We start from the raw sequence: 112,434 nt of genomic DNA, 5'->3' as shown, positions 1-112,434 counted from the left end.
AAGCGCGGCATCCTCGAGGTTGCGATAGGGGATGTGGTCCTCGACCAGCTTGCGGATGCCGTCATGGGGAATCAGGAAATCGCGCCGCCACATGAATCCGGCGAGGCTCTTCCAGGTGACCGGGAAGACATCATGACGCTTCAGGCCGCGCCAGACGGCTTCAAGCCCGAGCACGCCCTTGAGCGAGGGGTCGGCGGCATAATAGGCGCCGTTGATCGCGCCGACGCTGGAGCCGACGACGAGATCGGCGACGACCCCGTGCCGCGCCAGTGAATGCATCATGCCGACCTGGATCGCTCCAAAACTGCCGCCGCCCGCCAGCACGAAGGCGGTCGGTTTCGGCGGACCATGGTCGATCACGGACAAGATTTACGCAGCTCCCCAGCTCTCGCATTGCAACATCGCGGCGAGATTTTAGCGCGAGCTTATAACAAGGCCCGCGCGAGACGCGCCAATAACAAAGTCGGGGGAGGATGGTGAGGGACGTGCGTGGCTGGCGAGGGTGTAGCGAGATGCCGGTCAAGCTCTCAACTGTCGTCCCCGCGAACGCGGGGACCCATAACCACAGGGAGCAGTTGTCGCGCGAAGCTCTCAACTCCGAGTCTTCGCCAAACCACTTCCTGTGGTTATGGGTCCCGGGCTCGCGCTTCCGCCTTCGCTCTTCGAGCTACGGCGGACAAGTCGCGCGCCCCGGGAGGACACCGATGTTGCGGCTAGAGGCGTCGCTCAGAAAATGAGGCGCTTACCGCTCGACGAACGCCTTCTCGATCACGAAATGGCCGGGCTTGTTGCCGGAGCCCTCGATGAAATCGCGGCCTTCGAACATCACCTTCAGCTCTTCCAGCATCGCCGGGCTGCCGCACATCATGATGCGGTCGGTTTCGATGTCGAGCGGGCCCTGTCCGATATCGTTGAAGATCTGCTCGGAGTTGATGAGGTCGGTAATGCGGCCGCGGTTCTTGAACGGCTCGCGGGTCACGGTCGGGTAGTAGATCAGCTTGTCCGCCAGCAGCTCCCCGAACAGCTCGTCCTCGCGCAAGGAAGCAACCAGCTTCTCGCCATAGGCAAGCTCGGAGACCTGGCGGCAGCCATGCACCAGCACGATGCTGTCGAACTGGTCGTAGACCTCGGGGTCCTTGATCAGGCTGGCGAAGGGCGCGAGACCGGTGCCGGTCGAGAGCAGCATCAGCCGCTTGCCGGGGATGAGGTTGTCGGTGATCAGCGTGCCGGTCGCCTTGCGGCCGACCAGGATGGTGTCGCCTTCCTTGATCTTCTGCAGGCGCGAGGTCAGCGGGCCGTCCTGAACCTTGATCGAGAAGAACTCGAGCTCTTCCTCGTGGTTAGCGCTCGCCATGCTGTAGGCGCGCAGCAGCGGACGGCCGTCGACCTCGAGGCCGATCATGGCGAACTGGCCGTTCTGGAAGCGGAAGCCGGTGTCGCGCGTGGCGCGGAAGCTGAACAGCGTATCGGTCCAGTGCTGGACGGAAAGAACCTTCTCTCGGTAAAACGCGCTCATGATTTTCGATATTCCGAATAATTGCGGTTTTAGGGCAAAAGCGTTGCCCGGCCCCTGAAAACGGGGCGGACACCATTGCCATGGCGGAGGATTTCGCGTCTGTGATCTACGCCATTGAGGCCAATAATCAACCTCGTTCCGGATGCAATTGACGCCGCTCAGACCGGCATTTGCGGCGGGAATGGCCACATCATTAATGAATCTGCTGCCGGGGATGCGCGGCGGGCAATTTCTTTTCCCTCCAAGGCCTGATTGCAGCACTTAATTTCCGTCGCGCTCGCGAGAATTTCATTAAGAATAGCTCTGACTTTCACCCCGGTTTGGCGCCGCTTCCCGCATTTTTGCGGCTTTTGGCGCCAGGAACGACTGAACACATGGCAAGCGGCGAGCGGATCTTCGTCCAGGCGATCAGGCGCTATTGCGCGACCCATGGCATCGCGCTCGACGTCCGCGCCGGCGGCTGGCTGCTCGCGATGCGCAGCCGCGCGAAGCGCCACTTCGCGTTCGGCTACGACATCGGCCTCAACAGCGCGATCGCGCACCGCCTCGCCAACGACAAATCGGCCACTGCCGAGGTGCTGGCGCTTGAGGGCGTACCATGCGTTCCGCATCATCTCTTTCTCAACCCGAGCATGGGCGCGCATGTTGCAGGCCCCGATTGGCAGCAGGCGATGCTGGCGCTGCTCAGGCAGAATCCGCAAGGCGTCGTGGTGAAGCCGAACGAGGGCACGTCCGGACGCGCGGTGTTCAAGGTGACGGACCGCGACGCGCTCGATCGCGCCGTGACCGAGGTGTTTGCATCGAGCCTCGGTCTCGTGATCGCGCCCTATGTCGAGATCGAGGACGAGGTCCGCGTCATCCTGCTCGCTGGTCAGCCGATGCTCGTCTACCGCAAGGAGCGCCCGCAGGTCGTCGGCGACGGCGTGCACACCTTGCGTGAGCTGGCGACCGCGGCGGGACATGACAGGGGGCTCTCCGAGCTCGGTACGCGCGAGGTGAACGCCATTGTCCCGAAGGGCGAGCAGCGCATCCTGAACTGGCGGCACAATCTCGACGCGGGGGCGCGGCCGGTGCTGATGGAGGACGGCGAAGTCCGAGCGGCCTGCGCAAAACTCGCCGTGGAAGCCGCCGACACCATCGGCATCACCTTCGCATCGATTGACGTGGTCCGTGTCGATGGCGCGTGGCGGGTGCTGGAAATCAATTCCGGCGTGATGATGGAAGCGCTGGCGAAGCTGCATCCGGAGCTGGTGCAGGCGACGTACGACGCGGCGCTGGATCGGGTGTTTGGGGCATATCGTTGATCGAACTCTTGCGACAAAGTGCGCTGCGTCCCCTCTCCCCTTGTGGGAGAGGGTGGCTCGCCGCGTAGCGGCGAGACGGGTGAGGGGTCTCTCTCCTCAACGTGGATTTACCGTGAGTATAGAGACCCCTCATCCGGCGCTTCGCGCCACCTTCTCCCACAAGGGGAGAAGGAAGTAAGCGCTCAATTATTCGCGCTGGCGGAATCGTCCATCGACTTGAACGCTTCCTCCAGCTGCAGGGAGATCGGCACGTTCAGGCGTTCCCCGGTCGGAAGCCGTGCGATGAACCATTTGTTGTAGAGTGGGATGAGGTCCTGATTGGAGCCGAGCTTGCGGAAGGTGCGGTCGACCACCGCCGTCAGCTGAGGCTCACCCTTCCTGAACATGATGCCGTAGGGGTCATAGGACAGGTAATCGCCGGTGACGCGGAACTTGTCCTGCGCCTTGTGACGCGCGATCAGGCCGGAGAGCAGGATATCGTCGGTTGCGAACGCATCGGCCTTGCCATCGACGAGCATCTGGTAGGACTGCTCGTGATCCGGCGAGGTGACGATATTCAGCCCGAGCGAGGACTTCTTGTCGGCCGCGTGGATCGCCTGCTCGTTGGTGGTGCCTTTCGTCACCACGATTGTCTTGCCCTTCAGATCGGTCAACGACTGGACCTTTGACGCCTTCGGCACCATTAGCTTGGTGCCGGCGACGAACATCAAAGGCGAGAACGCGACGCGCTTGCCGCGCTCGGCATTGGCGGTGGTCGAGCCGCATTCCAGGTCGATCTTGTTCTGGAGCACGGCGTCGATGCGGTCGTCCGAGGTGACCTTGACGTAGTCGATCTTCAGATTGGGATCGTCGACCTCGACGCCGATCTCCTCCACGATGGCCTCGCAGAGCTCGAGGCTGTAGCCGATCGGTCGGCCCGACTGGTCGAGGAAGGAGAACGGCGGCGAGCTCTCGCGATAGCCGAGCCGCACGGTGTGCCCGTTCTTAATGGCCGACAACGTCGGGCTAAGCCCTTCGCTGCCGCCGCTCTGGGCGGAGGCGCCGGTTGCCAGCAGGCACGCCGCCAGCAACACGCCGCGCGATATCGCCGTTGAAAGGCGCATGACGCACTCCCGTCAATGGCCGGCCATCGCGGGCAATTCGCCCGGAACCATGTCCGGCGTCGTCGCTTCGCCGGGTCCGAGCTCGTGCTCGGGCCCGAGCTCACCTTCCCACTTCGCGACCACCGCAGTCGCGAGCGAATTGCCGATCACGTTGGTGGCGCTGCGTCCCATGTCGAGGAACGTGTCAATGCCCATGATCATCAGCAGGCCTGCCTCGGGGATGCCGAACTGCGACAGCGTCGAGGCGATGACCACGAGAGACGCACGCGGCACACCAGCAACGCCCTTGGAGGTGATCATCAAGGTCGCGAGCATCGCAAGCTGCGTCGCGAGCGACATCTCGATGTGATAGGTCTGCGCGATGAAGATGCTCGCAAAGGTGCAGTACATCATCGTGCCGTCGAGATTGAAGGAATAGCCGAGCGGCAGCACGAAGCTCGAGATCCGCGACGAGGCGCCGAACTTGGTCAGCCCCTCCAGCGTCTTCGGATAGGCCGCTTCCGAGCTCGCGGTCGAGAACGCAATCATCAACGGCTCGCGGATCAGTCTCAAGAGATGGCTGTAGCGCGGCCCGATCACGATGAAGCCGACGACCATCAGGATGCCCCACAGGATCGCCAGCGCGAGATAGAAGCCGCCCATGAAGACGACGAGCTTCCACAGCACACCGAGACCGTTCTTGGCGACGGTGGCCGTGATGGCCGCCCACACCGCCAGCGGCGCGAACAGCATCACATAGCTCGTCACCTTGAGCATGATGTGAGCGACGTCGTCGATCATCGCCAGGATCGGCTTCGACCGCTCGGGCATCGAACCCATCGCCACCGAGAAGAACACGGCGAAGATCACGATCTGGAGGATCTCGTTCTGCGCCATCGCATCGGCGATCGAGGTCGGGATCAGATGGGTCAGGAATTTTTCGATCGAGAAGGCCGAGACCGGCAAGCCGGTCGATTGCCCCGCCTGCGGCAGCGTGCCGGGGAAGTTCGCGCCGGGCTGGAGCAGATTGACCATGACGAGGCCGAGCAGCAGCGACACGAAGGACGCGCTGACGAACCAGCCCATGGTCTTGGCGAAGATGCGCCCGAGCCGCGAGCCGCTGCCCATATGCGCGATGCCACCGACCAGGGTCGCGAACACCAGCGGCGCGATGATCATCTTGATCAGGCGCAGGAACATCATCGCGATCAGGTTGATGGAGGAAGCCCATTCGGCTCTAGTGTCGGGCAGGAAGTTGAAGATCGCTGCCCCCATGACGATGCCCAGCACCATCGCGGCCAGAATGTATTGCGTAAACCTGTTCGACATCGCTTACCCCCACCTACACCGGCGCTTCATGATGTCGCAGATATGACGACGACGCAACACGCTTGGCGTGCGCGCGCGATGGCCGGATGTTCCCGTTGCGAAACAGGTCGGCGCGATCTAGCCTTCATGCAGCGCACAACGAATGCGGCTTGCACGTTTTCTTTGCGGCGGCTGCATCAATAATCGTCAAGCAAACGTAGAGGAAACGCCATGAGCAGCAGCATCAATCGCCAGATTCTTCTGGTCGAAAAGCCCAGCGGCAAGCTCGGTGCCGAGCACTTCAAGATGGTCGAGGGTGCGATGCCGGAGCCGAAGGACGGCGAGGCCTTGCTGCAGGTGCGTTACATCTCGCTCGACGCGGCCAACCGCGCCTGGATGCACGGCGCGACCTATCGCTCCGCGGTCGAGGCCAACAGCGTGATGGCCGGCGGCGGCATCGCCGAGGTCGTCAGCTCTAAGGCGCCGGGGCTGGCTGCCGGCGACATCGTGTTCGGCGACACCGGCTGGCAGGAGTTTGCCGCGGTGCCGGCAAAGCATCTCACGAAAATGCCAAAGCTGGAGCCGATGACGCATCTGCTCAGCGTGTTCGGCATCGCCGGCCTCACCGCCTATTTCGGCCTGCTGGAGGTCGGCAAGCCCAAAGAGGGCGAGACCGTCGTGGTGTCCGCGGCGGCCGGCTCGGTCGGCTCGATCGTCGGGCAGATCGCCAAGATCAAGGGATGTCGCGTGATCGGCATCGCCGGCGGCGCCGACAAGTGCAACTGGCTGACCTCCGAGCTCGGCTTCGATGCCGCCGTCGACTACAAGGACGGCGCGGTGTTCAAGGCCCTGCGCGCGGCCGCGCCAGAAGGCATCGACGTCTATTTCGACAATGTCGGCGGCGACATTCTGGAAGCCTGCCTGCCGCAAATGAACAATTACGGCCGCATCGCCTGCTGCGGTGCGATCTCGCAATATGATGGCGCGCCTGCCGCGCACGGCCCGCGCGGCGTGCCCGGCCTGATCGTGGTGAAGCGGCTCGTCATGCAGGGCTTCATCGTGATGGACTACATGAAGGAGAGCCAGCGTGCGCTCGCCGACCTCCAGGGCTGGGTCGCATCCGGCAAGCTGAAGGTGCAGGAGGACATCATCGACGGATTGGAGAACACGCCGAAGGCGCTGATCGGATTGCTCGCGGGAGAGAACCGCGGCAAGCGCATGGTCAAGCTCTGACGACGTATTGCTTGAGCATGATCTCCGCGCAAACGCGTTCCGCGTTTGTCGCGAGGGAAAGCGGCGTACACTTTTCCGGATCGTGCTCTAGTTACGTCGCAATTGCGCCCGTATAATCTACTTGCGGTAGAGGCCGAGGCAGCCAATGATGCTGCACGCGGCATCACCCGCAATGATTGCTTGCATTACATTTGAAAATTGTCGGCGTGACCGACAGGGCAGGGAATTTACCCAAATGTTCAAGACGTTGAAACATGCATCAACGCGTCGCGCGCTGCTGGCGGCAACGCTCTTCGCAACTGCAACAGGCGCATTCGCGCAAGCGCCGACCGAGGCTCAGAAGAGCGCCATCCGTTCCGCATGCCGCTCGGACTTCATGGCGCACTGCGCGAGCGTCACGCCCGGCGGCGTGGAGGCGTATCAATGTCTCCAGAAGAACATGTCCGGCCTGTCATCGGGATGCCAGACCGCGGTTCGCGCGGTCGAGCCCGCTGCCGCGCCGAAGACTGAAGCTGCACCCGCCAAGTCTGAACCGGCAAAGACCGAAGCCGCCCCCGCCGCCGCAGCCGCTCCGAAAGCGGCGGCGTCAAAGCAGCCGAGCAGCGCGCAGATTGCCGCGGTCAAGAGCGCGTGCCGCGCCGATTATCCCAAGGTGTGCGCGAGCGTGCCACCGGGTGGCGCCCCCGCCCTCGAATGCCTCGAGAAGAACAAGGCCAAGGTTTCGCCGGCCTGTGAGAAGGCGGTGAGCGCCGCGACCGGTGGCGGCGGCGCCGCTGCAACGGCAGCGCCTGCGGGCGCAGCGCCAGCGGCGGCGACGGCGACGCCGGCCGTAATCGCTTTGCGCCCGCTGCGGCCGCGCGAAGAGCTGTTCATCGTGCGCTCGGCCTGCGGTGCCGACATCCGCACGCTCTGCGCCGGCGTCGCACCGGGCGGGGGCCGCATCGTGCAATGCATCTCCAGCAATGCCGCGTCACTGTCGCCCGCCTGCAAGGAAGTGCTGGCGCCATTCGCCGCGCGATAAGCGGCGCTGGATTGCGCGCCAAGGGCGCGACCATGATCGGCCGCGCGCGAATGAATTTTCGCGCGCCGGCCACGACAAACCCTTTGCAAGTCACCGATTTCAATCACGACAAGACCGGGAGGACAACATGCGTTCATTTCTGCTTATTGCTGCCGCGCTCCTCGCCTTCGGCACGAGCATGACCTTTGAGTCTACCGATGCCAACGCGGTGGTTTGCGCCCGTGGCGTCTACCGCGCCGGCTGCGCCGGGCCGAATGCGGCCGTCGTGGTGCGCAAGCCGGTTCCCGCGGTCCGCTGTACCAGGGTGCTGGTGAACGGCGTCTACATGAAACGCTGCGTCTGACCCCCGATGGCCAAGCCCGCACGGTTTGGCTATGGTTCGCAACGTCACTGCTTCGGATACGCGCCAGACGCGCGTGTCCTGGAGGAGGCTTCGACGCGCCTCGCCTTCGATAATTCCACTGGCGTGGACGGCCGGAGCACATTAGTCTACCCCTAGATAGTAAGTATACTGTCAATTAGGGAGGCAGGCGTTGCGGATCGCCGTGATTGGCGGGGGGCCCGGTGGGCTCTATTTCGCCTATCTCTGGAAGAAGCGTCACCCCGAGGATCAAGTCGACCTGTTCGAACAGAACCCGGCCGACGCGACCTGGGGCTTTGGCGTCGTGTTCTCCGATCAGGCCCTGGAGTTCCTGCGCGCCGACGACCCCGAAACGGTCGATGCGATCGCGCCGCACATGGAGAGCTGGGAGAACATCACGCTCAACCTTCACGGCGACAGCGTCGCCATCGACGGCGTCGGCTTCTCCTCGATCGGCAGGCTGGAGCTCCTGCAGTTCCTCCAGCATCGCGCGCTCGACGCCGGCGTCACGCCGCGCTTCGACACCCAGATCCACGCCATCGACCAGCTCAACGGCCACGATCTGATCGTCGCCGCCGACGGGCTGAATTCGCTGGTGCGGCGCGCCTATGAGGGCGATTTCGGCACGTCGCTGTCCTACTCCTCCAACAAGTTCGTCTGGTACGGGACCTCGAAGCGCTTCGACACGCTGTCGCAGACCTTCGTGAAGACCGACCGCGGCGCCTTCAATGCCCATCACTACCGCTACTCCCCGACCATGAGCACCTTCCTGGTCGAATGCGACCACGCGACATGGCAGGCCTATGGCTTCGCCTACAAGGATGCCGAGCAGTCCAAGGGCGTGTGCGAGGAGGTCTTTGCCGACACGCTGGGCGGCCACTGTCTGGTCTCCAACAAGTCGGTCTGGCGCAACTTTCCCTGGGTCTGGAACGAGCACTGGTCGTTCAAGAACATGGTGCTCATCGGCGACGCCCTGCACTCGGCGCATTTCTCCATCGGCTCGGGGACGCGGCTCGCGATCGAGGACGCCATTGCGCTGGTCAAGGCGCTGGAATCGGATGCGCATCTTTCGACCGCGCTGCACCGTTACCAGGCCGCGCGAAAACCGGTGGTGCAGAAGCTCGTCAATGCCGCGCGCACCTCGGCCTTCTGGTACGAGAACTTTGCCCAGCACATGCAGCTCGGCCTGATGGACTTCGCCTATAGCTACATCACCCGCTCCGGCCGCATCGACGACCCCCGGCTGCGCGCAATGTCGCCCGCCTTCATGACGCGCTACGAGGCCGAGAAGAACGGCGTAGATGCCGCATGAGCCGCGAGATCCGCGACCAGGTGCCCGCCGACAGCCCGGGCGCCCGCGAAATCGGCTTTGCCATTCCGCAAATCTACAATGCCAGCCGCGTGCTGTTCGACCAGCTCGCCAAGGGCCGCGGCGACGAGCCCGCGCTGATCGGGCCAGCGGGGACGCGCAGCTATGCCGAGCTCTGCGCGGAAGCTTGCCGCTGGGGCAACGGGTTCGAGTCGCTCGGCCTGAAGCGCGGCGACCGCGTGCTGCTGTTCCTCGACGATACCCCGACCTATCCGGCCGCATTCTTCGGCGCGGTGCGCGCCGGCTTCGTGCCGCTCCTGATCAATACGCTGACGCCGCCGGACCTGCTGCAATTCTATCTCGCCGATTCCGGCGCGGCGGTTGCGGTGGCGGATGCCGAATTCGCGACGCGCTTCGATGCGGAGGCCTGCGCGGCGACCTGCCTGCGCACGCTGATAGTCGTCAACGGCGAAGCGCACGGCCACGCCGCGCCTGCGGCGATCGCGGCGCCGGGCTGGCTCGCGCAGTTCCCGGCCGAGCTCGCGGAAGCGGACACCCATCGCGACGAGATGGCGTTCTGGATGTACTCGTCCGGCTCGACCGGCCGGCCCAAGGGGATCGTGCATCTCCAGCACGACATGGCCTACAGCGATGCCGCATTTGCGCAGAACGTGCTGAAGCTGACGCCCGGCGATATCTGCTTCTCGGTGCCGAAAATCTTCTTCGCCTACGGTTTCGGCAACTCCGTCACCTTCCCGTTCTCCGCGGGTGCCGCGACGCTGCTGCTGCCGGGGCAGCCGAAGCCTGCATCGATCTTTGCCGCGATCGAGCAATACAAGCCGACGGTCTTCTTCGGCCTGCCGACGCTGTACACCTCACTGACAAAGGCGGAGGGAGCAGACAAGACCGACTTCTCGTCGCTGCGCATGTCGCTTTCCGCGGCCGAGGTCTTGTCTGCGGACGTCTTCAACGGCTGGAAGACGCTCACCGGCCTCGAGATCGTCGAAGGCCTCGGCTCGACCGAGGTGCTGCACATCTACCTCTCCAACCGCCCCGCGCAGAAGAAGCTCGGCGCCGCGGGCCTGCGCGTGCCCGGCTACGAGGTCGCTCTGCGCGACAAAGACGGCCGCGACGTCGCCGACGGCGAGGAAGGCATCCTGTGGGTGCGCGGCGATTCCAACACGCCGCTATACTGGAACCGGCCGGACAAATCCGCCGAGACCATCCGCGAGGGTGGCTGGATCTACACCGGCGACCGTTTCGTGCGCGATGCCGACGGCTTCCACTTCTTCCGCGGCCGTGCCGACGACCTCATCAAGATTTCAGGCCAGTGGGTCTACCCGCTCGAGGTCGAGCTGTGCCTGGCCGACCACCCCGACATCCGCGAATGCGCCGTGTTCGCCGCCGAGCTGCCGGACCGGCGCATGACGCTGAAGGCGGTGGTGGTGATGAACAATCGCGCGACCGATCAGAATGAGGCGACGCGGCGGCTGCAGGATTACGTCAAGGGCAAGCTGCTTCCCTACAAATATCCGCGCGAGGTGATCTTCATCGACGAGCTGCCGAAGACGGGGACTGGGAAGATCGACCGGCAGGCGTTGTTGCGGATGTGAGGCCGATGGATTCTCCACACCATAAGTGTCGTCCCCGCGAAGGCGGGGACCCATAACCACAGGGAAAAGTTGCGGCGCGCAGCTGGTAACCACGAATCTTCGCCAAACTTCTCCCTGGGGTTATGGGTCCCGGGCTCGCGCTTCGCGCGCCCCGGGACGACAGCGGAGAATGAGGTGCTGGTGCAGCCTCACTCACACTCCCCCCTCACCCACCCTTCCCCAGATGCTCCAGCGCGTCCTCCGCGCGCAGCGGCACACGTGAGGCCTCGTTGTTGAGGTCGACGAGCTGCACCAAAAGCCCCATCAGCGCCTTGCGGTCGGCGGGTTTCAGCGGCTCCAGCATGCGCGCCTGGGCTCGCTCGACGGCGGGGATGATCTCGCGCAGGATCGCGGCGCCTGATTTCGTCAGATAAAGCAGCTTGATCCGCTTGTCTTCGGGTGCCGGCTTGCGCTCGATAAAATCCTTGCCCTGCAGCCGCTCGATCACGCTGCCGAGCGTGGAGCGGTCGAAGGCGATCACCGCCGACAGCCGTGTCGCGTCGATGCCGGGATGGGTGTGGATCGCGATCAGCGCCGCATATTGCACCGGCGTGAGATCGAACGCCTTGCACTCCTCCATGAAGATCGAGACCGCGATCTGCTGCATGCGCCGGAACAGATAGCCCGGCGCGGCATAGACCGCGTCGATCGTGATCGGAGCGGCGGGCTTACTCGGCATCGGGCTGCTTCTCCGGGGCGGCGTTGGCGAAGGCCGGCAGCGCCTTTGCCGCAGCTTCCGCCTTCAGCAGCCGCGGATAAGCCGACACATCGACGCCGAAGCGGCGGGCATTGGCGAGTTGCGGCACCAGGCAGAGATCGGCGAGCGTCGGGACATCGCCGAAGCAGAACGGCCCCATCTCGTCACTGATCAGCGTCTCGCAGGCCGACAGCCCCTCGCGGTTGACCCACGCCGCCCAGTCCTGGACCTTCTCCTCGGCGAGGCCAAGCTCGCGCAGCCGCGCCAGCACCTTCAAATTCTGCACCGGGTGGGTGTCGCAGGCGATCGCCAGCGCGAACGCCCTCACCTTCGCGCGCCGCAGCGGATCCTTCGGCAGCAGCGGCGGATTGGGATGCGTCTCGTCGAGCCATTCGATGATGGCGACCGATTGGGTCAGTACCGCTCCCGCATCGTTCTCCAGCGTCGGCACCAGCCCTTGCGGATTGATGGCGAGATAGGCGGGTGCACATTGCTCGCCCTTGCGAAGATGATGCGGCAGGTGCTCGGCACCGAGGCCCTTGAGGTTCAGCGCGATCCGCACCCGATAGGCGGCGCTGGAGCGGAAATAGCCGTGCAGCTTCATCGGAAACCTCCCTGTATTTTGTTTGTCGTTCCGGGGCGACGCGTTAGCGACGAGCCCGGAATCCATAACCACGATCGGGAGTATGGATTCCGGGCTCGCGCCTTTCGGCGCGCCCCGGAATGACAGCGGCTTTGTAGGCCGTTCGTCACGTTGACGCTACCTAGATCGTCAGTATACTGTCAATCAACAAAACGAACGGGAGCCGCACCATGGAAGCCGTGACCAAGACGCCGGAACGCGAAGCCTTCTACAAGAAGATCGACGGCGAAAACCTCACCGCGCTGTGGACGGTGATGAGCGATTTGATCACGCCGGAGCCGAGGAGCGCCTGCCGCCCGCATCTGTGGAAATTCGACGTCATTCGCGACTACATGACGGAAGCCGGCCGACTGATCACGGCCAAGGAAGCCGAGCGGCGCGTGCTGGTGCTGGAGAACCCCGGCCTGCGCGGCCAGTCTAAAATCACGACCTCGCTCTATGCCGGCGTGCAGATGGTGGTGCCCGGCGACGTCGCGCCCGCACACCGGCACAGCCAGTCGGCGCTGCGCTTCGTGCTCGAAGGCAAGGGCGCCCACACCGCGGTCGACGGTGAACGCACCGCGATGGAGCCCGGCGATTTCATCATCACGCCGTCGATGACCTGGCACGATCACTCCAACGAGACCACTGAGCCGATGTTCTGGCTCGACGGCCTCGACATCCCGCTGGTGCAGTTCTTCGACTGCTCCTTTGCGGAAGGCTCCAAGGAAGACCAGCAGAGGATCACAAGGCCCGCCGGCGACAGCTTTGCGCGCTACGGCCACAATCTGCTGCCGGTCGATGTGAAGCGATCGTCCAAGACCTCACCGATCTTCAGCTATCCCTATGCCTACACCCGCGAGGCGCTGGAGAAAGCCCGCGCGAGCCAGGAGTGGGACGCCTGCCACGGATTGAAGCTGAAATTCAGCAACCCCGAGACCGGTGATTTCGCAATGCCGACCATCGGCACCTTCATCCAGTTGCTGCCGAAGGGTTTCAAGACCGCACGCTACCGCGCGACCGATGCGACGGTGTTCTGTCCGATCGAGGGCAAGGGACGCAGCCGTATTGGCGACGCCGTTTTCGAATGGGGCCCGCGCGATCTGTTCGTGGTGCCGAGCTGGCAATGGGTAACGCACGAGGCCGAAGACGACGCCGTGCTGTTCAGCTTCTCGGATCGCCCGGTGCAGCAGAAGCTGGATCTGTTTCGCGAGGATCGCGGGAACGCGTGACGGCTAGCGTATTGGCCTCATTCTCGGTGTCGTCCCGGACAAGCGAAGCGCAGATCCGGGACCCATAACCCCAGGAAGGAGCTTGACGAAGATTCGTAGTTATCTTCGTCGGTACGAAGACCGCTCTTCCCCGATAGATCACGCGGTATGGGTCCCCGCTTTCGCGGGGACGACAGCGGATTCACCGCCAGTGCAACAGCCGCGTCTCCAGCCAGCCGATCACCTTCCCCACCGCAAGCCCGAATACCGACAGGATCACCACGCCCGCTAGCAGCTGATCCGTCTGCATCAGATTGCCGGCCTGAAGCACGAACGCGCCGATGCCGTACTGGGCGCCGATCATCTCGGCACTGACGACGAGCAGCAGCGCGACGGACGCGGTGATGCGGAAGCCGGCGAGGATGGCGGGCAGCGCGCCGGGCCAGATCACCTTGCGCACGATGGTGGCGAAGGGGACGTTGAAGCTTTGCGCCATGCGGATGAGGTTGCGCGGCACCGCATCGACGCCGCTATAGACCGAGATCGCGGTCGAGAAGAACACGCCGAGTGCAATGGTCGCGATCTTCGGCTCTTCGCCGATGCCGAGCCAGAGAATGAGCAATGGCAGCAGTGCGATCTTCGGGATCGGGAACAGCGCCGAGATGAAGGTGATGCCGACGCTGCGCGCAAGCCGCGACAGGCCGATGGCGAAGCCGACGACGACACCGGCCGCTGTTCCCAGCAGCCAGCCGACGCCGATGCGCAGCAGCGAGGCCGAGAGATGCTGCCATAGCGCGCCGGACATCGCGAGCTCGTAGATCGCCCGCGCGATCGCAGCCGGCGCCGGCAGGAACAGCGGATTGACGAGCCCGGCGTTGCCGGCGGCCTGCCAGATCGCAATGACGAGGGCGAGCGCGATCCAGCCGCCGAAGCGGCTCGAGGCAGGCACGAAACCGGCGCCGCGAAAACGGACGCGCCGCGTCGTATCGTCCTTCGCAGACACCCCCGCGCGATCAAGCATGCTGGACCTCGCGCTCGGCGTCGATCGCCTCGTTGCGGATCAGCGACCAGATCTGGTTCTGAAGCGCCAGCAGCTTTTCACGCGCAGCGATCTCGCCGCGCTCGGTGCGCGTCATCGGCACGGTCACGACCTCGCGAATGCGGCCCGGCCGCCGCGACAGCACCACGATGCGGTCGGCGAGCCGCGCGGCTTCCTCGAGATTATGGGTGACATAGACCGCGCCCATGCCGCCGTCGGCGAGCAGGCGGACGAAGTCTTCCATCAGCAATTCGCGGGTCTGCGAATCCAGCGCCGACAGCGGCTCGTCCATCAGCAGGATGGCGGGCTTGACCGCGAGCGCGCGCGAAATGCCGACGCGCTGGCGCATGCCGCCGGAGAGCTGCTTCGGATAGGTCGTGCGGAAGTCGGTCAGCCCGGTGCGGCGCAGGGCATCGTCGACCAGCGCGCGGCGCTGCACGGCCGAGAGCTGGGTATGCAGCAGCGGGAATTCGACATTCTCCTCCACCGTCGCCCAGGGCGGCAGCGCGAAATCCTGGAACACGAAGGTCAGCGGATTGAGGCTGTCCGCCGGCGGAGTCCCGCGCAGCTCCGGCGCGCCCGAGGTCGGCTGCAGCAGTCCGCCGAGGATTGACAGCAGCGTGCTCTTGCCGCAGCCGGACGGACCGACGATCGCCACCACCTCGCCGGCGCCGACGGTGAAGGAAACGTCGTCGAGCACGGCGAGGTCGCCGAAACGATGGCTGATGTGGTTGGCGATCAGGTCCATTCTATCTGGTCTATCCTGTTCTCCGTCGTTCCGGGATGATCCGAAGGATCAGACCCGGAACCTCGAGATTCCCGGTTTGATGCTTCGCATCGCCCCGGAATGACGAAGGGCTAGTCCGCCTTCACAAAATCCTTGGCGATGATCGTGTTCGCATCAAAGCCCTTGTCGGCAAAGCCCTGCTCCTGCAGCCATTTGATCTGGTTGTCGACGTTCTTGACGTCCAGCTTGCCGTCGGGATCGATATAGGCGCAATTGCCGACCACCTGCTCGACCGGCAAATTGGTGTATTTTGCAATGATCTCCAGCAGCGGCTTGGTCTTGTCGTTGATGGGCGCGACGCCGTCCTTCATCGCGGCGAGGATGACGTCGTGATATTCGCGATCGGCTTTCGCGAGCACGCCGAGAAATTTCGTCACCAGCACCTTGTTGGTCAGCGTCTTCGGCGAAGCGAACACCGCACCGAGCTGCCAGGGCGTCTCGTCGCCGACCCATCCCAAAAACTTCGCACCGCCCTCGTCCATCAGCTTTCGCGCGGTAGAAATGGGCAGCAGCGCCGCATCGACCGTCTCGCCCTTCAGCGCGGCGGCCGCGTTCGACAGCGATTGCAGCGGCACGATCTTCACGTCGGCGAGCTTGAAACCGTATTTGTCGGCGAGCAGCCCCAGCGAATAGTGAAAGGACGAGCCGACCTGCGTCACGGCCACGCGCTTGCCCGCGAGGTCCTTCGGCGTCTTCAGTCCGGCGGCATAGGCGTTGTTGCTGGCGAAATAGCCGATCAGGGGATAACCGGCCTTCTCGCGGCTCATGCCGCCGATCACTTTCAGCGTGCCTTTGCCGGCGAGATTGTAGAGACCCGCCGTGAAGGCGGTGACGCCGAAATCGACGTCGCCCGAGGTGGTCGCAACCGCGATCGGCTGCGCCGCATCGAAGAACTTCAGCTCGACGTCGAGGCCGGCCTCGCGGAAATAGCCCTTGTCCTGCGCAATGAAGACGGGCGCGGACGACGACAGGCGGAGCACGCCGATCCTGGCCTTCAGCGCGTCTTCGGCTCGGGCCGTGCCCATCGCCGTGATCGTCATCAGGCCAGCCAGTGCGAGCCGCGCAATCCCGATCATCCCGTTTCCTCCGTCGTCGTTCTCTCGGTCGTAATGTTACAACCGTCACAAACCTTCCGGCACGGGCTGGTCCCGCCCGATGAAGGCGCCCTGTTGTTTCAACGTTTCCTGCAATTTTTCAATGGGGATGTCGCGCGGGACACGGTTTCCTGAGAGCGCGAGCGCCGCGGCGGAACCGGCGGCTTCCCCCATCACGAAACAGGCACCGGAAACCCGCGCCGCCGACTGGCCCTCATGGGTCATCGAGGCGCAGCGGCCGGCGACGAGGAGATTGTCGACGCCCTCGGGCACCAGCATCCGGTAAGGCAGCTCGTTAAAGCCGCGCGATTCCGGGATTGGCGGAAACGTGAAGACGACGTCGCCGGGAACATGAGCCTCGATCGGCCAGCCATTGACGCCGATGGAATCCGCGAACGAGGCACAGCCGAGCACGTCCTCGCCGCTGAGCTGGTAGCCGCCCTTGATGCGGCGGGTCTCGCGGATGCCGAGCTGCGGCGGCAGATCGACGATGTAGGATTTTTCAAAACCCGGCACGGTGCTGCGCAGGAACTCGAATGCGGCCAGCGCCTGCTTGCGGCCCTCGATCTCGCCGCGGGTGAGGTCGTCGGGCTCGATGCCGTTGATGGCATGGCCGTCCTCGCGCGCCACTTGCGTGAAATTCACCCGCCATTCGATGCCAGACTTCTGCGGCCGCACGATCGCGCTCTTGCGCGGGAATGTGTGGGTGCCGGCGGCGAGCGCCTTCTCCATCAATTGCGGGATGGTGCGCCAGGCATCGCCAGCCTTCTCGGGATCGATGCCGTTGAGGCGGAGCATCATCGAGGGGTACATCGGATGGCCGTGCTCGTCGCCGACCTCGAACGGCGCTCCGGCCCAGACCGCGAGGTCGCCGTCGCCGGAGCAATCGATGAAGATCTCGGCGCGGACCGCCTGCCGTCCGGCCTTGGTCTCGACCATCAGCGCATCGATGCGGCTGTTATCGCTCATCACGACACCGGCGCCGAGCGCATGGAAGAGGATGTGCACCTTGTGGCTTGCGAGCAGCTCGTCGGCCGCGATCTTGTAGGCCGCGGTGTCATAGGCCTGGGCGAAAACCTTGCCGAGGATCAGATGTGGCGCGTTGAGGCCGTTCAAATGATCGATCCGCGCCAGCAGATCGGACGCCATGCCCTGCACCAGCCGGTGGGCCTGGCCGTAGACATTGCCATGCAGGCCGCAGAAATTGGTGACGCCAGCAGCCGTGCCCATGCCGCCGAGGAAGCCGTAGCGCTCGATCAGCAGCGTCTTTCGTCCCGCACGCGCCGCTGACGCTGCCGCCACGATACCGGCCGGGCCGCCGCCGAGAACGACGACTTCATATTCGCCGTAAAGCGGCACCTGGCGTGCCGGTTCTTCGATCATCATGGCCCGCATGCGCGTCCGCTCCCAAAATCTCTTGCTTGAAGCCGACTATGAATTAACGCTGAGGGAGCTACAATCCACCAAAATACGCGATCAGCTTTCTCGAATCGAGAAAGGTCGACATGGACATCCTGGTAAACCTTCAGGCCTTCCTCGCCACGGCGGATACGGCCGGATTCTCTGCCGCCGCGCGCAAGCTCAATGTCTCGACCTCGGTCGTCGCCAAGCGCGTCACGCAACTGGAGGCGCGGATCGGCGCGCCGCTGTTCCATCGCTCGACCCGGCAATTGCGCCTGACGGAAGCCGGCCAGCGCTATGTGCATCGCGCCCGCAGTGTCGTCGCCGATGCCACCGACCTGCTCTCGCGCATGGGCGAGAAGGGCCACGATCTCGTCGATCACCTCCGCATCAAGGCGCCGACCTCGCTCACCGTGGCGCGCCTTGCCGACGCCTTCAGCGCCTTCCAGACGCAGAACCCGCGATTGAAACTCGAGATCGTGCTGATCGACCGCCCGGTCGATCCCGTCACCGAAGGCTTTGACATCGCCATCGGCGCCTTCCCTCATTCCTTCGGCGGCGTGGTCGACGAGCCGCTGTGCCCGCTGAAGCGGCTGCTCTGCGCCTCACCGGCCTATTTGAAGAAGCACGGCGCGCCAAGGCACCCGCGCGACCTCGTCGACCATCGCTGCCTCAGCTTCCTGCCGACGGGACCGGAGTGGATTTTCGACGGCCCGCGCGGGCGCATCAGCATCCAGGTCAGCCCGCTGCTCTCCTCCAACGAGGGCCATGTGCTGGCGCGCAGCGCGATCGCAGGCAACGGCATCGCGCTGATCTCTCACTATCTCGTCGCGGATGCCTTGCGCGACGGTACGCTCAAGCCGGTGCTGCGCGACTTTCCGATTCCCGAGCTGTGGGTCAAGGCCGCGATCCCCGAGCAGCGGCGCAACGCCGCCGCAGTGCAGGCGCTCTTGCGCGAATTGAAGAGCGCGCTGCTACCGGTGCTGTAAGGCCGCCTCGTTCGCCTCCGTGGCGTCGCCGGCTTCTCCGGGTTCAGGCCGCCGAGCGGATGGTGTGGAGGAAATCGTCGACGTTCGACCTCATCGAATCCGCCTGCTGCTTCAGGGCGGCTGCGACCGTCAGGGCGGCTTCGGCGCCGGCGTCGGTCTCGCCCGCCACGGCGCGCACCTGACCGATTTCCTGCGTCACTGCCGTGGTGCCGTTGGCCGCCTCCTCGACATTGCGCGCGATTTCGCCAGTGGCCGCGCCCTGCTCTTCGACGGCCGCGGCAATCGCCGTGGCGATGTCGGCCATTTCCTTGACGGTGGAGCCGAACTGCCTGATCGCCTGAACCGATTGGCCGGTCGCACTCTGGATCGTCGCGATCTGGCTGGCGATCTGCTCGGTCGCCTGCGCCGTCTGGGTGGCGAGACTCTTGACCTCGCTGGCGACGATTGCGAAGCCCCGGCCGGCGTCGCCGGCGCGCGCCGCTTCGATGGTCGCGTTCAGCGCCAGCAAATTGGTCTGGCTGGCGATGGCCTGAATCAGCTGAATGATGGTGCCGATCTTCTCAGCCGCATCCGACAGCCCGTGCATCAATTCGGAGGTGCGGTTGGTCTCGTCGGTCGCCCTGTTCGAGACCGCGACGGAGCGGTGCACCTGGCTGGAGATTTCACGGATCGAGGCTGCGAGTTGCTGGGTGGCGGAGGCGACGGTCTGCACATTCATCGATGCCTGCTCGGCGCGGGTGGCGACCGCTTCGGCGAGCCCGCGTCCGCGCTCGGCAACCTTTGCCAACTCCTCGGCGCTGCGCCCCATGTCGTTGGCACGGCCGCCGACACCGGCAATGACCCCCTGCATGCCCTGCTCGAAGCGGCCGGCAAGATCCGACATCATGCGGGCGCGGTCGGCCTCGCTGGCTTCGCGCTGTGCGGTCGCCTCGCCTTCCATGCGGCGAACCGCCAGCGCGTTTTCGCGGAACACCTCGACGGCGCGCGCCATGCGGCCGATCTCGTCGCGCGATTCGCCGCCCGGGATCGGCTCATCGAGCTCGCCCGCCGCCAGCGACTGCATCCGGTCCGTCATGCTGCGAATAGGACCCGACACGCTGGCGCCGATCAGCCACGCCAGCACCGCTCCCAGCAGCAGCGCGCCGGCCGCGGTCGCGATCACGGTCTGCTTGGTCTGCTCGACCGCTGCCGCGGTCCTGTCGCCCTGCTCGGCGCGCACGGTGCCGAGCCTCGCGTTGATCTTGTTGACGTGGTCGTCGATTGCCGCACTGGCCTTCTTCAATTCAGCCTGCCTGGCGCGCAGATCGGCGGCCACCTTGATGACCTCGTCCAGCGCGGCCGCGTCGGCAGTGATCGCGGTCTTGAGCGCTGCGACCAGCGCCTTCAGCTTGGCGTCGTTCACCCCCGCCAGCTCAGCCTCGGTGTCTGCGATCGCCAGCTGGGCGTAGGACAACGCCTGCTTGGCGTCGTCGGCATCGCCCGTCGACAGAGTGGAGCCATAGCGCATCACGGTGATCCGCAATGCGTCAACGACGCCGGCCAGGCGCATCGGGTTGACCAGCCGCTCCGCGTCCTCGGACCGGTTGGCGAGCGCAACCTGAATGCCGCTGACATTGAGGCCGGCGGCTGCCCCCTGGGCATCGGTTTTCGTGGTCGCGGCGCGCAGCCGATCCGCCGCCTCCGCTGCCGCGGTGAACGACGCGCGATAGGTTTCCAGCGCGGTCTTGACCGGGCCGATGCCTTCCGCAATCGCTTGCAGCTTGCCGAACTGCCGGTCGACCTGATCGGCCAGTTTGCCGACGCCGTCGATCGCCTTGGCCGCGGCATCCTTGTCGCCGACGTTCCAGGTTCGGATAAATTTCTCGACCGCCGAGTTCGCCTCCAGAAGCGCGGCGCGCGCCTGTGACATGCCGGCGTCGCCGGCAGCGCTGGTCACGAGCTCATTGACCGTTCCGCCGATCCGCTCGACCTGGACGATAGCGAAGCCCGCGAGCAGAACCAGGAAGCTGAGAACCAGCGCGAAGCCGCCAAACACGCGCGGACGAACGCCGACCCGGGACATCATGTGCGATAATTTCATGGCAAATCCGATATTCTTCAACGAGTGGACCGGATGGCGGCGAGCAGATCCTTGCCAAACCGCTTCTCGAATTCCTGATCGAGCGGCTTGACCGCGTCGACGAAGGGCTGGCGGTCGAATGTCTCGATGACGTCCATACCGCCGCTACGCACCTGCTCGAGCGATGCGGCATCGAGCTTCGCCTGCCAGGTCACCTCCGCGCCCTCCTTCGCCAGCGCGATCAGCATGGCCTGGTCGGCCGGCGGAAGCTGTTCGAACATGGCACGGTTGGCGACGAACGCGATCGGCGCGAAGAAGTGACCGGTCAGCGTGAGGTATTTCTGGACTTCGTAAAGCCGGGAGCCGGCGATGGTCGGCACCGGATTTTCCTGCCCATCGAGCCGGCCGTCCTTCAGCGCGGTGTAGACCAGCGGAAATTCCATCGGGACCACTTCGGCGCCGAGCGCCTTGAACGTCATCTGGTAGATCTCGTTCGGAATGACGCGGATCTTGAGACCCTTGATATCCTCGGGCGTGCGAACCGGCCGTTTGGAATTCGTGACGTTGCGAAAACCCTGCCGGCCGATCGCCAGCAGCGTCAGCCCCTTGTCCGCGAATTTAGTGGCGATTGCCGCGCCGGCCGGACCTTGCGCCACGGCCTTCGCGTGGGCTGTGTCGCGGAACAGGAAGGGAATGTCGAACACGCCAAGTTCGGGGACGACCGAACTGACCACAGACCCCGACAGCACCGCCATATCGACCGAACCGGCCCGGGTCGCCGCCAGGATGGCGTTCTCGCTGCCGAGCGCATTGGTGGCGCGCTCGTCGATCACGATGCGCTTGCCGGCCGATGCCACCAGCTTCTGGCGAAACTCATCGGCCCCGAGCTGCTGCGGGCTCCCCAGCTGGGAATTGAACGCCAGAGAGATCAATCGCGGTGAAGCGGCAGCCGGTTGCAGAACCAGCAGCCCTGCCGCCGCGGCGACGATTGATCCGGCTTTCCAAAGTCCCAAAACCTGTCTGTGCATTCGACACCATGGCGTGACAATTGTCGTAACCCTAATGGCCGGGAATGATTGAACCCTTAAGGAAGGCCCCGCGGAATTACGGAGATTCGCTTCAGTCCGCCGCCGACGAGATTCGGGACAGAGGTCCAATGCAGATGATATCGGGTTGCTCCGGGATGATGAGTGGTGCGAGGAAATGACGATGGGATCAAGAATACAAATGGCTGCCGCCATCGCGATCGGCATCATGGCCGGTACGGCCCCGGCCCGCGCCGAGGTCGCGCAATGCCGGTTCATCCAGGCCAAGGCGGAGCGCGAAGCGTGTTACCAACGCCAGGAAGCCGCGCTGGCCGCCAAGCGCAAGCCGGAGCCGAGCGCGGAAAGCAAGACGCTCGAAACGATGCGCCAGATGCGGCAGGACGACGATGCCGTCTATCGCAGCATCAACAATATCTGCCGCGGCTGCTGAGATCGCGACCGAGCTCAAGGCGCCTAACGTTCCGACTGTTTTCGATAGACCAGTGAGATCACGAAGGCCTCGATCGACCTGCTGCCGGGCGGCAATGGCGGGAACGGTTGTGCCTGCCTGAGGGTATTGAGCGCCGCCTCATCCAGCATGGCCGAGCCTGAGCTGGTTTTCACGCTGCTCGTCGCGAGCAATCCCCAGCGGCTGATGCTGAATGCAAGCTCCGCCGTCCCTTCGACCCTGTCGCTGACGGCCCGCCGCGGGTAGGACTTTTCGATTTGCAGCCGCGCAACCAGCATGCGGCCGTATTCATCGATGGATTTCACACCTGCGCCCTTCGCCGCGCGCACATTGTCACGTGCCAGCGTGGTGCGGCCGTCGCTCGGGTCACGCTTGAGCAACCGGTCATAGTCCGCGATCGCGAGATCGAATGCCTTTTTCCGGCTGTAAGCCCATGCGCGATCCGCATAGGCGTCCCTGGAACGAGGATCGAGCTTGATCGCCCGTGTCATGTCGGCGATCCCGGCATCGAACTGTCGCAGCGAAACGTATCTCCGTCCCCGGGACAACAGGCGCGATGGCGCCGGATCAAGCCGAAGCGCCGCATCGAAATCCTTGAACGCGGCGTCATCTTCGAGACGGTACCAGTGCAGGAAACCGCGACGCATGAAGGCGTCAGCATTCCCCGGATGACCTGCAATCGCTTCGTCGAAATCGGCCAACGCATGTGCGAAGTCGTCCTTGTCAAAATAGGCATCGGCGCGGCGGGCCAGCAGTCGGGAACGGCTCTCCTTGTTCTTTTCCTGATCGAGCAGTCTTGTGCAGGCCTCGATGCGTATGTTTGAGGCAACCTTCTCGTCGTTGCAGACGACGCTGTCATCGGAGCTTGCATGACCGGGCCAGATTGCGACGATCAACGGCAATGCAAGAATGAACTTCCGACGCATGACCTCTCGGCCCCCACACTCTCGATAGTGGTGGCCATCCTGCACATCGTCGGAGCAAAATCTACCCTTGGTTGCTCCAGCGCCCCGCGCGCTTCTCGGCAAACGACGCCAGCCCTTCCGCGGCCTCCGCGCTCTGACGCTTGACTGAATGCAGGTGCACGAGCCGCTTGTAGGCGGCATCGTCCACCGCCATCCCGCCAAACGAGCTCTCCAGCGCCAGCCGCTTGGTCTCGGCCATCGCCTCCGGTCCGTTGGCAAGGAGCTGCTCGACCACCTTGGCGCCGGCGGCTTCGAGGTCGGCGAGCGGGACGACCTCGTGGACGAGGCCGATGCGGCGGGCATCTTCGGCGCCGAAACGTTCGCCTGTCAGCGCGAAGCGGCGGACTTGACGTACACTAATGGCATCGCAAAGCTGCGGGATGATGATCGCGGCGGTCAGGCCCCAGCGCACCTCCGTGATCGAAAACAGTGCATTGTCCGCCGCGATCACGACGTCGCAGGCGGCAATCACGCCGGTGCCGCCGCCAAAACAGCCGCCCTGCACCAGCGCGACGGTCGGGATTGGCAAGGTATTGAGCCGCTGCACGGCCTCGAAGGTCGCACGCGACGCCGCCTCGTTCGCCTCAGCCGATTGCGGCCGCACGCCGTTGATCCATTTGAGGTCGGCGCCGGCCTGGAAATGCTTGCCGTTGCCCCGGAGCACGACGACGCGAAGGTTGGACTTCCCGCCGAGATCGTCCATGGCCGCGAGCACGCCTGCGATCAATGCACCGTCATAGGCATTGTTCACTTCGGGCCGGTTCAACGTGACGGTCGCAACCCCACGCTCATCGAGGGTCCACAGGACGGGGTTGGCAGTCATCGGCGATCCTCCGGTCATCTTGTTTGCCGCCCACTATGGCTGAGGCAACTCATCCCGATCCATATCTTTCCGGCGTAGGGCGGCCGCGTCCATCGCATGGCGGCTTGTGTCATGCTGCCGCCGGGCGACATCAAGGGATCAGGGACGGGACATCACACCATGCGCATCTGCATTTTCGGCGCGGGCGCCGTCGGCAGCCATATCGCGGTCAGGCTGGCCCGCGCCGGCCATGAGGTCTCGTGCGTGATGCGCGGCGCCCATCTGGAGGCGGTCCGCGCCAATGGCCTGAAGCTGCGCGTCGGCGATTCCGAGGTCACCGCCAAGGTGAACGCCTCCGGCGATCCGGCCCAGCTCGGCCCGCAGGACGTCGTGATCAGCACGCTCAAAGCGACCGCGCTGACGGGGCTGGTCGCCAGCATAAAACCGCTGCTTCAGGACGACACCGCGATCGTCTTTGCGCAGAACGGTATTCCCTGGTGGTACGGCATCGGCCTGCCGCCGCGGCATCCGACGCCGCCCGACATTTCCTTCCTCGACCCCGGCGGGCGCTTGCGCGCATGCATTCCGAAAGAGCGGATCGTCGGCGGCGTCGTCTTCTCCTCCAACGAGGTGACCGCGCCCGGTGTGGTGCAGAACCTGACGCCGGACCGCAACCGCCTGCTGATCGGCGAATGCGACGACCGCAATTGCGAGCGCATCACCAGGCTTCGCGGCGTTCTCAACGATGCACGGCTGGAATCGCCGCCGGTGGCGGAGATCCGCGAGGCGATCTGGTCAAAGCTCCTGACCAACATGTCACTGTCGGTGCTGTGCCTGCTCACCGGCCAGACCGCGCGCGGCGTGCGTGACGACCCGGCCTTGGCCGACGTCATTCCGCGCATGCTGAACGAGGCGAACGACATCGCGCAGCACTTCATCCCCGAGGTCAAGCGCGTGACGCGCAGCGGCCCCGCCCCCAACCACAAGCCGTCGCTGCTGCAGGATTACGAGCTCGGCCGCGCCATGGAGATCGACGTGCTGGTGAAGGCGCCCGCCGCCTTCGCCCGCACCGCCGGCCTGTCGACGCCGACGCTCGACCTGATCGCCGCGCTGGCGATCCAGAAGGCACGCGACAAGGGGCTCTACTCCGCTTGAGCCTTAGGCGAGCTCATCGATCCAGGCCGCGAGTGTATCGAGCACCTCGGTAAGCGCCTCTTCGTTGGTTCGGCCGGACTTCTTCAGCACCGCGAAGGAGTGATCGCCGCCGGCGACCTCGTGCAGTGTCGCCCTCGGGCCAAGCCCATCGATCACGGGCTTGAGGAGGCCGAGATCGGCAAGCCCGTCGCGCGTGCCTTGCAGGAACAGCATCGGGATCTCGACATGGACCAGGTGCTCGGCGCGCTCCGTCGACGGCTTCTTGTCGGCGTGCAGGGGAAAGCCGAGGAAGGCGAGCCCTTTGACGTCAGGCAGCGGCGCCTTGGACTGCGCCTGCGAGGTCATGCGCCCGCCAAACGACTTTCCGCCGGCAACGAGCTTCAAGCCGGGGCAGAGCCGGCTTGCGTCCTCGACTGCCGCGCGGATAGTGGCGTGGGCGACCGCCGGCTGGTCAGGACGGCCCTGCTTGTTTTCCATGTAGGGAAAATTGAAGCGGAACGTCGCGATGCCACGATCCGCGAGCCCCTCCGCAATCTTGTCCATCGATGCATGCCGCATCCCTGCGCCGGCGCCGTGCGCCAGGACGTAGCAGGCGCGTGCATTGGCCGGCTGCGTCAGGATCGCCGAGACCGGGCCGATGCGCTCGATGTCGAGCTTGAGCTCTTGAGTTTTGGTCGCCACAATCAGCCATCCCGACAGACGCGTTTTCCGGCTGCCTTGGTAGCCTCACCGGCGTAGCCTGAAAACACAATAATCGCCGCCGCCGACCAGCCTACCAAGTCGGAAAGCCGCATTGACCGAGGTGACCATGTCCTACCGCTCCTCCTGGATGACCGAAGAGCTCGAAATCTTCCGCGATCAGTTCCGGAAATATCTGGCCAAGGATCTGGCGCCGCATGCCGAGAAATGGCGCGAGCAGAAGATGGTCGACCGCTTCGCCTGGCGCGGGCTCGGCGAGATGGGCGCGCTGCTGGCGAGCGTGCCGGAGGAATATGGCGGCCTGGGCGCCACCTTCGCCTATGACGCCGCCGTGCTGGACGACCTCGAAAGCACGGTGCCGGAGCTGACCACCGGCGTCTCCGTGCACAGCGCCATCGTCGCGCACTACATCCTCAACTACGGCTCGGAGGAGCAGAGGAAGCGCTGGCTGCCGAAGATGGCTTCCGGTGAGATGGTCGGCGCCATCGCCATGACCGAGCCCGGCACCGGCTCGGACCTGCAGGCCGTTAAGACCACCGCGAAGAAGCAGGGCAATTCCTACGTCATCAACGGCCAGAAGACTTTTATTACCAACGGCCAGGCCGCCGATCTCGTCGTCGTCGTGGCACGCACGGGCGAAGCCGGCGCCAAAGGCATTTCGCTGATCGTGGTTGAGACCGCGGGCGCGGACGGCTACAAGCGCGGGCGCAACCTCGACAAGATCGGCCTGCACGCCTCCGACACGTCGGAACTGTTCTTCGACAATGTCACGGTGCCGCCGGAAAACCTGCTCGGCAAGGAGGAGGGCCAGGGCTTTGTGCAGCTGATGCAGCAATTGCCGCAGGAGCGCCTTGCCCTTGCGGTTGGCGCGGTCGCCTCGATGGAGCGCGCGGTCAGGCTCACCACCGAATACACCAAGGAGCGGAAGGCGTTCGGCAAGCCGCTGATGGATTTCCAGAACACCGCCTTCACGCTCGCCGAGCGCAAGACCGAAGCGATGATCGCGCGCGTCTTCGTCGACTGGTGCATCGAGCGCCTCGTCGCCAAGGACCTCGACACCGTCACGGCCTCGATGGCGAAATACTGGTGCTCGGACAAGCAGGTCCAGACCGCCGACGAATGCCTCCAGCTGTTCGGCGGCTACGGCTACATGCAGGAATATCCGATCTCGCGCATCTTCATCGATTCCCGCATCCAGAAGATCTATGGCGGCACCAACGAGATCATGAAGCTGTTGATCGCCAGATCTTTATAAACCAAGACGCTGTAGCTCTGTTCAACGCGCACGCCAATCGCGTGGGCGGCAGCCGAAGCGCTGCTTGAAGCGCCGCGCGAAGTGGGAGAGATCCGAGAAGCCCCAGTCGAAGGCGATTGAGCCAATTGCCTGGCCCACTTTCGCAGGATCGCTCAGGTCCCGTGCCGCGCCGTCTAATCTGCGATCCATCACGTAGTCCGAGAATGTGGTGCCCGCGCGCTCGAACAGCTTGTGCACGTAGCGCTCGCTGATGCCGATCGCGCGCGCGACATTCGCCACCGTCAACCCAGGTTCGCGCATCCGCTCATGCACCGCACGACGGAGCGCGAGGGCGGTCGCATCAGCAAAGCCGGCCGCCTCCGCCGTCTGCGCCCGCGAGCGGCGCGACAGGCTGAGCGCAACGAGATCGAGCAGCACGTCGAACAGCCGAATGCTGTCTTCTTCCGCCATCCGCAATGCGCCGGCATTCAGCGATCGTGCGGTCTCGACGATGAGGTGACCGACATGGGGATCGTCGGAGACGCGCTCGGCCCTGAAATCGAACGACGGCGGCAGCCGGTCGCGTAAGGCGCGCGATGGCACCCAGAACGAAGCGACCTCCAGCATCGGACCGCGATCGTGCAGCAGCGTCACCTCGCGGTCGCTGTCGACGATGCCGACCTGGCCGCGGGACAGGCTGACCTCGCTGTCGCCCTGGAGCATGCGGCAGCGGCCGGCCAGCTTGAAGTTGAGATAGAAGCAACTCTCGGTCGACGCCGCGATATCGGCGCGCGAGCGATGCACGGTATGCTCGGGAAAGACCACGCGATTGATGGCGCCGGTGCCGATCTTGATGGCCTCGACCTTGGCCGGGAAGCGCGACGTCGTCGCCGATTCCGGCGTCAGGTTCATGAATGCCTGGCAGATCGCCTCGCGGTAATAGGAAAACTGCTCGTCCGGCGGGGTCACCGCGGTGTTCCAGATGACGTGCCGCGGCCGGCTTGTGACCTGCTCCATCAGTTCGCTCCGAGACCAATCCGGTTCAGCGCCAGCCAAGCGGAAAATGGCCGGCCGGTTCACACTTCGCACAACAAGAATTGTCCGCCGCGCCTCGCGAGCGCCGCAAAGGACCCACGTCATGCCGATCTAACCACACCCTCGGGAGCAGCTACAACATGTCGACCTACGTTCTCGTCCATGGCGCCTGGCACACCGGTGCCGAGTTCGAACCCGTCGCGGCCCCGATCCGCGCCGCCGGCCACAAGGTCTATACGCCGACAATCAAGGGCAATCGCCCCGGCGATGCCAAGACGACCGGGCTGAAGGAAGCGATCCAGTCGATCGCCGACTATCTCGCCGAAAACAATCTGAAGGACATCGTCCTGCTCGGCCATTCCTATGGCGGCATGATCATCACCGGCGTTGCCGACCTCGCGCCCGAACGCATTCGCCGCCTGGTCTATTGGAATGCCTTCGTGCCGAACAACGGCGAATGCCTCAACGACATGGTGCCGCCGCACTTTATCGGGCTGTTCGAAGCCATCGCGGCCGAACGCGGCGACAGCTCTGTGGTGTTGCCCTTCCCCATCTGGCGCGAAGTCTTCATCAACGATGCCGATCTCGAGACCGCGCAGCGCGCCTATGACGTGCTCAACCCACATCCGTTCGCGACTTTCACCGACAAGATCGCGCTCAAGACCAATCCGGCGGAGATGCCGCTGGCAAAATCCTACATCAACTGCACCGAGGACATCGCGATGCCGCACAGCCATCCCTGGCATCCGCGGCTCTCGGAGAAGCTCGGCCTGTTTCGTCTGGTGCAGGTGCCGGGAAGCCACGAACTGTGCTTTTCCGATCCGGCGCGGCTGGCCAAGGCGATCATGGAGGCGGGGCGCGACTGAGCTGCGCGGCTTGATCGCGCGGTCGCCGGTCACCTCATCCGCTTGTCGGCGGCGACGAAGTCGATGAAGGTCCGCACCTTCGCGGAGAGGGTTGGGGTTAGGGGCTGCCTCCGCAAACACGGTGAGAGTTAGACGCGCGGAGAGTCCCCCTCACCCGGAATTCGCTCTCGCAAATTCCAGCCTCTCCCCGCAGGCGGGGAGAGGCGAAACTCCGCGACGCCTTGCGCTCCACCTAATTCGGATGCCACCAGCGGCCGCCGATAACGACCCCTTCGGAGACGATCTTGCGATCGCCGATCAGGTGCTCGCCGACGACGTCCTCATAGTCGAACTGGCCCCGCCTGACCGTAGCAAGCGTGGCGTCGCCGACGCTGCCGGGCTTGAGGCTGCCAAGCTCGGGACGCCGCAGCGCCATCGCCGCGTTCACCGTCGAGGCGGCGACGACGTCCGACAGCTCCATGCCCATGCACAGGAACTTCGACATGGTCGTGACCTGGTCGAAGGCCGGGCCGTCGATGCAGAGCTGATGGATGTCGGACGAGATGGTGTCGGGATAGAAGCCGTTGGCGAGCATCGCGCGCGCGGTCTTGAAGGCGAACGAGCCCTTGCCGTGGCCGATATCGAACAGCACGCCGCGCTCGCGCGCGTCCAGCACCGCCTTCTTCACCGTGCCTTGCGCGGTCGCCGGCGTATTGGGGAAGGGGCGGAACGCATGGGTCAGCACGTCGCCCGGACGCAGGCGGCCCAGCACCTCCTCGTAGCTCGGCGGCGGATGGTCGATATGCGCCATCAGCGGCATGCCGACCTCGTTCGCGACCTCGAGCGCGATGTCGAGCGGCACGATCCCCGACGTGCCCGAGGAGTGCAGCCCGACGCGCACCTTGATGCCGACGATGAGGTCGCGGTTGGCATCGGCCACCTTGGCCGCCTCGATCGGATTCATCAGCCGCAACTCCTCGCTCTCGCCGACCATGATCCGGTGCGAGAAGCCGAAGATGCCGGCATGCGAGACGTGCAGATAGGCGAGGATGCGGACCTGGCTCGGCTCGATCACATGCTTGCGGAAGCCCGCGAAGTTGCCGGGACCGGCGCTGCCGGTGTCGACCGCCGTGGTGACGCCGGAGAGGCGGCAGAATTCCTCGGCATCGATGCCGAGCGAGGTGCCGCCCCAATAGACATGGGTGTGCAGATCGATCAGCCCCGGCGTCACGATATAGCGCGAGACGTCGCGCACATCGGTGCCGGGATCGGCCTTGAGCCCGGTCCCGACGGCGGCGACCTTGCCGCCGGCAAAGGCGACGTCGGTCACGGCATCGAGCTTCTGGGACGGGTCGACCACACGGCCGCCGCGCAGGATCAAGTCGAAAGGCATTGTTGTCTCCGGATGGGGTAGCGAGGCGTGGCCGGCACGTCGGCAAGGCCAGGAAGGACGTCTTTCGCTTCTAGCAATTTTTGCGCCGACGAGCGTGGCAAACTGCGACGACTGCCCATGACAAAATGGCGATCCCGGGACGACTCGAACTTTCAACCCATGTTTTACGAAACCGCTCTCAGGTCAACAATATCAGCGGCCTGTTCGGTCGGATTCCGGCTGCACGTGCGAAGCTGAAACATCCGCGGCCTATTGAAAAGACGGCGAGCGCGCATCCGGCAAACATGGAGTCGTCGGCAGGTCTCGGGCCAATGAGTGTCCGGCAAAGGTCGAGACGTGGCCGACATCATGTAGCTGGAGAAAAACGATGGAACGACTGAAATTGCTTGGCGTGATCGCTCTTTGCGCAACCTTGGCGCCGGGAGCGGCCGCCTCTGCGCGCGGCGGCGGACATGGGGGCGGTGGACATGGGGGCGGTGGCGGACATTTCGGAGGCGGCGGATTTCACGGTGGTGGGCACTTTGGAGGCGGCGGAGGCTTCCACGGCGGAGCCGGTCATTTCCGGGCCGCTGGCGGCTTCCATGGCGGTCAATTCCATCATGCCGGGTTCCGGCATCGCTACCGCCACGCATGGGCTTACGGCGGGGGTCTTGGCCTTGGCGGCGCATTCGCGCTGGGCGCCTATTCGGGCTGGCCTTACTATGGCGGCTACGACAACGGCTACTACGGCGATTACGACGACTCTGCTGATGGCTCGTCCTATTGCGAACAAAAATATCGCTCGTACGACCCGGCTTCGGGAACGTATCTCGGTTACGATGGCAAGCGACACCCCTGCCCATAGCTCGATGTGGTGATGTCTTCGAGCCGTGCTCGCCTGTGCCTTGGGAATCCCTGAGATCGCTGACGACGCACGGCCCGAATTGCCGGCGCGTTGCGGTTGCCAGTCTCCCCAGAGCAATATGGTTGTGACGAATGTCTTTGGGAGGCTGCTGATCAATCAGCTCATGATGCGTGGCGTTACGAAACCAACACGCTCCGCCCCAGACGGCATAAAGCTAAGTCATCGAAAAAGTTGGCGATCCCGGCATGACTCGAACATGCGACCTACGGTTTAGGAAACCGCCGCTCTATCCGGCTGAGCTACGGGACCGCGGAACCCGTTGGTACGGGTTCGATCCCGTCATAGCAGAGCAAAATGCGGTTCGCCAGCCGTCAGGCGGGCCAGACCATCGTCAACCTGAACAAGGCGGCTATACAATCGCGTCCAGGTCCCTCTCGGCGGAGCAGATCACATGATCGAAAGCATCAGCGCCATCACGCTCGGCACGCATGACATGGGGCGCTCCGTGCACTTCTACCGGTCGCTGGGGTTCGAGCTCCTGTATGGCGGCGAAACCGCCGCGTTCACGAGCTTTCGCGCCGGCACCGGCTATCTCAACCTGACGGCGCAGCCGGACGACAAGCGCTGGTCCTGGTGGGGCCGCATCATCTTCTACGTCGCCGATGTCGACGGGATCTACGAGCGCGCACGCGCCGCCGGATGGCAGCCGTCGACCACGCCGCGCGATGCGGAATGGGGTGAGCGCTACTTCCATCTCACCGACCCCGACGGCCATGAGCTCAGCTTCGCGCGGCCGTTGTCCTGACCGAATAAGTCGCATCTGCTGACGTTCCAACGCACAAGTAGCGCTGTCTCAGCCGCCGTGGCAAACTCGGCACGGTTTCCCTCAAGTTCTAACTAGGGAGGACGACCATGGTAACCTATGTCGTGCTGGGAAACTTCACTGATCAGGGAGTCCGAAACGTCAAGGACTCGCCGAAGCGGGCCGAAGCCTTCAAGGAGATGGCCAAAACGTTCGGAGTGTCCGTGAAAGAAATCGTCTGGACGCAGGGCCGATATGACGTTGTAACCGTGCTCGAGGCTCCAGATGAGGCTGCCGCGATGTCGCTCAGCCTTAGCCTCAGCGCACTCGGCAATGTCCGTACCGAAACGCTGCGCGCGTTTTCGGCGGCAGATATGACAAAGATCGTCGGCAAGATGCTCTGACGCTCAATCCCGCGCGAGCACTGGACCCGGGATGGCAGTCCCGGGAAGAGGCCTCTCATGCCTTGATATTGTTGTCCTTCACCACCTTGCCCCAATAGGCGACCTGCTTGTCGAAGAAGGTCTTGAAGGCGGCCCCGTCCTGGAGCAGCAGCGTCATCTGCTGGGTCTCCTTGAGCTGGGCGGCGGTCGCGGGCTCGCTCAGGATCTCCCTGGACGCCGTCGCCATGGCCGCGACGACATCCGGCGGCGTGCCCGACGGCGCAAAGATGCCCCACCAGGCGAGCGTCTCGAAGTCCGGAAAGCCCGCCTCGATCGCGGTCGGCGTATCCGGCAACGCCGGCAGGCGCTCGCGGCCGAGTTGCAGGATCGGCCGCAGCATGTTGGTGCCGAGCTGGGCCGAGACCAGCGCCGCCGATCCCGCGATCAGATCGACATGGCCGCCGAGCACGTCGTTCATCGCCGGGCCGCCGCCGCGATAGGGCACGTGCATGATCTCGACGCCGGCCTTGGTGCCGAGCACGGTCATGGCGAGATGGCCGAGCGTGCCGATGCCGACGGAGGCATATTTCACCGCGCCGGGCGTCGCCTTGCAGGCAGCGACCACGTCGGCAAAGCTCTTGTAGGGACGGCCGGCGCCGGCAGCGATCACGTAGGGCGCGGTGCCCACCAGCAGCACCGGCATCAGCTCGCGCTCGACATCGACCGGCGGCTTGTCGAGGATGGACGGGATCACCGCGTGGGAATCGAAGGTGACCAGGAACGTCGCGCCGTCCGGCGGGCTCTTGGCGACCTGCGCCGCGCCGAGCGCGCCGGCGGCGCCCGACTTGTTCTCGACCACGACGATGCGGTTGAGCTTTGTCTGCAGATTGGCTTGCAACAGCCGCGCCATCGCGTCGGTCGAGCCGCCCGGCGGAAACGGCACGACCAGCGTAATCTTGCCGGCCTGCGCCACCGCTGGCGCGATTGCGAGAATGGCGGGCGCTGCCAGCAGCATGCGTCGTGTGATCGTCATGGTCCCCTCCCCTTTGGTTTTGCGCCTGGCTTTTTGCTCTTTGGCGCTTAGGTCGTACCGAAGCCCGACCCCGCTTTTTTGTATTCTGGCCGCGGTGGACTGAAAATGTCCAGCACGCGGGCCCCATCGGGGCCGGCGCGCATCGTGTGCGGCACATTGCCGGGCGTGCGCCAGAAATCGCCCTTTTTCACCGGAATTTCCTCATCACCCTGGACGCGGATGGCGGAGCCGTCGAGCAGCACGCCCCATTGCTCCTCGGGATGATGATGCAACGTGCCTTGCGCGTGCGGGGCCAGCGTCACCACCGACAGCATCGCCTGCTCGCCGGAGAAGATGCGCGTGGTCACACCCGCCGCGAGTTCGCGAAACAGCCCGTCGCTGGGATCGTCGATGTTGTGAAATTCGTCCTTCTGGCTCACGCTGCCCTCCCCTTCATTCTGATCTGATCAGGATTTGCCGTAGGAGCCCTGGTAGCGGCCCTCGCGGATCGCTTTCATGGTCTCCTCCTCGCGCGCGACCTGGGCGCGGACGGCTTCCAGCAGCGCCGCGGCGCCGGCGGCGGGGAACGACACCACGCCGTCCTCATCGCCGACGACGATGTCGCCGGGCGAGATCACGCTGCCGCCGATCGTCACGGGCACGTTGACCTCGCCGGGGCCGTTCTTGTAGGGGCCGCGATGGATCACCGCGCGGGCGTAGCAGGGAAAGTCGTCGGCGGCGAACGCCGCGACGTCGCGGATCGCACCGTCGATGACATAGCCTTCGGCTTTGCGCCACTGCGCGATGTTCTTCATGATCTCGCCGACCAGTGCGCGGGTCTCGTCGCCACCGCCGTCGACCACGATAACGTCGCCGGGACCGACCAGTTCAAGTGCGCGGTGGATGGCGAGATTGTCGCCGGGACGGGTGCGCACGGTGAAGGCCGTCCCGACCAGCCTGCCGCCGCGATGATAGGGTTTCAGCCCGACCGCGCCGGGCAACCGGGCGAGATTGTCTGAAATGACCGAAGTCGGCGCGCCGCGAAACCCCTCGATGATCTCGGCCGGCGGCTTCGGCACGCTGTTCGCTGCGATGGTGATCGTCATGTCTCAATCCTTCTGCATTCTTCTTATTCGGCGTGCGCCCGCGCCTTCGCCGGCCGAATCCGGAAGGCGCGCCCTTCCTTCATCCACGCCGCGCGCTCGTCGCGCAACAGGGTGCGGCGAACTTTTCCGGAATCATCGCGCGGCGGCGCGCTGACGATCTCGAAGCTCTCGGGGTGCTTGTAGCGGCTGAGCCGGTCTTTCAAGAAGTCCGCCATGCCGTCGGCGATGGCCTGGCCGTCCGCGTCCGGCTCCGGTTCGATGATGGCGTGTACGCGCTGGCCCAATTCCGGATCGGGCAATCCCACCACAACGCAGGACCGCACGCCGGGGCATTCGGAGACCGCGGCCTCGACCTCGGCCGGATAGATGTTGGCGCCGCCGCGCAGTACCATGTCGGCGAGACGGTCGCCGAGATAGAGATAGCCTTCCGCGTCCAGCCGGCCGATATCGCCGAGCGACTCCCAGCCGTCCGCGCGGCGCTTCGGCGCGGCGCCGAGATAGTGATAGGTGGCGTCCTCGCCGTCATTGTTGAGGAAATAGATCTCTCCGGTCTCGCCGGGCGCGACGTCGTTGCCGTCCTCGCCGACGATGCGCAAGCGCGCCATCTCGCCGATCTTGCCGACCGACCCCTTGTGGGTCAGCCATTCCGTGCCTGATATGATGCAGGAGCCCTGCCGCTCGGTGCCGCCATAGAGCTCCCAGACCCGCTCGGGCCCGAGCCAGGCGATCCAGTTCTCCTTCAGCCAGGGCGGCATCGGAGCGGCCATGTGGAACACGGTCTGGAGGCTCGATACGTCGTAAGAGTTGCGCACGCTCTCCGGCAACGCCCAGATCCGGTGCATCATGGTCGGCACGAAATTGACCCATTGCACGCGCTCGCGCGCGATCTGGCGCAGCGTCTCCTCGGCGTCGAACTTGACGAGGCCGGTGAGCTGGCCGCCGGTGAACAGCGCGTAGTGCGACACGATGAACGGCGCGTTGTGATAGAGCGGACCGGGATTGAGCAGCGAGACGCCGAACGGGATGTTGAGCGGCGGCGCGGCGACCGTATCGGTCACCGCCGGCTGATGATCGAGGATCACCTTTGGCCGGCCGGTCGAGCCGCCGCTGGTCATGGCTTTCCAGTAGCGGGCCACCGGCGGATCGAGCGGCTCGTCCGAAAAACCTTCCGGCACGAAATCCGCCGGCAGGCGGTTCGGCGCGTTCCAGTCGGCCTCGCCGCCGACCACCAGCGCAGGCTTCAGGATGTCAAGAACCGCAGCGGCTTCGCCGCGCGGCAGCCGCCACGACAGCGACGTCGGCGTCGCTCCGCACTTCCATACCGCAAACGAGGTCTCGAAGAACGCGTTGCCGTTAGGCAAGCCGATTGCGACAAAGTCGCCGGGCTTGACGCCCTTGGCCATGAACGCTCGCGCGCGCCGATTGGCGCCGCGTTCGAGATCGTCCCATGTCAGCGTATCCTGCCCATGACGGACGGCGATCGTGCCTTGCGGTTTGCGTTGAGCGTACCAGCGAGGCACGTCGGACAGGGGCAGCAGCATCAGGTGTTTCCACTTCGTCTTCTTGGCGTCGTCTCAGGATGAGGCGTCGCGAGACGGAGTGTAACAGCCGGAGCCAACGCTTCAAGACGTCTGCCTTCAAGGTATCTGGCTTCAAGGTATCTGGCTTCAACGCATCTGCCTTCAAGACGTGCGCATCAGCGCTCCGCCCCGCAGCCCGGAATATCGAACAGCGCCGCGAGACCGCATTTCGAGGTCAGCATCTTGTCGCCGTCGTGGCCGACGCCGGCGACGTCCCAGACCCGGTGATTGGGCGTGCCGCGTTCGCGCTTGGCCATCGCATCCGCATAAGCGTGGCCGCGGGCGTAGCGCGTGGGACCTTGCGCCTCGGCCATGCAGCTCTTGTCCAGCGCGGAATGCTTCGGATTGGTGTCGAGCGTGCCGAGCAGATAGATCACCTCGCGCTCGACATAGCGCTGCTCCAGCGCTACCGGCGTTGCGTTCGCAAGATAGGACGGACGCCCGTCCATGCCGTATTTCCAGTTGTTGTAGCCCGGGCACGATGCGGCGATCGCCGGCACGGGCCGCGTGTTGCTGAAATAAGCGTAGGAGGAGGGATTGGCGACGACGTAGCGGACATCGATATGCTGGCGCGACAGCGCCGCCTCGCCTTTGCCGGCGATGGCATAGCGTTGCGCGACCTGGCCACCGCCGGAATGGCCGGCGACGACGACCTGCTTCAGATTCGGGAAGATGCGCCGGTCCGAGAGTTTTACGAGGATCGCATCGAGCGCATCGAAGGATGATACCGGATTCGGCGCCAGCGCGGCGTCGCCACCCTCCCATCCCTCCAGTGACCAGCGCAGCGTATCCGCGGGCAGCTTGTGCGCGTCGATATCGATCTCCGCCAGAAACTGCGGGACGATCATCAGCGCGCTCTTGCCGTCGTCGCCCGCCGCAACCTGCGCAGTATGGGCCGACATGTAATATTCGTCGGCATTGCGCAGGCGTCCGTGCAGCACGATGATCGCGCGCGAGATCGCCGGCAGCGGCAGCGACCAGTCGCTGGAGAGATAGAGCGGCAGCATTCCCTGGCCGCCGACCGAGAGCCGCGCGTCGGCGATCGCCCTCACCGGCTTGCGGTTGGGTGCTTCCTCGTCCGCTGCGAACGCATGGCTGGAAATGAACGCCAATGTGATTGCGGCGAGACGGGCCAACGCTCTCATGACGGATATTCCCCTTCGAATTCAAACCAATAAAGTCTAAGCCGATCATGTGCCGCGAGGCTGTGACTCTCGCGCCACGTCAAGCAAAAAATGTCAGCATTCCAGCCATGAAATTCCCGAGTTCCACGGGTGACAAGCCGGCGATAAAGGGGCAAAAATCGGACCCGACTCAGTTCGGGTTGAGTTTTGCAAGGAATGCTCTCGTAGAATGTCGGACGTAGTTGCATCGCGTCGTGCGGCGCTTGTCGTTGCCGCAGCAGGATTTCTTCTGCTGACGCCGTTGCATGCCCACGCCCAATGGTGGAAGCGCGCGCCCGTCGATTTCGAGGAATGCGCCGACGCCGCCGAGAAGGCCGCGAACAAGACCGAGAAGACGGCTGCGCTTGCCGATTGCAACGCCAAGTTCGCCGGCCGCCGCAAGCCAGGCGGCGGCTATTCCTACTACGATTTTCTCCAGGACCGCACCTTCGACATCGCAGGTCCCAACCCGACGCCGGAGGAGCAGAAGAGGATCGACGAATCCTACACCGCCTACCTTGCCAATCAGCGCCGCAGCAATGAAGCGGCCCAAGCCGCCGCGCGCCAGCAACGCGAGCAGCGCGAGCAACAGGAACAGCAAGCGCGGCAGCAGCAGGTCGCACTGCGAACCGAGGTCGAGCGCGTGCCCGCCCCGGTCGCGCGCGTGCCTGTCCCGGTCGAGCGGCCGAAGGTGCAGCAGTCCGTCAGCCCGCGACCGAAGGGCGCGCCCTGCACCAAGGGCTCGTTCTCCTGCGAATGGCCGCGGCTATCGGAAAGCTTGAGCGATCTGAAGAAGCTGTTCACCCCGGCGCCAAGCAAGCCGGCGAAGAAGGGCTGAGCCACGGCTTCAGCCGTCATTGCGAGCGTAGCGAAGCAATCCAGAGTCTTTCCGCGGAGGGATTCTGGATTGCTTCGCTGCGCTCGCAATGACGAGTTGGATGGATATTCGTGCCCCCATCCTCAGTTCGGATGCTTCTTCTTGACGCGCTTGGGTGCGGGTACCGATTGACTCCCCGGCGCCGTTGTCGTCGGCGAATTGCCCAACTGCGACCTGCTCTCCTGCAACCGCCTGTCATAACCGGGCGAACTCACCACCATTGGCGGCCTTGCGTAGGCGAGCGTCGACGCGGCGCAGAGCGCGGCCAGCGCGAGCCCAATCATCAGACAACGCCTCATCGTTGCTCCTCCCGCCGCCCGGCTCGCACTCAGGCCGCTCCGCGGATCTGCTGCGGCGTCAGTCGCGGCGGACCATTGCCTGCCGCCTCGGCCTGCTTGATCAGCGCAACAATGCGGCGCATCAGCGGCACGTCGACATTGTTCTGCTCGGCGAGTGCTATGACTGCGCCCTGGAGATAGTCGATCTCGGTCCTGCGGCCCTGCTTCAGGTCCTGCCACATCGAGGAACGCGCCTCGGGATCGATCTTCATCGTGCGTCCCAGGATCGCATTGAAGATCGCATCGGGCAGCCTCAGCAGGGTCGGCGTCCACCTCAGCGGGATCGGCGTCGCCGAGACCGGCGCGATGCCGGCGGCGTTCATCGCAGTCACGCCTTCGGCCATCTGGTCGGCGAACAGTCTTCGCCAGTCGCGGTTCGCCAGTTGCGCGGCAAGCGGCATGTCGGACAGCGCGCTGAGCGCATTGTTCAAATTGATGATCAGCTTGCCCCATTGCACGCCGGTGATGTCACGGCTTGCGCGCACGGTGAGGCCGGGCACGGACAGCGCTGCGGCCGTATTCGCCTCATCCTCGCCGACATGGATGTCGCCGGACGTCGAGCGGTGGAAGCGTCCCTCGCCCATCGCGATCACGTTGAACGGCACCATGCCGGCGAGCACGCGCCGGCCGCCGAGCCGCTCGCGCAGAACCGCGACATTGCCGACGCCGTTTTGCAGGGAGACGATGACGGCGTCCTGCGGCGCGTGCCGGGCAATCTGGTCCGCGACATCGGCGGTGTCGGCGCTCTTCACCGTGACCAGCACGATGCCGGCGTTGTGGAAGATCGCGGGATCCTCCGACAGCGCGAGCTGGCCCGCACCGAGCTTCTGCTCGGAGCCGTCGAAATCGGTCAGCCGCAGGCCGAACCGCTCGATCTCGGTTTTGACCCGCGGCCGCACCAGCAGCGCGACGCGGTGCCCTCCGGCCGCCAGCAGGCCTCCGACGAAACAGCCGATGGCGCCCGCGCCGGCCACCACGATCGGTCGATCCGCAACCACCTGACCTTGCTCCCTTGAATGACCCGCCCTCGATAGCAGAGGCAACGTCGACTGCCCATTGGTTGCGGTGCATTCGCCTTGTAACCGTCATGAGAGCCTCATATGTTTTTGCCCCGGGGGGCTGTCACCGGCGAGAACTCGCCGACGAGAACGAAGGAGAGCACCATGGGTCTACTCGACGTCCTCAACGGCATGCAGAACGGCCCCCGCGGCCCGAGCACGCCCAGCTCTGAGCAATCCTCCGGCGGCATGTCGCCAATGACCATGGCGCTGCTCGGCCTGATCGCCTGGAAGGCCTTCAAGCATCTGACGGCAGGCCAGCCCGACGCGGCGCCGGCGCCGCAGCAGCGCTCGCCGCTGCCGCCCCCGACGCCTGTCAATACGGGCAGCAGCGCTGTTCCCGGCGGCCCTGGTGGCAGCGGCGGTCTCAGCGACCTGCTCAAGGGCGGCCTCGGCGGCCTGCTCGCGGGCGGCGCCGCCGGCACCGTGCTGAGCGGCGGTCTCGGCGATCTCCTCAACCAGCTTCAGCAGGGCGGCCACGGCGAGGCCGCGAATTCCTGGGTCGGCAAGGGCGAGAACAAGGCGATCGCGCCCGGCGATCTCGCCAGCGCCCTCGGCGCCGACCAGATCCAAAGCCTGTCCGCCCAGAGCGGCCTGTCGCGCGACGAGCTGCTCTCCGGCCTCAGTCAATATCTGCCGCAGGTGATTGATCACCTGACGCCGGATGGACGGCTGCCGACCGAGAACGAGCTCTCGGGCAGACTTTAATCGAACCTTGATCTACGCGTTCTCGGGAAGGGGAGCACAGACATGAGCATGGGCGGCCTGTTGTGGATCATCGTCGTCGGCTTCGTCGCCGGCCTTATCGCGCGCTGGCTGGCGCCGGGACCGAACAACCCGAGCGGCTTCATCCTCACCACCATCCTGGGCATTGCGGGTGCGTTTCTCGCCACCTTCATCGGACAGGCGATCGGGCACTACAGCCCAGACCAGGGCGCCGGCTTCATCATGGCCACGATCGGCGCGGTGGTGGTGCTGTTCATCTGGCACCGGCTGGTCGCGAGCGGCGTGATAAAAGGGTAGGCCCCTCGTCGTCCCGGACAAGCGCGCCGCCCTAATCACAGGGAGTAGTTTGACGAAGACCGGCAACTCCGAGTCTTCGCCAAACTACTCCCTGTGGCTATGGGTCCCCGCGTTCGCGGGACGACCTCTGCGTGTGACGCGCGGAGCGCGGTGCCAATCAAGTAATCAAATGCATCCCCGCATCCATGCGCACGACCTCGCCGGTCATGTTGCTCGACGCCGGCGTCGCCAGGAAGCAGACGAGCTGCGCGATGTCATTGGCGGATGACGCGACCTTCAGCGGTACCTTCGCCACCACGCTGTCGCGCACCTGCTTGGCGCCGGCCTCGCCGCGGCCTTTGGTGAACCAGGGCGTATCGATATAGCCGGGACACACCGTGTTGACGCGGATCAGCGGCGCCAGTGCACGGGACAGCGACAACGTCATCGTGTTGAGCGCGCCCTTGCTCGCGGCATAGGCGATCGACGAGCCGACGCCGCTGATGCCCGCGACCGAGGACACGTTGACCACGGCGGACGGCCGCTCCGAAGCCTTCGCGCCGGCCTCGAGCAGGCTGCGTGCCGCGCGCACCATCTGGAACGGGCCGATCGTGTTGACGCCGTACAAGCGCTGGAAATCTTCAGCCGACAATCCATCGAGATCGGCATGCGCGACATGCTTGGTGATGCCGGCATTGTTGACGAGCACGTCGAGCCGGCCCCAACCGCTGGCTGCCGCGACGATCTTGCGGCAATCCTCGTCGCGCGAGACGTCGCCCTGAGCGACCAGCACTTCCGCCGCCCCCGCCTTGCGGCAGAGTTCGGCGGTGGCCTCGGCTTCCTTCTGGCTCGAGGAATAGTTGATGACGAGCCGCGCCCCGCTCCGCGCGAGAATTTCCGCAGTCGCTGCACCAAGTCCGGATGCGGACCCCGTCACGATTGCGCACAAGCCGTCTTTTGCCATCCGGATTTCCTTCCCCTTGATTGAATGCAAGCCTTGAGCAGCTGGCCCTGTTTAGCGAGTTTGCCGCGCCCTGCAAATCGAGCAAACTCCGCTAAGCGGAATTAGTCCATAGCAGCTCTTGCGCCCATGCCGGAGCCGCAGATGGGCCTGCGGTCAACGCTTGTCAGGGCCATGGCTTTTTCGGATCATCGGGCGCAAGAAGAGACCGCGCGCCGCGCCGACCGGACGGACCGCGCCAATGGCAAAACACGGGGAACGCTGTGGCGGAGAGTGACAATATCGTCGTCGAGACCGCGGAGAAAATCTTCGCCGATCTCGCCGATCCGCAGACCATCAACAACGACAAGAAGGGTTCGTGGCAGGCGCCGCTGTGGCGGGCGCTGAGCGAAGCCGGCTTGCCCTTGTCCTGGGTGCCTGACGATCTCGGCGGCTCCGGCGCCAGCCTTGCCGACGGTTTTGCGCTGCTGAACGCCGCCGGCCGCTTCGCGGTCGCGGTTCCCCTGGCCGAGACCATGCTGGCGGGCTGGCTGCTTGCGCAGGCGAAAATCGCTTCACCGGAAGGTGAGATGACGGTGCTGCCGGCGAGCCCGAAGGATCGCATCACGCTCGCCGCCGACGGCACGCTCTCCGGCCGCGCTCGCGGCGTGCCCTTTGCCAAGGCGGCGAAGCACTTTGCGGTGCTGGCGCACGGCAAGGATGGGATCTCGATTGCGTTGGTCGATGCGAGCAAGGGCCGGATCGAATCCGGACTCAACGTCGGCTACGATCACAGCGATACCGTGACGCTCGACAAGGTTCAGCCCGTCACCGTCAAGCCCGCGAAGGGCCTTGACCAGACCACGCTCATGCTGATGGGCGGCGTCGCGCGCAGCCTTCAGATCGCGGGCGCGCTGGAAGCGATGCTCGACATCTCGGTGCGCTATTCCAATGAGCGCGTCGCGTTCGAGAAGAAGATCTCGAAGTTTCAGGCCGTGCAGCACAATCTCGCCCGGCTCGCCGGCGAATCCGCCGCCGCGCTTGCGGCCGCGACGTCGGCGGCCGATGCCATCGCGAACGCAAAATCATTCGACGACGAGGTCTACCTCGAAGCAGCCTCGGCAAAGATCCGCTGCGCGGAGGCCGCGGAGAAAGGCGGCGCCATCGCGCATCAGGTGCACGGCGCCATCGGCTTCACCAGCGAGCACATCCTGCACCGCTTTTCGCTGCGGGCGCTGGCCTGGCGCGACGATTTCGGCTCGGAGAGCCACTGGGCCGTCGAGCTCGGCAAGCTGGTGGCAAACCGCGGCGCCGACGAATTGTGGCCGCTCGTGGCTTCGCGCTGATCAGGGGACCAGACAATAATGACCGCTGCCCTCCGTTTCGATCCGATCCGCCTGCCCGAGAAGTGCGAGCAATTGCGCAAGGAAGTGCGCGCCTTCCTCGCCGAGGAAATCGCGGCCGGCACCTTCGATCCGCACAAACCCAACCGCGAGGACACCGACGCGCCGGAATTTTCCCGCCGGGTCGGCGCCAAGGGCTGGTTGGGCATGACCTGGCCGAAGAAATATGGCGGCCAGGAGCGCTCCTTCCTCGAGCGCTACGTGGTGACCGAGGAAATGCGCGTCGCCAACGCGCCGACGCGGCGTTTCTTCGTCGCCGACCGCCAGAGCGGGCCGGTGCTGATCAAATACGCGCCCGAGCATATCAAGATGGATATCCTGCCGCGCATCTGCCGCGGCGAGATCTGCTTTGCCATCGGCATGAGCGAGCCGAACTCCGGCTCCGACCTGTTCGCGGCGAAGACGCGCGCGACCAAGACCGACGGCGGCTATCTCATCAATGGGACCAAGATCTGGACCTCGTCGGCGCACATCGCCGACTACATGATCGCGATCTTCCGGACCTCGCAGCCGACCAAGGAAAACCGCCGTCACGGCCTGACCCAGTTTCTGGTCAAGATGAAGCAGCCGGGCATCCAGGTGAACCCGATCGGCCAGATCACCGGCCAGTACGAGTTCAACGAGGTCGTCTTCACCGACTTCTTCGTGCCCGATGATCACGTGCTCGGCGAAGTCGACGGCGCCTGGAAGCAGGCGACGAGCGAGCTCGCCTATGAGCGTTCCGGCCCCGAGCGTTTTCTGGAGACCTATTACGTGCTGACCGAGCTGGTGCGTGCGGTCGGCCCCAACCCGGACACCCGCAGCGCCGAGGGCATCGGCCGGCTCGTGGCGCAGCTCCACACCATGCGGCGCATGTCGGTGTCGGTTGCGGGCATGCTGCAGGCCGGCAAGGAGCCGGTGGTGGAAGCGTCCATCGTCAAGGACATCGGCACGGTCTGGGAGCAGCAGCTTCCGCATCGCGTGCGCGATCTCGCCGCCTTCGTCGAGGAGACCGCGACCAACCGCGAGACGCTGGAGCGGCAACTCGACTTCGCCATCAAGACCGCACCGAAACTCACCATCCAGGGCGGCACCACCGAGGTGCTGCGCGGCATCATCGCGCGCGGACTGGGTTTGCGCTAATTCAATCGAGGATCGTCATGAGCACCTACAAAGATATCGGCGTCGAAAAAGTTGGCCACGTCGGCACCATCGAGATCCGCCGTCCGCCGCTGAACTTCTTCGACATCTCGCTGATCAACCAGATCGCGGATGCACTCGACGAGTTCGATCGCGACATCGAGATCCGCGCATCCGTGCTGTCGGCACAAGGCAAGGCATTCTGCGCCGGCGCCAATTTTGGCGATCCGGCGCGGCAGGCGCAGGAAGCGCGCGAGGCCGAGAAGAAGGGCGACCCGGCCGACAACCTCGGCCCGATCAACCATCTCTACATCCAGGCCGTGCGCATCTTCCGCGCCAAGAAGCCGATCGTCGCGGCCGTGCAGGGCGCGGCCATCGGCGGCGGGCTCGGTCTTGCAGTGTCGGCCGACTTCCGCGTCACCTGCCCGGAAGCGCGCTTCTCCGCCAACTTCACGAAGCTCGGTTTCCACCCCGGCTTCGGCCTGACCGTGACGCTGCCCGAGCTGATCGGCAAGAACAACGCCGAGCTGATGTTCTACACCAGCCGCCGCGTCACCGGCGAAGAAGCCGTCAAGTGGGGCCTCGCCAACGAGCTGGTGCCGCAGGACCAGGTGAAGGCAGGCGCGATGAAGCTCGCTGCCGAAATCGCCGAATGCTCCCCGCTCGGCCTTCTCTCCACCCGCGCCACGATGCGCGCCAACCTCGCCGATCGCGTGATGGCCGCGACCAATCACGAGCTCGCCGAGCAGACGCGCTTGCGGGCAACGGAAGACTTCAAGGAAGGCGTCAAGGCCACGGAAGAGCGCCGCACGGCGAATTTCAAGGGAAGGTAACGACTGTCCTGCATGCCGAATAGCCGCGGCAACCTCTCCTGTCGTCCCTGCGAAAGCAGGGACCCATTACCCCAGGGAGAAGTTGCTGCGCGCGGCTGGCCACCACGAGTCTTCGCCAAACCACTCCCTGTGGCTATGGGTCCCGGATCTGCGCTGCGCTTGTCCGGGACGACAGCGGTGTGTGAGGCAACCGCTCAAGCAGCGAGCCGAAACGTCACCCCACCGAGCAAGAACTCGTTGCCCGCAACCGCAAGTCCCTTCGCCTTTGCGGCGTGCAACACGCTCGCCGGATCAGCCACCTGAAACTCCAGCGCGCTCATGATCTCGCTGGCGCCCTTCACGAAGCGGAAGGTGGCATTGGGCAGTTTCAATTCGGCACCGCCACTCGGCGCGACCCCGATGATCTTCCCCCAATGTTCCGCGAGCCCCTGAGGATCCGGGCTCTGCATCTCCACGCCCGTCAGCGCCTGCGTCACGTCCTTGCGGATGAACTTTTGCCAGTCCGGCCCCGCGGGCGGGTACGGCCCCAGAATATCGTCGCTGCCTTTGGTATGGTTGAACTCGATGAAGGCGGCGCGGCAGTCGCGGGGGTGGAGCTGCACGCCGTGATAGGGCGCGTGGTCGATCACGTTGGCGGTGCGCACGCCCATCGCATTAGCGTTGCGGCCGCGTTCGTCCGGATCGTTGCAGCAGAAGATCGCCATATAGCCGCCGCGGCCGCCGGTCTTCTCGATGAAGCGGCCGGCGGTGGTGCCGCCCTTGAACGGCGCGACAACCTCCAGCAGGATCGTGTCGACCGGGAGCAGCGCGTTCTCCAGGCCGTATTTGGCGACATTGCCATCGCGGTAGCAGACGTCGAGGCCCATGATCCCGGCGATGTCGGAGGCCACAGGCGCGAGCTGCGGCGCGACGAGGCAGATCTGCCGGAGCCGCACATAGGGCGCCATCGTCATGCGCCCTTGAAGGTCGGCTTGCGCTTTTCGACGAAGGCCTTCGCGGCTTCCTTGTGATCCTCGGTGTCGCTGCAACGGGTGTGATGGATCGCCTCGCCGTCGAAGCAATCTTCCAGCGCCAGATGCTCAGCGTTGTTGATGTTGCGCTTGATGAAGCCGAGCGCGATCGATGGGCCCTGCGCCAGCGACAGCGCGAGCTCGTGTGCGGCGGCATCGATCTCGGCGTCGGGCACCACCTTCGTCACCATCCCGATCGCATGCGCCTCCTTCGCCGTCAGCACCGGCGACATCAGATAGAGCTCGCGCGCCCGCGCGCTGCCGAGCAGCTGCGTCAGGAAATAGGTGCCGCCATAATCGCCGGAGAAGCCGACCTTGGCGAAGGCGGTCGTGATCTTGCAGGATTCGCTCGCGATGCGCAGGTCGCAGGACAGCGCCATCGAAAGGCCGGCGCCGGCTGCCGCGCCGTCGAGCTGCGCCACCACGGGCTTCGGCATCTGGTGCAGGATGCGCGAGACCTCCATGCCGCGGCGCAGGTTCGCCATTTTCACTTCGAACGGCAGCGGCGCGCGGCCTGCCGCCATCGACTTGACGTCGCCGCCGACGCAGAACGAGCCGCCTGCGCCCTTGAACAGCACCGCGCGCACTTCGGGATCGTCGGCCGCGCGCCGCGCGGCTTCGACTAATCCTGCGACCATGTCGGGGTTGAGCGCGTTCTTCCGCTCCGGGCGGTTCATCGTGATGGTGAGTAGCCCGCCTTCGAGCTTTTGCAGGACCATGTCGTTCATGGGACGCCTCCCTTGTTGTTGTTTTGCTCCGTCATTCCGGGGAGCGACGAAGTCGCGAGCCCGGAATCCATTTCTCGACAGTCACTGCGGCCCGTCGTGACTCACGTCACGACGTCATTTCTTCACCAGCGGGCAGCGCGACTGCTCCAGCGACTGGAACGCCTCGTTGCCGGGCACGGTGGCGAGCAGCTTGTAGTCGTCCCAGCGGCCCTTGGACTCAGAAGGCTTCTTGACCTCGAACAGGTACATGTCGTGGATCATGCGACCGTCCTCGCGGATCTTGCCGTTCTTGGCGAAGAAGTCGTTGATCGGCGTCTCCTTCATCACCTTGATGACCGCAGCCGAGTCGGTCGTCCCCGCGGCCTTCACGGCCTTCAGGTAATGCGTGACGGACGAATAGACGCCGGCCTGCGCCGAGGTCGGCACGCGCTTGGTGCGCTCCATGAACCGCTTCGAGAACGCGCGCGTGTCGTCGTTGAGGTCCCAGTAGAAGGCTTCGGCGAGCAGCAGGCCCTGCGCAGTCTCCAGCCCGATCGAATCGATGTCGGAGACGAAGGCGAGCAGCGGCGAGACCTTCTGGCCGCCCTTGGTGATGCCGAACTCGGCCGCCTGCTTGATGGCGTTGACGGTATCGCCGCCCGCGTTGGCAAGGCCAATCACCTTGGCTTTGGACGCTTGAGCCTGGAGCAGGAACGACGAGAAATCCGACGTGTTGAGCGGATGGCGCACGGCGCCGAGCACCTTGCCGCCGGTCTTGGTGACGACGGCGCTGGTGTCCTTCTCCAGGTCCTGGCCGAAGGCGTAGTCGGCGGTGAGGAAGAACCAGCTATCGAGGCCGGACTTCACGGCGGCAAGACCGGTGACGTTGGCCTGGCCGTAAGTGTCGAACACATAGTGGATGGTGTAGGGACCGCAGGCCTCGTTGGTGAGACGGATCGAGCCCGGGCCGTTGAACATAATGATCTTGTTGCGCGCTTTCGCGATCTCGCCGGCGGCGAGCGCAGTGGCCGAAGCCGCGACGTCGTAGATCATCTCGACGCCCTGGTTGTCGAGCATGTCGCGGGCGATGTTGGCGGACAGGTCAGCCTTGTTGAGATGGTCGGCCGCCAGCACCTGGATCTTGCGTCCCAGCACCTCGCCGCCAAAATCTTCGACGGCCATCTTGGCCGCGGTCTCGCTGCCGGGACCGGTGATGTCGGCATAGAGGCTCGACATGTCGAGGATGCCGCCGATCTTCAGCGGCGGCTTGTCCTGGGCCTGCGCGGCGGCGCTCGCACTCAGGGCAAACGCTGCGGCAAAAATGCCCGACAAAATATGCTTCATCGAAAAAGACCTCCCTTATCGCGCCGTACTCTGATGGCGGCTTGGTTATTGCTCTTGGCTATCGCTATTGCCGCAATCATGCCGCATGCGCGAGAGCGCAGCAAGCGCAGGTGCGTTACGAAGCGGCGATTGGCGCGCGCGTTTTCCGCAAAGCGGAATGGTCGGCTACGGATAATTGTTTCTCCGTCATTACTGTCAGAGCGAAGCAATCCAGAATCTTCCGCGGCGGGACTGCTTCGCTGGCTCGCAATGACGGAGCGTGACGAAGCCTCTTCGCGAGGCGCTACGCTTGAGTTAAGACTGGCACTCAACGCAACCTCTCCGGGCAACGTGACGCGACTGTTTCACTTCATCGTCGCATTTCTTCTCGCCGCGGCTCACACTGCGTTCGCCGCCCCGTGCCAATTCGAGACTCAAGGCGAGGGCCGCGTCGCGGCGATGGTCGACGCCCGCAGCGTGCGTCTCGATGACGGCCGCGAAGTGCGCCTCACCGGAATCGAACCGACCGCGACGACGAAGCAGGCACTGACCTCGCTGCTCGTCGGGCGCGACGTGAGTCTGCGGAGCGCGGACGACACGCCCGACCGCTACGGCCGCCAAGCTGCGTTCATATTTGCCGGCGACGGCGGCATCTCCGTGCAGGCCGTGCTGCTCGCCCAGGGCGACGCCCTCGTCTCCGCCGAGATCGCGGACAAGGACTGCGCGGCGGCCTTGATGGCGGCGGAGACCGAGGCGCGGCGCCAAAAAAAGGGCAACTGGGCTGACCCGTCGGCCATAAAAAACGCGGAAAGTCCGGACGATATTTTGGCGGGGATCGGGCGCTTTATGGTGGTCGAGGGCAAAGTCCTGTCGGTCCGGCAAGCTGGGGCAATGACGTACCTCAACTTCGGACGAAACTGGACACGCGGCTTTGCCGTGACTATTTCAAAGCGCACGCAACCCGCGTTCGAAAACGCCGGGATTACTCTTAAGTCCCTGGAAAATAGACGGATTCGCGTCCGGGGCTGGGTCGAGGGAAATGCAGGGCCGCGCATCGATGTGCGCCTTGCGGGGCAGGTCGAGCTGCTGGGCGCAAACGAGCCGACAGGGGTAAGGCCCTAAAAAGGGCCAGGCACGGGTTAAGCGACGTGAATGGGGTGCTAGAACGGCACGTATGGAGTGAACGCCGCCGCCTGCGGGCTGCACCGGCCGCGCTGTGCCTCGTGCTGGGCTCGGCCCTTGCCGGTTGCGGCGACATGAACCGGTTCCAGACCGCGGCGGCCCCACCGACCGTGGCGATACCCAAGCCGAAACCGGCTGTCGCGCAGACCCCCGCCACCGAAAAAGAGCACGAGCGCATCCTGGCGAGCTACGGCGGGACCTATGACGACCCCAGGCTCGAATCGCTCGTCAGCAAGACCGTCGACCGGCTCGTCGCGGCGTCCGACCGCCCCGACCAGGGCTACAAGGTCACCATCCTCAATTCCGGCGCCGTGAACGCGTTCGCGCTGCCGAACGGCCAGCTCTATGTCACCCGCGGCCTGCTCGCGCTCGCCAGCGACACCTCGGAATTGTCCTCCGTGCTCAGCCATGAGATGGCGCATGTGCTGTCCAAGCACGCCGCGATGCGCGAGGACCAGGCGCGCCAGGCCGCCATCGTCACCCGCGTCGTCACCGACATGAGCAACGATCCCGATCTCACCGCGCTTGCGCTGGCCAAGACCAAGCTCACCATGGCGAGCTTTTCGCGCAACCAGGAGTTCGAGGCCGACGGCATCGGCGTCGGCCTTTCCGCCAAGGCACATTTCGACCCCTATGGCGCCGCCCGCTTCCTCTCGGCGATGGAGCGCAATGCCGAGCTCAAGGTCGGCAAGACCTCGCTCGATCCGCGCGCGCAAGATTTCACCTCGTCGCATCCGGCCACCCCCGAGCGCGTGCAGAATGCGCAGACCATCGCACGGCAATATGCGGCGCCCGAGGGCGCCGAGCGCGACCGCGAGACCTACCTCGCCGCGATCGACAACCTCGTCTATGGCGAAGACCCCAGCGAAGGTTTTGTCCGCGGCCGGCGTTTCCTGCACCCGAAACTCGGCTTCACCTTCCAGGCGCCGGACAATTTCACGCTCGACAACACCGCGCAGGCGGTGATCGGCGTGCGCGACGGCGGCTCGCAGGCGATGCGCTTCGACGTCGTGCGGGTGCCGGCCGAGCAGTCGCTCGGCGATTACCTGAATTCCGGCTGGATGGAGGGCGTCGAGAAGGCCTCCACCGAAGACATCACCATCAACGGTTTTCCGGCTGCGTCCGCCACCGCCAAGGGCGATCAGTGGCAGTTCAAGGTCTATGCGTTGCGCTTCGGCAGCGACGTCTATCGCTTCATCTTCGCGACACGGCAGAAATCGACCGAGAGCGAGCGCAACGCGCGCGAGACCGTCAATTCATTCCGCCGCCTGACGCTCGACGAGATTCAGGCCGCGCGGCCCCTGCGCATCAAGGTCATCACCGTGCAGCCCGGCGACACCGTGGAATCGCTCTCCCACCGCATGGCCGGCGTCGATCATCCCGCCGAACGCTTCCGCGTGCTCAACGGGCTCGATCGCAACGCTCAGGTGAAGGTGCGGGATCGCGTGAAGGTCGTGGCGGATTGACGCGCGCCAAACGCGAACCAGGGATCTCGAGCCACAAAGACAGTGCCGTAGGGTGGGCAAAGGCGCGTAGCGCCGTGCCCACGACCCGTCAATGATAGCGACAGATGGTGGGCACGCTTCGCTTTGCCCACCCTACGAGACTCCGAATCCGACTTTGCGGCGACTACCGCGCCTTTTCCTTCAGAAACGCGATGATATCAGCACGATCCTGCGCGTCCGGGACGTCGAAAAACATCTTGGTTTCCGGCACCATGGCCTGCGGTCCGGCCAGCCATTTGTCGAGATTGTCCTCGGTCCAGACGATCCCTGAGTTCTTCAGATCGGCCGAATAGTCATAGCCGGGCACGCTACCCGCCTTGCGACCGACCACGCCCTTGTGCATCGGGCCGACAGCGTTCTCATTGATGGAGTGACAATCTGCGCAGCCCTTGTAGAGCGTTTGGCCGCGCGCGACGTTGCCGGTGGCGTGGGCAAGCCCGGTCGAGAAAACGATCGCGACGATGGTGAGGACCAGGCTTACGGTGAGGACTAGGCTTGCAAAACTTTGCTTTGGACGGGATTGGACCGGACGTTCATGAGATCTCCTGCTTGCGTCGCCGCAAACAGGATCGTCCGGCCCGAGTTTTATTCCCGTCCGCTGGACGCGGCTTAAGCGCCCGCGTCCATATCGCCCGCCTCGCGCTGGCCGCTGAGCCAGAGTGCGAGCAGGGTCCAGAACGCGCCCGACAGCAGATAGGCACCCGACGCGATGACGCCGAGATTGGTGGCGAGCAGAAGCGCCACCAACGGCGCGAAGCCGGCACCGAACAGCCAGGCCATATCCGAGGTCAGCGCGGAAGCCGTATAGCGGTACGCCTGCCGAAAGTTCGAGGCGATCGCGCCCGAGGACTGGCCGAAGGAGAGACCCAGCAGGATGAAACCGATCACCATGTAGATGGTCTCACCGAACGCGCCGGCATCGAGCAGCTGCGGAGCAAAACCGCTGTAGATCGCGATCGCGATGGCCGATCCCATCAGCAGCGATTTGCGGCCGACGCGGTCGGCGATGATGCCGGAGGCCACGATCGCCGCGACGCCGAACACGGCGGCGACGATCTCGATGATCAGGAAGCGCACCGGGCTTTCGCGGGTGAACAGGAACACCCAGGACAGCGGAAACACCGTGACCATGTGGAACAGCGCGAAGCTTGCGAGCGGCGCGAATGCGCCGAGCATGATGTTGTGGCCTTCGCGTGCGACAGTTTCGGAAATGCGCGAGGGCTGGAGATCGCGATTTTCGAACAGCGAGGCATATTCTTCCGTCGTCACCATGCGCAGGCGTGCGAACAGCGCCACGACGTTGATGGCGAAGGCAACGAAGAACGGATAGCGCCAGCCCCAGTCGAAGAAGTCGTCGGCCGAGAGGTTGCCGGCGAAATAGGCGAACAGCGCGCTCGCCACGATCAGCCCGAGCGGAGCGCCGAGTTGCGGCACCATGGCGTACCAGCCCCGCTTCGAAGCCGGCGCATTCAACGCCAGCAGCGAAGCCAGACCATCCCAGGCGCCGCCCCAGGCCAGACCCTGCGCGATACGCGCCAGCGCCAGCAGCCAGATCGCCGCAACGCCGATGTCGTGATAGCCGGGCAGGAACGCGAGCGCGACGGTGGCGGTGCCGAGCAGGAACAGCGCCGAGACCAGCTTGGCGGTTTTGCCGTACTCGCGATCGACCGTCATGAAAATGACGGTTCCGATCGGCCGGGCCACGAAGGCCAGCGCGAAGATCATGAAGGAATAGAGGGTGCCGGTCAGCTCGCTGGTGAACGGGAACACGAGGCGCGGAAATACGATCACCGAGGCGATCGCGTAGACGAAGAAGTCGAAGAATTCCGAGGTGCGGCCGATGATAACGCCGATGGCGATCTCGCCGGGACTGGCCTGGTCGTGGCCGTGCTCGCCCGAGTGGATATCTGCCATTGCGGGGGTCTGTGCCGTCGCCATGCGTGCGCCCTTAACGTCCTGAAAACCAAAGCCGACCGCCCGGCGGGGCGCCAGGCAATCTACCCTTGTCTGACCCAACATTCCGCACTGCAACATTGGACAAATTGTCCAATGTCCGGATTGTTGCGCCGCAGCTACCCCTTGGCCCCGCAAAGGAAACTCATTCTCATAAGGCTCGGCCCGTGTCCCGTCTCAAGATCCTGGCGCTGCTACCTCTGGCGGCTGCGCTCAGCGGCTGCAACTACGTCGTGCTGGCGCCTGCCGGCGATATCGCAGCGCAACAGCGCGACCTCGTCATCATCTCCACCGTCCTGATGCTCCTGATCGTCGTCCCCGTGATGGCGCTGACGGTGCTGTTCGCCTGGCGCTACCGCCAGTCCAACACCTCGGCCCGCTACGAGCCGGATTGGGACCACTCGACCAAGCTCGAGCTGGTGATCTGGTCGGCGCCGCTGCTGATCATCATCTGCCTGGGCGCGCTGACCTGGATGGGCACGCATCTGCTCGACCCCTACCGCACGCTCGGCCGCATCCATGCCGACCGCGCCCTCGACCAGTCCAAGGCCCCGCTCGAGGTCGATGTCGTCGCGCTCGACTGGAAGTGGCTCTTCATCTATCCAGACTACGGTATCGCCACCGTCAACGACCTGGCAGCTCCGGTCGATCGTCCGATCAACTTCCGCATCACCGCGTCTTCGGTGATGAACTCGTTCTACATCCCCGCACTCGCCGGCCAGATCTACGCGATGCCGGGGATGGAGACGAAGCTCCACGCCGTGGTGAACCACGCCGGCACCTACAAGGGCTTTTCGGCGAACTACAGCGGCGCCGGCTTCTCCGGCATGCACTTCAACTTCCAGGGCCTCGACGACAAGGGCTTTGACGCCTGGATCGCCAGCGCCAAGTCCGCCGGCGGCTCGCTCGGCCGCGCCGAATATCTCCAGTTGGAGAAGCCCAGCCAGAACGAGCCGGTGCGCCGCTACGGCACCATCGATTCCGATCTCTACCGCCTGATCCTCAACATGTGCGTCGAGACCGGCAAGATGTGCCAGAGCGAGATGATGGCGATCGACGCCAAGGGCGGCAGCGGCCATGAGGGCCTGAACAACACCCTGCCGCTGGCCTACGACAAGTACGCCCGCCGCGGCAGCGCGCTCGGGCCGGAGCCGACCTTCGTCGCCGGCACCTGCACGCCCGATGCGCCGCAGGGCAAGACCACCGCCTCCATCACGGCCCCCGCCGACACCGCGCCGCTGCTCGGCGCCGGCCTGAAGCGGCCGACTTTCACGCCGCTGAAGTCCTCGTCCTTCTTCCTCGGACAGCGTCCGAAGTCAGACTCCTAAAGAGATCCCGCATGTCTCCTGATCTTCTCAAGCTCATCTTCGGCCGGCTCGGCTTCGAATCGCTGCCGCTGCACGAGCCGATCGTCGTCGGCACCTTCGCGGTGGTCGCACTCGGCGGCGCCACGCTGCTCGCCGGCCTCACCTATTTCCGCCTCTGGGGCTATCTCTGGCGCGAATGGTTCACCACCGTGGACCACAAGCGTATCGGCATCATGTACATGATCCTCGGCATCGTGATGCTGCTGCGCGGCTTCGCGGACGCGCTGATGATGCGCGGCCAGCAGATGCTCGCGTTCAACGGCTCCGAAGGCTATCTCAACGCCCATCACTACGACCAGGTCTTCACCGCCCACGGCGTGATCATGATCTTCTTCGTGGCGATGCCGCTGGTGACGGGCCTGATGAACTATGTCGTGCCGCTCCAGATCGGCGCACGCGACGTGTCGTTCCCGTTCCTGAACAATTTCAGCTTCTGGATGACGGTCGGCGGCGCGGTGCTGGTGATGGCCTCGCTGTTCATCGGCGAATTCGCCCGCACCGGCTGGCTGGCTTATCCGCCGCTGTCGAACATCGGCTACAGTCCTGACGTCGGCGTCGACTATTACATCTGGGCGCTGCAGGTCGCCGGCGTCGGCACGACGTTATCCGGCATCAACCTGATCTGCACCATCGTCAAGCTGCGGTGCCCCGGCATGACCATGATGAAGATGCCGGTCTTCACCTGGACCTCGCTCTGCACCAACATCCTGATCGTCGCCTCCTTCCCCGTTCTGACCGTCGTGCTCGCGCTGCTCTCGCTCGACCGCTACGTCGGCACCAACTTCTTCACGAACGATTTCGGTGGCAGCCCGATGATGTACGTGAACCTGATCTGGATCTGGGGCCACCCCGAGGTCTACATCCTGGTTCTCCCCGCCTTCGGCGTCTTCTCGGAAGTCACCTCGACCTTCTCCGGCAAGCGCCTGTTCGGCTACACCTCGATGGTCTACGCCACCGTGGTCATCACCATCCTGTCGTACCTGGTGTGGCTGCACCACTTCTTCACGATGGGCTCTGGCGCCAGCGTCAACTCGTTCTTCGGCATCACCACGATGATCATCTCGATCCCGACGGGCGCGAAGATGTTCAACTGGCTGTTCACGATGTATCGCGGCCGTATCCGCTACGAGCTGCCGATGTTGTGGACGATCGCGTTCATGCTGACCTTTGTGCTCGGCGGCATGACCGGCGTGCTGCTCGCGGTACCGCCGGCCGACTTCGTCCTGCACAACAGCCTGTTCCTGATCGCGCACTTCCACAACGTGATCATCGGCGGCGTGGTGTTCGGCGCGTTCGCCGGAATCAACTACTGGTTCCCGAAGGCGTTCGGCTTCAAGCTCGATGTGTTCTGGGGCAAGCTGTCGTTCTGGTTCTGGGTCGTCGGCTTCTACCTCGCCTTCATGCCGCTCTACGTGCTCGGCCTGATGGGCGTGACCCGCCGCCTGCGCGTGTTCGACGATCCGTCTCTCCAGATCTGGTTCGTCATCGCCGCGATCGGTGCCTTCCTCGTCTTCCTCGGCATCCTCAGCATGCTGATGCAGTTCGCGGTCTCTTTCCTCAAGCGCGAGCAGCTCAAGGACGTCACCGGCGATCCCTGGGATGCGCGCACGCTGGAATGGGCGACCTCCTCCCCGCCGCCGGACTACAACTTCGCCTTCACCCCCGTCGTTCACGACAATGACGCGTGGTGGGACATGAAGAAGCGCGGCTACCAGCGTCCGCTCACCGGGTTCAGGCCGATCCACATGCCCAGCAGCACCGGCACCGGCATCATCCTCGCCGGCTTCGCCACCGCGATGGGATTCGGCCTGATCTGGTACATCTGGTGGCTGGCGGCGGCGAGCTTCATCGCGATGCTCGTCGTCGGGATCGGTCACACCTTCAACTATCACCGCGACTTCGACATTCCGGCTGAAGACGTCATCCGGACCGAGGACGCGCGCACCAAACTGCTGGCCGGAGCCAAGTAAATGACTGTCGCTGTCAATCCCGCCCAGACCGGCGAGCCGCTGTTCTACCTCGCCGACGAACATCCGCATCCGGAAGGCTACAGCACCTCGCTTGGCTTCTGGATCTACCTGATGAGCGACTGTCTCATCTTCGCGATGCTGTTCGCCGCCTTCGGCGTGCTCGGCGGCAACTACGCCGCCGGCCCCGCCCCGAAGGACCTGTTCGAGCTGCCGCTGGTCGCGGTGAACACCTCGATGCTGCTGCTGTCGTCGATCACCTATGGCTTTGCCATGCTGACGATGCAGCAGAACAAGATCGCCCAGACGCAGATGTGGCTGGCGATCACCGGCATGTTCGGCCTCGCCTTCATCGGCATCGAGCTCTCCGAGTTCGCCCACATGATCCATGAAGGCGCGACGCCGCAGCGCAGCGCCTTCCTGTCCGCCTTCTTCACCCTGGTCGGCACCCACGGCCTGCACGTCTCCTGCGGCCTGATCTGGCTGGTGACCCTGATGGTGCAGGTCTGGAAGTTCGGCCTGATCGAAGCCAACCGCCGCCGCCTGATGTGCCTGTCGATGTTCTGGCACTTCCTCGATGTGGTCTGGATCGGCGTCTTCACCTTCGTCTATCTCCTGGGAGTTCTGCGATGAGCACCGATACCCACGCCGCCCACGCGGACGGCCATCACCACAGCGACGACCACGCCCACAGCACGTTCTCGGGCTACATGCTCGGCTTCGTGCTCTCGGTGGTGCTCACCGCGATCCCGTTCTGGCTGGTGATGAGCGGCACACTGCCGAGCAAGCAGATCACCGCGCTGGTCATCATGGCCTTCGCGGTCGTGCAGATCGTCGTGCACATGATCTACTTCCTGCACATGAGCCCCAAGTCGGAGAACGGCTGGACCATGATGGCGCTGATCTTCACCATCGTCATGGTGGTGATCGCGCTGTCCGGTTCGCTGTGGGTGATGAACCACCTCAACAGCAACATGATGCCGATGCACGAGATGACGGGAATGAAGTGAGCGAGATCCGGACCGTGACGAGCGAGGCAGAGGACGCAGGCCGCAAGGCTGCGCGTCCGCGCCTGTGGCTCACGGTCCTCTCGCTCGCTGCGTTCGTCATTCTGATCGCGCTCGGTGTCGGGCAGATCGAGCGGCGCGCCTGGAAGCTGGCGCTGATCGACCGCGTCGAGCAGCGCGTCCATGCCCCGGCCCAGCCGATCCCGTCGCCCGCGGCCTGGCCGACCGTCTCCACAGCAAACGACGAATACAGGCACGTCAGCGTCACCGGCCGTTTCCTGCATGACCGCGAGACACTGGTTCAGGCCGTCACCGAAGAAGGCCCCGGCTATTGGGTGCTGACGCCGCTTCAGCGCGACGACGGCTCGCTTGTCCTGGTCAACCGCGGCTTTGTGCCGTCCGAGCGGCGCGACGCATCGACGCGCCAGGGCGGCAATCCGAACGGCCAGGTCGAGATCACCGGCCTGCTACGCATGACCGAGCCGAAGGGCGGATTCTTGCGGAACAACGTGCCCCAGCACAACCGCTGGTACTCGCGGGATGTCGCCGCGATTGCGGCAACGCGCGGCCTCCACGATGTCGCGCCCTTCTTCATCGATGCTGACGGCGGATCACAAACCACCGGCGGGCCGATCGGCGGATTGACCGTGATCCGCTTTCCCAATAACCACCTGATCTATGCGCTGACGTGGTTTGCCCTGGCGTTCATGCTGGCCGGTAAACTTCTCGTCACATTCGGCGGCGGGCTGTTCCGCCGCAAGCGCTTCGTCCACGAACCGGCCGGCGGCCCCGATGCCACCGCCCGCAGGACGGGATCAGATGCTGGAACGATCGTCGAATCTACCTGACGACGGAATGACGCATGACGCCGTCACGCTGCAATCGCAGGCAGACGCGCGCAGCGAGCTGATCGGCGTTGCGCCGACCGACGACGAGACCAACCGCAAGAACATGGCGCTGCTGATCCAGCTGCGCTGGACCGCGGTGGTCGGCCAGATCGTGACCATCGGCGGCGTGCATTTCGGCCTGGGTATTCCCCTGCCATTGGAACGGATGGGCGCGGTCATCGGCGCGCTGCTGCTGCTCAACGTCTCCAGCCTCGTCTGGGTGCGCCATCGCGCGGCGATCACCAACAACGAGCTGCTGGTCGCCTTGATGCTCGACGTCGCCGCGCTGACCGCGCAGCTCTACCTCAGCGGCGGCGCCACCAATCCCTTCACCTCGCTGTTCCTGCTCCAGGTCACGCTGGGCGCGGTGCTGCTCGATGGCCGCTCGACCTGGTCGCTGGTCGCACTGACCTGCGCGAGTTTCATCTGGCTGACCATGGCCTACCGGCCGCTCGACCTGCCGCCGAACCCGATCAGCGAGGCCTACAGTCTCACCGTGACCGGCATGCTGCTGGGCTTCGTCCTCAACGCCGTGCTGCTGGTCGTGTTCGTCACCCGCATCAACAGGAATTTGCGCGAGCGCGATGCGCATCTGGCGGCACTGCGCCAGCATGCGGCCGAACAGGACCACATCGTCCGCATGGGCCTGCTCGCCTCCGGCGCGGCGCATGAGCTCGGCACGCCGCTCGCCTCGCTCTCGGTGATCCTCAGCGACTGGCGCCGCATGCCCGATCTCGCCGCCGATCAGGAGCTTGCCGAGGATCTCGCGGAGATGGAAACCTCCCTGCAACGCTGCAAGACCATCGTGACGGGCATCCTGGTGTCGGCGGGCGAGGCGCGCGGCGAAGGCTCCTCGCCGACGACGGTGACGGCCTTCGTCACCGCGCTGGTGGACGAGTGGCGCGATGCGCGCTCGGCCCGCACGCTCTATTTCGTCAACACGTTCGGCGAGGACGTCGCGATCGTCTCCGACGTCGCGCTGAAGCAGGTGATCTTCAACGTGCTCGACAATGCCTATGAGGTCTCGCGCGAATGGGTGGAGCTGCTGGCCGAGCGCGAGGGCGACAATCTCGTGCTGTCGATCAGCGATCGCGGCCCGGGCTTTGCGCCGGAGATGCTGGCGCAGCTCGGGAAACCCTATCACTCGAGCAAGGGCCGCGCCGGCGGCGGGCTCGGCCTGTTCCTGGTGGTGAACGTCGTGCGCAAGCTCGGCGGGAGCGTGACCGCCGAGAACCACAGGAAGCGCGGCGCCACCGTCCGCCTGACGCTGCCGCTCGCAACGCTCGCGATCGGAGGAAATTTTGACGCCTGACCGTTCGCTCATCGTCGTCGAGGACGATGCCGGCTTCGCGCGCACGCTGAAACGCTCGTTCGAGCGCCGCGGCTACGACGTCGTCCTCGCAGCTTCGATCGAAGAGGTGCGGAAGGTGCTGGAGGAGCGATCCTTTGGACACGCGGTGGTCGATCTCAAGCTCGGTGGCGCCTCGGGCCTCGCCTGCGTCGAGCTGCTGCACACGCATGATCCGGAGATGCTGATCGTGGTGCTGACCGGGTTTGCCAGCATCTCCACCGCCGTCGAGGCGATCAAGCTCGGCGCCTGCCACTACCTCGCAAAGCCGTCGAACACCGACGATATCGAAGCCGCCTTCAACAAGGCCGAAGGCAACGCCGAAGTCGCACTCGATGCACGGCCGACCTCGATCAAGACGCTGGAATGGGAGCGCATCCACCAGACGCTGATCGAGACCGATTTCAACATCTCGGAAGCGGCAAGAAGGCTGGGCATGCACCGGCGCACGCTGGCAAGGAAGCTCGAGAAGCGGCCGGTGAAGTGAGCCTAGGACGACACCGTCGCGAGCTTGCCGACCTCGGAGAGAAGCAATTTCAGGATCGGGGATTGATTCGCCTTGTGATAGGCGACAACGAGATCGAGCTTGGGTGCATCTCCCCGCACCGGCCGGGTGGTGATCGTCTCCGGCAGATATCGCTTGGTGTAGGCCGGCAGCATCATGACGCCGCGCGTGGACGCGATCATGGAGATCGCGTGGACGACATTGTGGACTTCGCGGTCGGGCTTGAGGTCGACTCCGGTCCGGCTGAAATAATCCAGAACGACACGGCGAACCGCGGGAGCGGATTTGGACGGTAGGTAGAAGGTCTCGTCCCTGATCTCCTCGGGCGCCACCGTGGCTTGCGATGCCAGCCGATGGTCGCTCGGAAAGACGAAGACCAGAGGATCGGTGCGCACGCGCCGGCAGACCAGATCTTCCATGTGCTCTTCCGGCCGGATGAAGGCAGCATCGAGCTTTCGCCGCATCAGGGCCTTGGCAAGCGACGGCGAATAATCGCTCGAGAGGCGGATATCGATGCCGGGAAATGCGTCGCGCAGAATGCGATCCACCTCGGGCAGCAGGTCGATTTCGGCGCCCGACAGAAAGCCCAACGAGAAAGCGGGCTGCGGGGGCTGCGCGGCACGGAGCGCCGCTTCCTTGGCAGCCTCCGCCTGAAGCAGCGCCATTCTGGCGTGCTCGAGAAAGGCCCTGCCGGCCGCCGTCAGCGCGATGCCTTGGGCACTGCGGTTCATCAAGGGAACGCCGACCTCCCCTTCGAGGTCCCGGATTTGCCGGCTGAGCGATGGTTGCGACGTATGCAGCTTCTGCTCGGCCGCAACGGTCAAACTGCCTGCGTCGGCAACGGCGACGAAATAGCGGAGATGCCGAAGCTCCATCACGACCTCCCATATCTCGCAGGCATGGGGCCAGCTTACAAAGTCTTTTTCCAGTTGGCCAGCTGCCGGTATAGCCGGCGTGAACGAGGTCTGCCTGGCAGGCAGAGGCGCAGGGGAGCGAGCTTCACATGCTCAAGAGCATTCAAACGTCTCTGCTGATCCTCGCGCTGGCGGGATCTGGCGAAGCGGCTGCGCAATCCTCCAACACGCAGGCAAAGGCAAACAACATGGAACTGGATGTGACAGGATTGAAGCAGGCGTTGCTCGGCGACTGGGAAAGCATCGCACCGGAGGTGCGTCCGAGCGCAGCGAAGAACGCCGATGCCACGCTCAAGCCATTCTACCTCAAGCGCGCCTTCAAATATCAGCCATCCGACCGCTTCGAGCTCGAGATCGTCAACTCGGCCGACCCTTACGGTGCCGTGCCGCTCGCGCGGATCAGGATCGGTGGACACATGCAGTGGCGGGGTGCGCATCCGATTGCACCAGGTGCGCAGAAGGTCGATTTCGTCGCGGACGAGACCTACGAGGTCACGCCGCTGGCGCAGGGGTTCGCCGACGTGCTCAACAAGGTCGCTTCCGCCGGATACGCGCCCTGGGCCGTCAACGCGACCCAAAGCATCTTTGGCAAGACGTTCGCTCCCTTCGGACTCGCGGAGGCCACGAACTTCATGGAGTACGACCTCGTCTATCTCAGGGGCGACCTGTTGTTCTGGGGTGCGCGCAACATCGACGGCCGCGGCTTCGACACCGAGCAGAACCGGCCGACCAATTTGCAGATCCCGCTGGTGCGAAAGTAACGGAGGGGCGCGTCATGACCGGGGCCGGCGAAGACCACCGCGTGAAATGCGTCCTCGACGCATTCGATACGCTCTTCAACAGGCGCGACTACGTCGCGGCCGAACGCCTCTGGTCCGCGCAATACATCCAGCACAGCGCACATATCCCGCCGGGGCGTGACGGGCTGTTCGACCTCGTCAAGGGCCTGCCAGCCACGTTGCGCTACGAGAACCATGTCACGGCGGCGAGCGGCGATTTCGTCATTCTGCATGGACGTTTCAGCGGAATTGGCACGCCGGCCGCATGGGTCGTTGCCGATATCGTGCGGCTGGAGGACGGCATACTCGCGGAGCATTGGGACGTCATCCAGGATGAGGCGACGCAGGCGCAATCACGCAGCGGCCTGCCGATGTTCGGCGACCGTTTCCCGGCCTGACCGCGGCCACAACGCTCAAACAAAAAGCCCGGCCAAACGGCCGGGCTTTTGATTGCTTGCGATCGACGCTGCGAGACGCTTACGCGGCCTCGTCGGCGACGGCGGTGTCATCGCCATCGGTATCGCCGTCGGCATCCGTCTCGCCCTCGCCGTCGGCGGCTTCCGCCTTGGCGTTGGTGCGGCGCGGGCTCTTGGCGAGCTGGGCTTCGATCTCCTTGACCGCTTCGGTCTCGGTCGAGTGCTGCACAACCGCGATCTCGCGGGAGAGACGATCGAGCGCCGCTTCATAGAGCTGGCGTTCAGAGTACGACTGCTCGGGCTGCGACTCGGAACGGTAGAGGTCGCGCACGACTTCCGCGATCGCGACGATGTCGCCCGAATTGATCTTTGCTTCGTATTCCTGGGCGCGGCGCGACCACATGGTGCGCTTGACGCGGGCGCGACCCTTCAGCGTCTCCAGCGCCTTCTTCACCAGCGCGGGATCGGACAGCTTGCGCATGCCGACGTTGGCGACCTTGGCGGTCGGCACCCGCAGCGTCATCTTGTCCTTGATGAAGTTGATGACGAACAGCTCGAGCTTCGCACCGGCGATCTCCTGCTCCTCGATGGCCAGGATCTGGCCGACGCCGTGAGCGGGATAGACGACGAATTCGTTGGCCTTGAAGCCCTGACGCTGGGTCACGACCTTCTTTTCCTCGACCTTCGGCGCGGCCGCGGCGGGCTTCACGGCCGGCTTGGCAGCGACAGGAGCCTTGGCAGGAGCAGCAGCAACGGGAGCCTTCGGCGCGGCCGGCTTGGCAGCGGGAGCCTTGGCAGCAGCAGGCTTGGCAACGGTCGCTTTCGCGGCCGGTTTGGCAGTCTTGTTAGGCATTGCGCTTCTTTTGTTCTTCGAGGACTTTGCAGCCGGTGCCTTCGTCGCGGTCCGACCCTTGGATGCGCTACGGCTGGCCGCGGCGACTTTTTTGGCCTCCTTATGGGAAGCCCTCGCTGAAGTACTCTTTTTACGCGTTTTCTGTGACACAGCCTGCGCGCGGAAACTGCCACGCCCCTGTTCGACATTTGGTTTCACGGGAACCCAGCGGGGCCAACGGGGCTGGCGGGTTCTGCTCAATGTGCTGAATATAGCACATTTCCCGCAAAAATCAATGATTTAGGGACTTTTGTGACTGGTTTTCGGCGCAGACGAAGGTATTAGGGTTAAGTTTGGGCGCGAATTAGTCCCCCGAACCCGGGTTCGGAGAAAAATATTTCTCGAACTTGCCTTCCTGACCGTCGAATTCCTTCGCGTCGGGGGGTGATTCTTTCTTCTGGGTGATGTTCGGCCAGCTTTTGGCGTAGTCGGCATTGACCTGGAGCCACTTTTCGAGGCCCGGTTCCGTGTCCGGCTTGATGGCGTCGGCGGGGCATTCCGGCTCGCACACGCCGCAGTCGATGCATTCGTCAGGATGGATGACGAGCATGTTGTCGCCTTCGTAGAAACAATCGACCGGGCAGACCTCGACGCAGTCGGTGTACTTGCACTTGATGCAGTTTTCAGTGACGACGTAAGTCATCCAACGCTCCGAAAAGCTCTTTTAAAAGTCGCGGCTTGCGTAGCGCGGATGGCCCGGCGCCGCAAGGTCGGGAACGGTCGATCATGACGGCTTTACGCGTTTGATCGACCAAGAAATGAATTCAAAGCGCAATTAATTGCGCTGAGAACTTTGATTGCCTTCGCTCAGCTCCTCGTAGAGCACGCGGGCCGAGGCAGCATCGCCGCGGCGCTCGTTGAAAGCGATTACTTTCAGCACGCGCACGGTGCGATCGAGCGCGATGGTGATCACGTCCCCGATCTTGATCGCATGGCCCGGCGACTTCTCGCGTGTGCCGTTGATGCGAACGTGGCCGGACTCAACGAGCTCGGCCGCGGAGGTGCGCGCCTTCACCACCCGCGCGTGCCACAGCCATTTGTCGAGGCGCTGCCGCTCGGTCGTGGGATCACTCCTTGCGACCGGACAGCTGCTCTTTCAGCGCAGCGAGCTTTGCGAAGGGCGAGTTCGGATCGGCCGGACGATCGCGCTCGCGCGGGTTCGCGCTCGAGGCGTAGGGGCGCAGCGACGGACCGCCCTGACGGTCGCGGCCCTTGTCGCGGTCACGACCGCGATTGTCGCGGCCCTTGTCGCGATCTCCGCCAAACTTGCCCTTGTTGCGATCGCGATCCTTGTTATCGCGATCCTTACCCTCGAAGCGGCGGTTCCTGTCGTCGCGCCCCTCTGGACGCGGCGCGCCTTCGGCGCCACCTTCGCGCGGCTTGCGGAAATCCCTGGCCCCATCGCGGCGATGACCGCCGTGACGATGACGCTCGCCGCGCCTCTCGCCGTCAGCAACTTGCGCTGCTTCGCCTTCCGCCGGTGCAGCACCCGCCTCTGCGCCCGCCTGCGGGCGCTGATGGTGGTGACGCTGATGGCGATGGCGCTCGTGGCGCGGCTTGCGATCCTCGTGGCGGCCGCCGGGACGCCAGACCTCGACGAGCTCGGGCTCGGCAGGCGCAGCGGCAGCCTCGACTGGCGCGGCGGCATCAGCGGATGCAGCGGCTTCGGTTGCAGCAGCCTCGGCGGAGGCAGCTTCCACAGCCTCGCTGGGCGCAGCAGCAGCCTCTTCCGCTGGCGGCGCGATGCCGGGGGCATCCTCGGGCGTGACGGGGGCATCAGGCGATGCTTCGAGCGCCGGCTCTTCATGCGCGGGCTCGTCGTGCTGCTCCATGCCGGGCGCGTCCTCGACGGTGACGGGCTCGACGGCGGCTTCGATCGCGGTGTCCGCGCCTACGGCGGCATCATCGGTCGCCGTCGGTTCAGTCGGAGCCTCTGCGCTTGCTTCGGCCGCCGGCGTCTCCGCGACAGCAGCCGCCGGCTTCGGCGGCAGCGGCGCACGCTTCTCCATGCGATAGCCGAGCGCGCGCAGCACCGAGGCGAAATCCTCGCCGGCGGAGCCGGTGAGCGAGGTCATCGCCTGCGTCACCACAAAGCTGCGGCCGTCGAACGCGCCGGCGGGCTTTTCGCCGGGCGAGTTCTCGCGCCAGGCCAGTGCCGGACGGATCAGATCGGCGAGCCGCTCCAGAATGTCGACGCGCACCGCGCGCTCGCCGGCCTGCTTGTAGCCGAGCACGCGATAAGCATCGCGCGGCAGCTGCTTGTCGACCGGGAACGAGGTGCGGCCCGAAGATGCCAGATGCTGCGCGCCCGACAGCGACGACAGATCGACATTGTCCTGCTTCAGCGCCCACAGCAGTGCGGCCAGCGCACGCCCGGCGGGCTTGAGCAGGCCGGGGAAATAGATGTGATAGGCGCCGAAGCGGACGCCATATTTGCGCAACACGGCGCGCGAGGGCTGGTCGAGATCCTTCAGCTCGTTGGCGATCTTCGGACGCTCGAGCACGCCGAGCGCCTCGACCAGCTGATAGGCGATGCCGCGGGCAATGCCGGTGACGTCCTCGGCCTTCGACAGCTCGAACATCGGCCCGAGCAGCTTTTCGATATGCGTCTTGAGCCAGAGCTCGAGCCGAGCCTGCACCTTCTCACGCGGCGCACCGGTAAGGCGCTCGTCGGAGATGATGCGGATGCGCGGCTGCAGCGCCTCCTCGGCGGCAGACAGGCGCGCCACGGCATCGCCGGTCCAGCGGATCGTGCCTTCCGAGGTCAGCACGAACTGATCGTCCGGCGCATTGCCCAGTTTCTCGGCGCGCGCGTTGATCTCGCCGGCGAGCACCGCTTGCGCTGCAGCCTGCAAGGCTTTCGCATCGGAGCCTGCTTCCGCCGCATCCGGTGCAAAGGTGAAGCCATCGAGGCGGCCGATGACATGGCCTTCGACGATGACTTCGCCGGTCTTGCCGATTTCAGTATTCAAGCTCGTGTTCTCCCGCAGGCGGCGCATCAATACACTGGTCCGGCGATCAACGAAACGCTCAGTCAAGCGTTCATGGAGCGCATCCGATAATTTATTTTCGACCTCGCGGGCGATCCCCTGCCAGCGTTCGGGGTCTTTCAGCCAGTCCGGGCGGTTGGCGACGAAGGTCCAGGTGCGGATCTGAGCGATCCGGGCCGACAGCGTGTCGATGTCGCCGTCGATGCGGTCGGCCTGGTCGACCTGGGCCGCGAACCAGGAATCGGGGATGCAGCCCTTCTGCATCAGGAAGCCGTACAGCGTGGTGACGAGCTCGGCATGGGCGGCCGGCGACAGTTTTCGGTAATCGGGGACCTGGCAGGCCTCCCACAGCCGTTCCACGGCGGCCTTGCCATGCGCGATATCGCGCACCTCGACGTCACGGGCGGCATGGTCGAGCACGCGCATGTCCTCGGCGATCGGCGCGCGCGTCAGCGCCTCATGGCCGGGCGACTGGTTGAGCGACACCTGGAGCGCGCCGAGCGAGGAGAAATCCAGCTTCGAATTGCGCCATTGCAGCATCTTCACGTTGTCGAACGTGTGGTTCTGCAGCGCGTTGACGAGCTCGGGCTCGAACGGCCCGCAGCGGCCCGTCGTCCCGAAGGTGCCGTTGCGCGTGGCGCGGCCCGCACGCCCGGCGATCTGCGCGAATTCAGCCGGCGTCAGGCGGCGGAACTGGTAGCCGTCGAACTTGCGGTCGGAGGCGAAGGCGACGTGGTCGACGTCGAGATTAAGGCCCATGCCGACCGCGTCGGTGGCGACGAGGTAATCGACGTCGCCGTTCTGGAACATTGCCACCTGCGCATTGCGCGTGCGGGGCGAGAGCGATCCCAGCACCACGGCCGCGCCGCCATGCTGGCGGCGGATCAGCTCGGCGATGGCGTAGACCTCGTCTGCCGAGAAGGCGACGATGGCGGTGCGGCGCGGCTGGCGCGTGATCTTGCGGTCGCCGGCGAATTCCAGCTGCGACAGGCGCGGCCGCGTGATCATGGACACGCCGGGCAGCAGCCGCTCGATGATCGGGCGCATCGTGGCGGCGCCCAACAGCAGCGTCTCGTCGCGGCCGCGGCGGTTGAGGATGCGGTCGGTGAAGACGTGGCCGCGTTCGAGATCGGAGGCGATCTGGACCTCGTCGACGGCGAGGAAGGAGACGTCGAGATCCCTAGGCATCGCCTCGACGGTGGAGACCCAATAGCGCGGGTTCTTCGGCTTGATCTTCTCCTCGCCGGTGACGAGCGCGACCGCCTCGCTGCCGACCCTGGCTGCGATCTTGTTGTAGACCTCGCGCGCGAGCAGCCGCAGCGGCAGCCCGATCAGCCCCGAGGGATGCGCGAGCATCCGCTCGATGGCGAGATGGGTCTTGCCGGTGTTGGTCGGCCCGAGCACTGCAGTGACGCCCGCGCCAGGTGCGCGCTCGGAGGCGAAGGGGGAGGAGGAGAAGGCCATGTCTAGGGATTAGGTAGTGGCGATTTGGGCGAATGTCAGTGCTGTTTTGGGGTGTGTTGAGGGCGTGGCTGCGACCCGCCCCCTTCCCGTCATCCTGAGGTGCTCGCCTTGCGGCGCAACCGCGCCGTAGGGCGAGCCTCGAAGGATGGACGGCCCGGGTTTCAGCCACGAGCATGCTTGCAGCACCTGTCGGGCCCGCCGCCCTTCGAGGCCTCCGCTTCGCTCCGGCACCTCAGGGTGACGGGATTGGATAGCAGCAAGCCGGGCGATGACACCGGGTGTGAGGGAGCGCCCTCCCCAAACCTCGCGCAACTGTCTCACTTTGCAACGCTTTTCCCGTTGACCTTAAGCTTCGGAACGACTCTAGAACGAATCGCGGCCGAATCGCTGACTCCCGCTGAAGTCCTGTTCCGTTCACGCCAGATGTCGCGGGACTCTTATTGGTTGCGCACTAGATGGAGTTTTCCCCTGCCGCACAAGCGGCGTTTCGATGACCGGTTCCTTAAAATTGGGGACGGCGCGGAGTCGAATCAGAATCGGGGTGGAGTCAAATGGATTCACGGATCACGCCCCCCAAACTCATTTTCGCGAAAACAACCCCATGCACAGTAGGCATGTCGTTGAAAGAATTACATTTCCTTCCGGCCAAATTGCCTCCCCGTCATCCTGAGGTGCGAGTGGCGCGGTGCGCAGCATCGCGCCGGGAGCCTCGAAGGATGGACGGCCCGGATGCGGCGGCACGCACGGATATTCCCTGCGGGAACAGCCGGGCTGTCGCCCTTCGAGGGCCGCTGAAGAAGCGGCCACCTCAGGGTGACGGTCTCGAAGGGGTATGCGCGGCTAAAGCCCTACTGCGTCTTCGCGACGCGCGGCGGCTGGGGTGACGTGACGAAGCTGGTCGCTTCCAGCATGGCCGGGCCGAGCGGCGTCGGCACTTTCAGCCAGAACGGGACCAGGATGCGCGTGCCCGCGACGGGTGCGAAGGCGATCTCGATGTTGCGCTGGGCGGCGAGGTATTTGATCACGGGGCGGTCGGGGATGTAGCCCGCCACGGGCGCGAAATAGAGCGCGCAGACCACGACCGGGCCCCTGTAGCCCTTCTCGGCCTTCACGGTCTCCATGCGCTTGAAATCGAGCTTGAGATCGTAGCGCATGCGGCCGTCGAACACCGGCGCGGCGTTGCGGCAGGCGTCAGGCGTAACAGGGTCGCCGGTGCCGGGCACGCGCAAGAGCGAGGCCGTCATCGGGTCCCAGACGCCGCGGCGATGCGCGTCGGTGACGACGATGCGGTCGGCATCAACCGGCGGCTCCGGCACGATGCCGAACTCCTTCACATTGCCCTTGTCGAGCGTGATGTGGATCTGTTCGGTCTTCTTCGAGGTGGTGGTGGAGGCCTGGTAGCCGGTCGCGACCAGCGCGCCGTTGACCACCCTGCCTTGCGAGGCGCCGGTGCCGGACCCGCCCGCGAAGGATTTCAAGATCCCCGTGGTGCCGCCGGAGGCCGCGGCCGCGAACACGTCGTCGCCGATGTCGATGTTCCAGGCGCCCTTGCCGACGGGAATGCCGGCCAGCGTCGCCTCATACTGCGCCTCGAGCTTGCCCTGCGCCGCCACGGGATCCGCCCCCCACGCCACCACGAGCCCGCAAAGGGCCGCGAAGGCAAGCCGGCCGGCGGAGCGCGGACCGACTGAGCGCGGGCTGACTGAGCCTTGGAGCCAAAGTCGTGGTGATGCGAGCACGAAACAATCCAATCGGGGCGCGAACGGTTGTTACTTAAGCCAAAAACCGCGGCAAACAATGTGTCCGGGCGCGGAGGCTTGCGGAACTCCACTTGATATCTCAGGGGCGAATACGCCCTTTATGTGATGGTAAGGCACTTCAATCATTGCCGTTTTGGTGATCGAGGGGTGTGTCAGGGACGCGCACCTCGCCCCGCTGTCTCTCCCCCTCGCCCCGCTTGCGGGGAGAGGGTTGGGGTGAGGGGGGCTCTCGGCGAGGGAGGTCAGAGTGGCTGCACTCAACCGGCCATTCCCCCGCGGAGACTCCCCCTCACCCGGAATCCGCGCTATTCGCGCGCATTCCGGCCTCTCCCCGCACGCGGGGAGAGGCGAAAAGACCGCCCAAAACCTTGACTGCCCGCCCCTTCCCCCCTATACGTCCGCCCGCTCCCTGCAAGGACACAGAATTAGCCCCCGTGGCGCCCAGAATGGCGGCCGCAAATCGTTGGGGGACAGAAGAGGATTTCTACCATGTCTCGCCGCTGCGAACTGACGGCCAAGGGCCCCCTCGTCGGCCACAAGGTCAGCCACTCCAACATCAAGACCAAGCGCCGCTTCCTGCCGAACCTCGTCAACGTGACGTTCATCAGCGAAGCGCTCGGCCGCAACGTGCGCCTGCGCGTCTCCACCAACGCGGTCAAGAGCGTCGACCACAATGGCGGCCTCGACCCCTTCCTGCTCAAGGCCAACGCCGACGTCCTGTCGCCGCGCGCCCTCGAGCTGAAGCGCGCCATCCAGAAGAAGGTCGGCGACACCGCGCCGGCGAAGAAGGCCAGCTAATCCAGTTCTCAAATCGGGCGGGGGCTAAGTTGCGTCGCGTGGCGTAGGCTTAGCCAGTAGAGTTGCGTTGCGGCCGGATCGAAAGATCCGGCCGTTTTTGTTTGTGGGCCTGATCAAAGAATTTTTTTTGGTTCGCCATTTCCCTGTTAGGCGCCTCCTAAGATCAATTGACCAACCACCCATGGTTGCGCTTGGATGCCGCGCCGCAAGGAGCTTGCATGGTCGACGAAAATTCTCCCGAGTTACCTTTCCATCCCTCCGACGATGAAATGGTCGCCGTAGTCGAAGAAGCGCGTCGCGAAGCTAGATACCTGGTTACGGATTATCCGGTTGAACTTTTGGTCCAGAAGTTCAGAGAGGAACCGCAGCAGGAGGGAGACATCTACATTCCGGAGTATCAGAGGAAGCTCCGATGGTCCGATCAGGCCCAATCCTATTTTATCGAGAGCGTTATCCTCAGGATTCCGATTCCTCCAATCTTTCTCTACGACGTGAAGGGTCGACTGGAGATCGTGGATGGTTCGCAAAGAGTGCGAACGCTCGCGCGCTTTGCGAACGACGAGTTCGCGTTGGGTGAATTGGACAAACTAGACGTTCTGAGCGGATTAAAATATTCCCAACTGCCGACCACGATTCAGAAGCGGTTATACAACACGCCTATTCGATCCTTTGTGCTCGACGAGGGCACCGATGAGAGCACTCGGATCGAACTCTTCAGGCGACTGAATACTACCGGCAAGACGTTACATGACGCAGAGATTCGGAAGGGCGCGTTCCGCGGCCCGTTCCTGGATCTGATTCTTGAGTGCGCAGGCACAGCAGTTTTCAAGGAGCTTTCACCGAGAATAGCGAAGTCGGCGGATCCAGAGAGTGAACGGCAAGAACTGGTCACTCGCTTTTTTGTTTATTCCGATCACTACACCGAATTCAGACACGACGTGCGGCGTTTCCTTGATTTGCACGTCATAAAGCTGAACAAGACAATCACTGTCGCGCAAGTGCAAGCGAAGCGCCAAGAGTTCAATACAACGATGGCCTTTATCCACTCGAATTATCCGACGGCATTCTATCGGAGTGGCAAAGGGGGAGCGCTTCCACGAGTGCGGTTTGAAGCTGTCGCTGTCGGCACATGCCTCGCTCTTCGTGCGAAGCCGGGCCTTTCGTTCAACGGACATGCAGAATGGTTTTTCGGACAACCTCTCAATTCTCTCGTCCGCACCGACGCAAGTAACAGCGGACCGCGCCTACGCGACCGAATAAATTATGTCAAAGAACGGCTACTGAATCAGGAATGATCGAAGCTGCTTTTAGATCAAGAATCGCGGGCGTATCATACTATCTCAGATCTCTGAGAGAGCTTGAGGACCGTCACCGAACTCCCGGCAGAGGCTTCTATAGAGCTGCCGAGACACTGGCAGCCTCCCGGGCGGCCGCTTTTATCATGATCTACAACTGCGTCGAGTTCGCCACTCGCGAAACGATCATCAGCGTTCGAAAACAGATGCAGGCGGATAGCATCCTATTTCACGAACTGATCGCATACTGGCAAAAAGACATCGTCTACACTCACTTCAAAAAGAAGCTACAGGATGGCGTGAACCATACCAACCTGATGGACGAGCTCGTTCAATTTGTCCCGGGCAAGATCACTTGGCTCAACAAGGATGAGAGCGTCCCTTTCTCGGGAAATATAGACCACGAGAAGCTGATAAGATTTGCGCGCGACATCGGTAACCCTGGGTGGCGACCACCAAGAAACACGTTGGGAGGATCAGATCTATTGACAATCAAAACCGCCCGAAATGAGTTGGCGCACGGCGAAGAAACATTCGAGAGTATCGGCGGCAACTATTCGGTTTCCGACATCGCAGACAAGCTGGATCGCGTTCGGAGTTTTATGTGTTCCTTCATTAGGATGATGGGACGATATGAACTAGGGCGGGTCTACAAGCACTAGCTAACGAAAGCTCGAAGGTCGGGAATAAATGCTGGATGCGTTTTTAGCGAACTCTTCTCGATCCTCGACAGGAAGCCCGCCGCGGCGCGTAGCGACAACTCATTCGCATTCTTCAGTTCAAATTCACGGAGACTTGTCACGTTGGGCGCCTCAGGCCCTTCATAGTCAGGGGTAAGGCAGATGGGCTGCTGACCGGGCTGACCAAAAGCCGCGACCGCTATTTTACTACTGCGACTCTTTTGCTCGACGTGAATGGGCGTTGAGATTTTCTCTGCTATCGATCTGCCGATCCACTCGACGACCGGTACGCTGACCGCGTTGCCGATCAGCTTCCATCTGGCTCTCTTTTTATCTTTCTTTAGAACGCCCACGTCCGTCCAATCGGCAGGAAAGCCCTGCATTCGCTCAGCGTCGGAAACTCCAGGTGTAATGAAGGAGTGAGCATTCTTGTTCCATATCGCGGGGGGAGAAGGAATGGAAAGAGCGGATCCACCCTTCAAGGGCGGAACGGCCTCCGGCGACCATCCCAAACCTCTATTACCCTCGGTCCAATAGAACCCGTATTGCTCTGGATATTGCGGCGTCTGAGGTTTGGCCGTGAAGACACCGCGGAAAAGAATGGATTCCGGTGGAAGATTCCGTGATCCAAGAATAAACAGCCGCCTCCTTCTTTGAGGAATCCCAAATTGCTGACTATCCAGAATTCGGTAGGCCCATTTGTAGCCCAGCTTCTCCAGATTGGCCGTAACAAACTTGAGCGCAGCTCCTCCCTGCAAATGAAGAGCGAAAGCAACGTTCTCAAGCAGAATGAATTCGGGTTTTGTTTTGGCCGTTCCTACGAGCCTGAAAACTTCCGAAATTAGACCCGATCTATCTCCAGTGATTCCGGCAGTTCTGCCCGCTTGGCTCAAGTCTTGGCACGGCCAACCCGCGGTCAAAATTTCGCAGGCCGGAAGAGATTTAATCGTGCGGATATCCGTTCGGATAGGGATGTCGGGAAGACGGTGACGAAGCACGGAGCGAGCTAAGGGGTCGCTCTCACACATCAAAATTGTATCGAAACCAGCACGTGCTAGTCCGAGCTCGAAACCCCCTATACCGCTAAAGAGGCTAACGACGCGCATTTCTCTTCCGTTTCCCTTCTTGCTGTCCTCGTTTGTGCAAGCCCCTTGGAGTGCGACGCGCGCGCAAAAAACGCTGGGCAACCTTTGACGCCAATTCACTACTCTTGACCTGGCATTCCCAGACGACGACGACCTTCCAGCCCATGGCTCGCAGCAGAGCCTGTGCTCGAAGGTCTCGGGCCACATTGCGCTCGAACTTGTTTCGCCAGAAGCTTGCTCGAAGCTTCGGCATAGTCGCCTTTGGGCAATTGGAATGCCGATGCCAAAAACACCCGTTAACGAATACCGCCAGTCGCGACCGGACAAAGACTATGTCCGGAGTTCCAGGCAGATCCTTCCGATGAAGCCGATAACGAAGGCCGACGCGATGCAGCGCCTGCCGAAGATTCAATTCCGGCTTAGTGTGGCGCTGTCGAACGGCCGCCATCATCGACGACCGCTTTGCTTTAGAAACAATATCAGCCAAGAAGTGAGGTTCCAACCATCCTTCATCGTTAAACGAAGATCGTGGATTCGCCAATGCTTTCAGCATTGTTCGCGAGGGAAACCTTGTACAGGGAACCAACTCGGAATAGTGGCCGCGCGCTTTGCGTCACACTCGCCATCGCACGCCGGGCACTGCCCCCCCTCCCGCGTTAACCGTCCGTTAACCAACGCAGCCTAGCCTGCGCTAATCGTCCAGCCATCATTAGCTCGAAATGCCTTCCCGGTTCGCTCCAGGAGAAGCGCCGATGTGCGTTGCGTTGTTGACGTATGCCGATCTCAGTGCCCGCCTCAATATCTCGCGCGAGGCCGCGCGTTCACTTGCCAGACGTCGCCGTTGGCCGCGCTCGCGGTCGGAGGACGGCAAGGCGCTGGTGAGCGTCGATCTCTCCGAACTCCGCTACACGCCCCGCCCACGGCGGGCCCGCCGGGCGGACCACATCGATGCCTCCCTGGCAAAGGTCGAGGCATTGGAGCCATTTCCGTCCCAACGAGATTCGCTCGAAAACGCCCTGGAGATCGCGGCCTTCAAGGCGGAGATCGCGCGGCTCGAAGAGGTCGCGGCCGCCTACAGGGCCGTATTCGAGCGCGAGCGCGAGCGCGCCGATCGCCTCGCCGCCGAGCTGACGCAGGCGGCCGCCGAGACGACGGCGGCCAATGCGTGGGCGGCACGACTGGAAGACGAAATGGCTGACTTACGGGCCGGTCGCCGGGATGGCGGCGCGACCGCGGGAGCCGCGCGTCGATTGGGACATCTGGCCGCTGCGATCGTGCAAGCAGACCGCGCGGCCCGCAGATAGCACTCGAACCTTTCTCTTTTCCCCCGCCGCCGGGGCAACCGCGAGGACAGAATGACTGGCATGACCGATATTCGCGAGATGAAGGCGCGCATTGTCGTATTCGGGGTCGGCGGCGCCGGCGGCAACGCCGTCAACAACATGATCACCGCCGGGCTGCAAGGGGTCGACTTCGTCGTCGCCAATACCGACGCGCAGGCGCTTGCCATGTCGAAGGCGCCGCGCCTGATCCAGCTGGGCACGCAGGTGACCGCGGGCCTCGGCGCCGGGTCGCAGCCCGAACTCGGACGCGCCGCGGCCGAGGAGGTCATCGATACGATTCGCGATCACCTGACCGGCGCGCACATGGTGTTCGTGACGGCCGGCATGGGCGGCGGCACCGGCACGGGGGCCGCCCCCATCATCGCCAGGACCGCGCGCGAGCTCGGCATCCTCACGATCGGCGTGGTCACCAAGCCATTCTATTTCGAGGGCCAGCGCCGCATGCGCTTCGCCGAAGCCGGCATCGAGGAGCTGCTGAAGACGGTCGACACCCTCTTGATCATCCCCAACCAGAACCTGTTCCGGGTGGCCAGCGCGAAGACCACGTTCGCCGATGCCTTTGCCCTTGCCGACCAGGTGCTCTATTCGGGCGTGGCCTGCATCAGCGACCTCATCGTCAAGGAAGGCCTGATCAATCTCGATTTCGCCGACGTTCTCTCCGTGATGCGGGAGAAGGGCAAGGCCATGATGGGACGGGGCGAGGCTTCCGGCGAGAAGCGCGTGCTCGCCGCCGCCGTGGCCGCCATCTCCAATCCGTTGATCGAGAACCCCTCGATCAAGCGCGCCAGCGGCCTCATCATCTCCATCACCGGCGGCAAGGATCTCATGCTGTACGAAGTCGACGAGGCCGCGACGCGGATTCGCGACGAGGCCGACCCGGACGCCAACATCATCGTCGGCGCATCGTTCGATGAAAGCCTCGAAGGCATCGTCCGCGTCTCGGTGGTGGCGACCGGGATCGACAATGTCGACCCGGCGCTCCTGGCGCGACCGGCGGAAACCCCGCTCACGCAGCTCGCCGGCCGCTTACGCGACGACAGCCGCCGCATCGCCGATCGCATCGAGCAGCGCAGTGCGCCGCTTCCGCAGGTGGAAAGCCCGCCGCTCCGCCCGGCGGCGCGCCACCCGCAGGGGCAACCGGCAAGGCCAGATCCGGAATATGCGCGCCGCGCGGCTCAACAGCCGCTCGATCCCTACGGCCGCGCCGCTCCGCGCAATATCGCCGACGAAGACCTTCTCGATATCCCGGCCTTCCTGCGCCGCTCGGCTAATTGAGCGGTCGCATCGTGGTTCGGCACAGCCGGGGCCACAAACTCGTCATGCCCGGGCTTGTCCCGGGCATCCACGTTCTTCGTGCCATCGGAAAGGTCGTGGATGGCCGGGACAAGCCCGGCCATGACGATGTAGAGGCATCGCACTCAGCTCACTAGGACCAAATGCGATTGCCCCGTGAGGGTTATCGCACATGACTGTTGGAAGCTGCCGGATGGGTTCGGCCTGCATGTTTCGCCCGGCGATGCGTAGCATCGTCCGGAGACGCCCGCTTAGGCGGGCTCCTCACCATGAGGGTCTGATATCTCGCCGCAGAACGCGTCCTCATCCTGAGGAGCCCGCCGAGGGCGGGCGTCTCGAAGGATGCGCCGCAAGGAAACCAACCACCGCGTTCACGCGGCCGTGCTGCGCGGGGTCTCCGCTGGTTCCTTTTTCTCCGGCTCCTTGTCGCGAGACAGCCATGCCGGGAAACGAAGCAGGCGATCGATGCTGTCTTTCGATGGCTCGATGGGCGGCACGATGGGCGCTTCACTGCCCGATCGCGGGAGGTCCAGCACGGCCTGTCCTGCCCGCACCGCATCGGCGCGCTGATCGAGTTCGCGCAACAGGGGATCGAGCACGCTGTCGATTTCGGTCGCCACCGACACGACAAAACTGTTGAGCTCGCGAGCCTCCGGCACGACGGCCGAGGCCGATTCGATCGCCCTGGAGAGACCATCGACGACGGGTGCAAACGCGCCGGCGGCTTGCTTGATTCGCGTTCTGATCGCTTCGATCTCGCCCAGGACGCGATCACGCTCCCGCCTGGTCTTCTCTTCCGAAAGGCGGGCTTCGATTTCGGCGATCTGATTCGTGAGAGTCGTGGCTTCGGATGCGAGTGCATCGCGTCGCAGGCGCGCACGATCGAGATCGCGGCTGAGATTGTCCACTAGATCGTCCTTCCCGAACATGGCTTTGCTCCGTAGGACAGCCGTAACGCGAACCGCCAGCCGGTCGAGCGAACCAAAGGCTGGATCGGCCGAAAAAGGCATCAGTTTCGGTCGCGTCATATGGGCCGACATGGTGACCCCCACCGTCCTCATTAGGCGACGACATGGTTAACAGGTGGTTAATGTCAACAGATGATGGGGCAATGAGGCACCATGCCGCCGACGCCGACTTCGTCTCCTCGCAGCCATCCGTTTTCGCTATACTCGCCCCGGTAGCATCACCGGGAGGGGCATACCGTGGGGCACGACGACCAGCACAAATCCAAAACCGAGCCGAAAAATCTCGTCATCTGCTGTGACGGCACCGGCAACGAGATCTCGGAGAACATCTCCAACGTCCTGAAGCTCTATCGCTGCCTGCGCAAGACCGACAAGACGCAGCCGCGGCAGATGGTGTTTTACGATCCCGGCGTCGGCACCATGACGGAGCCGTCGACGTGGGGCCGCTGGAAGTCCAACATCAAGCTGGTGCTGGGGCTCGCCACCGGCTACGGGCTCGATGACAACGTGCTCGCGGCCTATCGCTTCCTGGTCGAGCATTATGCGCCAGGCGACCGGATCTATCTGTTCGGGTTCTCGCGCGGCGCCTATACCGTGCGGGTGCTGGCGGGGCTGATCCACAAGATCGGCCTGATCTCGCCGGAGCAGGCGAACCTCGCCGGGAGCGGCTTCATCGCCTACAAGCAATTTTCCGGCACCGGACGCGGCAACGAGGTCGAGGACCTCAAGGACATCGCCGTCGACGACCAGGGACCGCTGCCGACGGGCAAGTTCGATCTTGCAACCCAGTTCGCGCGCATCACCTCGTCGCGCTGGCCAACCATCCACTTCGTCGGTGTCTGGGACACGGTGGCGAGCGTGATCGTGCCGCGTGCCGATCGTCTCTATTGGCCGAGCCTGGAGGAGCTGGCCTTCACGCTGCGCGATCCGAGCGTGAAGATCTTCCGGCAGGCGATCGCGATCGACGAGCGGCGCTGCATGTTCCGGCTGAAAGCCTACAAGGAGCCGCAGGACTATTGGAGCAACCGCTACGTGCCCGACGAGAAGAAGGAGCCGCAGGACATTCTGCAGGTGTGGTTCGCCGGTGTGCATTGCGATGTCGGCGGCGGCTATCCGGAGGCGGAAAGCGGAGAGTCCAAATATCCGCTGATCTGGATGATCGAGGAGGCCGCGAAGGCCGGGCTGAACTTCAACCCGCGCACCGTGAACCAGCTCGCCTGGGGCGTTCAGCGCAAGAACTCGCAGTTCACCTATGTCGCGCCTGAATACACCGGCAAGGTGGGCGAATTGCACAATTCGATGACGGCCGCCTGGCGCGTGCTGGAGTATCTGCCGAAGAGCGCGAAGTACCGGGAATGGCCGGAGCGGAAGGTTTTTCTGGGCTTCTACATCCCCGATTGCGAGCCGCGCGTGATCCCCGAAGGCGCCCATGTGCACGAGAGCGTGCTGAAGCGCATGGCGGTGGAGCCGGGCTACCGGCCGGTGAACCTGCCGAAGGATTATGTGACCGTGCCGATGCCGGTGAGGCCGCATGCGGAGGTGGCGGAGACGACGGAGGCGGAGCCAGCGTGAGGGCACTTACCCTCCCCTGGAGGGGGAGGGTCGATCGCGCGCAGCGCGGGCGGGGTGGGGTGATCTCTCCACGCGGGCACTGTTGGGGGTGGAGAGACCGTCACCCCACCCCGTCTCGCCTCGCTCCGCGACGCGAGCCGACCCTCCCCCTCCAGGGGAGGGTGGGCACCCCGCTACCGGCGCTTTCTGCGTTCGCTGCTACTTTTCATTAAAATTCTCAGGCCGGCCTTAGTCGGATCGCATCAACTCTTTTCCATCATGCCGCTCAAGACCACCCGCGCCGTCCGCGGAATTGGAGGAGAGTGCCAATGCATCCGCGCCGACATGCCCGCGTCAAACCTTCCGGGCTGGTGTCCCGCCAGGCCAAGATCATCACCGACCCGCGCGCGCCGGTGATTCCCTGCACGCTGATCGACTATTCGCCCGGCGGCGCCTGCGTCGATCTCGGCGGGCAGGTGAATATCCCCGACAGGTTCGAGCTGCTGCACGTCAACACCAAGAAGCGCTGCCGCATCGCCTGGAAGCGCGGCTCGCGGGTCGGCGTGGTGTTTTAGGAAGAATAGCGAGCCGCACACTTACCCTCCCCTGGAGGGGGAGGGTAAGAAAGAAAGCTACGCCCGCATCCTGGCTTTCGTGCCGGCGACGATCTGCATGGCGACGCCGGCGATCCAGCCGAACAAAGCGAGCCAGGTCCACGCCAGGTGCGGCTCGAGACGGAGCACGATGACGGCGACGGAGGCGAGCGCGGTGAGCGTGGCGCAGAGCGTGCCGGCGGCGCTGAGGAATTCCGCGGCGTCGATCGCGCTGTGCGCGTCGTCGAACGGCAGTTGCGGCGTGTCGATGCCGAGATAGAACCCGACGATGCCGAGCAGCATCATCAGCAGCAGAAAACCCTGCGTGGTGAGCGGGGCGATCGCAGATCCCACATAGGCGCCGACGAACAGCCCGCACGCCGCGCCTGCCATCGCGAGACCCACGCGCTCGAACACGTGGGCAGTCTTGCGAACACGAAACCGCATGGCGGGCCTCCCTGAGGAGTTGGGTGCGCGGGAGGGTAGGCCAGTTTTGCGGTGCGTGGAAGGTGAGGAGAGTTACGGATGCGTGAGGGCGCGGGATAGTGAGGGGACGATGGCCCGCGCGGCACCCACCATCGTCGTCCCGGACAAGCGAAGCGCAGATCCGGGACCCCCGCGCGAGCGCTTGCGCTCGTCGCGAAACCACAGGGAGAGATTTGGCGAAGACTCGAAGTCCAAGTTGTGCAGCGGCAACTCATACCGCGCGCCATGGTGAGATCACGCGGTATGGGTCCCTGCGCCCCGTGTGCAATTGCGCACCAGGCAGGGACGACAGTTGTGATTGCAGCGCCCCCGTCACGCCCTACCTCGCCCCGAACGTGGTCTTGCCGAACAGCGCCTTTTGCGTCGACGGCTGCGAGCGCCAGTATTGCGGCGGGGCTTCGACTTCGCCGCCGAGTTCGGCCGCGGCGTGCCAGCCCCAGCGGGGATCGTAGAGCAAGCTGCGGCCGAGCGCGACCATGTCGGCCTTGCCGGATGCCACGATCTCCTCGGCGTGTTTGGCCTCGGTGATCAGGCCGACGGCGATGGTGGGCAATCCGGTCTCGCGCTTGATGGCCTCGGCGAACTGCACCTGATAGCCGGGGCCGAGCGGGATCTTCTGCAGCGGCGAGACGCCGCCGGAGGAGGCATCGATCCAGTCGACGCCACGCGCCTTCAGCGCGCTGGCGAATTGGATGGTCTGCGCCAGATCCCAGCCGCCCTCGACCCAGTCGGTCGACGACACCCGCATGCCGACCGGCTTGTCGTGCGGGAAGACGGCACGCACCGCGTCGTAGATCTCCAGCGGAAAGCGCATGCGGTTTTCGAGCGAGCCGCCATATTCGTCGGTGCGCCTGTTGGAGACCGGCGACAGGAACTGATGCATGAGATAGCCGTGCGCGCCGTGCAGCTCGATCGCGTCGATGCCGAGCCTCGCAGCGCGCCTGGCGCTGTCGACGAAGGCGTCACGGATGCGCTTCAGGCCCGCGGCGTCGAGCGCCAGCGGCGCGGCCTCGCCTTCCTTGTGCGGCAACGCCGACGGCGCCACCGTCTGCCAGCCGCCCTCGCTCTGCGGAATGAGCTGGCCGCCGTCCCAGGGCCGCGCGCTGGAGGCCTTGCGGCCGGCATGGGCGAGCTGCATCGCGATGGCCGTGGAGGAATGCTTGCGCACGGAGGAGAGGATCTGCTTCAGCGCGGCTTCGCAGGCGTCGTTGTAGAGCCCGAGACAGCCCGGCGTGATGCGCCCGATCGCCTCCACATGGGTCGCCTCGATGCAGAACATCGACGCACCCGACAGCGCGAGATTGTTGATGTGGGTGAAGTGCCAGTCGGTGGCGACGCCGTCGTCGGCCGAATACTGGCACATCGGCGACACGACGACGCGGTTCTTCAGCGTCAGGCCGCGCAGCTTGATCGGGGAAAACAGGGCGCTCATGCGGGGAGTTCCGGGGGATGGAGGAATGGAAGCGATTGCATGGAGTTTAGTGGCCCTACGGCGAATTGCCAGTTGCGCGGCGGACATGCCCGCCCGCGGCGCCATGCATTGCGCGCGTCATATCATCACAAGGCGGAGACGCCCCTCGGCCGCTTGCCAGGAACTCCGCTGTCATCCCGGGGCACGCGAAGCGTGAGCCCGGGATCCATAACCACGAATCTTCGCCAAACGTCTCCCTGTGGCTATGGGTCCCGGGCTCGCGCGTTGCACGCCCCGGGACGACGATCGAATTTGAGGCCCCTACTCCAGCTCCTCGAACCTGCCCGGCACGGGCTTGCCCATGCGGATGCGGCCGTCGGGCAGCAGCTCGCCATCGGCTTCGGCCGAGAACTGGATCGTGTTGCCGCCGCCGTCGCGCTTGCTGGCCTTGCCGAGCGGCCCGAGCTTGTCGGCAAGCGCGGTGTCGTCGAGCACGAACACGCGGTACTCGGTGAGGCGAAAGTGGCGCGGCGCCTGCCATGTCAGCGCGGGCACGGATGTGCGCATGTCGCCGTCGGTCTTGATGTCGACGCTGCGGCCGGTGGCGTCGCGGAACAGGTCGGGACCATCGAGCAGCTTCGCCCTGGTACCGTCGACGGCGTAGATGTTGAGCGTGACGATATGGCGCTCGCTGCGGAACGAGACCGCGACGGTGCGCGAATCCTGCGACCAGGCGGCGTGGAAGGCATCCGGCGCCGAGTCCAGAATGTTGTCGTCGTCGACATTGTCGAGCGTCATCAGGCGGCGATGGCCGGGCTCGGCCATCAGGTAGATGCGAAAGCCTTCGCTCCCGGACTCGCCGCCGCCATGGGCTGCGACGGACAGCTTCCCGTTCGGCGCGCGGCCGCCCTGGATGATGGCGTATTCGTTCTTTCCATACCGATGCTCGGCCGTGGCGAAGGCCGGCGAGGATGCAGCGAGCGTGAGGATGAGGGCGAGGACGGCGCGGCGGAGGGGCATGATGTTGTGTCGCGGCAAGCCGGACGCATGTTCAACCCGCGGGATCATCGGTCGCTCCATCAGCATGGATTGCAGCAGCTGACGGCGGGAAGCACAGCTTCCACAGCGCCTTCTCAGAACGTCGTCAAAAGGCCGAGCAGCACAACCACAAAGCCCAGCAACCCGAGCCAGCCCGCGAGGTGGAGGAATATCGCGCCTATCACCACGATCCCAACAAGGCCTCCTCCCCAGATCAGCCAGCTCAGATTCGAGGCGCGCTCCAGGCCCCTCGGCTCCGGCCTGTCCTGGGGACGCCAGCGCGCGACAAAATCAATCGCGGGATTCTGGCTGACATAGGTCGCGATCGGATCAACCATCGCCGGCTCGAAGGCAGCGCCATGATCGCCGGAAATGTATTTCAGATTTCTCAGTATCCCGGCGGTCGCGACGTTCTCGCGAAAACCGCGAAAGCCGGCCGAGCCGATGTCCAGCAGCCCCGGCCGGGATTTCTGGATCCCCAGCCAGTCAGAAATTTGCTGGAAGAACTGCGGGAAAATCGCCACGACCCAGTCGAAGTCGGCACAGACGTTCCAGATACGACCCGTCACCTGCCTGTCCGCGATCCGCCCGGCCCAGTCGTAATGCACCGGAACGACGCTGCCGGCGAAGAAGATGTTGCGCACCTTCAGCACGGGATAGCGCTGCAGCGCGCTGGCAAGGATGTAGGTGCCGTTGCTGTGGCCGATGAAGTCCACGTGTTCCAGCTTCGGATACATCGCCCTCGCCTGGGTATACTGGTCCATGAACCAGCGCACATTGTGCTGGCGATCCCAGTAGAGCAGGAACGGCAGCATGGCAAAGCGCCGGTACAACGGCGGGATGATCTTGACGTGCGCCGCGGCATCACCGATCTGGGCTTCGATCGATCGCTTGACCTCGGCCGGCCACGTGCCCTCGTCGCGAATGCCGTGCATGATGAAGATGAGCTGCGTGATTTGGTCGTCGGTCTGGAGCGCGCCGACCCGGTCGGCCCAATAAGCCGGAAACGCTCCGGGCTGCGTTACGAGGGCCATACGAATGGCTTCGCCGGTGGGGTTCAGCGCGGAGGCGCCGTCCCGGTAGAGGTTCTCCGATATCTCCGCGTGCGTGAGCCTCTCCAGCGTCTTGATCATGACGTTGGCGCCTGTCCCCGCCTCTAGGTCAATGCTGTCGTCGCGGTCGACCAGCTCGTCCTTGTCGCCGACGAGGTGGATGATCAGCGGCTTGCGGTCGCCGAGCGCAGCCGCGCCGTCGCGAAACAGATCGATCCACTGCACCCGCATGTTGGAGACGAAGGGCGAGCCTTGCATCAGGCTCTCGATGAACCTGCCCGTCCCGGTCAGGCGGCCGAAACGCTGGAACACATAGGCGATCACGTAGCGGAAGATGTCGAGATGCTCCGGCTTGTCGCTCGGCCAGCCGCGGTTCGGCGCAGACAGCGACACGAAGCGGTCGAGCCGATCTACCCAGGGATGCCGCCCGTGCCGGACGCTGCGGTCGTCATCGAGCCCGTGCCCCCAGAGATAGGCCTTGCGCAGCAGCAGGCCGCCGGTCGAGTAACCGAACAGCACGATCTTCTCATATTGGTATGCGCCGTCGATCTTGTTCTTCTCGTCGGCGTCCCGGATCGCGGTCTCAATCTGGCTCGTGAGCTCGAACGCATCGACGTTCGACATCCAGTGATGCCAGTAGGTCGGGACGAGAATGTCGGCGTCGGGATAGGCCTCGCGCACCAATTTTTCGAGGCCGGGCCGCGACGTCCTGCCGCCGAGCGGCGGGCCGTACACGACGAGCGTCTTGCGGCCTGGCGTCTCGGGCATGCCCTCGACGCCGCCGATGGCGCCAAACTTCAGATATCTCAAGACAAACAGCAGAACGAAAACAACGATCAGGAGAACCAGCACCATCTGCCGCCCCGTCAATCACTGCGCTAACAATCGATCAAATACACGCCGATCATGTCTTGATCGAATTGCCGGGGTCAAGCCGAAACGTCGTCGCGTGCGGGGACGAGCCTACTCCACCAGCGTGAACTGCAGCAGCAGCGTGCGCTGGAGCATCGAGAAATTGTCGTCCGACACCAGCGTCAGAACGGTCTCGCCCTCGGGCGTGACGTGGGCGTCGATGCCTTCCATGTTGTCGACCTCGTGGCCGAGATCGGCGGCGAACAGCGCAGGGCCGTCGACCAGCGCATTGGGCGCGATGGATTTCAGGGGGATCGACCGGATGCGGATGTTGATGCCGGTGAACCAGGAGAATTTGCGTTCGAGGATGAGAAGCTCGCCGGACGGCAGCAGCACGGCGTCGCTGATGTCGAATTTTTCGGTGCGGCGGACGCTGAACTGGCCGGGCGACGGACCGCCTATCAGGAACGCGACCAGATTGCCGTCGGCGTCGAGCCCGCGCTCGGAGAAGGCGATCAGGGTGCCTGCCAGGGGCTGGCCTTTCGGCACGACGACCATCGCTTCGAGCCCCTTGTTGGAGGGCAGCTTGCGCACGGCGGGCGGCGTCGGCAACACCTCACCGCGGGCGCGCGTGCCACCTTTCGCAAAATCGAAGCGCAGGATCTGGTTGACGCGTTCGAGCCCGACATAAACGACATTGCCGTCGCGCGCGAGCGACTCGGTGTCGTACCAGAACCGCTTCTCCGTGATCGGCCGGCCCTCGGAATTAAGCATCGGGGACGCCTCGACATCGTCGAGCCCGATCATCTTGCCGCCGGAATAGCGGATGCTGCCGGTGAACCAGCCGCCCTGGTCGGAGATCGCGAGGAAGCGCTCGCCCTTCGCATCGAGCCGGATGCCGGACAGGCCGCCGAAGCCGCGATAGGGCGAGGTCAGCACCAGGCCGCTGCGATATTCCAGCTGACCGAAGCGCACGCGCGAGCGGTCGCGCGGCTCGAAATTGGGAATCGGCCGCGCGTTCACCTCGACGCTGACAGCCTCGGTGACGGCGTGCTCGATCTGCGCGGCGCGCGCCGGCGGCTCGGTCGTGGGCTGCGCCTGCGCCAGTCGGGAGAGTGCGAGAGTGGAAAATCCCGCCGCCGCGTGGCCAAGAAAGCTGCGGCGGGACGATTGCGTGCTCACGAATGCAATTTGCGTCGCGGGCGACCGGCCTGATGCGTGGGCGCGGTGTTGGTCTCGCTGAACAGCTCGGCGAGCTTCTCGGTGATGGCACCGCCGAGCTCTTCGGCGTCGACGATCGTCACCGCGCGGCGATAGTAGCGCGTCACGTCATGGCCGATGCCGATCGCGATCAGCTCGACCGGCGAGCGGGTCTCGATCTCCTCGATGATGTGGCGCAGATGCCGCTCGAGATAGTTGCCGGGATTGACCGACAGCGTGGAATCGTCGACCGGCGCACCGTCGGAGATCATCATCAGGATCTTGCGCTGCTCGGGGCGGCCGAGCAGGCGCTTGTGCGCCCAGTCCAGCGCCTCGCCGTCGATGTTCTCCTTCAGCAGACCCTCGCGCATCATCAGGCCGAGATTCTTCCGCGCACGGCGCCAGGGGGCGTCGGCGGACTTGTAGATGATGTGGCGGAGATCGTTGAGGCGACCTGGATTGGCCGGCTTGCCGGCGGCAAGCCACGCCTCGCGCGATTGCCCGCCCTTCCAGGCGCGCGTGGTGAAGCCGAGGATCTCGACCTTGACGCCGCAACGCTCCAGCGTTCGCGCCAGGATGTCGGCGCAGGTCGCGGCGACGGTGATCGGGCGGCCGCGCATCGAGCCGGAATTGTCGAGCAGCAGCGTCACCACGGTGTCGCGGAACGTCGCCTCCTTCTCGTGCATGAAGGACAGCGGGTGATAGGGATCGGTCACTACGCGCGACAGCCGCGCCGGATCCAGAATGCCCTCTTCGAGGTCGAAGTCCCAGGCGCGGTTCTGCTGCGCCATCAAGCGCCTCTGAAGGCGGTTGGCGAGGCGGGCGACGATGCCCTGCAGATGCGCGAGCTGCTTGTCGAGATAGGCGCGAAGGCGCTCCAGCTCGTCGTGATCGCAGAGGTCTTCGGCGGCGATGACCTCGTCGAATTTCGGCGCGAAGGCATGATATTCCGGCCCGCGCGGCTCGTTCTTGCCGTGCGCGTTCGGACGCGTCGCCTCGCCCGGCGTCTCGTCGTCGCCGAGCTCGCCGTCGTCGAACGTGTCGGAGGTCGAGGCCTGCGCGCTTTCCATCGCGCTCTCGCTCATCTCCTCGCTGGAGGCCTGCGCCTGGTCGGCACTCATCTCCTGCGCGGCATCGGAATCGGGCGAGCCTTCGGCGCCGGACTGGTCGTTGTCGCCGTCGCGATTCTCCTCGTCGTCGTCGTTGTCTTCGCTGTCGGCGCTGCGCTCGTCGCCGAGTTCGAGCGCGGTCAGCAGGTCATGCACGGCGTCGCCGAACCTGGTCTGGTCCTCGACCAGGCCATCGAGCCGGTCGAGCCGCTTGCCGATCTTGTCCTCGAGAATGGGCCGCCAGAGATCGACCATCTTCTTCGCCGCCGTGGGCGGCGCCATGCCGGTCAGGCGCTCACGCACCAGCATCGCCAGCGCATCCGCCAGCGGCGCATCGGCACGGTCGGTGATTTCGTCGAACTTGCCGCGATGGAAATGATCGTCGAGCATCGCGCTGAGGTTCTTCGCAACGCCCGCCATGCGGCGCGCGCCGATCGCCTCGACGCGGGCCTGCTCGACCGCCTCGAACACGCCGCGCGCCTGCGGATTGCCGGGCATCAGCTTGCGATGCAGCTTTGCATCGTGACAGGCGATCTTGAGCGCGATGGAGTCGGCGTGGCCGCGCACGATCGCGGCATCACGTTTTGTCATTTTGCGAGCCGGCTCGGGCAGCCGCGCCTTGCCGGGCGCGAGGCCGGGACGCTCGGCCGCGAAGCTGACCTCGAGCTCGGGCGACTTCGCGATCGCCTTCAGGCAGGAGGCCACCGAGCGCTTGAACGGCTCGGTCGGGGCTTCCTTGGTGTTACGGAATTTGGAGTTGGATGATGATGTGCTCATAGCGACTTCGTAAACGAATGGCGCGTCACGCCGCCGGGATAGCCCTTGAGGGTGCCGAACTCCTCGTACCCGCAGGAACGATAGAAGCCCGGCGCCTGGAAACTCATCGTGTCGACATGGGCCTGGATCGCGCCCTGCCGTCTTGCCTCGTCCTCGATCGCCGCGATCAGCTTCGTGCCAAACCCCTTGCCGCGCTGCTTCTGGTCGATCCAGAAATACTGGATGAACAGAACCGTGCCCCAGAGGTGCCCGACGATGCCGCCGGCGATCTTGCGGCCGTCCTTCAACGAGACCGCGATGCTCTTGACCTTCTGCTTCCCGAACTTCTCGTCGTTATAGGCGCCGAGCCCGGCGAGCACAGCCTTCTTGGTGGTCCCAATGGTGCGCTCGACGGTGATGGTTGGCATGGATCAGCTGAGCGCCACGTTGACTGCCGATTCCGGCAGCTCCGCGTTGAAGCAGCGCTGATAGAACTCGGCGACCAGGGGACGCTCGAGCTCGTCGCACTTGTTGAGGAAGGTGACCCGGAACGCGAAGCCGATATCGCCGAAGATGTCGGAGTTTTCCGCCCAGGTGATCACCGTGCGCGGGCTCATCACCGTCGACAGATCGCCATTGGCGAAGGCGTTGCGGGTGAGATCGGCGAGGCGAACCATCTTGTTGACGATGTCTCGGCCCTCCTGGGTGCGATAGTGCTTGGCCTTGGCCAGCACGATCTCCACTTCCTCGTCATGGCTGAGATAGTTCAGCGTGGTGACGATCGACCAGCGGTCCATCTGACCCTGGTTGATCTGCTGGGTGCCGTGATAGAGGCCCGAGGTGTCGCCGAGGCCGACCGTGTTGGCGGTCGAGAACAGGCGGAACGCCGGGTGCGGCTTGATCACCTTGTTCTGGTCGAGCAGCGTCAGGCGGCCGGAGACCTCCAGCACGCGCTGGATCACGAACATCACGTCAGGGCGGCCGGCGTCGTATTCGTCGAACACCAGCGCGACGTTGTTCTGGAGCGCCCAGGGCAGGATGCCGTCGCGGAATTCGGTGACCTGCTTGCCGTCGCGGACCACGATCGAGTCCTTGCCGACGAGGTCGATACGGCTGATGTGGCTGTCGAGGTTGACGCGCACACAAGGCCAGTTCAGTCGCGCGGCGACCTGCTCGATATGGGTGGATTTACCGGTGCCGTGATAGCCGGTCACCATCACGCGGCGATTGCGGGCAAAGCCGGCCAGAATGGCGAGCGTGGTGGCGCGATCGAAGCGGTAGTCGGAATCGACTTCAGGCACATGAGGATCGACTTCGGAATAGGCCGGGACTTCGAGATCGCTGTCGATCCCAAACACCTGGCGCACCGACACCTTCATGTCGGGCAAACCGGAAACTTCCTCAACTTTGGACAGGGCGGCGGTCGTCATCAATCCTCCGAGGCCCCGGGCGGTCCCGAGACCAGTTATTTGCACGTTGGCTGCGGCTGGGTGCGGTTGCGAACCTATCAGAGACAACGTGCCGGCAGAAGCCCGCGTCCCAATCAAAGTTCCATTGTCTTTTCATTTAGATAGGCAAGGAACGCGATTTTTGGAGGGCTGCCTTGCGAATCACGCTCGAATTTCAGGCGGGAGGTGTGACCTGCCCACGCGAATGGCACTTTTACCGCGTGCTCCTACTTATGTAGGGTCCGAACCCCAATGCTCCAGCCCCCCAAGAAAACGTGACGTCCTTTCTCGATCCCCTCATCTCCTTCGTTTCGGCCCATGCGTGGCTCGCCTATCTGACCCTGTTCCTGGCCGCGCTGCTCGAAGCCGTTCCGGTGGTGGGATCGGTGATCCCCGGCTCGACCATCATCCTGGCGCTGAGCGCGCTGGTTCCAGGCGGGGAATTGAAGCTCCAATGGGTGCTGCTGGCGGCGGCCATCGGCGCCGTGCTGGGCGACGGCTCGGCCTACTGGATCGGGCACCGGCAGCAGCGCGAGATCCTCAATACCTGGCCGCTGACCAGCTATCCGCGCGTGGTTGCCGAGAGCGAAAGCTTCTTCCGCCGCTTCGGCGCCTGGGCCGTGTTCTTCGCCCGTTTCGTTCCGCCGATCCGCGCCTTCGTGCCCGTCACCGCCGGAGCGCTGGGGATGACCCCCGCAAAGTTTTATGCCGTGAATATCCCGGCGATCCTGCTCTGGGCTCCCGCGCATGTGCTGCCGGGCGTGCTGGCGGTATCGGCCCTCCACCAATATTTCGGCGTGCCGCACCATGGGCATCCGTTCAAGCACATCTGGATCTTGATGGTAGTCGCCGTGGCGATCATCGGCGGCCTTGGCATCTGGTACTACCGCCGCCGGCAGAACGGCCTCGTCGCGACGTCCAAGCCGCGGGGTTAGTGCGGGGGACGACGCGCTCGCAGAGAGATCTAACTAGCCCGCCGCCCCGGTGCCGGCCCCACATACCTTGCGCGCGGCCTGATCAGCTTGCCGAACTGCAATTGCTCGCTGGCGTGCGCGATCCAGCCGACGCTGCGGGCCATCGCGAACAGCGCGAGCTCGCTGCCTAAGGGCAGGCGCAGCGCGTGCACGAGGACGGCGAGCGCATAGTCGATGTTGACGAGCTCGCCGGTGGCTTCAATGATCCGCTCCGGCACTTCGCGTGTGAATTTGCGCGGCGCGCCGGCACGCGCCAGCGCGTTCAGCAGCGACTGCGCGCGGGGATCGCCGCGCTTGTAGACGCCGTGGCCAAAGCCGGCAAAGCGCTCACCCAGGGCGACGCGCTCGCGAACCATCGGGGCGACATCGCGATCGATCAGCGTCTTGACGAGCTGCGAGGCCAACACGCCGGCGCCACCATGCTTCGGCCCTTTCAACGCGGCGAGGCCGGCGATGACGGAGTCATAGAGGTTGAGGCCGGTCGATGCCGCGCAGCGCGCGGTGAAGGTCGAGGCGTTCAATTCGTGATCGGCGAGCAGCACCAGAGCGCGGCGGATGAGGTCGGGCGCGTGCTTGTTGTCAGGCGCCCAGGCCTTCGCGATCTGCTGGTGCAGCGGCTCGGATGATGGCTCGGCGTTGAGCATGGTCGCGACCAGGAGGCGGACAATGCGCCCGCCGACCATCGCCCGGCCATCGGGCGCGCGGGTGTAGGCACGCGCGTCCGCGCTGGTCGCAAGCGCCAGCACTGCGATGGCACGGTCGATCGGCGCGGCGCGGCGCGCGGCCTCTGCGATCGCGCGCATCTCGTCGGAGATCTGGGGCTGATTGTCCGGCGTGAAGGGATCGACGTCGGAGACGTCCCACAGCAGCGTCGCCGTGTGCTCCAGCGTGTCGTTCTCGGCGAGATCGACGCAATTGACGCCGCGGTAGATCGCGCCCTCCTCGGTGATGGTCGAGATCTCCGTGTCCATGACAGGCAGGTCGGCATCGAAGCTGCGCAAGCCACGCGGCTCCGGCGACGGCACCCGGCGCTCCTTGAGGGCGCGGACGTCCTCGGCCCGATAGCGGTTCTTGCGCGAATCCGGCGTCGGCTCGGAGCGGATCAGGCCACGGCTGACATAGGCATAGAGCGTGGCCGGCGAGATCGCGAGCTCGGCGGCAGCTTCCCGGGCCGACAGATAGAGCTCCTCGGAATTATTCATATTGATTTATGTAATCAAGATTGATCAATCTGTCGAGAGGCCTGATTTTCTCCTGGTGCAGTGCAAAGGAGATTGGGTCATGAACATCCACCTCACCAAAAGCCAGATCGGGCTGGACGGCGTTCCCGCGGCCGAGACCGTGCTGAGCCACGTCGATGGCGAGCGCGGCGAGCTGATCATCGCCGGCGAGCATGTCGGCACCCTCGCAAGCCAGTCGAGCTTCGAGGGCGTCACCGCCCGGCTCTGGAACGGCGCCAGCAAGACCACGCTGAGCGAAGCCAATGTGCGGGCGAGCCTGGGCGCGGCGCGCGAGCGTGCGTTCGCGCGGTTGCCGGACCTGTTGCCGGCGACACGCGGCATGGGCATCGTCGACGGGTTCCGCGCGGCGGTCGCGGGCCTGCGCGCGGAGAACGGGCTGGAACATGAGGCGACGATCGTCGGCGCGTTTCCGGTGATCGCAGGCGCGCTGGTCCGTCGTGCCAAGGGATTGGAGCCGGTCGCGCCCGATCCGAATGCGAGCCACGCCGCCGATACGCTGCGGATGCTGCGCGGCGCCTCACCGGAGCCGCGTGAGGTCGCGGCGCTGGACGCCTATCTCGTCACGGTCTGCGATCACGGCATGAACGCTTCGACCTTCACGACGCGCGTGGTGGCCTCGACGCAGGCCGATCTGTTTGCCGCCGTCACCGCCGGATATTGCGCGCTGACCGGCCCCTTGCACGGCGGCGCGCCGGAGCCGGTGCTGGAAATGCTCGATGCGATCGGCTCCAGCGAACGCATCAAGCCATGGGTCGATGCGGCACTCGCCCGCGGCGAGCGGCTGATGGGCTTTGGCCATCGCGTCTATCGCGTGCGCGATCCGCGCGCCGACGTGCTCAAGGCCGCGATCGGGCGGCTTTCGGCGGACGGTGCCGACCTACCCTTTGCCGGCGAGGTCGAGGCCTATATCCGCAGCGCGCTGCGCAAGAAGAATCCGGACCGGCCGCTGGAGACGAATGTGGAGTTCTTCACGGCGATTCTGCTCGATGCTCTCGCCATTCCACGCCAGGCCTTCACGCCGATCTTCGCCGTGGCGCGTGCAGCGGGATGGACCGCCCATGCGCGCGAGCAACAGCGGACGGGGCGGTTGATCCGGCCGAGCTCGTCATATGTGGGGGAAATGCCGAAGGCTTCCGGCGAATAGGGCAGAAGGCGCACGACAGCCGGGCCGTTCGCCGCGCTGTCGTGCCTCGCCCGGACGCACGATGACACGGCCGGGCCGTCGCGCGAGATGGTCATTGCGAGAACGCGCGCACGGTCCAGGCGACGACCTTGGAACATCTTTGGGTCTGGGGACTTAACCGTGAGCCCCCTCGGATCAAGATTCCAATGCTGGACCTGTTTGGACAGTCGGACGAGGCCAGGATTGGCGAGATCGCCGCCGGCTATGCCGCCAACCGGACCGAGGCCGGCACGGATTCTGAAAGACGATTCCGCGACTTGCTGCAGGCTCTGCCGGCCGCGATCTACACAACCGACGCGGAAGGCTGCATCACCTTCTTCAATAGCGCCTGCATCGATTTTGCCGGACGCACGCCGAAGATCGGCGAGATGTGGTGCGTGACCTGGAAGCTGTATCGGCCCGACGGCACGGTGCTTCCCCACGCTGAATGCCCGATGGCGATCGCGCTCAAGCAGAACCGACCAGTGCGCGACGTCGAGGCCGTGGCCGAACGGCCGGACGGCTCCCGGATCTGCTTCATGCCATATCCGACGCCGCTGCGCGACGAACGCGGCCGGTTGATCGGCGCGGTGAACATGCTGGTCGACATCACGGCTCGCAAGCAGGCCGAGCAGAGGATGATGCTCCTCACCTCCGAGGTCGATCATCGTTCCAACAACCTGCTCGCGGTGGCTCAGGCGATGCTGCGGCTGACCAAGGCGGATACCGCAGAAGAGTTCCAGACCGTGTTTGCAGGCCGGCTCAGCGCGCTTGCCAACGTGCAGAGGCTGTTTTCGGCTTCGCGCTGGACCGGCGCGAATCTGAAGACCATCGTCGAGGAGGAACTCCGGCCGTACGCAAGCCGGGACGGCGAGCGGATCACGATCGCGGGAGACGACGTCCGCCTGCCGCCTACGCTGGCCCAGTCGATCGCAGTCGCGCTGCATGAGCTCGCCACCAACGCCGCCAAGTATGGCGCGCTGTCGAGGCCTTCGGGCCGGCTGGAGATCAGCTGGGAGACCAATGGTGCAGAGCCTCTCGTGCTGCACTGGTCGGAGAGCGGCGGTCCTCGGGTCAACGAGGCGCCGACGCGCAAGGGCTTTGGAATCGGCGCGGTCGACGGCATCATCCGGACCTTGCGCGGAACCATTACCCGGCAGTGGAAGCCGGAAGGACTGGTTTGCGAACTGTCCTTCCCGGAAGGCGTAGCCTAGGCCTCGCGGACCACCGTCTTCAGATAATTGTAGGCCTTGATGATCTCGATCAGGCGGTCTTCGGTCGACCGGTCGCCGCCGTTGGCGTCGGGGTGGTGCTGCTTGACCAGCGCCTTGTACTTGCTCTTGACGTCGGCGAGCGTGGAATCGGGGCCGAGGCCCATGACCTGGAGCGCCTTGCGCTCGGCGTTCATCACCTTGCGCGTCTCGGCCTTGGGCTCGGCCTGCGGACCCTTCCGCCAGCCCGCGCGGCCGTTGATCTCACTGAACATGCTGAACGGATCGGACGCCATGTCGATCTCGGCTTCCGCACCCTTCTTGCCGCCATTGGCGCCCATCTTCCAGGTCGGGCGGTGGCCGGTCAGCGCATCCTTCTGGTAGCGCGCGACGGCATCGGCATTCATGCCGGAGAAGAAATTGTAGTTCTGGTTGTACTCGCGCACGTGGTTCAAGCAGAAGTGCCAGTACTCGCGCTGGTTCTCGCGGCCCTTCGGCGCACGGTGCGCGCCCTTGTTCTGACACCCGGCCCATTCGCAATTGACCACGGCGTCGCGCGGCTTCACTTCCGGCTGCTTGCCTTTCGGCTTGACCCGGATGGAGTCGAAGAACTTTGATGAATCGATCGGCATGACTGACTTTGACTACGCAATGCAAAAACCTTCAAGTCTTGACATTGCAATTAGCTGGGAACCCGCAGCCGAAGTTTCACTCCGGCGTCTTCGAGGTACGGCCGCCGCAGGCGGCCTATGCAATTGACGGAGTGCGGCCGCGCGCTTTAATGGCACTCATGGTTATGAAAGACACTATCAGCAACAAGTTGCGGGAAGCTTTCACGCCGGAAAGCCTGCAGGTCGTCGACGAGTCACATTTGCATGAGGGCCACGCCGGCCATCGACCGAGCGGCGAGACACACTTTCGCGTTTATATTGTGTCTCGGGCCTTCAAAGGGAAGAGCCGGGTCGATCGCCACCGCATGATAAATTCGGCGCTGACCGCGGAACTCTCAGGCAGCGTGCACGCGCTCGCGATCCACGCGCAGGCGCCGGGGGAAGGCGGGACCTAGCTCCCCAATTCGGCTGTCCTGTCATGCCCCGCGAAGGCGGGGCATCCAGTAAACACGACTGGCGAAATTCAATCGATAGGCTGCGGCGTACTGGATCGTCCGCCCCAGTGCGCAACTGCGCACAAGGCGGACGATGACACCGTGCGTCAAAACGACGTCCCGGCCCGCCTGGGCTTGGCCTCTTCCATCTCCGCCTCACGCGGCACCGGTGAAATACGGAGCGCGGTGATGCGGTTGCGTTCGCGGCGGAGGACGCGAAAACGGAAGCCGTGGAACGTGAAACTCTGGCCGCGGTCGGGGATCGAGCGCGCCTCGTGAATGACGAGACCGGCGACCGTCGTTGCCTCTTCATCGGGCAGGTGCCAGTCCATGGCGCGGTTGAGATCGCGGATCGGCACCGAGCCGTCGACCACGACCGAGCCGTCCGGCTGAGCGCGCACGCCGGCGACCACGACGTCGTGCTCGTCGGAGATGTCGCCGACGATCTCTTCCAGAATGTCTTCCAGCGTCACGAGACCTTCAACTTCGCCGTACTCGTCGACGACGAGGGCGAAATGGGTTTTTCGCCGCCGAAACGCCTTGAGCTGCTCGGAGACCGGGCGCATCTCCGGCACGAACCAGGGCGGCAATGCGATGGTGGAGACGTCGATGCGCGAGGTATCGCCGTCGGACGCGCGGATTGCGCGCAACAAATCCTTGGCGTGAAGCACGCCGATGATGTTTTCCGGCTTCTCGCGCCACAGCGGAATGCGGGTGTACTCGGTCGCCAGCACCTCGCTCACCAGTTCCTCCGGGGGCAGGTCGGCGTTGATCATCATCATCTCGGTGCGATGGATCATGACGTCGGAGACCTGCAGCTCGCGCAGATCGAGCAGGCCGCCGAGCATGTCGCGGTCCTGCTTCTCGACCTTGCCCTCGTGGTGCAACAGGTCGACCGCGCCGCGCAGGCGCTCGGTCGGCGACAGGATCGCCTGGTGCTCGCCGGCCAGACCAAACAAGCGCATCAGCAGACGGACGATGACCTCGACGATCCGCAGCAACGGTCCCAGCACATACATCGTCAGCCGCATCGGGCGGGCGACCGCAAGCGCCATGCGGTCGGGCGCGTTGATGGCGATGGTCTTCGGCAGCACCTCCGCGAAGATCACGACCAGCGCCGTCATCACGCCGGTGGCATAGAGCACGCCGACATCGCCGAACCAGGCCGTGAAGATGCTGGTGGCGAGCGCGGACGCGCTGATATTGGCGATGTTGTTGCCGAGCAGCAGCGCGCCGATCAGGCGCTCGCGCATGTCGAGCAGCTGCGAGACGACATCGGCGTCGTGGTTACCCTGCTTGGAGAGTCGCAGCATGCTGGCGCGCGAGGCGCCGGTCAGCGCGGTCTCGCTCGCGGCGAAGAAGCCCGAGACAAGCAGGCAGAGAATGACGATGGTGAATCCGAGCCAGTCCATGCACCACTCTGGTTTTTTGCTTTGACGCGTTTTCTTGACGCGAACCGGTACCCACTTCGCTCGAAAACGCTCTAGCGCCGTTCAGCCGCGCATCAAGCCTTCTGCGCGAGCTTCTCTGTGAGGAAATCGCGCACCGGCGCCGGCTCGACGTCCTTCGCGATCACGGCGCGCCCGACCGCCTCTAGCAGGATGAAGGTGAGCTTGCCGCGCTTGACCTTCTTGTCCTGCGCCATCAGCGCCACCAGCGCGCCGGCGTCGGCAAGTCCTTCCTGCGCGAAACCGGCGATGTCCTGCAGGCGCGTCGGCAGGCCGGCGTCGATGAGGTGACGCTCGACGCGCACGGCATCGGCCTCGCCGATCATGCCAAGCTTCGCCGAGAACTGCGCAGCCAGCGTCATGCCGATCGAAACGCCCTCACCATGGAAGAGGCGATCGGAGAAACCGGTCGCGGCCTCCAGCGCGTGGCCAAAGGTATGGCCGAGATTGAGCAGCGCACGCTCGCCGGTCTCGCGCTCATCGCGTGAGACGACGCCGGCCTTGGCGCGGCACGAGGTTGCGATCGCGTGCTCGCGCGCCGAACCGCCCTTGAAAATGTCGGCGTGGTTCTTCTCCAGCCAGGTGAAGAAGGCTTCGTCGCCGAGCACGCCATATTTGGCGACCTCGGCATAGCCGGCGCGGAACTGCCGCGGCGACAGCGTGTCGAGCACGGCGGTGTCGGCGATGACCAGCACGGGCTGGTGGAAGGCCCCGAGCAGATTCTTGCCCTGCGGCGAGTTGATGCCGGTCTTGCCGCCGACGGAGGAATCGACCTGCGCCAGCAGCGAGGTCGGCACCTGCACGAAATCGACGCCGCGGCGCAGGATCGCGGCCGCAAAGCCGGCGAGATCGCCGACCACGCCGCCGCCGAGCGCGATGACGAGATCGTTGCGCTCGATCTTCGCGGCGATCAGGGCCTCGCTGACCTTTTCGAGGCCGGCATAGGTTTTGGAGATCTCGCCTTCCTCGACCACGATGCGCGAGGTCGGAATGCCGGCAGAAGCGAGCGACGCTTCGGTCGGCTCGAGCCAGTGTTTTGCGACGGTGCGATCGGTGACGATCGCCGTACGCACGCCGGGTCGCAAGCGCGCGACCCGCTCGCCGAGCGAGGCCAGCACGCCGCGGCCGATGACGATGTCGTAGGCGCGATCGCCGAGTGCGACATCGACGTTGACAGGATCTGAATGTTTCAACGGCGCAGTCATCGTACGGCACTCGCAACGTCGGCAGGTGATTGGGCGGCCTGTTCGCCGCGGAGATGGGCGCGCAGCGTCTCGATGCATTCCTCGACGATCTTGTCGTGCGGCACGTCGCGCGAGGCGATGGTGAGGTCGGCACGGCCATAGATCGGCTCGCGCTCGGTGAGCAGGCGCGTCACGGTTCCTTCGGGATCGGCGGTCTGGAGCAGCGGGCGGTCGGCGCGGCGCCGCACCCGGCGCATGATGACGTCAGGGTCGGCCTTGAGCCAGATCGAGACCGCCTTGGCCGCTATGCGGTTGCGCGTCTCCTCGCGCATGAAGGCACCGCCGCCGGTCGCCAGCACGATCGGCTCGCCGTCGAGCAGGCGCGCGATCACCCGCGCCTCGCCATCCCGGAAATACGGCTCGCCATGGCGCTCGAAAATCTCCGGTATGGTCATGCCGGCATGAGCGACCTCGATCTCGGTGTCGGCGTCAACGAAGGGCAGTTTGAGCCGGGCGGCCATGCGGCGGCCGATGGTGGATTTGCCCACCCCCATCATGCCGACGAGCACGATCGAGCGCGTCCCGAGCGCCGACAGGATGTCGGCCTCAGGGGCAGCTTGTATCGGCAACGCGGCGTCGGGCATAAATCTCGCTCTGGGTCTCGCTCGATCTGCCGCCGGAGGCGGCATGCTTTGGCCACCTATACGACCCCCTCGGGGCCCTCGCCAGAGGACTCTTGCCACGAAACGGCGAACATGTTGGATGATTTCATTGGTTAATTTGGACGCCTGAGACCTTCCCGAGACCTTGCCCGATGCCCAGCCTGTTCCGCTTCCTGACGGTCGTCGCCGTGATCGCCGGCATCGTCTATGGCGTGGTCTTCGCGCTGGCGAACTTCGTGAGCCCGAAGTCACGGGAAATGACGGTGACGATCCCACCGGATAAATTTCTCAAGAAATAGGAGCTAGCTTCCAGGGCATGCGCGTACAGCCCTCAGACAGCAAGCTCACCGGCCTGTTCCTCGACATGCTCGCGGCGGAACAGGGCGCCGGCCCCAATACGCTCGACGCCTACCGCCGCGACCTCACCGATTTCTCGGAATTTCTGGGCCGCGTCGGGCACAGCTTTGCCGACGCCGAGACGCAGATCCTGCGCGATTACCTCGCCGATCTCGACAGCCGCGGCTTCAAGTCCACCAGCGTCGCGCGGCGGCTGTCGGCGATGCGGCATCTCTACCGCTTTCTCCTGAACGAGCGCATCCGCACCGAGGATCCCGCGGCGATCCTGTCCGGCCCCAAGCGCGGCCGCGGCCTGCCGAAGGTGCTGTCGATCGCGGATGTCGACCGCATGCTCCGCCGCGCCAAGGAATTGAGCGAGGCGGCGGACGCCTCGCCCTCAAAACGGCTGCGCGCGTTGCGGCTCTATTGCCTGCTCGAGGTGCTCTACGCCACCGGCCTGCGAGTCTCCGAGCTGGTGGCGCTGCCGCGCTCTGCGGCCAAACGCGACGCCCGCATGATCGTGGTGCGCGGCAAGGGCAACAAGGAACGCCTGGTGCCGCTCAACGAGGCCTCACGGCAGGCGATGGCCGATTATCTCGCGGCGACGGAAGCGGCAAAGGCCGACAAGAAGAACAGCGTGGCCGCCGCGAAATGGCTGTTCCCATCGTTCGGCGAGAGCGGGCATCTGACGCGGCAGCATTTCGCCCGCGACCTGAAGGAGCTCGCGGTCGCATCGGGGCTGCAGGCCCGGCTGGTCTCCCCGCACGTGTTGCGCCACGCCTTTGCCAGCCACCTCCTGCACAACGGCGCGGATCTGCGCATCGTGCAGACCCTGCTCGGCCACACCGACATCTCCACGACCCAGATCTACACCCATGTGGTCGAGGAGCGCCTGAAGAGCCTGGTGCGCGACCTGCACCCGCTGGCGGAGAAATAGGTCTCTTGCCCCCGCTCTGCGCAGCAGCGCTATAGAAGCGCTGCAGCGCGTCCGGGACACGAGAGTTGAGCCAAGGCGCCAAACCGCCTTGACTTCGGCCACATCTCCGCAGAAAGAGCCGTGGCCTCACGCATGATTTGGCGGGCTGCTTCCGAGCCCACAAGCCAACTCGTTGAAGAAGCTACATTTCTTTCCGCCGATCCAAACCCGCTTCGACGCCTCGCCCCGTCCTCGCTATATTGAGTTGATGCCAGATCACATGCGCAGCTATCTCGACTTCGAAAAGCCGGTCGCCGAGCTCGACTCCAAGGTCGACGAGCTGCGGACGCTTGCGGCCTCGGGCACCGATATCTCCGAGGAAATCGGGAAGATCGAGGACAAGGCGGCGCAGGCGCTGGCCGACCTCTATCTGAACCTGACGCCGTGGCAGAAGACGCTGGTCGCGCGGCATCCGCAGCGGCCGCATTTCAACGACTTCATCAAAGGCCTGATCACCGAATTCACCCCGCTCGCCGGTGATCGCAAGTTCGGCGAGGACGAGGCGCTGGTTGCCGGCTTCGGCCGCTTCCGCGGTGAGGCCATCTGCGTGATGGGCCAGGAAAAGGGCGATTCCACCGAGAGCCGCATCCGGCACAATTTCGGCATGGCGCGGCCCGAGGGCTATCGCAAATGCGTGCGGCTGATGGAAATGGCCGAGCGGTTCGGCTTGCCCGTGCTGTCGCTCGCCGATTCCGCCGGCGCCTATCCCGGCATCGGCGCCGAGGAGCGCGGCCAGGCCGAGGCGATCGCGCGCTCGACCGATGCCTGCATGGCGCTGACCGTGCCCAACGTCGCCATCATCACCGGTGAAGGCATGTCGGGCGGCGCCATCGCCATCACCACCGCCAACAAGGTCTTGATGCTGGAGCACGCGATCTACAGCGTGATCTCGCCCGAGGCCGCCTCCTCGATCCTGTGGCGCGACGGCTCCAAGGCGCAGGAAGCCGCCAACAACATGAAGATCACCGCGCAGGACATGCTGCGCTTCGGGGTGATCGACAGCATCCTGAAGGAGCCGGTCGGCGGCGCCCACCGCGACCCCTCCGCCATGATCGCCACCACGGGCGATGCCATCGCCAAGGCCTTTGACGAGCTCCGCGGCCTGGACGGCGACGCCATCCGCAAGCAGCGGCGGCAGAAATTCCTCGATATCGGCCGGAAACTGGGCTGATTCGGGTCAGATTCCGGTCCCGTAGGGTAGGCAAAGGCGCATAGCGCCGTGCCCAAGAACCGGTCGGACGGCAGACATTGGTGGGCACGCTTCGCTTTGCCCACCCTACGAGACCTCCGGTAACTCCCCGTTAACCCTTTTTTTGCCCAAATCAGCGATCTCTGTCCGGATTGGGCCGGAAGGCCCAAGTACGGCCCAAAGTCGCGTCCATTTAGTCTTCGTTGACCATGCCACTGGGCCAACGGGCTCGTGATCCCAGCTCGGGTTGCGACCACATGACCCAGAGGTTAGAATTTTAATCAATGGCTTCAGGGCACAAGCGCTGGAGCGTGGTTCGAAAAAGCCCGTCACGACGGGTCCGGGTCTCCGGTCGGATCATGCTTCGAGATTGGGGTTCGCGCTGCTTGCCCGGCACGGTGTGGGGTCCATCTTGATTTCTCGTTCGCTTGCTCGCGCGCTTTTGGCTTCGGTTGCGCTGCTGACGGCCAGTGTTCTGCTGGCCGGCTGCGATACCGACCAGGTTTCGCTCGCGACCAACGCCAAGGCCAACCAGCCGGTGCCGCCAAAGCTTCTCGCCGCGATGGTCGAGAAGAACATGGACCTGCAGTCGCCGATCCTGGTCCGCCTGTTCAAGCAGGAGGCCGAGCTCGAGGTCTGGAAGCAGGCCCGCAACGGCCAGTTCGCGCTGCTCAAGACCTATCCGATCTGCCGCTGGTCGGGCGATCTCGGTCCTAAGGTGCGCGAAGGCGACCGCCAAGCGCCGGAAGGATTCTACTCGATCAATCCGGGCCAGATGAATCCGCAGTCGGCCTATTACCTGTCGTTCAACACGGGCTATCCGAATGCGTTCGACAAGGCCTTGGGCCGCACCGGATCGCAGCTGATGGTGCACGGCGATTGTTCGTCGCGCGGCTGCTACGCGATGACGGACGAGCAGATCGCGGAGATCTATTCGCTTGGCCGCGAGTCGTTCTTCGGCGGCCAGAAGGCGTTCCAGCTCCAGGCCTATCCGTTCAAGATGACGCCGGTGAACATGGCCAAGCACCGGAACAACCCGAACATGCCGTTCTGGAAGATGATCAAGGAAGGCTATGATCATTTCGAGGTGACGCGGCAGGAGCCGAAGGTCGATTTCTGCGAGAAGAAGTACGTCTTCGACGCAGCCAAGACGCCCGACGCCAAGCGCGATCCGGTGTTCGACGCCTCGGCAAAGTGCCCCGCCTACGTCATCCCCGAGGACATCGCCAGCGCCGTGCGCGAGAAGGATGCGCGCGACCAGGCCGAGTACAACAAGCTCGTCGCCAAGGGCACGCCGATGGCGCGCATGAACACCGGCATCGACGGCGGCATGAACAAGATTTTTGCCTCGAAGATTCCGGAGGGATCGACCGGTCTCTCGGAGACCGCCGAAGGCTCGACCCTGGAGATGCTGGCGATGGCGAAGGCGCCGGGCACGATCCCCGGACACGTCAATCCGCCCAAGCCCAATCTCGATGCGGTCGCCGCCGCTCCGGCAAACCAGGAGCCGGTCGTCGCCGTTAGCGCGCCCGCCGCCACCACCCGCGTCGCCGCGGCCGCGCCGGCCGGCGAGAATTCGTCAGGCGGCTTCTTCTCCAACCTCGGCCGCAAGATGGGCCTCGGCAGCGCCGATACCACGGCGACCACGCCTCCGCCGCAGGCGACCGCCTCCGTGGCCCCGGCCGCCGCACCCGCAACGCCGCCCACCGCGACGTCGAGGCTGAAGGCCGCAGTGACGAGGTTCGTGCCCGGCCGCGACACGTCCAAGGACGCGCCGAAGCCAGCCGCCGCCAAGCCGGCCGAACCGGTGAAGCCGGACACGCGCCTCGCCGCGACGCGTCCCGCGCTGAAGCCGTCGGTATCGGATGGCGCGAGTGAAGCGACGCAGATCATGGGCGCCGCCCCGGTGGTGTCGTCGAACTCGTTCGACAGCCGCTTTGGAGCGGTGAAGTAAGGGCGGCGCTCCGCTTAATCTCTCCGATCCATCTCAGCCTGGCGCCGTCATTCCCCGCGAAGGCGGGGAATGACAGTTGAGCCACGGTGAGAGCGCTGCGCCTCACTCAATGGCGGGCAGCGCACCCTACGGCGCCAGGTACCGCATCAGCTCCGGATTGCCGCGTACATCATTCGCCTGCCCCTGCAACGCGACCCTGCCGCGGTCCAGCACGTAGGCGTAATCGGCGACGCGCAGCGCGAGGTCGAGGTGCTGCTCGACGATGATGACGGCGATGCTCTTCGCGAGCTCGATCAGGCGCTCGGTGATCTCCTCGATCACGCCGATCCAGACGCCTTCGGTCGGCTCGTCCAGCAACAACAGCTTCGGATCGCCCAGCATCGCACGGCCGATGGCGAGCATCTTGCGCTCGCCGCCGGAGAGGGTGCCGGCGGGCTGGTCGAGGCGCTGGCCGAGTTTCGGGAAGATGGCCAGCACATGGTCGACCGCGTCGGCCTTCTTGCTGGCGAGCGAGCCGACCGCGAGATTGTCGCGCACCGACAGGCGCGCGAACACCGAATGCTCCTGTGGCACGTAGCCGATGCCGGCGCGCACCCGCTCCTGGGTCGCGCGGCGGCTGATGTCGCGCCCGTCGAAGGCAACCTCGCCCTTCCATACCGGCAGCTCGCCGACGATGGTCTTCATCAGCGTGGTCTTGCCGGCACCGTTGCGGCCGAGCACGGCGACGCCGCCGCGCCAGGGAATGCCGAGGGTGACGTCGAACAGGGCCTGGCTGCGGCCATAGCCGGCGTCGAGATGCTTGATGTCCAAAAATTCAGGCACGGCGCAAATAGATCTCCTGAACGGATTTATTGGCCTGGATCTCCGACACGGTGCCTGATGCCAGCACCTTGCCCTGGTCGAGCACGGTCAACCGATCGCAGATGTCGCGGATGAAATCGAGGTCGTGCTCGACGATGACGAGCGAGCAATGCTGCTTGATCGGCTGAAGCAGCTCACCGGTGACGCGCCGCTCCTCCAGGCTCATGCCGCCGGTCGGCTCGTCCAGCAGCAACAGCTTCGGCTTTCCCGCGAGCGCCATCGCGATCTCCAGCCATTGCTGCTGGCCGTGCGACAGCGCCGCCGCCGCGTCGAAGGCGCGATCGGCGAGGCGGAACTGCGTCAGCATGGTCATGACGTGGTCGTGCAGCGCGCCGCGCGTGCGCGAGAATACGAGATCGAACAGCGAGGATTGCGCCTGCAGCGCGAGCAGGATGTTGTCGTAGAGCGTCAGCGTCGGCAGCACGCTGGTGATCTGGAATTTCAGGCTCATGCCGGCCCGGGCCCGTTCGGTCGGCGTGAACGCGGTGATGTCGGTGTTGATGAAGCTCACTTTGCCTTGGGTCGGCACCTCGGCCCCCGCAATGCACTTCATCAGCGTGCTCTTGCCGGAGCCGTTCGGTCCGATCAGGCCGTGAAACTCGTTCTCGCCGACCGTGAGCGCGGCGCCGTCGAGCGCGGTGAGCTTGCCAAAGATCTTCCTGATGCCGGCGGCCTCAAGGAGCGGCATTGCGCTTCTCCTTCTCAGTCTCCTTCTCAGTTCCCTTGGGCCTGGCACCGAAGCTGCCGACCCGCTCGCGCTCGCCGAGCACAAAACTGATCAGGCCGAGCGGCCGGAACAGGATCACGAGCAGCAGCAGCAGACCGAGGATGATCGGCCAGATGTCGCGATAATTGTCGGAGAGCCAGAAGCTGACGCCCTCGACGATCACGGTGCCGATGACGGCGCCGATCAACGTGCCGGAGCCGCCGAACAGCACATAGAGCACCACCTGCGTCGAGACCACGACGCCGACCATGTTGGGCCAGACGAAACCTTCGTGGAAGGCATAAAGGCTGCCGGCAAGACCTGCGATGGCGCCGCCGATCGCGAAGATGATCGCCTTGAGATGCTGCGCCTTGTAGCCGAAGAAGGCGATGCGCTGCTCGTTCTCGCGCAGGCCTGCGAGCGCCAGCCCGAATTGCGAGCGCACCAGGAAGCGGCAGAGCAGGTAGACGACGACGAGGATGCCGAGCACGAGATAGTAGAAAGCCGGGCCTTCAGTAAATTCGTAGCCGCCGAGCGACATCGGCGCGATCGAGGGGATGCCGTTCTGGCCGCCGAGATAGTACCAGCCGCGCGCGAGGCGATCGGCGGCGTAGGAGCCGGTCAGCGTGCCCAGCGACACGAAGATCACGCTGGAGGGATGCCGTCCGAGCAGCAGGAAGCCGCCGAGCAGCAGCGCGAAGGTGAGGCCGATCAGCATTCCCGCCGGCAGCACCAGGAGGATGTTGGTGATGTCGAGGTCGCGCGCGAGCAGCGCGACGCCATAGCCGGCCGAGCCGAAGAACAGGGCCTGGCCGAAGCTCATGATGCCGGCATAGCCCCAGACCAGGTCGAATGACAACGCGAACAGCGCGAGGATGATCACGCGGGTCGCGAACACCGTGAGGTAGTCCTGCAGCACCAGCGGCGCGAGCAGCGCCGCGACGAGCACGACGCCCTCCACGATCGGCAGGACCTTTCGTCCTGCCTTGACCTGTTCCTTGGCCTGTCCCGCGGCCACGCGTTCAGCCATCGCATCGTCCGCTTCGTCGCCGGCGATGGCTTCTCTTACCACACTCATCGACTTAGGCATTCCGCCTCAGCATTCCTTGGGATCGACGAGCCCGTCGCTGCGTCCGACGATCTCGTAGTTCCCACCCTTGGCGACGGCGGTGTACATCTTCATCTTGCAGTGCCGCTTGCCCGGCACCATCTCGGCCGGCCCGCCCGGGCCTTCGGCGATCTTGGCGTGATCGAGCGCGGCGGCAACCGAATCGCGGTCGACCTTGCCGGCTTCCTTCACGGCGGCTTCCCACAGCTTGAGGCCGCGATAGGTGCCGGTCGCGGCACTGCCGGCCGCAAACAGGAAGTTGCCGGGAAAGTCCTTCTCATACGCCGCCTGGATTTTTGCGTCGAAAGGGTTCTCCTTGGTCAGCACCTTGAAATAGTCGAGACAGCTTGCGAGCCCCTCGATCTCGGCGGCCTGATTGATGTTGAGCGTGTTCTCGTCGTAGTAGACGCAGGCCAGGCGCCCACCGTTCTTGAGGAAGCCCGCTTCATAGAGCTGCTTGAAGAACGGGCCGACGCCAGGCGGAATGACGGTGTTGAAGACGACGTCGACCTTGTTGGAGATGATCCGGTTGACGGTCGCGGAGAAATCGACCTGGTCGAGCGGGTAATATTCCTCGAACACGACCTCGCCGCCGTTCTGCTCGATCACCTTGCGGGCGTAGACGTTAAGCGTGTGCGGCCAGACATAGTTGGCGCTCGGCAGCGCGAACTTCTTGCCGCCGTTCTTGATCAGCCAGGGGATGAACTCGTCACACTGCTGCGCCGGCGTCGGCCCGGTGCAGAACAGATAGGGTGTGCACTCCTTGCCCTCGTAGAGCTGCGGATAGATGTAGAGCGTCTTGCCGCGCGCCACGATCGGGTCCTTGATCGCGTTGCGCATCGACGAGGTGATGCCGCCCAGCACCATGTCGACCTTGTCGCGCTGGATCAGCTTTCGGACGTTGCCGACGGCGACGGATTCGTTCGAGGCGGTGTCCTCGATATAGAGCTCGAGCGGACGGCCGAGCAGACCACCGGCCGTATTGATCTCCTTGATCACCATCTTGGCGACATTGGCGTCGGCATTGCCGGCATAGGCGATCGGGCCGGTGAGATCGGTCGCGATGCCGACTTTGATCGGGCCTTCCGCCGCGTTCGCCCAGGGCGCCGGGATCACCCAGCTGCCGACGCCGGTCGCGACCGCGCCGGTGGTAAAGGCAAGGTTGGAGAGGAAGCGGCGGCGCGAAAGCTGAGTACGATCGAACATGACTAAACCCCTTTTCCAGCGATGAGGCCCTGCGGCCGAAATTTGATGAAGACAATGGCGAGCACGAAGACGAGGACGTCGGCGACGACGGGCGCCATCACCCATGGCAGCGCGGCGCTGAGGGTGCCGATGACGCCGGCGCCCGCCACCGGTCCGATGAAGGAGCCGACGCCGCCGACCATCACCGCGACAAAACCCTGGATCAGGAAGCGCAGGCCGAGATCGGCGTACAGGCTGAACACCGGCACGATCAGCGCACCGGCAAGGCCGGCGAGCGCGGAGCCGAACGCAAACGTGGCGCCGTACATCAGGGGCGTGGAAATGCCCGAGGCCCGCGCCAGCGAGGGATTTTCCAGGGTGGCGCGCATGCGCAGGCCAAAACTCGTGCGCGACAGCAGGAGGTAGCAGCCCGCCATCACCAGGAGCGTGATGACGATGATGGTGAAGCGCCAGGCCGAGATGTGCATGGCGCCGATATCGATCGAGCCGCCGATCGGCTCGGGCACGGTGAGATAGAAGCCGCCGATCAGGCCGCGCACGGCTTCGCGGATGATCAGGCCGAGCGCATAGGTGCCGAGCATCGCCACGATCGGCGCGGCGTAGAAGCGGCGGATGATCAGCGCCTCCAGCACGAAGCCGAGCGCACCGACCACGAAGGGCGCCGCGACCATGCCGGCCCAGATCGGCAGGCCCTTGGCGTAGGCGAGATAGGTGATGTAGGCCCCGAGCAGGACGAACTCTCCCTGGGCGAAGTTGAAGATGCCCATCATGCTGGCGATGATTCCGAGCCCCAGCACGATCAGAACGATGATCGCGCCGAAGCTCAGGATCTCGAACGTCGCGACGAACGCGTTAGCCATGCTCTAGATTCTTGCGTTGACGCGTTTTCTCGACGCGAACCGGTATCCACTTCGCTCGAAAACGCTCCGACCTTCCGTCCGTCTGCATTAATGCCCCTCTCACATCTTCTTCCAGTCGCCGATCTGCTCGAAGGCATGGGCGGCACGGTAGATCGTGGATTCCTCGAACATGCGGCCGACCAGCATCAGGCCGACCGGCAGGCCGTCGACCATGCCGCAGGGCAGCGACATCGCGGGATGATGGGTGATGTCGAACGGCGCGGTGTTGGCGATCATCTCCAGCGCGCGGGCAACGTAGTCTTCGCGGCTGGCGGTGGGCTCCGGCAGCTTCGTCGCCTTCATTGGCGTCGTCGGCAGCAGCAGCAGGTCGTATTCGCCGAACGCCTTGTCATAGGCCGCGGTCAGACGACGCGAGATGTTGAGGGCCTTGCCGTAATAGCGGGGACCGAAGCTGTTGTTGATGTAGGTCCCGAGCAGCAGGAACAGTTTTGTCGTCTCCGACAGCGAATCCGCCTGCCGGCGCCAGCCGCGATGGAAGTCCATCAGCGAGGTCGAGTAGAGGTCGGAACGGCTCAGGCCATAGCCATCGCCATACATCATGGTCTGGGTCATGCCCTCGGTGCCGATCGGCGTCCAGATCGCGGGACCGACCATGTGCATGGGGATCGAGACGGTTTCGACCGTGGCGCCGAGATCCTTGAAGCGCTTGGCCGCCTCGCGGACACTCTCGTTGACGGCAGCTTCCGCGGTCGGCTGCTCAAAACCTTCCTTGAGGATACCGATCTTCATGCCCTTGACACCCTGGCCGAGCGCCTTGGTGTACTCCTCGACCTTCGGTGCCTTGATGCGAGGATCGTAGCCGTCGTCGCCGGCGAGCACTTCGAGCAGCAGCGCATTGTCGGCGACGGTCGCCGTCATCGGACCGGTGTGGTCGACGAAGATCTCGATCGGCATGATGCCGGTGTAGGGGACGAGGCCCCAGGTCGGTTTCATGCCGTAGGTGCCGCAGAACGAAGACGGCATGCGGATCGAGCCGCCCTGGTCGCCGCCGATCGCCATGTCGACCTCGCCGAGCGCGACGACGACGCCGGAACCGGAGGACGAGCCGCCGGCCGAATAGCCCATCTTGTGCGGATTGTGCACGGCGCCGACCGCACCGGTGTGGCTGCCGCCGGACATGCAGAAGGATTCGCAATGCACCTTGCCGGCGATCTCGGCGCCGGCATCGAGCATGCGCGTGACGATGGTGGCGTCGAAATCGGGGACGTAGCCTTCGAGCGTCGCCGAGCCGTTCATCATGGGCACGCCGGCGAGCATGATGTTGTCCTTCAGCGCGACGGTCTTGCCCTTGAGCTTGCCGCTCGCCGCGCCCTTCACGGTCGACTTGCGGTACCAGGCGTTGCGCGGGTTCTCCTCGGGCGAGGGCCGATAGCCCGGGGTGCGGGGATATTTGACCTCCGGCAGCTCGTCCGGCATCGCGCCGACGAGATTGTAGGCTTCGATCGAGCCCTGCATCAGGCCGCGGAACGAGGCGACATCGGCATCGGTCAGCGAAAGGCCGCACTGCTTGGCGACGTCGAGAAGTTGGGCAGGCGTGGGAAGGACAACTGTCACGGCGCTCTCCTGAAGTTTCTTGGTACGGTCCCTGCGCGCGGCCGCGATTGGCGCGACGCGCGCAGCGGCCCTGCTGAAACATTCAAAGCGGAAATATTTTCCTTTTCAAGTATTATTTTGAAATGCGGCTGTCCGGATTGCCGCAGCAGGCTCAGACCGGCTTGATCAGCTTGAAGTCGAGGCCGTCGGCCTCCGCGAGATACATCTGCATGCGAGCGTGGCCGTTGCGAACGACGACCGGTCCGCGCGTGCCGCCGTAAACGATGTTGCGGCCCGCCGCGAGCATGGGCGCCATCGACAGCGAACCTGCCTTTTTCGCCACGGCTTCGAGGAAACGCAGGCCTTCATAGCTGGACTGGCCAAGCGAGCCGATCGGCGGGGCATTCGGCCCGAACATCGCGCGATAGCGGATCTGGAAGTCATCATTGGCCCGCGAGCCGATACCGGAGAAATAGCCGGATGCGCAGAACATGTTCTCGCTGTTGTCAGCGCCGATGCCGAGCAGCACGGTCTCGTCCATGGCCCCCGCCAGCCGCAGCGTCGTGGCGCCGAGGCCGCATTCGCCGAAGGCACGATTGAAGGTGACGCTGTCGGTGCCGATCAGCGAGATCAGCACGACATCGGGCCGCGCGGCGCGGATGCGCGCCAGGTGCGGCTCGTGATTGTCCTCCCCGAGGGGGACGAACTCCTCGCCGACGACGTGGCCTCCGGTTTCCTTGATGTAGTTCTTCACGGCGCGGTGCGATTGCCAGGGCCAGACGTAATCGCTGCCGATCAGGTACCAGCGCGACGCCTTCTTGACGTCGGCAAGCCAGTGGATCGACGGCCGGCTCTGCCAGCGCGGCGTCTCGCCGATCGCCATCACGCCGGGCGTGCGCTCGCCGCCTTCGTAGACCGGCGTATAGATGTAGGGGATGCGGTGACGCGTGGTGACGTCGCGCAAGCCGACGCGGACCGCGCTGGTGTGCAGCCCGACGATGAGATCGACCTCGTCGAACGCGATCGCCTGCTCGGCGCGGTCCAGCACTTCGTCGAGCGGCCCGCCGGCATCGTAGATCGACAGCTCGATCTCGCGGCCTAGGATGCCGCCGCGCTTGTTGATCTCGGCAACGGCGAGTTGCGCGCTGTTGGTCGCGCAGGGCCCCCACACGCCCGGCGATCCCGTGCAGCAGATGAAGCCGCCGATGCGCAGCTTGTTCGCGCCACGCCGCTTGAGGAAGGCATGATCGCCCGGCGACAGCGAGCTATCGGCTCCCGACGACGACAGATTCCTCAGCAGCAAGGACGGCGGCATCGCCGGACTGCCGTGAGCCGGGAAGTTTACCGTCGCGTGCACGCCAACTCCTGTCTGGCACCAGACCTGAAAGCACAATGAGCAGGCGGCCGCGGCATCCGCCCTTTTGTTAGGCAAACATCCTATTTTGAAAATATTGAATATTCAACAATTGAAGTGCATATAGATGCAGCATTGATTGCAAGACATTCACTCATTTGGGTCAAGACGAAGTCTTAGCCGTGGCAAAACCGAACTCCCCGATCACCGAACACCTCGCCTACCTGCTCGCGCAAGCCAACCGGGAGATCAACCGGCAGCTGGAACTGCGGCTGAGCAAGGAAGGCGTTCCCGTCGAGCAGTGGCGCATCCTTAAGGTGCTGTCGGACGGCGATGGCCACTCGATGGGCGAACTCGCGGACGCGGTGCTGCTCAATCATCCGACGCTGACCAAGATGATCGACCGCATGGTCTCCGACACGCTGGTCTATCGCGTGCAGGACCCGAACGACCGCCGCAAGGTTCTGATGTTCATCTCCGATCGCGGCAAGGTGCTGTGCAAGAAGCTGAACTCGCTCGCGGTCGACCAGGAGGAGCACATCCTGGAGAGCTATGGCGACAAATCAACGAGCGAATTGAAGCGGCTGCTGGAGAGCTTGATCGACAGCTCGAATTGAGGGTCGACTTGGCGCGCTCTCGCAACACTTCATCTCGTGAGGGCGTAGCGCAAATCGCCACACACACACTCAGCCGTCATCGCCCGCGAAAGCGGCGATCCAGTATTCCAGAGACGTCAGTGATTCAACCGCGAGGCCGCGGCGTACTGGGTCGCCGGGTCGAGCCGGACGACGACAGTGGAGCGTGAGGCACGAACATCGCGCCTCACGCGCGCATGACAGCGGAGCTGGCGGCTAGGCGTACCGCCCGTGGCAGTGCTTGTACTTCTTGCCTGAGCCGCAGGGGCAATCCTCGTTGCGGCCGACCTTGCCCCAGCTTGCGGGGTTCTTCGGATCGCGAAGAGCTGCGTCGGTAGCCTGCGCTCCGAGCGAGACGCTGGCGAGCGCCATTTCGTCCTCGCCGGTGTTCGGGTCGAACTTGTGCGCTTCCATCGCCGGCAGGACAGGAGCTTCCTGCTCCGGCGGGACGATCTCGACGCGCATCAGCTGCGCCGTGACGGCCTCACGCAGATGCGCGCTCATCTCCTGGAAGAGATTGAAGGCCTCGGTCTTGTACTCCTGCAACGGATCGCGCTGGCCGTAGCCGCGCAGGCCGATGACCTGGCGCAGATGGTCGAGCATGATCAGATGCTCGCGCCAGAGATGGTCGAGCGTCTGGAGCAGAATGGTCTTCTCGACGTAGCGCATCACGTCGGGACCCCACTGCGCGACCTTGGCCGCCATGTGCTCGTCGGCTTTGGTCTCGATGCGCGAGAGCAGCTCCTCGTCGGCGATGCCCTCTTCCTTGGCCCAGTCGTCGACCGGCAGGTCGAGATCGAGCACGCGCTTCAGCTCGTCCTTCAGGCCGGCCACGTCCCACTGCTCGGCATAGGCATGCTCGGGCACGTGCTTGGCGACGAGATCGTCGATGAAGGCGTGGCGCATGTCGGAGATCGTCTCGGCGACACTCTCGTCCTTCATCAGGTCGACGCGCTGATCGAAGATCACCTTGCGCTGGTCGTTCTGGACGTTGTCGAACTTGAGCAGGTTCTTGCGGATGTCGAAGTTGCGCGCCTCGACCTTCTGCTGCGCCTTCTCGAGCGCCTTGTTGATCCAGGGATGGATGATCGCCTCGCCTTCCTTGAGGCCGAGACGCTGGAGCATGCTGTCGAGGCGATCCGAACCGAAGATGCGCATCAGATCGTCTTCCAGCGACAGGAAGAACTTCGAGCGGCCGGGGTCGCCCTGACGGCCGGAACGGCCGCGCAGCTGGTTGTCGATGCGGCGGGATTCGTGACGCTCGGATCCCATGATGTAGAGGCCGCCGGGCTTCTTCACGGTCTTGGCAGGCTTGCTACCCTTCGCCGGCTCGATCTCGACCTCTTCCTCGGCCTTCAGCACGATGTCGCGGAAGTGCTCGATGTCGGCCTTGATCTGCTCGATCTTCTTCGCCTTCTCGGCCTCATCCTCGATGCCGGCAGTCTCCTGCTGGATCCGCATCTCGAGCGAGCCGCCGAGCTTGATGTCGGTACCGCGACCGGCCATGTTGGTGGCGATCGTGATCGCGCCGGGCACGCCGGCTTCCGCGACGATATAGGCTTCCTGCTCGTGGAAGCGTGCGTTCAGCACCGCGAACAGCTTTGCCGGCTTGCCGGCGCGGGCCGCCGCGTACAGCTTCTGCATCGAGTTCTCGTTGCCGAAATCGATCTGCCGGTAGCCGTGCTTCTTCAGGTATTCGGCAATCACTTCCGATTTTTCGATCGAGGCGGTGCCGACCAGCACCGGCTGCAGCCGCGCATTGGCGCGCTCGATCTCGGCCAGGATCGCGGCGTATTTCTCGTTCTGGGTGCGATAGACCTCGTCGTCCTCGTCCAGACGGGCGACTGCGAGGTTGGTCGGGATTTCCACGACCTCGAGCTTGTAGATGTCGAACAATTCGTCGGCTTCGGTCAGCGCCGTGCCGGTCATGCCGGCAAGCTTTTCGTACATCCGGAAATAGTTCTGGAAGGTGATCGAGGCCAGCGTCTGGTTTTCCGGCTGGACCTGGACATGCTCCTTGGCTTCAAGCGCCTGGTGCAGGCCTTCCGAATAGCGCCGGCCGGCCATCATGCGTCCGGTGAACTCGTCGATGATGACGACCTCGCCGTCGCGGACGATGTAGTCCTTGTCGCGCGTGAACAGCGTGTGGGCGCGCAGCGCCTGATTGATGTGGTGCACGACGGAAACGTTCTCGACGTCGTAGAGCGACTCGCCCTTGAGCTGGCCGGCGTCGCGCAGCAAGGTCTCGATCTTCTCCATGCCGCCTTCGGTCAGCGTCACCGTGCGCTGCTTCTCGTCGACTTCGTAGTCAGTCTTGTCGAGCCTGGGCAGGAAGCCGTCGATGGTGTTGTAGAAATCGGAACGGTCGTCGAGCGGCCCGGAGATGATCAGCGGCGTGCGCGCTTCGTCGATCAGGATGGAGTCGACTTCGTCGACGATGGCGTAGAAGTGCGGCCGCTGGACCATGTCCTCGAGCCGGTACTTCATGTTGTCGCGCAGATAGTCGAAGCCGTATTCGTTGTTGGTGCCGTAGGTGATGTCGCAGGCATAGGCCGCCTTGCGCTCGGCATCGTCCAAGCCGTGCACGATCACGCCGGTGGTCATGCCGAGGAAGCCGTAGATCTGGCCCATCCAGCCGGAGTCGCGGCGGGCGAGGTAGTCGTTGACGGTGACGACGTGGACGCCCTTGCCCGCGAGCGCGTTGAGGTACACCGCGAGCGTTGCGACCAGCGTCTTGCCTTCGCCAGTCTTCATCTCGGCGATGTCGCCCTCGTGCAGCACGATGCCGCCGATCAGCTGCACGTCGAAATGCCGCTGGCCGAGCGTGCGCTTGGCGGCTTCGCGCACGGTGGCGAAGGCCGGCACCAGCAGATCGTCGAGCGTCTTGCCCTCGGCGAGCTGCTTCTTGAACTCGGCGGTGCGGGCCTTCAGCGCCTCATCGGAGAGTTTCGAAACCTCCGGCTCCAGC

107 protein-coding genes, 1 tRNA gene and 1 pseudogene (2 of these 109 only partly in view) are annotated in these 112,434 nt (G+C 64.5%); 48 read left to right on the top strand and 61 right to left on the bottom strand.

Features of this window, described 5'->3' with window-relative positions:
• Together AB7008_RS03955 and AB7008_RS03950 are read right to left on the bottom strand one after the other, a co-directional pair.
• Positions 1-360, bottom strand: the start of a protein-coding gene (locus AB7008_RS03955; protein ID WP_244464249.1) for a patatin-like phospholipase family protein. The gene continues 510 nt to the left of window position 1, outside the view; 360 of the gene's 870 nt are visible here — the first part of the coding sequence; its start codon is at positions 358-360; the stop codon falls past the left edge of the window.
• A 382-nt stretch (positions 361-742) separates the two neighbouring features.
• The gene (locus tag AB7008_RS03950) at positions 743-1,516 is read right to left on the bottom strand and encodes a ferredoxin--NADP reductase (RefSeq protein ID WP_014490313.1); all 774 of its coding nucleotides are present in this window, start codon (positions 1,514-1,516) and stop codon (positions 743-745) included.
• Between the two features lie 374 nt (positions 1,517-1,890).
• On the opposite strand from AB7008_RS03950, the gene AB7008_RS03945 reads away from it, so the two are divergent.
• The gene (locus AB7008_RS03945; protein WP_441258460.1) at positions 1,891-2,820 is read left to right on the top strand and encodes an ATP-grasp domain-containing protein; all 930 of its coding nucleotides are present in this window, start codon (positions 1,891-1,893) and stop codon (positions 2,818-2,820) included.
• 182 nt (positions 2,821-3,002) lie between these two features.
• Here AB7008_RS03945 and AB7008_RS03940 read toward each other — a convergent pair whose 3' ends face one another.
• On the bottom strand, positions 3,003-3,923 hold the full coding sequence (locus AB7008_RS03940) for an amino acid ABC transporter substrate-binding protein (protein ID WP_304492516.1): 921 nt from the start codon (positions 3,921-3,923) through the stop codon (positions 3,003-3,005).
• Positions 3,924-3,935: 12 nt separating this feature from the next.
• A complete protein-coding gene (locus AB7008_RS03935; RefSeq protein ID WP_038934453.1) occupies positions 3,936-5,231 on the bottom strand; it encodes a dicarboxylate/amino acid:cation symporter in 1,296 nt (431 codons plus the stop codon).
• Positions 5,232-5,441: 210 nt separating this feature from the next.
• Here AB7008_RS03935 and AB7008_RS03930 point away from each other — a divergent pair, with 210 nt between their 5' ends.
• From AB7008_RS03930 to AB7008_RS03910, 5 genes are all read left to right on the top strand, one after another.
• Positions 5,442-6,443, top strand: coding sequence for an NADP-dependent oxidoreductase (locus tag AB7008_RS03930; RefSeq protein WP_041960133.1), 1,002 nt, complete (start codon positions 5,442-5,444; stop codon positions 6,441-6,443).
• A gap of 235 nt (positions 6,444-6,678) precedes the next feature.
• The gene (locus AB7008_RS03925) at positions 6,679-7,464 is read left to right on the top strand and encodes a cysteine rich repeat-containing protein (protein WP_304492514.1); all 786 of its coding nucleotides are present in this window, start codon (positions 6,679-6,681) and stop codon (positions 7,462-7,464) included.
• A gap of 127 nt (positions 7,465-7,591) precedes the next feature.
• Positions 7,592-7,807, top strand: coding sequence for a hypothetical protein (locus tag AB7008_RS03920; RefSeq protein WP_441258459.1), 216 nt, complete (start codon positions 7,592-7,594; stop codon positions 7,805-7,807).
• Positions 7,808-7,997: 190 nt separating this feature from the next.
• The gene (locus tag AB7008_RS03915; RefSeq protein WP_441258458.1) at positions 7,998-9,137 is read left to right on the top strand and encodes an FAD-dependent monooxygenase; all 1,140 of its coding nucleotides are present in this window, start codon (positions 7,998-8,000) and stop codon (positions 9,135-9,137) included.
• Positions 9,134-10,747, top strand: coding sequence for a benzoate-CoA ligase family protein (locus AB7008_RS03910; RefSeq protein WP_304492512.1), 1,614 nt, complete (start codon positions 9,134-9,136; stop codon positions 10,745-10,747). The genes AB7008_RS03915 and AB7008_RS03910 overlap by 4 nt, the downstream gene beginning before the upstream one ends.
• Before the next feature lie 205 nt (positions 10,748-10,952).
• On the opposite strand, the gene AB7008_RS03905 is transcribed toward AB7008_RS03910, so the two are convergent.
• Entirely contained in the window at positions 10,953-11,465 is a 513-nt protein-coding gene (locus tag AB7008_RS03905; RefSeq protein WP_028159952.1) for a MarR family winged helix-turn-helix transcriptional regulator, read from the bottom strand.
• Positions 11,455-12,087 carry a maleylacetoacetate isomerase gene (gene maiA / locus AB7008_RS03900; RefSeq protein ID WP_441258457.1) on the bottom strand — a complete coding sequence of 211 codons (633 nt, stop codon included), beginning with the start codon at positions 12,085-12,087 and terminating at the stop codon, positions 11,455-11,457. Before maiA ends, AB7008_RS03905 begins: the two co-directional genes overlap by 11 nt.
• Positions 12,088-12,296: 209 nt before the next feature.
• Between maiA and gtdA the strand changes: the two genes are divergently transcribed.
• Positions 12,297-13,337, top strand: coding sequence for a gentisate 1,2-dioxygenase (gtdA, locus tag AB7008_RS03895; protein ID WP_441258456.1), 1,041 nt, complete (start codon positions 12,297-12,299; stop codon positions 13,335-13,337).
• 181 nt (positions 13,338-13,518) lie between these two features.
• Here gtdA and AB7008_RS03890 read toward each other — a convergent pair whose 3' ends face one another.
• From AB7008_RS03890 to AB7008_RS03875, 4 genes are all read right to left on the bottom strand, one after another.
• Positions 13,519-14,337 (bottom strand): ABC transporter permease, encoded by an 819-nt coding sequence (locus tag AB7008_RS03890; protein ID WP_441258455.1) that lies wholly within the window; start codon positions 14,335-14,337, stop codon positions 13,519-13,521.
• The gene (locus AB7008_RS03885) at positions 14,330-15,103 is read right to left on the bottom strand and encodes an ABC transporter ATP-binding protein (RefSeq protein ID WP_441258454.1); all 774 of its coding nucleotides are present in this window, start codon (positions 15,101-15,103) and stop codon (positions 14,330-14,332) included. The genes AB7008_RS03890 and AB7008_RS03885 overlap by 8 nt, the downstream gene beginning before the upstream one ends.
• A gap of 110 nt (positions 15,104-15,213) precedes the next feature.
• Entirely contained in the window at positions 15,214-16,218 is a 1,005-nt protein-coding gene (locus AB7008_RS03880; RefSeq protein WP_304494679.1) for an ABC transporter substrate-binding protein, read from the bottom strand.
• 45 nt (positions 16,219-16,263) lie between these two features.
• Positions 16,264-17,631, bottom strand: a complete 1,368-nt coding sequence (locus AB7008_RS03875) for an FAD-dependent oxidoreductase (RefSeq protein WP_441258453.1) — start codon at positions 17,629-17,631, stop codon at positions 16,264-16,266.
• A gap of 110 nt (positions 17,632-17,741) precedes the next feature.
• Here AB7008_RS03875 and AB7008_RS03870 point away from each other — a divergent pair, with 110 nt between their 5' ends.
• Positions 17,742-18,626: a LysR family transcriptional regulator gene (locus tag AB7008_RS03870; protein WP_441258452.1), complete on the top strand. Its 885-nt coding sequence runs from the start codon at positions 17,742-17,744 to the stop codon at positions 18,624-18,626.
• Between the two features lie 43 nt (positions 18,627-18,669).
• On the opposite strand, the gene AB7008_RS03865 is transcribed toward AB7008_RS03870, so the two are convergent.
• The gene (locus AB7008_RS03865) at positions 18,670-20,706 is read right to left on the bottom strand and encodes a methyl-accepting chemotaxis protein (protein ID WP_248881171.1); all 2,037 of its coding nucleotides are present in this window, start codon (positions 20,704-20,706) and stop codon (positions 18,670-18,672) included.
• Positions 20,707-20,723: 17 nt separating this feature from the next.
• A complete protein-coding gene (locus AB7008_RS03860) occupies positions 20,724-21,713 on the bottom strand; it encodes a TRAP transporter substrate-binding protein (RefSeq protein WP_028159943.1) in 990 nt (329 codons plus the stop codon).
• 199 nt (positions 21,714-21,912) lie between these two features.
• Here AB7008_RS03860 and AB7008_RS03855 point away from each other — a divergent pair, with 199 nt between their 5' ends.
• A complete protein-coding gene (locus AB7008_RS03855) occupies positions 21,913-22,161 on the top strand; it encodes a hypothetical protein (RefSeq protein WP_100213744.1) in 249 nt (82 codons plus the stop codon).
• Positions 22,162-22,184: 23 nt separating this feature from the next.
• Here the strand turns inward: AB7008_RS03855 and AB7008_RS03850 are convergent, their stop codons facing one another.
• Positions 22,185-23,081: a TonB family protein gene (locus AB7008_RS03850; RefSeq protein ID WP_441258451.1), complete on the bottom strand. Its 897-nt coding sequence runs from the start codon at positions 23,079-23,081 to the stop codon at positions 22,185-22,187.
• An 85-nt stretch (positions 23,082-23,166) separates the two neighbouring features.
• Positions 23,167-23,967, bottom strand: a complete 801-nt coding sequence (locus tag AB7008_RS03845; RefSeq protein ID WP_441258450.1) for an enoyl-CoA hydratase-related protein — start codon at positions 23,965-23,967, stop codon at positions 23,167-23,169.
• A 159-nt stretch (positions 23,968-24,126) separates the two neighbouring features.
• Here AB7008_RS03845 and AB7008_RS03840 point away from each other — a divergent pair, with 159 nt between their 5' ends.
• Positions 24,127-25,101 carry a ketopantoate reductase family protein gene (locus AB7008_RS03840; RefSeq protein WP_441261181.1) on the top strand — a complete coding sequence of 325 codons (975 nt, stop codon included), beginning with the start codon at positions 24,127-24,129 and terminating at the stop codon, positions 25,099-25,101.
• Positions 25,102-25,104: 3 nt separating this feature from the next.
• On the opposite strand, the gene AB7008_RS03835 is transcribed toward AB7008_RS03840, so the two are convergent.
• Entirely contained in the window at positions 25,105-25,782 is a 678-nt protein-coding gene (locus AB7008_RS03835) for an alpha/beta hydrolase family protein (RefSeq protein ID WP_264621794.1), read from the bottom strand.
• 127 nt (positions 25,783-25,909) lie between these two features.
• Here AB7008_RS03835 and AB7008_RS03830 point away from each other — a divergent pair, with 127 nt between their 5' ends.
• Positions 25,910-27,055: an acyl-CoA dehydrogenase family protein gene (locus tag AB7008_RS03830; RefSeq protein WP_248883537.1), complete on the top strand. Its 1,146-nt coding sequence runs from the start codon at positions 25,910-25,912 to the stop codon at positions 27,053-27,055.
• Between the two features lie 21 nt (positions 27,056-27,076).
• Here the strand turns inward: AB7008_RS03830 and AB7008_RS03825 are convergent, their stop codons facing one another.
• Positions 27,077-28,051 carry a helix-turn-helix domain-containing protein gene (locus tag AB7008_RS03825; RefSeq protein WP_028159936.1) on the bottom strand — a complete coding sequence of 325 codons (975 nt, stop codon included), beginning with the start codon at positions 28,049-28,051 and terminating at the stop codon, positions 27,077-27,079.
• A 158-nt stretch (positions 28,052-28,209) separates the two neighbouring features.
• On the opposite strand from AB7008_RS03825, the gene AB7008_RS03820 reads away from it, so the two are divergent.
• The gene (locus AB7008_RS03820) at positions 28,210-28,935 is read left to right on the top strand and encodes an alpha/beta fold hydrolase (RefSeq protein WP_028159935.1); all 726 of its coding nucleotides are present in this window, start codon (positions 28,210-28,212) and stop codon (positions 28,933-28,935) included.
• A 232-nt stretch (positions 28,936-29,167) separates the two neighbouring features.
• On the opposite strand, the gene AB7008_RS03815 is transcribed toward AB7008_RS03820, so the two are convergent.
• Positions 29,168-30,307: an amidohydrolase/deacetylase family metallohydrolase gene (locus AB7008_RS03815; protein WP_304492499.1), complete on the bottom strand. Its 1,140-nt coding sequence runs from the start codon at positions 30,305-30,307 to the stop codon at positions 29,168-29,170.
• Positions 30,308-30,674: 367 nt separating this feature from the next.
• Between AB7008_RS03815 and AB7008_RS03810 the strand changes: the two genes are divergently transcribed.
• A complete protein-coding gene (locus AB7008_RS03810; protein WP_304492498.1) occupies positions 30,675-31,151 on the top strand; it encodes a BA14K family protein in 477 nt (158 codons plus the stop codon).
• 232 nt (positions 31,152-31,383) lie between these two features.
• On the opposite strand, the gene AB7008_RS03805 is transcribed toward AB7008_RS03810, so the two are convergent.
• Positions 31,384-31,460: transfer RNA gene (locus AB7008_RS03805), tRNA-Arg, on the bottom strand.
• Between the two features lie 142 nt (positions 31,461-31,602).
• Here AB7008_RS03805 and AB7008_RS03800 point away from each other — a divergent pair.
• Positions 31,603-31,956: a VOC family protein gene (locus AB7008_RS03800; protein ID WP_028159932.1), complete on the top strand. Its 354-nt coding sequence runs from the start codon at positions 31,603-31,605 to the stop codon at positions 31,954-31,956.
• 107 nt (positions 31,957-32,063) lie between these two features.
• The gene (locus AB7008_RS03795) at positions 32,064-32,357 is read left to right on the top strand and encodes a GYD domain-containing protein (RefSeq protein WP_028159931.1); all 294 of its coding nucleotides are present in this window, start codon (positions 32,064-32,066) and stop codon (positions 32,355-32,357) included.
• Between the two features lie 55 nt (positions 32,358-32,412).
• Here AB7008_RS03795 and AB7008_RS03790 read toward each other — a convergent pair whose 3' ends face one another.
• The 5 genes from AB7008_RS03790 to AB7008_RS03770 form a co-directional block, all read right to left on the bottom strand.
• Positions 32,413-33,369, bottom strand: a complete 957-nt coding sequence (locus tag AB7008_RS03790) for a tripartite tricarboxylate transporter substrate-binding protein (RefSeq protein ID WP_304492497.1) — start codon at positions 33,367-33,369, stop codon at positions 32,413-32,415.
• A 47-nt stretch (positions 33,370-33,416) separates the two neighbouring features.
• Positions 33,417-33,788, bottom strand: a complete 372-nt coding sequence (locus AB7008_RS03785; RefSeq protein WP_028159929.1) for a dimethylsulfonioproprionate lyase family protein — start codon at positions 33,786-33,788, stop codon at positions 33,417-33,419.
• 27 nt (positions 33,789-33,815) lie between these two features.
• On the bottom strand, positions 33,816-34,454 hold the full coding sequence (locus AB7008_RS03780) for an RraA family protein (protein ID WP_441258449.1): 639 nt from the start codon (positions 34,452-34,454) through the stop codon (positions 33,816-33,818).
• Between the two features lie 23 nt (positions 34,455-34,477).
• Complete coding sequence (locus AB7008_RS03775) at positions 34,478-35,995, bottom strand: AMP-binding protein (protein WP_304492496.1); 1,518 nt, start codon at positions 35,993-35,995, stop codon at positions 34,478-34,480.
• Between the two features lie 155 nt (positions 35,996-36,150).
• On the bottom strand, positions 36,151-37,179 hold the full coding sequence (locus tag AB7008_RS03770; RefSeq protein WP_304492495.1) for an alpha/beta hydrolase: 1,029 nt from the start codon (positions 37,177-37,179) through the stop codon (positions 36,151-36,153).
• Between the two features lie 208 nt (positions 37,180-37,387).
• Between AB7008_RS03770 and AB7008_RS03765 the strand changes: the two genes are divergently transcribed.
• Positions 37,388-38,035, top strand: a complete 648-nt coding sequence (locus AB7008_RS03765) for a hypothetical protein (RefSeq protein WP_014490350.1) — start codon at positions 37,388-37,390, stop codon at positions 38,033-38,035.
• A gap of 122 nt (positions 38,036-38,157) precedes the next feature.
• Here AB7008_RS03765 and AB7008_RS03760 read toward each other — a convergent pair whose 3' ends face one another.
• On the bottom strand, positions 38,158-38,373 hold the full coding sequence (locus AB7008_RS03760) for a hypothetical protein (protein ID WP_304492494.1): 216 nt from the start codon (positions 38,371-38,373) through the stop codon (positions 38,158-38,160).
• A 29-nt stretch (positions 38,374-38,402) separates the two neighbouring features.
• Positions 38,403-39,410 carry a 2-dehydropantoate 2-reductase gene (locus tag AB7008_RS03755; RefSeq protein WP_304492493.1) on the bottom strand — a complete coding sequence of 336 codons (1,008 nt, stop codon included), beginning with the start codon at positions 39,408-39,410 and terminating at the stop codon, positions 38,403-38,405.
• Positions 39,411-39,575: 165 nt separating this feature from the next.
• Between AB7008_RS03755 and AB7008_RS03750 the strand changes: the two genes are divergently transcribed.
• Both AB7008_RS03750 and AB7008_RS03745 read left to right on the top strand, forming a co-directional pair.
• The gene (locus AB7008_RS03750) at positions 39,576-40,178 is read left to right on the top strand and encodes a YidB family protein (RefSeq protein ID WP_248881157.1); all 603 of its coding nucleotides are present in this window, start codon (positions 39,576-39,578) and stop codon (positions 40,176-40,178) included.
• A gap of 42 nt (positions 40,179-40,220) precedes the next feature.
• Positions 40,221-40,493 carry a GlsB/YeaQ/YmgE family stress response membrane protein gene (locus tag AB7008_RS03745; protein ID WP_196236584.1) on the top strand — a complete coding sequence of 91 codons (273 nt, stop codon included), beginning with the start codon at positions 40,221-40,223 and terminating at the stop codon, positions 40,491-40,493.
• Between the two features lie 157 nt (positions 40,494-40,650).
• Here AB7008_RS03745 and AB7008_RS03740 read toward each other — a convergent pair whose 3' ends face one another.
• Positions 40,651-41,436 (bottom strand): SDR family NAD(P)-dependent oxidoreductase, encoded by a 786-nt coding sequence (locus tag AB7008_RS03740; protein ID WP_038934418.1) that lies wholly within the window; start codon positions 41,434-41,436, stop codon positions 40,651-40,653.
• 260 nt (positions 41,437-41,696) lie between these two features.
• On the opposite strand from AB7008_RS03740, the gene AB7008_RS03735 reads away from it, so the two are divergent.
• From AB7008_RS03735 to AB7008_RS03725, 3 genes are read left to right on the top strand one after another with little or no spacing between them, the layout of a single operon-like run.
• Complete coding sequence (locus tag AB7008_RS03735; RefSeq protein WP_304492492.1) at positions 41,697-42,758, top strand: acyl-CoA dehydrogenase family protein; 1,062 nt, start codon at positions 41,697-41,699, stop codon at positions 42,756-42,758.
• Between the two features lie 18 nt (positions 42,759-42,776).
• The gene (locus AB7008_RS03730; RefSeq protein WP_008133127.1) at positions 42,777-43,937 is read left to right on the top strand and encodes an acyl-CoA dehydrogenase family protein; all 1,161 of its coding nucleotides are present in this window, start codon (positions 42,777-42,779) and stop codon (positions 43,935-43,937) included.
• Positions 43,938-43,954: 17 nt separating this feature from the next.
• Entirely contained in the window at positions 43,955-44,767 is an 813-nt protein-coding gene (locus AB7008_RS03725) for an enoyl-CoA hydratase/isomerase family protein (protein ID WP_014490358.1), read from the top strand.
• Positions 44,768-44,961: 194 nt separating this feature from the next.
• Here the strand turns inward: AB7008_RS03725 and AB7008_RS03720 are convergent, their stop codons facing one another.
• The 3 genes from AB7008_RS03720 to AB7008_RS03710 all read right to left on the bottom strand — a co-directional run bounded on the left by AB7008_RS03720 (position 44,962) and on the right by AB7008_RS03710 (position 47,828).
• Positions 44,962-45,714: a hypothetical protein gene (locus AB7008_RS03720; RefSeq protein ID WP_304494313.1), complete on the bottom strand. Its 753-nt coding sequence runs from the start codon at positions 45,712-45,714 to the stop codon at positions 44,962-44,964.
• A gap of 2 nt (positions 45,715-45,716) precedes the next feature.
• Positions 45,717-46,505, bottom strand: a complete 789-nt coding sequence (locus AB7008_RS03715; protein WP_038943861.1) for an enoyl-CoA hydratase — start codon at positions 46,503-46,505, stop codon at positions 45,717-45,719.
• Between the two features lie 114 nt (positions 46,506-46,619).
• The gene (locus AB7008_RS03710; protein ID WP_028151369.1) at positions 46,620-47,828 is read right to left on the bottom strand and encodes an ABC transporter substrate-binding protein; all 1,209 of its coding nucleotides are present in this window, start codon (positions 47,826-47,828) and stop codon (positions 46,620-46,622) included.
• A 249-nt stretch (positions 47,829-48,077) separates the two neighbouring features.
• Between AB7008_RS03710 and AB7008_RS03705 the strand changes: the two genes are divergently transcribed.
• Together AB7008_RS03705 and AB7008_RS03700 are read left to right on the top strand one after the other, a co-directional pair.
• Positions 48,078-48,929: a thermonuclease family protein gene (locus AB7008_RS03705; protein WP_304492491.1), complete on the top strand. Its 852-nt coding sequence runs from the start codon at positions 48,078-48,080 to the stop codon at positions 48,927-48,929.
• A gap of 134 nt (positions 48,930-49,063) precedes the next feature.
• Positions 49,064-50,455 (top strand): M48 family metalloprotease, encoded by a 1,392-nt coding sequence (locus AB7008_RS03700; RefSeq protein ID WP_247316509.1) that lies wholly within the window; start codon positions 49,064-49,066, stop codon positions 50,453-50,455.
• Between the two features lie 163 nt (positions 50,456-50,618).
• Here AB7008_RS03700 and AB7008_RS03695 read toward each other — a convergent pair whose 3' ends face one another.
• Positions 50,619-50,861 (bottom strand): c-type cytochrome, encoded by a 243-nt coding sequence (locus tag AB7008_RS03695; RefSeq protein ID WP_441261180.1) that lies wholly within the window; start codon positions 50,859-50,861, stop codon positions 50,619-50,621.
• A gap of 242 nt (positions 50,862-51,103) precedes the next feature.
• Positions 51,104-52,432: an MFS transporter gene (locus tag AB7008_RS03690; RefSeq protein WP_014490366.1), complete on the bottom strand. Its 1,329-nt coding sequence runs from the start codon at positions 52,430-52,432 to the stop codon at positions 51,104-51,106.
• Between the two features lie 182 nt (positions 52,433-52,614).
• On the opposite strand from AB7008_RS03690, the gene cyoA reads away from it, so the two are divergent.
• Genes cyoA through AB7008_RS03655 form a run of 7 tightly spaced genes read left to right on the top strand, consistent with a single transcriptional unit; the run spans position 52,615 to position 59,510 of the window.
• Positions 52,615-53,775, top strand: coding sequence for a ubiquinol oxidase subunit II (gene cyoA / locus AB7008_RS03685; protein ID WP_441258448.1), 1,161 nt, complete (start codon positions 52,615-52,617; stop codon positions 53,773-53,775).
• An 11-nt stretch (positions 53,776-53,786) separates the two neighbouring features.
• Entirely contained in the window at positions 53,787-55,784 is a 1,998-nt protein-coding gene (gene cyoB, locus AB7008_RS03680) for a cytochrome o ubiquinol oxidase subunit I (RefSeq protein WP_028159913.1), read from the top strand.
• Entirely contained in the window at positions 55,785-56,414 is a 630-nt protein-coding gene (gene cyoC / locus AB7008_RS03675; protein ID WP_248881149.1) for a cytochrome o ubiquinol oxidase subunit III, read from the top strand. It abuts the gene before it with no gap.
• Positions 56,411-56,791, top strand: a complete 381-nt coding sequence (cyoD, locus tag AB7008_RS03670) for a cytochrome o ubiquinol oxidase subunit IV (protein ID WP_441258447.1) — start codon at positions 56,411-56,413, stop codon at positions 56,789-56,791. The genes cyoC and cyoD overlap by 4 nt, the downstream gene beginning before the upstream one ends.
• A complete protein-coding gene (locus AB7008_RS03665; RefSeq protein ID WP_441258446.1) occupies positions 56,788-57,636 on the top strand; it encodes an SURF1 family protein in 849 nt (282 codons plus the stop codon). The genes cyoD and AB7008_RS03665 overlap by 4 nt, the downstream gene beginning before the upstream one ends.
• Complete coding sequence (locus AB7008_RS03660) at positions 57,608-58,987, top strand: ATP-binding protein (RefSeq protein WP_028170100.1); 1,380 nt, start codon at positions 57,608-57,610, stop codon at positions 58,985-58,987. The genes AB7008_RS03665 and AB7008_RS03660 overlap by 29 nt, the downstream gene beginning before the upstream one ends.
• Positions 58,977-59,510, top strand: a complete 534-nt coding sequence (locus AB7008_RS03655; protein WP_014490373.1) for a response regulator transcription factor — start codon at positions 58,977-58,979, stop codon at positions 59,508-59,510. Before AB7008_RS03660 ends, AB7008_RS03655 begins: the two co-directional genes overlap by 11 nt.
• 2 nt (positions 59,511-59,512) lie before the next feature.
• Here the strand turns inward: AB7008_RS03655 and AB7008_RS03650 are convergent, their stop codons facing one another.
• Positions 59,513-60,403 carry a LysR substrate-binding domain-containing protein gene (locus tag AB7008_RS03650; RefSeq protein ID WP_248881146.1) on the bottom strand — a complete coding sequence of 297 codons (891 nt, stop codon included), beginning with the start codon at positions 60,401-60,403 and terminating at the stop codon, positions 59,513-59,515.
• A gap of 128 nt (positions 60,404-60,531) precedes the next feature.
• On the opposite strand from AB7008_RS03650, the gene AB7008_RS03645 reads away from it, so the two are divergent.
• Entirely contained in the window at positions 60,532-61,203 is a 672-nt protein-coding gene (locus AB7008_RS03645; RefSeq protein WP_441258445.1) for a hypothetical protein, read from the top strand.
• A 14-nt stretch (positions 61,204-61,217) separates the two neighbouring features.
• Positions 61,218-61,619 (top strand): nuclear transport factor 2 family protein, encoded by a 402-nt coding sequence (locus AB7008_RS03640; protein WP_441258444.1) that lies wholly within the window; start codon positions 61,218-61,220, stop codon positions 61,617-61,619.
• Positions 61,620-61,698: 79 nt separating this feature from the next.
• Here AB7008_RS03640 and AB7008_RS03635 read toward each other — a convergent pair whose 3' ends face one another.
• The 5 genes and pseudogenes from AB7008_RS03635 to AB7008_RS03615 form a co-directional block, all read right to left on the bottom strand.
• Positions 61,699-62,490: a CarD family transcriptional regulator gene (locus AB7008_RS03635; protein WP_080669646.1), complete on the bottom strand. Its 792-nt coding sequence runs from the start codon at positions 62,488-62,490 to the stop codon at positions 61,699-61,701.
• A 343-nt stretch (positions 62,491-62,833) separates the two neighbouring features.
• A complete protein-coding gene (fdxA, locus tag AB7008_RS03630) occupies positions 62,834-63,172 on the bottom strand; it encodes a ferredoxin FdxA (RefSeq protein ID WP_014490375.1) in 339 nt (112 codons plus the stop codon).
• A 132-nt stretch (positions 63,173-63,304) separates the two neighbouring features.
• Positions 63,305-63,586, bottom strand: a pseudogene (locus AB7008_RS03625) (RNA-binding S4 domain-containing protein); the annotation flags it as partial.
• Between the two features lie 10 nt (positions 63,587-63,596).
• Positions 63,597-66,983 (bottom strand): helicase-related protein, encoded by a 3,387-nt coding sequence (locus AB7008_RS03620; protein WP_441258443.1) that lies wholly within the window; start codon positions 66,981-66,983, stop codon positions 63,597-63,599.
• 848 nt (positions 66,984-67,831) lie between these two features.
• Positions 67,832-68,620, bottom strand: a complete 789-nt coding sequence (locus AB7008_RS03615) for a DUF3108 domain-containing protein (protein ID WP_441261179.1) — start codon at positions 68,618-68,620, stop codon at positions 67,832-67,834.
• A gap of 612 nt (positions 68,621-69,232) precedes the next feature.
• On the opposite strand from AB7008_RS03615, the gene rpmB reads away from it, so the two are divergent.
• The 3 genes from rpmB (at position 69,233) to AB7008_RS03600 (ending at position 71,498) form a co-directional block, all read left to right on the top strand.
• Positions 69,233-69,541 (top strand): 50S ribosomal protein L28, encoded by a 309-nt coding sequence (rpmB, locus tag AB7008_RS03610; RefSeq protein ID WP_014490379.1) that lies wholly within the window; start codon positions 69,233-69,235, stop codon positions 69,539-69,541.
• 218 nt (positions 69,542-69,759) lie between these two features.
• A complete protein-coding gene (locus tag AB7008_RS03605) occupies positions 69,760-70,836 on the top strand; it encodes a DUF262 domain-containing protein (RefSeq protein ID WP_441258442.1) in 1,077 nt (358 codons plus the stop codon).
• Entirely contained in the window at positions 70,833-71,498 is a 666-nt protein-coding gene (locus AB7008_RS03600) for an MAE_28990/MAE_18760 family HEPN-like nuclease (RefSeq protein WP_441258441.1), read from the top strand. The genes AB7008_RS03605 and AB7008_RS03600 overlap by 4 nt, the downstream gene beginning before the upstream one ends.
• Here the strand turns inward: AB7008_RS03600 and AB7008_RS03595 are convergent.
• Both AB7008_RS03595 and AB7008_RS03590 read right to left on the bottom strand, forming a co-directional pair.
• Entirely contained in the window at positions 71,495-72,622 is a 1,128-nt protein-coding gene (locus AB7008_RS03595) for a DNA cytosine methyltransferase (protein ID WP_441258440.1), read from the bottom strand. The genes AB7008_RS03600 and AB7008_RS03595 overlap by 4 nt on opposite strands.
• Positions 72,609-73,154 carry a very short patch repair endonuclease gene (locus AB7008_RS03590; RefSeq protein WP_441258439.1) on the bottom strand — a complete coding sequence of 182 codons (546 nt, stop codon included), beginning with the start codon at positions 73,152-73,154 and terminating at the stop codon, positions 72,609-72,611. Before AB7008_RS03590 ends, AB7008_RS03595 begins: the two co-directional genes overlap by 14 nt.
• A gap of 199 nt (positions 73,155-73,353) precedes the next feature.
• Here AB7008_RS03590 and AB7008_RS03585 point away from each other — a divergent pair, with 199 nt between their 5' ends.
• Together AB7008_RS03585 and ftsZ are read left to right on the top strand one after the other, a co-directional pair.
• The gene (locus AB7008_RS03585; protein WP_441258438.1) at positions 73,354-73,905 is read left to right on the top strand and encodes a hypothetical protein; all 552 of its coding nucleotides are present in this window, start codon (positions 73,354-73,356) and stop codon (positions 73,903-73,905) included.
• Positions 73,906-73,956: 51 nt separating this feature from the next.
• Positions 73,957-75,219: a cell division protein FtsZ gene (gene ftsZ / locus AB7008_RS03580; protein ID WP_441258437.1), complete on the top strand. Its 1,263-nt coding sequence runs from the start codon at positions 73,957-73,959 to the stop codon at positions 75,217-75,219.
• Between the two features lie 389 nt (positions 75,220-75,608).
• Here the strand turns inward: ftsZ and AB7008_RS03575 are convergent, their stop codons facing one another.
• Positions 75,609-76,166 (bottom strand): hypothetical protein, encoded by a 558-nt coding sequence (locus AB7008_RS03575; protein WP_244464240.1) that lies wholly within the window; start codon positions 76,164-76,166, stop codon positions 75,609-75,611.
• A gap of 276 nt (positions 76,167-76,442) precedes the next feature.
• Between AB7008_RS03575 and AB7008_RS03570 the strand changes: the two genes are divergently transcribed.
• Together AB7008_RS03570 and AB7008_RS03565 are read left to right on the top strand one after the other, a co-directional pair.
• The gene (locus AB7008_RS03570; protein WP_441258436.1) at positions 76,443-77,777 is read left to right on the top strand and encodes a T6SS phospholipase effector Tle1-like catalytic domain-containing protein; all 1,335 of its coding nucleotides are present in this window, start codon (positions 76,443-76,445) and stop codon (positions 77,775-77,777) included.
• Between the two features lie 308 nt (positions 77,778-78,085).
• Positions 78,086-78,331, top strand: a complete 246-nt coding sequence (locus AB7008_RS03565; RefSeq protein ID WP_014490387.1) for a PilZ domain-containing protein — start codon at positions 78,086-78,088, stop codon at positions 78,329-78,331.
• A 57-nt stretch (positions 78,332-78,388) separates the two neighbouring features.
• Here the strand turns inward: AB7008_RS03565 and AB7008_RS03560 are convergent, their stop codons facing one another.
• The 8 genes from AB7008_RS03560 to cobS all read right to left on the bottom strand — a co-directional run bounded on the left by AB7008_RS03560 (position 78,389) and on the right by cobS (position 87,683).
• A complete protein-coding gene (locus AB7008_RS03560; protein WP_028159553.1) occupies positions 78,389-78,796 on the bottom strand; it encodes a hypothetical protein in 408 nt (135 codons plus the stop codon).
• 358 nt (positions 78,797-79,154) lie between these two features.
• Positions 79,155-80,267: an NADH:flavin oxidoreductase/NADH oxidase gene (locus tag AB7008_RS03555; RefSeq protein WP_441258435.1), complete on the bottom strand. Its 1,113-nt coding sequence runs from the start codon at positions 80,265-80,267 to the stop codon at positions 79,155-79,157.
• Between the two features lie 300 nt (positions 80,268-80,567).
• On the bottom strand, positions 80,568-81,314 hold the full coding sequence (locus tag AB7008_RS03550; RefSeq protein WP_441258434.1) for a hypothetical protein: 747 nt from the start codon (positions 81,312-81,314) through the stop codon (positions 80,568-80,570).
• Between the two features lie 65 nt (positions 81,315-81,379).
• A complete protein-coding gene (locus AB7008_RS03545; RefSeq protein WP_304492472.1) occupies positions 81,380-83,191 on the bottom strand; it encodes a hypothetical protein in 1,812 nt (603 codons plus the stop codon).
• Positions 83,192-83,299: 108 nt separating this feature from the next.
• Positions 83,300-84,370, bottom strand: a complete 1,071-nt coding sequence (locus AB7008_RS03540) for an esterase-like activity of phytase family protein (RefSeq protein ID WP_304492471.1) — start codon at positions 84,368-84,370, stop codon at positions 83,300-83,302.
• Positions 84,367-86,274 carry a cobaltochelatase subunit CobT gene (gene cobT / locus AB7008_RS03535; RefSeq protein ID WP_014490393.1) on the bottom strand — a complete coding sequence of 636 codons (1,908 nt, stop codon included), beginning with the start codon at positions 86,272-86,274 and terminating at the stop codon, positions 84,367-84,369. The genes AB7008_RS03540 and cobT overlap by 4 nt, the downstream gene beginning before the upstream one ends.
• Positions 86,271-86,681: a GNAT family N-acetyltransferase gene (locus AB7008_RS03530; protein WP_028159558.1), complete on the bottom strand. Its 411-nt coding sequence runs from the start codon at positions 86,679-86,681 to the stop codon at positions 86,271-86,273. The genes cobT and AB7008_RS03530 overlap by 4 nt, the downstream gene beginning before the upstream one ends.
• A 3-nt stretch (positions 86,682-86,684) precedes the next feature.
• Positions 86,685-87,683, bottom strand: coding sequence for a cobaltochelatase subunit CobS (gene cobS, locus AB7008_RS03525; protein ID WP_014490395.1), 999 nt, complete (start codon positions 87,681-87,683; stop codon positions 86,685-86,687).
• 293 nt (positions 87,684-87,976) lie between these two features.
• On the opposite strand from cobS, the gene AB7008_RS03520 reads away from it, so the two are divergent.
• A complete protein-coding gene (locus AB7008_RS03520) occupies positions 87,977-88,636 on the top strand; it encodes a DedA family protein (protein WP_441258433.1) in 660 nt (219 codons plus the stop codon).
• A gap of 29 nt (positions 88,637-88,665) precedes the next feature.
• On the opposite strand, the gene AB7008_RS03515 is transcribed toward AB7008_RS03520, so the two are convergent.
• Positions 88,666-89,877, bottom strand: a complete 1,212-nt coding sequence (locus AB7008_RS03515) for a citrate synthase family protein (RefSeq protein ID WP_014490397.1) — start codon at positions 89,875-89,877, stop codon at positions 88,666-88,668.
• Between the two features lie 79 nt (positions 89,878-89,956).
• Between AB7008_RS03515 and AB7008_RS03510 the strand changes: the two genes are divergently transcribed.
• Together AB7008_RS03510 and AB7008_RS03505 are read left to right on the top strand one after the other, a co-directional pair.
• Positions 89,957-91,060: a citrate synthase/methylcitrate synthase gene (locus AB7008_RS03510; RefSeq protein WP_441258432.1), complete on the top strand. Its 1,104-nt coding sequence runs from the start codon at positions 89,957-89,959 to the stop codon at positions 91,058-91,060.
• Between the two features lie 185 nt (positions 91,061-91,245).
• Positions 91,246-92,292, top strand: coding sequence for a sensor histidine kinase (locus AB7008_RS03505; protein ID WP_304492469.1), 1,047 nt, complete (start codon positions 91,246-91,248; stop codon positions 92,290-92,292).
• Here AB7008_RS03505 and AB7008_RS03500 read toward each other — a convergent pair.
• Positions 92,289-92,921, bottom strand: coding sequence for a J domain-containing protein (locus AB7008_RS03500; RefSeq protein WP_014490400.1), 633 nt, complete (start codon positions 92,919-92,921; stop codon positions 92,289-92,291). The genes AB7008_RS03505 and AB7008_RS03500 overlap by 4 nt on opposite strands.
• 158 nt (positions 92,922-93,079) lie before the next feature.
• Between AB7008_RS03500 and AB7008_RS03495 the strand changes: the two genes are divergently transcribed.
• Positions 93,080-93,355 (top strand): BolA family protein, encoded by a 276-nt coding sequence (locus tag AB7008_RS03495; RefSeq protein ID WP_304492468.1) that lies wholly within the window; start codon positions 93,080-93,082, stop codon positions 93,353-93,355.
• 146 nt (positions 93,356-93,501) lie between these two features.
• On the opposite strand, the gene AB7008_RS03490 is transcribed toward AB7008_RS03495, so the two are convergent.
• The 3 genes from AB7008_RS03490 to AB7008_RS03480 all read right to left on the bottom strand — a co-directional run bounded on the left by AB7008_RS03490 (position 93,502) and on the right by AB7008_RS03480 (position 96,670).
• On the bottom strand, positions 93,502-94,806 hold the full coding sequence (locus AB7008_RS03490; RefSeq protein WP_028159564.1) for an HlyC/CorC family transporter: 1,305 nt from the start codon (positions 94,804-94,806) through the stop codon (positions 93,502-93,504).
• Between the two features lie 92 nt (positions 94,807-94,898).
• A complete protein-coding gene (gene aroB / locus AB7008_RS03485) occupies positions 94,899-96,047 on the bottom strand; it encodes a 3-dehydroquinate synthase (protein ID WP_441258431.1) in 1,149 nt (382 codons plus the stop codon).
• Entirely contained in the window at positions 96,044-96,670 is a 627-nt protein-coding gene (locus AB7008_RS03480) for a shikimate kinase (protein WP_028159566.1), read from the bottom strand. The genes aroB and AB7008_RS03480 overlap by 4 nt, the downstream gene beginning before the upstream one ends.
• Before the next feature lie 170 nt (positions 96,671-96,840).
• On the opposite strand from AB7008_RS03480, the gene AB7008_RS03475 reads away from it, so the two are divergent.
• The 4 genes from AB7008_RS03475 to AB7008_RS03460 all read left to right on the top strand — a co-directional run bounded on the left by AB7008_RS03475 (position 96,841) and on the right by AB7008_RS03460 (position 101,143).
• The gene (locus AB7008_RS03475; protein WP_014439243.1) at positions 96,841-96,987 is read left to right on the top strand and encodes a hypothetical protein; all 147 of its coding nucleotides are present in this window, start codon (positions 96,841-96,843) and stop codon (positions 96,985-96,987) included.
• A 17-nt stretch (positions 96,988-97,004) separates the two neighbouring features.
• The gene (gene xerD / locus AB7008_RS03470) at positions 97,005-97,961 is read left to right on the top strand and encodes a site-specific tyrosine recombinase XerD (protein WP_264621767.1); all 957 of its coding nucleotides are present in this window, start codon (positions 97,005-97,007) and stop codon (positions 97,959-97,961) included.
• A 247-nt stretch (positions 97,962-98,208) separates the two neighbouring features.
• Positions 98,209-99,171 carry an acetyl-CoA carboxylase carboxyltransferase subunit alpha gene (locus AB7008_RS03465; RefSeq protein ID WP_441258430.1) on the top strand — a complete coding sequence of 321 codons (963 nt, stop codon included), beginning with the start codon at positions 98,209-98,211 and terminating at the stop codon, positions 99,169-99,171.
• Between the two features lie 430 nt (positions 99,172-99,601).
• Positions 99,602-101,143, top strand: a complete 1,542-nt coding sequence (locus AB7008_RS03460) for a L,D-transpeptidase family protein (protein WP_441258429.1) — start codon at positions 99,602-99,604, stop codon at positions 101,141-101,143.
• 126 nt (positions 101,144-101,269) lie between these two features.
• Here the strand turns inward: AB7008_RS03460 and AB7008_RS03455 are convergent, their stop codons facing one another.
• From AB7008_RS03455 to AB7008_RS03425, 7 genes are all read right to left on the bottom strand, one after another.
• Complete coding sequence (locus tag AB7008_RS03455; protein ID WP_441258428.1) at positions 101,270-101,965, bottom strand: branched-chain amino acid ABC transporter ATP-binding protein; 696 nt, start codon at positions 101,963-101,965, stop codon at positions 101,270-101,272.
• Positions 101,958-102,692, bottom strand: coding sequence for an ABC transporter ATP-binding protein (locus AB7008_RS03450; protein WP_441258427.1), 735 nt, complete (start codon positions 102,690-102,692; stop codon positions 101,958-101,960). The genes AB7008_RS03455 and AB7008_RS03450 overlap by 8 nt, the downstream gene beginning before the upstream one ends.
• On the bottom strand, positions 102,679-103,800 hold the full coding sequence (locus AB7008_RS03445; RefSeq protein ID WP_441258426.1) for a branched-chain amino acid ABC transporter permease: 1,122 nt from the start codon (positions 103,798-103,800) through the stop codon (positions 102,679-102,681). Before AB7008_RS03445 ends, AB7008_RS03450 begins: the two co-directional genes overlap by 14 nt.
• Positions 103,801-103,806: 6 nt before the next feature.
• Positions 103,807-105,024, bottom strand: coding sequence for a substrate-binding protein (locus AB7008_RS03440; RefSeq protein ID WP_014490411.1), 1,218 nt, complete (start codon positions 105,022-105,024; stop codon positions 103,807-103,809).
• A gap of 2 nt (positions 105,025-105,026) precedes the next feature.
• On the bottom strand, positions 105,027-105,884 hold the full coding sequence (locus tag AB7008_RS03435; protein ID WP_041960065.1) for a branched-chain amino acid ABC transporter permease: 858 nt from the start codon (positions 105,882-105,884) through the stop codon (positions 105,027-105,029).
• 99 nt (positions 105,885-105,983) lie between these two features.
• Complete coding sequence (locus AB7008_RS03430) at positions 105,984-107,498, bottom strand: amidase (RefSeq protein WP_028159572.1); 1,515 nt, start codon at positions 107,496-107,498, stop codon at positions 105,984-105,986.
• A 151-nt stretch (positions 107,499-107,649) separates the two neighbouring features.
• The gene (locus AB7008_RS03425) at positions 107,650-108,834 is read right to left on the bottom strand and encodes a substrate-binding domain-containing protein (RefSeq protein WP_441258425.1); all 1,185 of its coding nucleotides are present in this window, start codon (positions 108,832-108,834) and stop codon (positions 107,650-107,652) included.
• Between the two features lie 179 nt (positions 108,835-109,013).
• On the opposite strand from AB7008_RS03425, the gene AB7008_RS03420 reads away from it, so the two are divergent.
• Positions 109,014-109,448 carry a MarR family winged helix-turn-helix transcriptional regulator gene (locus AB7008_RS03420; RefSeq protein ID WP_014490415.1) on the top strand — a complete coding sequence of 145 codons (435 nt, stop codon included), beginning with the start codon at positions 109,014-109,016 and terminating at the stop codon, positions 109,446-109,448.
• Positions 109,449-109,682: 234 nt separating this feature from the next.
• Here the strand turns inward: AB7008_RS03420 and secA are convergent, their stop codons facing one another.
• Positions 109,683-112,434, bottom strand: the 3' portion of a protein-coding gene (gene secA / locus AB7008_RS03415; RefSeq protein ID WP_304492462.1) for a preprotein translocase subunit SecA. 89 nt of this gene lie beyond the right edge of the window; 2,752 of the gene's 2,841 nt are visible here — the last part of the coding sequence; its start codon lies beyond the right edge, outside the window — the gene reads right to left on this strand; its stop codon occupies positions 109,683-109,685.

Source organism: Bradyrhizobium sp. 521_C7_N1_3 (assembly GCF_052075975.1).
Classification (GTDB): domain Bacteria; phylum Pseudomonadota; class Alphaproteobacteria; order Rhizobiales; family Xanthobacteraceae; genus Bradyrhizobium; species Bradyrhizobium japonicum.
The sequence above is the reverse complement of the archived record's forward strand: the minus strand, read 5'-3'. Positions and strand labels throughout refer to the sequence as shown.

Bases quoted from the DNA above. Each gene is read 5' to 3' on its own strand.
- AB7008_RS03950 (WP_014490313.1), bottom strand. From the start codon at position 1,516: ATGAGCGCGTTTTACCGAGAGAAGGTTCTTTCCGTCCAGCACTGGACC.
- AB7008_RS03945 (WP_441258460.1), top strand. From the start codon at position 1,891: ATGGCAAGCGGCGAGCGGATCTTCGTCCAGGCGATCAGGCGCTATTGC.
- AB7008_RS03940 (WP_304492516.1), bottom strand. From the start codon at position 3,923: ATGCGCCTTTCAACGGCGATATCGCGCGGCGTGTTGCTGGCGGCGTGC.
- AB7008_RS03935 (WP_038934453.1), bottom strand. From the start codon at position 5,231: ATGTCGAACAGGTTTACGCAATACATTCTGGCCGCGATGGTGCTGGGC.
- AB7008_RS03930 (WP_041960133.1), top strand. From the start codon at position 5,442: ATGAGCAGCAGCATCAATCGCCAGATTCTTCTGGTCGAAAAGCCCAGC.
- AB7008_RS03925 (WP_304492514.1), top strand. From the start codon at position 6,679: ATGTTCAAGACGTTGAAACATGCATCAACGCGTCGCGCGCTGCTGGCG.
- AB7008_RS03920 (WP_441258459.1), top strand. From the start codon at position 7,592: ATGCGTTCATTTCTGCTTATTGCTGCCGCGCTCCTCGCCTTCGGCACG.
- AB7008_RS03910 (WP_304492512.1), top strand. From the start codon at position 9,134: ATGAGCCGCGAGATCCGCGACCAGGTGCCCGCCGACAGCCCGGGCGCC.
- AB7008_RS03905 (WP_028159952.1), bottom strand. From the start codon at position 11,465: ATGCCGAGTAAGCCCGCCGCTCCGATCACGATCGACGCGGTCTATGCC.
- maiA (WP_441258457.1), bottom strand. From the start codon at position 12,087: ATGAAGCTGCACGGCTATTTCCGCTCCAGCGCCGCCTATCGGGTGCGG.
- gtdA (WP_441258456.1), top strand. From the start codon at position 12,297: ATGGAAGCCGTGACCAAGACGCCGGAACGCGAAGCCTTCTACAAGAAG.
- AB7008_RS03890 (WP_441258455.1), bottom strand. From the start codon at position 14,337: ATGCTTGATCGCGCGGGGGTGTCTGCGAAGGACGATACGACGCGGCGC.
- AB7008_RS03885 (WP_441258454.1), bottom strand. From the start codon at position 15,103: ATGGACCTGATCGCCAACCACATCAGCCATCGTTTCGGCGACCTCGCC.
- AB7008_RS03880 (WP_304494679.1), bottom strand. From the start codon at position 16,218: ATGATCGGGATTGCGCGGCTCGCACTGGCTGGCCTGATGACGATCACG.
- AB7008_RS03875 (WP_441258453.1), bottom strand. From the start codon at position 17,631: ATGCGGGCCATGATGATCGAAGAACCGGCACGCCAGGTGCCGCTTTAC.
- AB7008_RS03870 (WP_441258452.1), top strand. From the start codon at position 17,742: ATGGACATCCTGGTAAACCTTCAGGCCTTCCTCGCCACGGCGGATACG.
- AB7008_RS03865 (WP_248881171.1), bottom strand. From the start codon at position 20,706: ATGAAATTATCGCACATGATGTCCCGGGTCGGCGTTCGTCCGCGCGTG.
- AB7008_RS03860 (WP_028159943.1), bottom strand. From the start codon at position 21,713: ATGCACAGACAGGTTTTGGGACTTTGGAAAGCCGGATCAATCGTCGCC.
- AB7008_RS03855 (WP_100213744.1), top strand. From the start codon at position 21,913: ATGGCTGCCGCCATCGCGATCGGCATCATGGCCGGTACGGCCCCGGCC.
- AB7008_RS03845 (WP_441258450.1), bottom strand. From the start codon at position 23,967: ATGACTGCCAACCCCGTCCTGTGGACCCTCGATGAGCGTGGGGTTGCG.
- AB7008_RS03840 (WP_441261181.1), top strand. From the start codon at position 24,127: ATGCGCATCTGCATTTTCGGCGCGGGCGCCGTCGGCAGCCATATCGCG.
- AB7008_RS03830 (WP_248883537.1), top strand. From the start codon at position 25,910: ATGTCCTACCGCTCCTCCTGGATGACCGAAGAGCTCGAAATCTTCCGC.
- AB7008_RS03825 (WP_028159936.1), bottom strand. From the start codon at position 28,051: ATGGAGCAGGTCACAAGCCGGCCGCGGCACGTCATCTGGAACACCGCG.
- AB7008_RS03820 (WP_028159935.1), top strand. From the start codon at position 28,210: ATGTCGACCTACGTTCTCGTCCATGGCGCCTGGCACACCGGTGCCGAG.
- AB7008_RS03815 (WP_304492499.1), bottom strand. From the start codon at position 30,307: ATGCCTTTCGACTTGATCCTGCGCGGCGGCCGTGTGGTCGACCCGTCC.
- AB7008_RS03810 (WP_304492498.1), top strand. From the start codon at position 30,675: ATGGAACGACTGAAATTGCTTGGCGTGATCGCTCTTTGCGCAACCTTG.
- AB7008_RS03800 (WP_028159932.1), top strand. From the start codon at position 31,603: ATGATCGAAAGCATCAGCGCCATCACGCTCGGCACGCATGACATGGGG.
- AB7008_RS03795 (WP_028159931.1), top strand. From the start codon at position 32,064: ATGGTAACCTATGTCGTGCTGGGAAACTTCACTGATCAGGGAGTCCGA.
- AB7008_RS03790 (WP_304492497.1), bottom strand. From the start codon at position 33,369: ATGACGATCACACGACGCATGCTGCTGGCAGCGCCCGCCATTCTCGCA.
- AB7008_RS03780 (WP_441258449.1), bottom strand. From the start codon at position 34,454: ATGACGATCACCATCGCAGCGAACAGCGTGCCGAAGCCGCCGGCCGAG.
- AB7008_RS03775 (WP_304492496.1), bottom strand. From the start codon at position 35,995: ATGCTGCTGCCCCTGTCCGACGTGCCTCGCTGGTACGCTCAACGCAAA.
- AB7008_RS03770 (WP_304492495.1), bottom strand. From the start codon at position 37,179: ATGAGAGCGTTGGCCCGTCTCGCCGCAATCACATTGGCGTTCATTTCC.
- AB7008_RS03765 (WP_014490350.1), top strand. From the start codon at position 37,388: ATGTCGGACGTAGTTGCATCGCGTCGTGCGGCGCTTGTCGTTGCCGCA.
- AB7008_RS03760 (WP_304492494.1), bottom strand. From the start codon at position 38,373: ATGAGGCGTTGTCTGATGATTGGGCTCGCGCTGGCCGCGCTCTGCGCC.
- AB7008_RS03750 (WP_248881157.1), top strand. From the start codon at position 39,576: ATGGGTCTACTCGACGTCCTCAACGGCATGCAGAACGGCCCCCGCGGC.
- AB7008_RS03745 (WP_196236584.1), top strand. From the start codon at position 40,221: ATGAGCATGGGCGGCCTGTTGTGGATCATCGTCGTCGGCTTCGTCGCC.
- AB7008_RS03740 (WP_038934418.1), bottom strand. From the start codon at position 41,436: ATGGCAAAAGACGGCTTGTGCGCAATCGTGACGGGGTCCGCATCCGGA.
- AB7008_RS03730 (WP_008133127.1), top strand. From the start codon at position 42,777: ATGACCGCTGCCCTCCGTTTCGATCCGATCCGCCTGCCCGAGAAGTGC.
- AB7008_RS03725 (WP_014490358.1), top strand. From the start codon at position 43,955: ATGAGCACCTACAAAGATATCGGCGTCGAAAAAGTTGGCCACGTCGGC.
- AB7008_RS03720 (WP_304494313.1), bottom strand. From the start codon at position 45,714: ATGGCGCCCTATGTGCGGCTCCGGCAGATCTGCCTCGTCGCGCCGCAG.
- AB7008_RS03715 (WP_038943861.1), bottom strand. From the start codon at position 46,505: ATGAACGACATGGTCCTGCAAAAGCTCGAAGGCGGGCTACTCACCATC.
- AB7008_RS03710 (WP_028151369.1), bottom strand. From the start codon at position 47,828: ATGAAGCATATTTTGTCGGGCATTTTTGCCGCAGCGTTTGCCCTGAGT.
- AB7008_RS03705 (WP_304492491.1), top strand. From the start codon at position 48,078: ATGACGGAGCGTGACGAAGCCTCTTCGCGAGGCGCTACGCTTGAGTTA.
- AB7008_RS03700 (WP_247316509.1), top strand. From the start codon at position 49,064: ATGAACCGGTTCCAGACCGCGGCGGCCCCACCGACCGTGGCGATACCC.
- AB7008_RS03690 (WP_014490366.1), bottom strand. From the start codon at position 52,432: ATGGCGACGGCACAGACCCCCGCAATGGCAGATATCCACTCGGGCGAG.
- cyoB (WP_028159913.1), top strand. From the start codon at position 53,787: ATGTCTCCTGATCTTCTCAAGCTCATCTTCGGCCGGCTCGGCTTCGAA.
- cyoC (WP_248881149.1), top strand. From the start codon at position 55,785: ATGACTGTCGCTGTCAATCCCGCCCAGACCGGCGAGCCGCTGTTCTAC.
- cyoD (WP_441258447.1), top strand. From the start codon at position 56,411: ATGAGCACCGATACCCACGCCGCCCACGCGGACGGCCATCACCACAGC.
- AB7008_RS03660 (WP_028170100.1), top strand. From the start codon at position 57,608: ATGCTGGAACGATCGTCGAATCTACCTGACGACGGAATGACGCATGAC.
- AB7008_RS03650 (WP_248881146.1), bottom strand. From the start codon at position 60,403: ATGGAGCTTCGGCATCTCCGCTATTTCGTCGCCGTTGCCGACGCAGGC.
- AB7008_RS03645 (WP_441258445.1), top strand. From the start codon at position 60,532: ATGCTCAAGAGCATTCAAACGTCTCTGCTGATCCTCGCGCTGGCGGGA.
- AB7008_RS03640 (WP_441258444.1), top strand. From the start codon at position 61,218: ATGACCGGGGCCGGCGAAGACCACCGCGTGAAATGCGTCCTCGACGCA.
- AB7008_RS03635 (WP_080669646.1), bottom strand. From the start codon at position 62,490: ATGCCTAACAAGACTGCCAAACCGGCCGCGAAAGCGACCGTTGCCAAG.
- fdxA (WP_014490375.1), bottom strand. From the start codon at position 63,172: ATGACTTACGTCGTCACTGAAAACTGCATCAAGTGCAAGTACACCGAC.
- AB7008_RS03620 (WP_441258443.1), bottom strand. From the start codon at position 66,983: ATGGCCTTCTCCTCCTCCCCCTTCGCCTCCGAGCGCGCACCTGGCGCG.
- rpmB (WP_014490379.1), top strand. From the start codon at position 69,233: ATGTCTCGCCGCTGCGAACTGACGGCCAAGGGCCCCCTCGTCGGCCAC.
- AB7008_RS03605 (WP_441258442.1), top strand. From the start codon at position 69,760: ATGGTCGACGAAAATTCTCCCGAGTTACCTTTCCATCCCTCCGACGAT.
- AB7008_RS03600 (WP_441258441.1), top strand. From the start codon at position 70,833: ATGATCGAAGCTGCTTTTAGATCAAGAATCGCGGGCGTATCATACTAT.
- AB7008_RS03595 (WP_441258440.1), bottom strand. From the start codon at position 72,622: ATGCGCGTCGTTAGCCTCTTTAGCGGTATAGGGGGTTTCGAGCTCGGA.
- AB7008_RS03590 (WP_441258439.1), bottom strand. From the start codon at position 73,154: ATGCTGAAAGCATTGGCGAATCCACGATCTTCGTTTAACGATGAAGGA.
- AB7008_RS03585 (WP_441258438.1), top strand. From the start codon at position 73,354: ATGTGCGTTGCGTTGTTGACGTATGCCGATCTCAGTGCCCGCCTCAAT.
- ftsZ (WP_441258437.1), top strand. From the start codon at position 73,957: ATGACTGGCATGACCGATATTCGCGAGATGAAGGCGCGCATTGTCGTA.
- AB7008_RS03575 (WP_244464240.1), bottom strand. From the start codon at position 76,166: ATGTTCGGGAAGGACGATCTAGTGGACAATCTCAGCCGCGATCTCGAT.
- AB7008_RS03565 (WP_014490387.1), top strand. From the start codon at position 78,086: ATGCATCCGCGCCGACATGCCCGCGTCAAACCTTCCGGGCTGGTGTCC.
- AB7008_RS03560 (WP_028159553.1), bottom strand. From the start codon at position 78,796: ATGCGGTTTCGTGTTCGCAAGACTGCCCACGTGTTCGAGCGCGTGGGT.
- AB7008_RS03555 (WP_441258435.1), bottom strand. From the start codon at position 80,267: ATGAGCGCCCTGTTTTCCCCGATCAAGCTGCGCGGCCTGACGCTGAAG.
- AB7008_RS03550 (WP_441258434.1), bottom strand. From the start codon at position 81,314: ATGATCCCGCGGGTTGAACATGCGTCCGGCTTGCCGCGACACAACATC.
- AB7008_RS03545 (WP_304492472.1), bottom strand. From the start codon at position 83,191: ATGGTGCTGGTTCTCCTGATCGTTGTTTTCGTTCTGCTGTTTGTCTTG.
- cobT (WP_014490393.1), bottom strand. From the start codon at position 86,274: ATGAGCACATCATCATCCAACTCCAAATTCCGTAACACCAAGGAAGCC.
- AB7008_RS03530 (WP_028159558.1), bottom strand. From the start codon at position 86,681: ATGCCAACCATCACCGTCGAGCGCACCATTGGGACCACCAAGAAGGCT.
- cobS (WP_014490395.1), bottom strand. From the start codon at position 87,683: ATGACGACCGCCGCCCTGTCCAAAGTTGAGGAAGTTTCCGGTTTGCCC.
- AB7008_RS03515 (WP_014490397.1), bottom strand. From the start codon at position 89,877: ATGAATAATTCCGAGGAGCTCTATCTGTCGGCCCGGGAAGCTGCCGCC.
- AB7008_RS03510 (WP_441258432.1), top strand. From the start codon at position 89,957: ATGAACATCCACCTCACCAAAAGCCAGATCGGGCTGGACGGCGTTCCC.
- AB7008_RS03505 (WP_304492469.1), top strand. From the start codon at position 91,246: ATGCTGGACCTGTTTGGACAGTCGGACGAGGCCAGGATTGGCGAGATC.
- AB7008_RS03500 (WP_014490400.1), bottom strand. From the start codon at position 92,921: ATGCCGATCGATTCATCAAAGTTCTTCGACTCCATCCGGGTCAAGCCG.
- AB7008_RS03495 (WP_304492468.1), top strand. From the start codon at position 93,080: ATGGTTATGAAAGACACTATCAGCAACAAGTTGCGGGAAGCTTTCACG.
- AB7008_RS03490 (WP_028159564.1), bottom strand. From the start codon at position 94,806: ATGGACTGGCTCGGATTCACCATCGTCATTCTCTGCCTGCTTGTCTCG.
- aroB (WP_441258431.1), bottom strand. From the start codon at position 96,047: ATGACTGCGCCGTTGAAACATTCAGATCCTGTCAACGTCGATGTCGCA.
- AB7008_RS03480 (WP_028159566.1), bottom strand. From the start codon at position 96,670: ATGCCCGACGCCGCGTTGCCGATACAAGCTGCCCCTGAGGCCGACATC.
- AB7008_RS03475 (WP_014439243.1), top strand. From the start codon at position 96,841: ATGCCCAGCCTGTTCCGCTTCCTGACGGTCGTCGCCGTGATCGCCGGC.
- xerD (WP_264621767.1), top strand. From the start codon at position 97,005: ATGCGCGTACAGCCCTCAGACAGCAAGCTCACCGGCCTGTTCCTCGAC.
- AB7008_RS03465 (WP_441258430.1), top strand. From the start codon at position 98,209: ATGCCAGATCACATGCGCAGCTATCTCGACTTCGAAAAGCCGGTCGCC.
- AB7008_RS03450 (WP_441258427.1), bottom strand. From the start codon at position 102,692: ATGCCGCTCCTTGAGGCCGCCGGCATCAGGAAGATCTTTGGCAAGCTC.
- AB7008_RS03445 (WP_441258426.1), bottom strand. From the start codon at position 103,800: ATGCCTAAGTCGATGAGTGTGGTAAGAGAAGCCATCGCCGGCGACGAA.
- AB7008_RS03440 (WP_014490411.1), bottom strand. From the start codon at position 105,024: ATGTTCGATCGTACTCAGCTTTCGCGCCGCCGCTTCCTCTCCAACCTT.
- AB7008_RS03435 (WP_041960065.1), bottom strand. From the start codon at position 105,884: ATGGCTAACGCGTTCGTCGCGACGTTCGAGATCCTGAGCTTCGGCGCG.